We start from the raw sequence: 115343 nt of genomic DNA on the forward strand, positions 1-115343 counted from the left end.
CATGAACGGTGCGTACGAAGGCCCCATTGCCCCCGACAAGAATGCGTAGTGGAAAAATTGCCTCCGAGGAATACAAGGATAATCCGTTGACCTCTTGCGGGACGGTGCGGTACTGGGCCGCGGCGAAGGCGGCCGCAGGTCGGCACGAGGAGACCTTCACCGCAAGCACCCTGAGCGACCTGCTCGAACAGGTGCGCCAGAAATACGAGGGAAACGCGGCAATGCTCGCTGTTTTAGCGCGTTCCTCGTTTTTGGTGAACGCCACTCCGGTGGGCGTCCGGCCCCATCACGAGGTGGTTCTCGAACCCGGGTGGATTGTGGAAGTGCTTCCGCCGTTCGCGGGCGGATGATTCCGCGCGGCAGCCGGAAACAGCAGGGAGTAGGGAGGACGAGGGGATTGGCGTCGGCGTCGAACCATGCCAAGAAAAGTGACAATCCTCACGTGGTCACCATGCTGGGGAAAGCAGGGTGCCACCTGTGTGAGGAAGCGCTCGCCGTGATCGCGCGAGTCTGCGCCGAAACGGGGGCCCGGTACGAGGTCCGCGACCTCACCACAGCCGACGACAAGGAGAAGGAAGAGTACTGGGACAAGATCCCGGTCATCTTCGTCGACGGCAAGCAGCACGACTTCTGGCGGGTGAACGAGCAGCGGCTGCGCGCCGCACTCCTTGAAGAACGTGCCTGAGTGTGATACCCGACCCCACTTTGTTCACCCTTTCACAAGGGCGTAACCTGAGGGCAAATTCTTTCGAACCGATCATGTGACGGGTGCCACAGGAACCTCTCCTCGGCACCCGCACTCGGTCAAGGAAAGTCCCGCAATGCCGATGTCGCCCAGGAGCGCGCACCTGTGACCAGCCGTCCGTCACGGCCTCGGGATAGGGGTATCCCAGAGGCGACAGTCGCCAGACTCCCGCTCTACCTCCGTGCCCTCCAGGCGCTGAGCGAGCGGGGAATCCCCACGGTGTCGTCCGGGGAACTCGCCGCGGCGGCGGGGGTGAACTCGGCCAAGCTCCGCAAAGACCTCTCCCACCTCGGGTCCTACGGCACCCGCGGAGTCGGCTATGACGTCGAATACCTCATCTACCAGATCTCCCGCGAGCTCGGTCTCACCCAGGACTGGGCCGTGGCCATCATCGGCGTCGGCAACCTGGGGCGCGCCCTGGCCAACTACGGAGGGTTCGGAAACCGCGGATTCCGTATCGCAGCGCTTCTCGACGAGGCCCCTGACGTGGTGGGCTCCGAGGTCGCCGGACTGACCGTACGGCATATTGACCATCTAGAGAGCGTTGTCCGCAGTGAGAAGATCGCAATCGGGGTGATCGCCACTCCCGCGTCAGCCGCGCAGCGGGTGTGCGACCGGTTCGTCGCGGCCGGCGTCACCAGCATCCTCAACTTTGCTCCAGTGGTCCTCAATGTGCCCGAGCATGTGGATGTGCGTAAGGTCGATCTGTCCATTGAGCTCCAGATCCTGGCCTTCCACGAGCAGCGCAAGTCCGCACGAGACCAAGGAAAGGACTGGGTGGACGTGCTGGAAGCCTGAGAGCAGGTGGCCGCCAGGCGGGCGTTCGAACGGACGCGCATAAGGAAGGGAGCGTTGCGAAAACGATGGCTGCATTGGAGTGCGGATGAGTGTCCTCGCCCTAGGGTTGAGCCACCGGAGTGCGCCCGTGACGCTGCTCGAACGGGTAGCGCTCAGCGGTGAAGTACGCCTGAAACTCATGACGGAGATGGTCAACACCTCTGCCGTGAACGAGGCGATGGTGGTCTCCACCTGCAACCGCACCGAGGTCTACGCCGACGTCGACCAGTTCCACCCTGGGGTCGCCGCCATCTGCGAACTCCTCTCCCAGTACACCGGCGTCTCCCAGGAAGAACTCACCCAGCACTGCTACGTGCACTACGAGGAGCGCGCCGTCCAGCACCTGTTCTCCGTGGCCTGCGGCCTGGACTCCATGGTCGTCGGCGAGGGCCAGATCCTCGGCCAGGTCCGCAACGCGCTCAAAGACGCCCAGCACGTCGGCACGCTCGGAAGGGTCCTCAACGACCTCGGCCAGCGCGCCCTGCGCGTCGGCAAACGCGCCCACACCGAGACCCGCCTGGACAAGGCCGGAGCCAGCATGGTCAGCTTCGGGTTGACCGTCGCCGGACGCTTCCTCACCCCCGATCGCGAACCGCAGCCGTCTGCCGCTGCAGCGGTCTGTCCGGTCGACGGCGACACCGGCGTCGAGGTCAGCGCCGCGCTGCCTGACCCCCAGCTCCTCACCGGGCGCCGCATCATGGTGCTGGGCGCCGGGTCGATGAGCGCCCTGGCCGCCAACACGGTGGCCCGCCACGGCGCCAGCACGATACTCATCGCCAACCGCACCTTCGACCGGGCGCAGCGGTTGGCAGAATGCCTCACTGAAGGCTACGAGTCGGTCCGCAGCAGCGCGGTGCCCTTCGAGGACGCCGCCCGCCACCTCGCCGACATCGACCTGGTGATCTCCTGCACGGGAGCGCAAGGGATCGTCCTCACCGCCGAGCAGGTGGCTGCGGGCGGCGACCGCGCCACCCGCCCCCTGGTCTTCCTGGACCTCGCACTCCCCCACGACATCGACAAGGCCGTGCGCAAACTGCCCGGCGTCCACCTCGTCGATATTGAAGAGCTCCGCGACGCCGCTGAAGACGGCACCGCGACCGGACAGGTGGCCGACCTCACCGCGGTGCGCGACATCGTGGCCGAGGAGGTCGCCGAATACCAGGCGGTGCGCAGCGCAGAACGGGTTGCCCCCACCGTGGTCGCGCTCCGCAGCAAAGCCCAGAAGGTGGTGGAAAGCGAACTGGAACGTTTGAACGGGCGGCTACCCGGTATCGATGACCGCACCCGGGCGGAAATCACCCGCACTGTGCGGCGCGTCGTCGACAAACTGCTGCACCAGCCCACGGTGCGAGTGAAACAATTGGCGACCGGCCCTGAAGGGGCCGTCTACGCCGAGGCATTGCGCGAATTGTTCGACCTCGACCCGGCAATCCCGAGCGCGGTAGTGAAACCCGGGACCGCTCTCGGCGAGGAGAGATGATATGTCCACCACACCGGCCAGGCTCGGCACCCGCCGCAGCACTATGGCCACCAACCAGTCCCGCAGGGTCGCCGAGATCCTCACCGCACGCACCGGAGTACCGGTCGAACTGGTCCTGATCACCAGCTTCGGCGACATCACCCGCGCGCACCTGACCCAACTGGGCGGCACCGGGGTTTTTGTGAGCGCGCTCCGCGACGCCCTGCTCGCCGGCGAGGTGGAGTTCGCCGTCCACTCCCTCAAAGACCTGCCGACCGCCCCCACTGAGGGGATCGTGCTCGCCGCCGTCACAGAACGGGACGACCCGCGGGACGCCCTGTGCGCCCGCGACGGCCTCAAGTTCGCCGACCTGCCCCCCGGCGCCACGGTGGGCACCGGGTCGCCACGCCGGGTCGCGCAGCTCGCCGCGCTCCGCCCCGACCTGCGCTACGTGCCGATCCGCGGCAACGCAGAGACCCGGCTGGGCAAAGTCGCTTCTGGAGAACTCGACGCGGTCGTACTCGCCTACGCCGGACTGCACCGGGTGGGCCGCCTCGACGACGTTACCGACGTCTTCGACGTGGACCAGGTCCTGCCTGCCCCCGGCCAGGGCGCGCTCGCCGTCGAATGCCGCACCGCCGACTTCACCGGACCGTTGCGCTATCTCACCGCGGTCGACCATCTCCCCACCCGGGCCGCGGTCACCGCGGAACGTGTCATCCTGGCGGAACTAGAAGCCGGATGCGCCGCCCCGGTGGGCGCCTACGCCGAGTTCGTGGCTGAGGATCGCCTCCGCCTGCGCGCCGCGGTCGTCGCCACGGACGGCAGTCAGGCTGTGCGCGCCGAGCAGACCGTCACCGTCACCGAATTCCCCGACGCGGTCCAGGCGGCCACCGCACTCGGCCGCCAGCTCGCCCACGACATGATCGAGCAGGGGGCCGATCAGATCGTGGCCGACGCCGCGGCGGGAAGAGGAGAGAGCTGACACGAGTCCCGCCGAAGCCAGGGACGCGGACAGGTGAGAAGAGGAGCGAAGTGAACCCGCAGACTGAGACCCCGGCTACCGGGGCCGAGCACGCCGCCAAGCCCGCCGCCGGTCACATCGCGCTGGTGGGTGCTGGACCGGGCGACGCCGAGCTGCTGACACTGCGGGGCGCCGCGCTGCTGGGTCAGGCCGACGTCGTCCTCACGTTCCGTGAACCGCCGCATCTTGCCCGGCACCGGAAAGGGCTGCTGAGCCACTGCCGCCCTGACACGGTCATCGTCGACCCGGACGAGTACGGGGACAGCGGTGACGCGTTCGCGCTCTCCAAGGCTGCGCAAGGACTGCGTGTCGTCCGCCTCTACCCGGGCGACCCGCTGCTGAGCGGCCAGGGCGCGGCTCTTGCCGAGGCTGCCAGCGACGCGGGGATCGAGTTCGAGATCGTGCCGGGGCTCTCCTCGATTACCGCCGTCCCTGCCTACGCGGGAACCGAGCTGCTGCCGCACGGCACCAACGAGGTGCGGATCCTCGACGCTGCCGACACTGACGTGGACTGGGTCAACGCTGCGCAGAGCAAGGCGACCCTGGTCGTGCTCCACCCGGATGCGCCCACCGAGGACGATCCGGACGCGAAAGGCCCCGGCCTCGACCGGATCTGCAAGACCTTGATCGCCGGCGGTCGGCCCGACACCACACCGGTCACGGTGACCCGGATGGGGACGACCACCTACCAGACCACTATCACCTCAACCCTGGCCCGGCTGGCGGCCGATCTGAAAGCCGCCGACGCCAAGGGGCACACCATCCCCCGTCCGTCGCTGCTCATCGTCGGGGAAGGGGTGGCGCAGCGCCAGAAGAAGCTGTCCTGGTTCGAAACCAAGCCCTTGTTCGGCTGGCGGGTCCTGGTGCCGCGCACCCGCCAGCAGGCCCCGGCCCTCTCCGAGCAGTTGCGCAGCTACGGCGCGGTACCCGAGGAGGTGCCGACGATCTCGGTGGAGCCGCCGCGCACACCGCAGCAGATGGAGCGGGCGGTCCGCGGCCTGGTCACCGGACGCTACCAGTGGGTGGCGTTCACCTCGGTGAACGCGGTCAAAGCCATCCGGGAGCGTATCGAAGACTACGGTTTGGATGCGCGGGCTTTCGCCGGGGTGAAAGTCGCCGCGGTCGGGGAGCAGACCGCGGCCGCGCTCCGCGCCTTCGGCATCCACCCGGACCTGCAGCCGCCGGAGGACAAGCAGTCCGCGGCCGGGCTCGTTGAAGTGTGGCCGCCCTACGACCCGGATATCGACCCGATCGAGCGGGTCCTGCTGCCCCGCGCCGACATCGCCACCGAGGTCCTCTCCGAAGGCTTGGTGAACCTCGGCTGGGAGGTCGACGACGTCACCGCCTACCGGACGGTGCGGGCCGCACCCCCGCCCGCACCTATCCGCGAAGCCATCAAGGGCGGCGGGTTCGACGCGGTGATGTTCACCTCGTCCTCCACGGTCCGCAACCTCGTCGGGATCGCGGGCAAGCCGCACGCCACCACCGTGATCGCCGTGATCGGGCCGGAGACCGCGAAAACCGCGGAAGAGTTCGGCCTGCGTGTCGACGTCCGCGCGCCGAAGGCGTCGGTGGCAGCGCTGGCCGAAGCGCTCGCAGAGTTCGGTGCCGCCCAGCGGCAGGCGGCGATCGAAGCGGGCAAGCCCGTGCTGCGGCCCAGCCAGAAGCGCCGGGGGCGTCGCCGTAAGAACCTCATGATCTGATTCAGGACAGGAGAGAACCCGTATGACGGCCCGTTTCCCGCTGGCGCGACCGCGGCGGTTGCGCACCACAGCCGCGATGCGGCGGCTGGTCGCGGAGACCCGCGTCCGGCCCGAAGAGCTCATCCTGCCGATGTTCGTCAAGGAGGGCATCGACGCGCCGCAGGAGATCAGCTCCATGCCGGGCGTCTACCAGCACACCCTGGACAGCCTGCGGAAGAGCGCGGAAGAAGCGGTCGAGGCCGGGGTCGGCGGGATCATGCTGTTCGGGGTTCCCGCCGTCAAGGACGAACGCGGGTCAGCAGCCGACGACCCCGACGGGATCGTCCAGGTGGCGTTGCGGAAACTCACCGCAGACCTGGGCAATGCGGTCGTCGTGATGACCGATCTGTGTTTGGACGAGTACACTTCGCACGGACATTGCGGAGTGCTCACCGAAGGGAACGAGGTCGACAACGACGCCACCCTGGAGCGGTACGCCTCCATCGCGGTGGCCCAGGCCGAGGCCGGCACGGATGTGGTCGCCCCCAGCGGCATGATGGACGGCCAGGTCGGGGCGATCCGCGCCGCATTGGACGGGGCCGGGTACACCGGCGTCGCGATCCTCTCCTACGCTGCCAAGTACGCTTCGGCGTTCTACGGACCGTTCCGAGACGCCGCCGAGTGTGCACCGCAGTTCGGTGACCGTTCCAGCTACCAGCAGGACCCGGCCAATGCTAAGGAGGCGCTGCGCGAGGTCGAGCTGGACCTGGCCGAAGGAGCGGACATGGTGATGGTCAAACCGGGGCTGGCCTACCTGGACATCGTGGCCAAGGTCGCCGAAGCCGTCACCGTGCCGGTCTCCGCCTACCAGGTCAGCGGCGAGTACGCGATGGTCGAGGCAGCAGCCCGCAACGGCTGGCTGGACCGGGAGCGAGTGATCGTGGAAATCCTCACCTCCTACCGGAGGGCGGGAGCCGGACAGATCCTCACCTACTGGGCTACCGAAGCAGCGCGGCTCTTGCGGTGACCGGACCACGGACCACTCCCCGGCGGCTCACACGGGTGCTGAGGAAGCCGGAATCAGCCCCGACACCCGCGGGCCCGACCGTACGGATTCCCGCGCCGGATGTCGGTGGCCGGCACGAGAGGTGATGGGGGATTCATGGTCGGTGTATTGGGCGGCAGACTCAGGCGCCGTCGCCAGAAACGGGCTGCCATGGTCGATGCCGCGTTGGAGTACGCGGCCCTGGGATGGCCGGTATGCCGGGGTGCCCAACCCAACCGGGAGGGGCCGCGGTCCTGTACCTGCGACCGGCTGGGCTGTCCGGCTCCGGGAGTCCACCCGATCAGTGCCGCGTGGGCGATGGAGGCCAGTACCGACCCCGACACGATCCGGCGCTGGTGGTCCGCCACCCCTGAGGCGAACATCATCCTGCCCACCGGACGGGTCTTCGACGTCCTCGACGTGCCCACCAGTGCCGGGGTGATGGCCATGGCCCAGATGGACCGTGCAGGGCTCACCCTCGGCCCGGTCGCGGTCCTGGACTCCGAACGGTATCTGTTCTTCGTCGCCACCCGGTCGCCGATCGACGAAGACGAATGGTGGTCGTGCCGCCTGGACTGCTTCCCCGAGACAGTCGAGGACATGCCGGGGCTGCGCTGGCACTGCCGCGACAGCTACATTCCCGCGCCCCCGTCGCTGCTGCCTTCCGGACGGACCGTCGAATGGATCCGCTCCCCCTACGGACGGTCCACCCCCGTGCACCTGCCCGACCCGATCGCGATGCTGGACATCCTCGCCGACGTGTGCGGCCCCACGTCGTAGCCGTCCCTCCCCGCGTCCCACCGCGCCGAGACGCAGCGGAAAGGAGCAGGGGACCCGTGGCGATGGTCAAGCAGGGCGCCACGTGGTGAGATGGTCGTCGCTGAGCCCGTACTGCTCCTGCTGGGCGGTGAGCCACCGCGCGACCCGTGCGGCGAGCGGGCCGCCATGCCACCGGCGCAGCCACGGCAACAACTCGTACACTCCGGCAAGCAGGGGAATGACCTGCTCCCGCGACCAGTGCCCGGCCCGGGAGTCCACGAGCCAGATGAGGGCTTCGGCCCGCTGTGCATCGTCCCAGCCAGCCCAGCCCACCACCATCGTGGGGTCGTCGGCGAACACCACTCCCGGATAGGACACGAACCGTTCCCGGGGAAGGTCGAGCCTGCCCCGGTTGGCCCAATAGGACCGTGCCCGGAAGTCCGCTGCCGCATACGTGGGGGGCGGTGGAACGGCTGCCCGCTGCCCGGTGCTGTCCTCTTCCTGCTGGGCCGCCCACACCTCCTGCCAACGCGCGTACTTGTGCAGGCCCGCTGCCCGGTACCGGTAGGCGGCCAGGAAGGGGACGTGCTGGTCGGCGACGAGTTCCGCGAGCACGTCGGCCAGGCGGGCCTCGGGCTGCCCCAGGTATTCGTCGGCGTACCACTCGGCGACCGCGGCGACCGCGTCCCGGTCGGGGGCGCGCAGCAGGCGCTCAGCCAGGTCAGCAAGCGACCGGGGCCGCGGTACTTCCCGGCCGTCCTGAGCGTCGAACCACAGGTCGCGCTGTTCGCACCGGGACAGCAGCCAGTGCCGCAGCGCAGCTCCTTGCCGCTCCTGCCATGGCGGGCAGTGCCAGCGGCGCTTGTAGTCGGGGCTTTCCACGAGCGCCAGGTCGCGGCGTTTTTCGATGAGGTCGATGCGGGCTTCCACCACCCGGCGGTACTCTTCCGGCCAGTGTTGGGGGAGCTCGGTGACCGGGGTGATGGCGTTGCGGGCGAACCAGGTGGTGGCGGAGTCCCCTACCGCGATCTGGCGGGCGAGGACGATTTCGAAGGCCCGTTCTCCGGGAGCGATCTCGGGAATCCGGGCAGGGTCGGGGGCGAGCACGGCGGCAGCCTCGCTTTCGGAGAGCAGCCCGTAGAGTCCGTAGACCTGCCAGTCCAGTTCTTCGTGGAGCGCGACCATCCGGTGCCGGACGGTTTCGGAGGCGCGGCGGGCTTCAGCGAACCGCTGCCGAGTGGGTACTTCGCGGTCCGCGAGGGCGACCGGGTCCCAGGCGGCGGCTTGCCGTGCGAGCGTGTCCAGGCTCCGCCCGGGCTCGACGGGCAGGTGGGCGGGGAGCGGAAGGTTCCGCATCCGGGCCGCAGTGAACCGGTGGCGTTCCTCCCAGGATTCTTCCTGCGGGTCGCGCCAGGCCCCGCGGGGGTCCCGCTCAGGGTCCTGTTTGAGCCAGAAGCACACCGCGGAGGAGTTGAGCACTCCCAGCAGCCGCAGGTAGTCGTCTTCGGTGGCGCCCTCGGGGAGTTGCAGGACGGGGGCGGTGTGCCGGAGCACCATGCCGCCGCGGACCAGCGCGACGTGGGGGTGGGTGGCGGTCTCCGCGTAGGCGAGCAGCAGAGGGGCACGGTACCGGCCGGTGTGGAAGACCGGGTACGCGTACCACAGCGGGCTGTGCTGGTCGGGGGTGCTGCTCTGGTCGGCCCGGCTGCGCAGCAGGGTCCGGTAGGGCCAGAGGAAGCGTTCCGCTTCGGGGGAGAGCTCCGGGGCGAGTGTTGCTGCCGCGTACGGCCACAGGGAGACGACCGGGTCACTGATGTGGAAGTCTCGGATGGCGTCGCCGTCGGCTACGGGCCGCCGGTAGGCAGGGCTGATCCCGGCCCGGCGGAGGACGTCTTCGCCGACCATGGCACAGCAGTCGTCGCGGAGCCGCGCCATGGTCCCGATCTCTGCGACTCGGTCGCCGAGGCGCCCGGGGGCGGTGTCCAACTGCCGCCGCAGTTCGTCGGCGCCGTCACCGTTGAGCGACCACGGGTGGGCGATCCGCAGGTCGCGGTCGCTGTTACGGACCCGCACCCAGGAGGTTTCGATCCCGGGACGCTGGATGTTCTCCACGATGGAGCGCCACACCATGCCCTGGGCGGGGTTCTCCGGCGGGACGGGTTCCCCGCGTACGCCGAGGACTTCGCGGATTGGGTCAGCCCAGCCGCGGTCGGTGTTGCGGCCGACGACGATGGCGGTCGGAGCGGTGCGGCCGGGGATGACCGCGCCGGAGGTGTCGACGACGTGGGTGAGTTTCACGGTGCGGCCGTAGAAGTCTTCAACGAGCCGCCGGCCGAACTCGCGTCTGAGAAACGCACTGGGAGCGAACTGTGCCGCGAAACCCGCGCGTTCTCGGCTCGCCAACTGGAAGATCCGCTGCGCAAACGGGATGACCAGCGGATACGTCCCTGAGCATACGTCGTAGCGGGAACGGTAGGCGACGTTGTCCTGCGGGTCGCGTACCGGGACGGCGGGCGGACTCGTCACCACCACGTGGTAGCTGTTGCGGCCAAGCAGGTCGACGCGCCGCACCAAGTCCCCGATGTCTTCAGTGGTGTAGGTGAACACCCCGTCGGCGTCCAGGCTGTGGTCGGGGGGTGCGGCGTCCCGGCCATGCAGTAGCGCATCGCCCACCGCGATGTGGACGGGAAAGTCCGGGGCTTGGTCGAGGCGGCGTGCCCCGGTCTCCCGGAGCACGGCAATGAGCAGGCGGAACCGGGCGATGTTGGCCGCGAACGGGTTCTTGTCGCAGCCGTGGACCGAGTTCAGGGCTTTGCGGACGAGCTCCCACCGGTCCGCGCCGGGGCCTGCGGCCGCGCGGTTCCGGGCCAGGATGCGGGTGAACAGTCCGAGGAGGAACTCGCCGCTGCCGCAGGCCGGGTCCACGGTCCGCAGCCCGCGGTGCCGCCAAACGGGGGCGCCGGAGCTGTCGTGCACGTCGAGTTCGGGGTCCAGGCCGAATTCGTCGATCGCCGGTTCCAGGGTGAGGTCGAGCAGGAAGTCCACGACGAAGTCCGGCGTGGGCAGCAGGTCGTCGGCGGCGCGCGCCGACTCGCTGAGCTCTTGGTACAGCTCGGCGAGGAACCGCGTGTCCAGGTCAGGGTCGGTGAAGTCGTGGATGAGGGTGCCGTCGGGGCCGCGGCGGCGCCAGAACTCGAGCAGGGAGCCGATCGCTTCCACCCCAGGGGTGAGCTGCCACAGCGGGTTGTAGGAGCGGCTGAACAGCCCTTCAGTGGTGCGGTGGCATTTGGCGAGGTGGACGAAAGCAGAGATCAGCCAGTCGCGGTCGTTGAGGTTGGGGGTGGTGGCGAAGAACGCCCGCTGGCGGGCTTGGGCGGCAGCCAGCCGGTCGCCTGGGCCGGCGATCCAGGGCTGTTCGACGAGCCCGTTGTCTTCGCAGAACCGGACGAACAGCGTGCCGAGCACCCAGGCTGCTGCCACTTGGGTGATGCGCTCGTTCCGCCAGTCGGGGTAGGGGGCTGCGGTGCGTTGTGCCTGCCGGGCTGCGCGGTACTCCGTCTCTAGAACGGCCGCGTACTCGTCTTCTTCGCTGCGGGAGTGGAGGTCTTCTTCCAGAAGCGTGACCTGGTGACGTAGTTCCGTGAGTAGCTCACCTCGGTCTTTGTGGTCGGCCACCGCGCCTCCCTCGATGATTCGCTTCGGCTCTCCAGGCACACGCGCTTTTCATCCTGCCAGGTGCAGGCCTATGAGCAGGGGTGGAATACGAGATTCAGCCCCAGGTGAGGCTACTGCCTACCAGGGCGGGGCATTTATGCCGAATCCGGGCGGGATGCGACCGGGTTTCGGGGCGGAAGAGGTTGGTGCAGGGAAAATCGCGAATCGACCCACGTGGCCAACGTGGAGGGGTAACATTCTGAAGCAGAGCATTCACCGAGCGTTGCAACTCGGTGTGTGCGGGGCCGTGTGGACAGTGGAGTCGCAAGGCGCTGGGGAGTGGTGACAGCCGTTTCCCACGGCTGCGGCGCCTGGATGAACGCGCCTGAACTCGGGTGGGCGGGCATCCCCGGCATGTCCCGTCCACCCGCCGCAGACGGGTCGTGTCCCGGCGTACCAGGGGGAGATGGAAAAAAGGGGGGCACGTCGGGACACGACCTCTACCAACACCGTCGTTACCCGTGAGGGCAGGGTTGACGGATGTCTCCCACCGGTGGCCACCGTGGTGGTCACCGGTTCCCTCACCGGCACGGGGCTGGCTGCCAGGTCAGGGCAAAGACAGCTCTTTGGCGCTGACGACGATTCCGTCTTCGTCGCTGTACAGCCATGCACCCGGAGTGAATACTACTTGACCGAAGGCAACATTCACGCCTACTTGGCCCGCGCCTGCCTTAGCGGACTTGCGGGGGTTGGAGCCCAGCGCCTTGATGCCGAGGGACAGCGTGGCCAGTTCGGCGACGTCGCGGACCGCGCCGTTGATCACCACTCCTGCCCAGCCGTTGCGTTCGGCAGCCCGGGCGATCATGTCGCCCATCAGCGCAGACCGCAGGGAGCTGCCCCCGTCGACGACGAGCACCCGGCCGTCCCCGGGCTGGTTGAGGACTTCTTTGACGAGGGCATTGTCTTCATGGCACTTGATGGTCTGGATGGGGCCGAAGAAGGCCCGTACCCCGCCGAACTGGCGGAACTGGAGCTCGCAACTGGCGAGTTCGTCACCGTAGGCGTCGATGAGGTCGGCAGTGGCGAAGGGTGTGGACATCGCGTCCTCCGCGGTTGTCGATAGCGGGGCCGGAATCGGTGCGGGAAGCCCCGGAAGCGTGGACGCGTCTTAAGTTACCCTCCGGTTTACTGCGTCCTTGCGGCCGGGTCGCCGCGACCGTCCCGGCCCGAGGCAGCACGGCGGCACGCCGTTCCCCGAGGGGGAGCCGCCGCGCAGTCGGCGGGCCGGAGCGCGGGCCCGGCGGGCTCAGGAGCGGTTCTCCTCCCACCGGCCAGGAAGCGGGCCTTCCGAGTAAGTCGTTCACCCGATCGGCAAGCGGCGCGCCTGATCCGCGACACGGCCGGATCCACCTCAGGGCCGCCCGAGAAACCATGCGCCGCGGCTTTTCCACAGCAAAGAGGGGCAGGTCATCCCGCATCGCGGGGCCTAGACGGCGGAACGCCCCCGATCAGAACGGGCCCGAGGACACCCGCATCGGCAGGCTACCGACCACAACACCCCTATTCCGGTCTTCCATTGGCCGAAATATGGTCGTCTGTTATTGCTGTCTGCTCAGTTCTCCACCGAAACCGGGTGCAGCTTGGGGACCAGCTGCCTCGCCACAGCAGGCCCGTTCGGGGGCGTGAAGCTTGCGGAACCCCCTCGCGAGTTCCGCGGCCCTGGAGAGCCGCGGGACAAGGCGGAAGGCACGCCGCCACCCGTCGAATGTCCCGGTGACGGTTCCAGGCCGAGGGCTGACAGACTGAAAGCGTGGCTACTCATCTGAAATCGCATGAGCTGTTCAACCGTGCCCGATCCGTCATCCCCGGCGGGGTGAACTCCCCGGTCCGGGCGTTCAAAGCGGTGGGCGGCACGCCTCCGTTCATGGTCTCCGGTAAGGGCCCGTACCTCACCGACGCCGACGGGAACACCTATGTGGACCTCATCTGCTCGTGGGGGCCGCTGATCCTCGGCCACGCCCACCCCGCAGTCGTTGAGGCACTGGCGAAAGCAGCCGCCCAGGGGACGTCCTACGGGGCGCCGACCGAAGCCGAGGTGGAGCTGGCAGAAGAGATCGTGTCGCGCACCCCGGTTGAGAAAGTGCGGCTGGTCAACTCGGGCACCGAGGCCACGATGTCCGCGATCCGCCTGGCCCGCGGGGCCACCGGGCGCGCCAAAGTGGTCAAATTCGCCGGAAACTACCACGGCCACGTGGACGCGCTGCTGGCCGCTGCCGGATCAGGGGTGGCCACCTTCGCCCTCCCCGACTCGCCGGGCGTGACCGGGGCCAGCGCAGCAGACACCATCGTGCTGCCCTACAACGACATCGCTGCGGTCGAAGCGGCCTTCGCCGAAGCCGGCGACGAGATCGCCTGCGTCATCGCCGAAGCCTGCCCCGCCAACATGGGTGTGGTCCCGCCCCGCGACGGTTTCAACGCCAAACTGCGGGAGATCACCGCCCGCCACGGGGCACTGCTCATCCTCGACGAGGTGCTCACCGGGTTCCGCGTCAGCCCGTCGGGATGGTACGGCCTTGAAGGAGTCGCCCCGGACCTCATGACCTTCGGCAAGGTCATGGGCGGTGGACTGCCCGCTGCCGCGTTCGGTGGACGCGCCGACCTGATGGACCAGCTCAGCCCGGAGGGCTCCGTCTACCAGGCGGGCACCCTGTCAGGCAACCCGCTGGCCACCGCCGCCGGCCTTGCCACCCTGCGGAACGCCACACCCGAGGTCTACGCGCACATCGACGCTGCCGCGGCGCGGGTCTCCGCCGCGGTGAGCGAGGCGCTGACCGCTGAAGGGGTGCCGCACCGCATCCAACACGGCGGCAACCTGTTCACGGTGTTCTTCACCGACACAGAAGTCGTCGACTTCGACGGCGCCCGCGCGCAGAACACCGCGCGGTACGCGGCGTTCTTCCAGGCGATGCTGGAGCAGGGCGTGTACCTGCCGCCCGCCGCATTCGAAGCGTGGTTCTTCTCCGCCGCGCATGACGACGCTGCCCTGGACCGGGTCGTCTCCGCGCTTCCTGCCGCGGCGAAAGCAGCCGCCCAGGTCGCCTAGCGGCACGCCACACCGACAGCACCCCTCGGCCCCGCCGCTCCGGGGCCGGGGGTGCTGTTTCCCTGTGCCGGAGGAAAGGCACGGGCGCTGCCCGGGCAGCAGCGCGGACGGGGTGCCGCGGGCTGTGGACGGTACGGCGAAGGGCCGTGGTCAGTCCACTTCCGCCCGAGTTGTGCCACAGTGGGAAACGGGTCAGGAACGAACCAGAAGGAAAACAGTCCGGCATATGTCCACGACCACCGTCATCCACCTGCTCCGGCACGGTGAAGTCCACAACCCCGAGGGAATCCTCTACGGCAGACTGCCCAACTTCCACTTGAGCGAGCGAGGGCGGCAGATGGCCGAACTCGCGGCGAAGTGGTTCACCGGGCGCGATATCGCGGTGCTGTACTCTTCGCCGCTGGAACGGGCCCGGGAGACCGCGGAACCCATCTCTGCCGCGTTCGGCCTGCCGATCACCGTGGACGAGCGGCTGGTGGAGGCGGCCAACCATTTCCAGGGCATGGCCTTCACCTCGCGTTCGATCGCCAACCCGCGCACCTGGCGCAGGCTGTACAACCCCTTCCTGCCCTCGTGGGGGGAGCCGTACCGCAAAATCGTGCAGCGGATGAACGAGGTGATCGGCCAGGTACGCAAAGAAGCGTGGGGCCGGGAAGCGGTGTGCGTCAGCCACCAGTTGCCCATCTGGGTGACCCGGCGGGCAGCAGAACAGCGGCGCCTGTGGCATCGGCCGGACCGGCGCCAGTGCAACCTGGCGAGCGTCACCTCGCTGACCTTCGAAGAGGAACGGCTGGTCGGCGTCTCCTACGCGGAACCGGCGGCTTCCCTCTACCCGGGCAGCTCCTCGGTTCCGGGTGCCTGAGCACGAGGCTTTCTGCCCTAGCCGCGTTCGGCCAGCGGCGGAAGCGGGTACGCTTGCCCTTTGGGCAACCGCCTCGGTTGGGGCGGCTCGCCCGGTGCCGCGCCCCGGCGGGGCGTCCGGCGCCTTCGAGACGGCGGGCCGGTCCCCTGTCCAAAGTCGCCCGTCGTGTCATGTCTCTGTCCGTGTCAAACCGAGGTGGTGATCCCATGGGGTCAGTTGTTAAAAAGCGTCGCAAGCGCATGGCGAAGAAGAAGCACCGCAAGCTTCTGAAGAAGACCCGCATCGCACGCCGCAACAAGAAGTAGGCTTTTCTGTCTCCGCGGACGCCTGACGGCGCCGACCCCCTGCCGGCCCCCAACGGCACGGCGGCCGGGCGACGCGGAGAAGAACCTCGCTACTGCCGCCAGCCAGTCGAAGGAGTCTCGATATGGCCCGCGTCGTGCTCGTTACCGGGGTCTCCGACTATCTGGGGGCCAGGGTGGCTACCGCGCTCCAAGACCATCCCGAAGTAGCCCGGGTGGTCGGGGTGGACTCGGTGGAACCCGAGCACCCGCTGGGGCAGGCGGAGTTCATCCGGGCTGAACTGCACGACGGCAGCCTTGCCGAGGCCGTCCAGGATTCCGGTGCAGACACGGTGCTGCACCTCCGGCTGGCTCTCGCACCGTCGCACAACGGGCGGGAAGACAGGACAGGCAACGGGGTCCTGGGCACGATGCAACTGCTGGCGGCCTGCCAGCGGTCTACGACCGTGCGCAGGCTTGTGGTGCGTTCGACGGTCGCGGTCTACGATTGTCTGTCCGAGCCAGGGCAGTCGGTTCCAGAAGCGACGAAGGCCCGGGCACGCAAGGCGGCACGGGCCCGCCTCCACGAGGCCATGGAAGCCGCCAAAGCGGAACGCTACGTCCGCGGCCTGGCCCGCCGCCGTCCCGACCTGTCGATCGCGGTGCTGCGCTTTGCCGATCTCATGGGCCCGTCGGTGGACTCTCCGCTCACGCGCTACCTGGGGCGGCGCTGGGTGCCGGTGCTCCCCGGCCACGACCCCCGGATGCAGTTCCTCCACGAGGACGACGGGGTGGAAGTGATCCGACGGATGGCGCTCGTCGATCGGGAAGGCGTGTTCGACGTGGCCGCTCCGGGGACGATCCCCTTGTCACAATGCCTGCGCCGGACCGGGCGGTCCATGAAGCTGCCGATGCCTGCCCCTGGACTGCGCGTGCTGAGCAGTCTGGCAGGCCGCGACCGGTTGGCCTACTCACCGGAGCAACTGCGGCGCTTGGGCACGCCCCGGATGCTGGACTGCACTGAGGTCCAGCGGGTCCTCAACTGGTCTCCGACCTACACCTCTCAGGAGGCCTTCGACAGTTACGTGGCTGCCTGGGCGGCGACCTCGCGTGTGCTTTCCGTGCGCCGGCGTCGCCCGGCACGCAGCACCTGAGCGGCGTAGCGGCCCGGTAGGGGCTTTCTCTCCCCGCGTTCTCAACCGCGTCGACGATTCCGGAGCAGCCCGACGAGGGCTCCTCCGGCCAGGGCGCCTGCCATGGCGGACGGCAGGCCGACGGTGAGGGCGGTGCGGTGCCTGCGGAAGTCGTGCACCGGCCAGCCGTGCGCTTGGGCGTGCCGATGCAGAGCGTCGTCCGGGTTGACCGCGTTGGGGTGGCCTACCAGGGACAGCAGCGGAAGGTCGTTGTAGGAGTCGCTGTAGGCGGTGCACTGCGCGAGGTCGAGTCCTTCGAGCTTCGCGAGCTTGCGGACCGCTTCGGCTTTGGCAGCCCCGTGTAACAGGTCCCCCACGAGACGCCCCGTGTACACCCCGTTCACTGATTCGGCGACCGTGCCCAGCGCTCCGGTCAGCCCGAGGCGGCGTTTGATGATGTCGGCGAGTTCGACCGGGGTCGCGGTGACCAGCCAGACCCGCTGTCCGGCATTGAGGTGCCGGTAGACCAGCCGCCGGGCCCCTTCCCAGATGCGGTCGGCCACGGTCTCGTCGTAGATCTCCTCGCACAAGGCGACGAGGTCGGAGACCTTGCGCCCGGCGACGAACGCGAGCGCCGTTTCGCATGCCTCGTTGATGTGATGCCGCTGCTCCGCCCCGCTGAAGCGGAAAACGAGCTGCCCCCAGCCGAAGCGGATCAGGTCGCGGGTGGTGAAGAGCTTCCGTGCTGCCAGTCCGCGGGCGAAGTAGTAGAGCGAGGCGCCGCGCATCAGCGTGTTGTCCACGTCGAAGAAGGCGGCGGTGCGGTCGAAACTGGGCGAGCGCGGTACCGGAGAGGAGAGTCGGGTCGACGCCGTGACGGAGGCCGCTCCGGTGAATGCGGTACGGCTGGGGCCACGGTCTCGGAGACGGCTCCACATGGAACTGAGCCTACGGCCCGAGATGCCGGATGAGTCCGTCATAGCAGATCCCCACCTATGATGAGTGAGGTAAGTCACAGATACCTGTTAGGTGTGACCGTTATGCGAGAATGATCCCGCTCTTTTGGTGGTCCGTTCCGGGAACGAATGCTCGTTCCGCCCGGAAAGTGCAGCATCATTGTCGGGATGGTCGAGGTAGGACTTGCATTCGTTTGCGCCCTGGTGGCGTGGAGCGCCACCGCGTCACTCGGTGTGCGCGCATACCGGTACCCGGACATCGCCACCATCGCCTGGGCGGTCTCCGCGACGGCCACCGCGATCGCGCTGAGCGCGGCGTTCCCCGCGGCGCTGCTGGACTTCTCCAACGCCACCTTCCGGCTCCTGCACATCGGGATCGGGCTCATCGGCCCGCTCTTCCTGGGCTGGGGCGCCATCGAATACACGGTGGAGTCGCCCCGCGGACGGTTCGGCACCCGTCTCGTCGTCACCACGCTCACCATCGTCCCGCTGGTGATCCTCACCATGGACCGGTTGCGTGGACGCTACGACACCAGCTACCCGGCGGCGGCCGACCACTACGACGTCATCCCGATGTTCGTCCTCACCCTCGTCCATCTCTTCGTCCTCGTGGCGCTCATCACCGGGGCGGCCCTTGCTGGAGTGCGCCTCTCCCGGGACCCCGAACGAGGACAGCGCGAACTGGGCGTGGTGGGGCTGATCGCGCTGGCAGCGCTTCTGGAGATCCTCGTCAGCCGGTTCGGTCTCGGCATCCTCGGCCAGCTCATGATGCTCGGTGCAGTATCCGCCCTGTGGGCTGCGGTGCACCGGGCCAGCGCCCCCGCACGGCGCGGAGGACGGCGCCGGGTCCGCGACCACGACGAGGACGACTTCTTCGACGACGAGATTGACGACGAGGACGAGGAGGAAGAGCCAGTGCGGCGCAGACGGCGCAGGGCCGACTACGACGAGGACGACGAAACTCCCGCCCGGGGTCGGCGGAGGAGAAGCGAATACGACGACTACGAGGAAGACGGGGAGCCCGCACCGCGTTCCCAGGTCTCCCGACTGCAAGGCATCATCACCATCTACACGCTCCGGGAAGGCCACGAAGACCTCTTCGACGCCTGCGTCGCCGACGTCGTTGACGAAGTCGCCCGCCAGGAACCCGACACCCTCCTGTACGCCTGCCACACAGTGGCCAGCTCCCCCCAGCAGCGCATCGTCTACGCCATCTACCGCGACCGGCTCGCCTACGAAGAACACGAACAGCAGCCGCACGTCATCGACTTCGCGCGGCGTTCCGCCAGGTACGTGGTCGCCACCAACGTCATCGAGCTCTCCCTGTCCGGTGCGGTGGCGGGCGAGCGGCTGCTCGACATGCTCATGCCGGAGTAGAAGCGAGGGAGCCGAGCAGTGCCGGAGACAAGGTCATCCTGTGCGTTTCCTCAAAGTTCGCTGGGATACTCCGGTGCAAAACCAGGCCAACAGGACGAGTGCAGTAATCTCCTACCGATACCCGCGTCCGGTGCGTTATAAGCGCAGCGCGGCTCGCCGAATCGACGGAGTGTTCTGGAAACCCGATGAGAAAGTTCCTCGTCCTCCTGATTTTCCTGCTGGTGCTGCTAGCAGTCGCCGACAGGGGGGCGCACTACGCGGCAGAGAGCGAAATCGCCAAGCGGATTTCCTACCAGTACGAGATGGCGGCCAAACCCGAGGTCACCATCGGCGGCTTCCCGTTCCTCACCCAGGCCATCGGCGGGAACTATCAGGAGATCCACGTGGTCACCGGCGCGATGACGGTCGAGGAGGTGCAGGTCGACCGGGTCGATGTGACACTGACCGACGTCCAGGCGCCTTTCGCTGACCTGTTGACGGAACCCAGGGTGGTCGCCGGGGGAGTCGAAGGCACCGTGCTGCTCCCCTACAGCGAACTGCAGAAGCGACTGCCCCAAGGCATCGTGATCGAGACCGCTAACGGAACGCCGCGCATGTCCGGCGACCTCGCCTACCAAGGGTTCAGCGTCTCGCTCTCCAGCGAATTCCGCATCGAGGTGAACGGCGACGAACTCACCGTCACCCCGGACAACATCGAATTGGGCGAGGAATTCGTGCCGGTGAGCACCGTGGAGAGCATGCTCACGCTCACCATGAAACTGCCCCGGCTCCCCTTCGACCTCGAAGTGACCGGGGTCGAGCTGCTGCCCAACGGTATCCAGGCGACCGCCGTGGGGAGCAACGTGCCGATCGTCGGCAGCACACCGCAGGAATAGCCCGCAGCAACGTCTGTGTCAGGGCCGCTCACGCAGGGCGGCCCTGCTGCGTTTCCCCTGTGAAACAACCCACCCGTGACATTCCCCGCTTAAGCACGTACCATCGTCTGCGTGACTCTTCTGACAGATGCGCTTTTGACGAAGCGACGCGCTATCGACTTCTGCCGTGTCGCCACGGCGCTCTGTCCCCTTGCCCGTTAGAGCGCAATCGCTCACGGCCGCGCGGCTGTTTTCCGCCGCCCCTCTCCGTTTCCCCCACCGTTGCGCACCGAGCCGACTGCCCTGACGCGGGCAAGCGCCGGCTGCGCTGAGCACTACGTCCGATCCGATCCGCAGACAACCGCTGGCCGCAGCAGACTTCCCAGATCACCAGCATTCCGTGCCGGCAAGTATGCACACCGTCTCAGAGCGGTAGAACGCACACTAAGGAGGTTCCCCATGAGCCGCGCCGACGTCCTTGTGGACGCCGACTGGGTGGAGGCTCACCTGGACGACCCGAACGTCGTGATCGTCGAGGTCGACGAGGACACCTCGGCCTACGACAAGGGCCACATCCGCAACGCGATCAAGCTCGACTGGAGGAAGGACCTCCAGGACCCGGTCCGCCGCGACTTCGTCGACAAGGCCGGGTTCGAGGCACTGATGTCCGAGCGCGGTATCGCCAACGACCACACCGTGGTGCTCTACGGCGGCAACAACAACTGGTTCGCCGCCTACGCCTACTGGTACTTCAAGCTCTACGGCCACGAGAAGGTGCGCCTGCTCGACGGCGGCCGCAAGAAGTGGGAGTTGGACTCCCGCGAGCTGGTCACCGAGGTGCCGGAGCGCCCGAAGACCAACTACGTCGCCAAGGAGCAGGACACCTCCATTCGCGCCTTCCGCGACGAGGTCGTCGACGCGATCGGCAAGAAGGCCCTCGTCGACGTCCGTTCCCCCGACGAGTTCGTTGGCAAGCTTCTGGCCCCCGCGCACCTGCCCCAAGAGGTCTCCCAGGTTCCCGGCCACATCCCCACCGCCCGCAACGTCCCGTGGGCCAAGGTCGTGAACGAGGACGGTACCTTCAAGTCCGACGAGGAGCTCCGGAAGCTGTACGAAGAGGCCGGGGTCGACCTGGACAAGGAGATCATCGCCTACTGCCGGATCGGTGAGCGCTCCTCTATCGCGTGGTTCGCGCTCCACGAGCTCCTCGGCCTGCCGAACGTGAAGAACTACGACGGATCCTGGACCGAGTACGGATCTCTGGTCGGTGTTCCGGTGGAACTGGGAGAAGCCAAGTGAGCACTTGCGGAGCCCCTGCTGGAGGGGTGGCACTCGCAGACGTCAACGTGGGGAACCAGGCAGTCATCCAGGGCCGGGTGACCCGGGACGGCCAGCCGCTTGCCAGCGCCTACGTACGTCTGCTCAACTCCTCCGGCGACTTCGTCGGCGAGGTTGTGACCAACGAGGAGGGCACCTTCCGCTTCTTCGCCGCGGACGGCGAATGGAAGGTGCGGGTGCTGGCCTCCGGCGGTTTCACCGCTGAATACACGGTGACTGCCGAGGTCGGCAAGGCCGTCGAACTCAGCGTTCAGGCCTAGCCAGCCCGTTCTCGTTGACCTTTCGTCCACCGGTGGCGGCAGGCGGGTCCCCTGCCGCCACCGGTGACGTTCTTCTGCGGCAGTACCGCGGAAAGCCAGTATCCGCAGAGCCGGGGCTGTGCGCGGTCCCGCCGTTGCCGCCCGCGAAAGTGCCGCGTTCTGTCCTCATGAACCGGACGGGGCGTGCGGTGCTCCTGCTGCCCCGCCCCGAGCGGCACGACCGCACTGCCACCGGGGCTGTATGCCCCAGCCGAAGGGACCCCAGCGCGCAGACCACGTTCTGACCAGCGTTGTCCTCGCCGCTCGCCCCCGGGTAGCCCCAGAGCCGTCCCCGTATTTGGCCGCACCGCCAAGGGCGCATCCTTACCCAAAGGGGAGCAATGAGGGGACTATGCCGACAACAGGAGTGAAGCTAGGCTCTTGGCCATGCGTGACGCAGACATCGTGCACGCGATCGCGAAGGACGAGCGGGACGGGCTGAGCGCGGCGTACCGGGCCTACGCCGACCGCCTCTACGACTACAGTCTGGTCACGCTCGACGACGCTGAAGCCGCCGCTGACACGGTGCACGACGTCTTCCTCATCGCACGCGAACAGATCGCCCGCTTGCGGGACACCCACGCACTCCGCCCCTGGCTCTATGCGCTCACCCGTGCCCAATGCCACCGGGCATTGCGTCTCCGCGACGGCCATCCACCTCCCGACCTGCTGGACGGGCACCCCTCCCACGCCACCCTGTCCCCCGACGATCCCCGAGTCCTCCTCCACGAAGCCCTCTGCGGTCTTCCCCCGCACGAACGCGAAATCCTCCACCTGACCGTGCGACACCAGCTCGCAGGACCAGAACTGGCCGCAATTCTCGGGACCAGCCGCAGGCGCGCCGACGCGAGAGCCGCTGCAGCGCACGCGAGTTTTACCGACGCGGTCGGCGTCCTCCTCGCCGTCCGGCGCACAGAAGCGCACTGCCCGGCGCTGCGCACCCTCCTCCAGCCGTGGGACGGCGGGCACCTCACTCCGGCGTGGCGCAAACGCATCACCCGCCACCTGAGGACGTGCCCGGACTGCGACCGCACCCGAGCGGCCCTCCCCGCCCCCGACGCACTGCGGGACGCCTTCCCCCTCACCGCGCCGCCCGCGTTCCTCCACGACCAGCTGTTGACCAACGCTTTCGACCCCGGCCTCGCCGCCCACCACGCCGAGTTCGCCGCCCAAGCCGGCCCGTACCGGAACGACGGCTTCCCCGCCACCGGCGGCCCTGCCGAGGAGACCGCCCTGCCGTGCACTCGGCTGCCCGCCGTCCTGACCCTGGCCGCCGCCCTCCTGTTCCTCGTGCTCATCGGCTGGGCCGCGCTCCCCCTCCTCACCGCTGTGGTGACCGGAAGCACCGGCGTGGAAGCAATCCCCGTCGTCTCACTTGAACCCGCCGAGCCGCCCAGCCCTGCCTCCTCCCCGCACAGTTGACCCGCCCGGCGCTGCCCCGCAGCAGTCGGCCGCCCAAGGCCGCAGCGCAGAAGCGGGGAGCGTGGGGGTGCTTTCCACAAACCTGTGACACCATGGCTACGAATTGGCCACAATCGTGTCTATCGCCTGAGGACTCGCTAGTTTGTCCCCTCGTAGCCGGGTGGGAGGTTGTGAGCGGTGCCCGACGACCGAGCGGAGCGGAAACGGCCGGGCAGGCCTTTTCTCGGTTGGCGCTACCAGACCCTGGTCCCCCCGCCAGGGCCGCCGCCGCGCCGCCCCACGCCCCCGGAGCGGGTCGACTACGACCTTGATTGGGAGAAGGCCAGGCTCCGCGCGGAAGCCGAGACCAACCGGCCGCTCCTGTTCGGACTGTGCCTGCTCGTCCTCATCGGCACCGTGCTGCTCCTGCTGACCATCGTCGGGGTCATGCCGCTCCTGCTCTCCCTCGTCGGCTGTCTCGCCTGCCTGGCCGTGGCCTTTCCCGTCCTGCTCATGCTCATTCAGAGCCGCAGCGACATGGGGGAACTGTTATCCCGGGAGCGAGCGAAAAGACGCGCGGAACAGGAACGCCGAGAACGAGAGCTCTGGGAGCGCCAGGAAGAACACGCCGCCCGATACACCGAATGGCAGCACCGCAAACGCGTCTATGAGGCCCAGCCCCGCTGGTATGCCGTGGAAATCCCCGAAGGCACCCAGCGGGTAGCCGCCGTGGGAGGAGCCGAGGCGGGATGGTCCGCGCTGCTCACCACGCTCGGAGCCGCACTGATCAAAGAAGGCGGCGACCTCACCGTCGTGGACCTGTCGGGGCGCGCGGTCGCCGAACAGTTCGTGTCCCTCACCCAGCGCTGCGGCCTCATCCCCCGGATCTGGGTGCTGCCCGCCGACCTGCCCCGGGTCAAGATCGGCGCTCACCTCAGCGCCCGGCGCCGTGCCGCCATCCTCGCCGCCACCGCCCAGGCCGTGGAGCCCGGGGACGAAATCGCTGCCCGCCGCAGCATCCTGGAACGGATCTTCGCTGTCCTGGGCAAGGACGCAGAAATCGTCCACGTCGTTGCCGCCCTGGGACTGCTCGCCCTCCCCGACGACGGCGACACCGCCGACGATCCGGCCCACCTCCTGCTCACCCGGGAAGAACGCGAAAAACTCCGCGCCGCGTTCGCCGACGAGCCTGACGTGGCAGTCCGCGCTGCCGCGCTGCACCGCGCCCTGCTCCCCTTCGAAGGACTGGGGATCAAGGCGGAACGCGAGCCCTACGCCCAGGTGAAGATCATCGCCACCGACCGCAGCGTCGGAGAGTTCGCGGAACGCGCCTACGGAACCTACACCGTCGAAGCGCTGAGCACCCTACTGGACCTGCGGGCGGCCCGCGGCAAACCGGGACGGCCGTGGGCGCGCATGATCATCCTGTGCGGCGCTGATGCACTCCCCGAGTGGGCGGTGCGGCGCCTGAGCGACGCGGCAGCGCGACTCGCCACCGGAGTGGTGCTGCTCTACCGGCGAGCCAGCGAGAACGCCCTGGCCCAACTGCGCGCCGACGGAACCCTCCCCGTGGTCATGCGCCAACCGGACGCTGCAGCAGCCGCGGCCGCCGCAGCCTTCCTCGGCGCAGACCACGCGGGGCGGATCCACCGCCTCACCGAGATCGTCGGCACTGCTCTGGACGGCGCCACTGCCGACGGGTACACCACCGATGCCTCCTACCAGGTCACCGCGGCCGCACCGGTCCGCTACGCCGCGAAGTCCATTGCTCCGCTGACCCTGGCCCGGCACATCCGCTCCGCCACCGCCTGGGGGAACGCCACCGGGCAAGCCGCCGAACACGACACCCTGTCCGCCGAGTCGGACATCGACCGGATGACCACCCAGAAGTTCGACGTCTACGGGCTGCAGCACCTGCCGCCCACCGCCATGATCATCCCCGAGCGGGGAGACGCGCCGATCATCGTCGACGCCAACCCGGGCATCCTCACCCTGCCCACCGCCACCCTGCAAACCGTGGCGGACGCCACCGCCCTCACCGAACAGGCCCTCGCCGACGTGGGCGCAGACGAGGTCGTGGCCCACATCGGCCCGCCCCCGGAGCGGCTCGACTGGCGGCGGTCCGCAGGGTGAGGGCGCGCACTACGCCGCGGCCAGGAAACCCGACAGCGCGGCACAACCGGATATTTCCCGCCTCAGAACCGTGCAAGAGTGTGTTCCCGCAGTGTTTCGGACATATGAAATTAAGAGCGACCCGAGGTGTGATGACGGTTTGTCTCCCCGCCAGGGCAATAGGCTTGAGCTGCCGCCTGTAGCGAAGGCGTTGTGCATTTCTTCTATCGAACGTTGTGGGGATCAATGAGCGAACTTCCCTTGCGTGCCCAGCTTGCTGCCGCGCTGGGTAGGGGTGCGGCCTCGTTGTCCCGGGCTACCGGACGCGGCGACGGCTCGGTCATCGGGGGGCGAATCGCGCTCAAGGTCGAACCGAACCTGCTTGCCGAACTCGCCCGTGGACGTCGGATCGCCCTGATCAGTGCCACCAACGGAAAAACCACCACGACCAGACTGATCGCTGCAGCGCTGCGCGAGATCGGTGAGATCGCCACCAACGAGCACGGCGCGAACATGCCGACCGGTCACATCACCGCGCTGGCCAACAACCCCAAAGCCCTGATCGGCGTTCTCGAAACCGACGAAAAATACTTGCCGCAGGTGCTCCGGGAAACCAACGCGGTCGTGGTCGTGCTGATGAACCTGAGCCGCGACCAGATGGACCGCGCCTCCGAAATCAACCTGCTGGCCAAGAAATGGCGGGAAGCACTAGCAGCCAGCCAGGCGCACGTCGTCGCCAACGCCGACGACCCGCTGGTCGCCTGGGCAGGGCTTGCCGCGCCCCACGCCACCTGGGTGGCGGCCGGGCAGCGGTGGAAAGAAGACTCGTGGTGCTGCCCCGAATGCGGGGGGCACCTCAAACGCGACCCCGACCCGCACTGGGAGTGCCCCGAATGCGGCCTCAGCCGGCCGTACACCACCTGGTCGCTGGACAACGCCACCGACACCGTCACCGACCCGGAAGGGAAGACGCACCGGCTCCAACTGCGGCTGCCGGGTGACGCCAACCGTTCCAACGCGGTGATCGCGCTGGCCACTGCCGCCGCCTACGGGCTCCGCCCCGAACAGGCACTCCCTCGGATGCGGGAGATCGAGTCGGTGGCCGGGCGCTACACCTCCATCGTCACCAAAGGGGTCGAAGTCCGGCTCCTGCTGGCGAAGAACCCCGCTGGATGGCTGGAGTCGTTCGCGATCCTGGACCCGCCCCGGGTGCCGGTCATCCTCTCCGTCAACGCCCAGGTCGCCGACGGCCGCGACACCTCGTGGCTGTGGGACGTGGACTACACCGTGCTCCGCGGGCGCCGTGTCTTCGTGATGGGGGAGCGCCGCACCGACCTCGCCCTGCGGTTGGAGACCGACGAAGTGCCCTTCGAGATCGCGGACAGCGTCGACCAGGCGCTCACCCGCCTCAAAACCGAGCAGCCCGACATCACCAAGGTCGATGTGATCGCCAACTACACCGCGTTCCAGCAGATCCGCACGGCCTACGGACGAGTCCAGTAGAAGGGGAGCCCATGAGCGACACCAGCAGCACCCTGCGGATCGTGTGGATTTACCCCGACCTCCTCAGCACGTACGGCGACCGGGGCAACGTGCTGATTCTCCGGAGGCGCGCCGAACTGCGCGGCATCCCCACCGAGGTCGTGCGGGTCCACTCCAGCGACCCGGTCCCGGAAGAAGGGGACGTCTACCTGCTCGGCGGCGGGGAAGACCGGCCGCAGATCCTCGCCGCGCAGCGGCTGCGCGCCGACGGCGGCTTGAAGCGGGCCGCGGAGCGGGGAGCCGTCGTCTTCGCGGTCTGCGCCGGATACCAGATCATCGGCGAAACCTACGGTGACGACCAGAACAACCCGCTGCCCGGCGTGGGCATCCTCGACGTGCGCAGCGGCCGCGGAGACACGCGGGCGGTGGGGGAGATCGTCGCCGACGTCGACCCGGCGCTCGGCGTGGGGCGGATCACCGGCTTCGAAAACCACCAGGGCCGCACCGCGATCGGGCCCGCGGCCCGGCCCCTGTCGACCACGGTGCGTGGGGTCGGCAACGACGGCACCACCGAAGGCGCCTACCAGGGCACCGTGATCGGCACCTACCTGCACGGACCGGCGCTGCCCCGCAACCCGGCCCTTGCCGACCTGCTGCTGCGCTGGCGGGTCGGCGAGATTCCGCCGCTCCCGCCGTCCTGGGGCGAGCGGCTCCACGAGGAGCGGCTGGCCGCCGCGCTCTAGGCGGGCAACGAGAAAGGACCGTGCCGCAGCGGCACGGTCCTTCGTGTTTCCTCTCGGTACACCAGGGGTTTAGGCGGGAGGCGTACCCCAGACCAGGGTGCCGCCGAGGTATGCGGTGATCACCTCGCTGAGCTCCCAGTCAGTGTTGGTGCCGCGGCTGTAGTCGTCGCTTTCGTCGAAGTTCGCCCAGTTCGCGGTGTGGATCCGGCCTTGGAGCTCGGTGCTCGCCCCGGGAGCGAGGCTGCCGCTGAGGGTGAGCACCAGGGAGGTGTCGGCGCCCGGAGCCGACAGCGACGTGAAGGACGCGTTGACGTTGGCGCAGCCCACTTGAGCCCAGTCGCAGGTGAACTGGAGGGTACCGCCGGGCTCGTTGGTGAAGTAGTAGTGGATTTCCACGTCAGCCAGGTCGACCGTGCTGCTTCCGGTGTTGACCAGACGCAGCCCCGGCGCGATCTGGCTGTCGTCGGCCGCAAGACTGTTGTTGCGGTAGTAGACCTCGAGCGCACCCGTGGGGTTGGCGGGCGGCTCCGTCGGCTCCGTCGGCGGCTCCGTGGGCTCCGTCGGCGGCTCCGTGGGTTCCGTGGGCGGCTGGCTCGGTCCGCCCCCGCCGTAGTACTGGTTCAGCGACACACCGGTGGTGGAGCCCACCCCGCCCAGCGGCACATCGTGGTCCAGGCCGACGAACTTGCCGTTGGCGTCCTGCCACAGCGCAGGCTTGAGGAACGCGTACTTGGCCTCGTCCCAGGTTGTCCAGTCGTAGTTGAGCAGGCCGCCGGTGTCACCCGAGTTCGGGTTCAGCGCCCAGAAGGTGTGGTGCAGCTTCTCGTCGATGATGAGCGAGCGCAGCGCCGTCATCCACTTCTCGTTGTCGCCCCCATCCAGGAAGCCGCCCCACTCGCCGATGAGCAGCGGAGCGATGTCGTCTTCGTGGATGTAGAGCCAGTTGGGACGCCACACGTCCTCGGTCAGGGTCTGCCGGTTCCACTCGCCTTCGAACCAGGGCTGCTCGAACACGCTGGGACCGTAGTCGTGCGGCGAGTAGACCAACTGGTCCTGGTGGGCGCCCAGGTCGACGGGGTGGTCGGCGACGCCGCGCAGGTTGCCGCCCCACCAGGTGGAGTAGTAGTCCCGCCCATCGGTCGAGGACCAGTCCTGCCCATCCTTGGGGTAGATCTCGATCCCCTCGCACAGGATGAGCATGTTCGGGTTGATCGCGAGGATGCGCTTACCGGCGGTCTCGCAGACGTGCTTGAAGTTGTCGATGTCCGTGGAGCCGTCCCACTTGGCGCGCGGGGTCTCGTTGGCTTTGCCGTGGGGCTCGTTCTTGATGTCTGCGGCGACGATGGTGTCGTTGTTCTTGTACCGCTCGGTGACCCACTCCCAGGCCGTGTAGAAGTCCTCGGTGGTGATATCGCCCTTGTACCAGACCGGGTAGTAGTGCCCGGAGTTGTCGGCCTCCGCGCTGTGCACGTCAAGCATGACTTTGAGGCCGTACTCTTCGCACAGTTGCAGCCAGTAGTCGAACACTTCGAGGGTGTTCATCCCCGCCAGTTCGGGGTTGACGTACTCGTTGACTCCACTCGGTCCGGCCTGGCCGTTCTTCCACTCCAACAGCAGTTGGGTGCTGATGGGGACACGCACGATGTTGATGCCGCGCTCGGCCATCGCACTGGTGATGTCCTCGATGTTGGCGGCCCACAGCCCGTGGAACATCCGTTCGCTGGTGTTGAAGCCGAACCAGTTGGCTCCGGTGAGCCACACCTCGTTGCCCGCGGAGTCCACGATCCGGTTGCCGTCCGTGTGCAGCCAGTCAGCGGTGCCTGAGGCGGCTGCGGGGGAGGAAGTCAGGGGGATAAGAGCAGACGCTCCGATCGCGATCGCGGCTGCTCCGGCACGCAGTCGTCGCGTCAGGGGGGTCATTCTGCCCACTGCCGGTAGTCCTTTCGGGGAACACGCCTCCGCAGAGGCGTGGGGGGACGAAAAGCGCAGGGTGCGCTCCCGAATGGAAGGAGAAAACTTCAGTGGAGCCAGGAGAAGATTCAGGAAGAGTTCATTCACCGTTCGCCACTTTTGTGGCGCGGATCACCATAAAGCAGGGGGTGGAGAGAAGTCAATGTACCGTTACCGCAAGTAACAACCCCTGGGATGTCCCCCGGCGACGACCCGAAAGAGAACAGACATCCCCGCCTGCGACGTGTCCGGGCGAGAACCGCGCACGCTGCGCACGGCCTGCCACCGCCCCTTCCGACAGCTCAGCGCCGCAGCTCAGGGAACGCGGTGCGCAGCGCCTGCCCCAGGTCGGTGACCTCCACGACGGTGAGCCCTTCCTCGTGGACCGCATCGTCGGCCCCGGCCGGCACGATCGCGGTCGTGAACCCCAACCGCCGCGCCTCCTGGAGCCGTCGCGGCAGGCTGCTGACCACGCGCACGTCACCGGCCAGCCCCACCTCGCCGATAGCGACCATGCCGGGCGGCAGCGCCATATCGGTGTGCGACCCGGCCAATGCGAGCGCCAGCGCCAAGTCCACCGACGGCTCCACGAGACGCACCCCGCCCACCGTGGAGGTGTAGACGTCGGCCGCACCCATGCGCAGGTTCACCCGCTTCTCCAGCACCGCCAGCACCATCGCCACCCGCGCGGCATCCAACCCCGAGGTGGCGCGGCGCGGCTGCGGCAGGGCCGTGGGCGCCACCAGCGCCTGCACCTCGGCAATCAACGGGCGCCGCCCTTCCACGGTGACCGTGACACAGGTCCCGGGAACCGGCTCGGTACGCCGGGTGAGGAACAGGCCGCTCGGATCTGGCAGCCCCACGATCCCCGAGTCGGTGAGCTCGAAGCAGCCGATCTCATCGGTGGGGCCGTAGCGGTTCTTGACCGCGCGCAGGATACGCAGCTGCGAATGCCGGTCCCCCTCGAACTGCAGCACCACGTCCACCAGGTGCTCCAGCACCCGCGGGCCCGCAATCGAACCGTCCTTGGTGACGTGACCCACCAGGACTGTGGCGATGTCGCGTTCTTTCGCCAACCGGATCAGTCCCGCAGCCACCTCGCGGACCTGGGTCACCCCGCCCGGGGTTCCCGGCGCCTCGGGGACACTCATGGTCTGCACCGAGTCCACGATGAGCAGGCGAGGCATCACCTCGTCCACGTGCCCGGCAACCGCAGGAAGCTCTGTCTCCGCAGCCAGGTAGAGCTTGGGCGCCAGCGCGCCTACCCGTTCGGCGCGCAGCCGCACCTGCCCCGCCGACTCCTCGCCCGTCACATACAGCACCGGGCCCAGCGCGGCATAGCGTGCCGCCACCTCCAACAGGAGGGTGGACTTGCCCACTCCCGGCTCACCGGCGAGCAGCAGCACCCCGCCGGGAACCATCCCGCCCCCGAGGACCCGGTCGAGTTCCGCCAGTCCCGTGGGTGTGGCCTGGGCCGCTTCCACATCGATCTCAGCGATAGGCCGCGCGGGCGTCCCCGCCCGGATCGGAGCCACCCCGCTCGCCGCAGAGCCGGCAGCCTCCTCCACCGTGCCCCACGCCTGGCAGCCTCCACACCGGCCCACCCACTTCGGAGCGGTCCACCCGCACTCGGTACACCGGAACGTCCGTTTCGCTGCCCGTGCCATACCCGCACGCTATCGCCTGTCTGGCACCGGCTGGAACACACCGGGCCGGCCTGGGGAGAACCCGGTCCCCGCAGAGTCGGCCGGGAATCGAACCAGACGGCGCTGTGCACCGTCAGACAAGTACGCCCGAATCAACCGGGCGCCGCATCGGAGGACAACGTCCATGGCCCCCGCTCCCCAGGTTTCCGCACCGCGGTCCCGGCAGCTCGCTCCGGGACCGCCCCGGGCTGCAGCGCGGGACGCTTGCGTGCCTGGGCTGCCCTGCCCCACCGCGGGCGGGACAGGGCGCGCCGGCACGGCCCGGGGACAGCAGTGCCGCGGACAGCCGCGGCTTTCCGCCTCGCCGGTCCGTCCCCACCTGCCGGCAGGGGGCGAGAAGTATGCTCCGGGTGTGCGAGGCTGGGGCGTGTACCGTGGCATAGGGCAGAGTCCGCACACACGCCCACGCCGCTTCGGCACGTCACCGGCGCGGTTTTCCCCCGACCAGCCCCCGCGCCCCCACCGCGGAGCGTTGCGGCAGCATCCCAGTGCCGCATCCCACAACCAGCACACGAACCCCGCCCCACACCCATGGTCCGCCTGCTCCGCCGACCCGTCTCCCAGGAACGGCGGGACGGTGCTCCGCTTCACTGGGGAAGGAAGGGAATCGCTTCGCGGCACGCGTTGTTCCCCTGGATGACCCTTACGACGACGCGGGGATGTCCGCAGCGGCCTGGCAGCGCAGCGCGCCGCCCCACGGGCCACTGGTGCGGCAGGGAATTTCACGACGACAGCACGTATGGTGGTTCAAGTGAACGCTATCCAGGTTCCAGACGCCCCCGTCGTCCTTTCGACGGCGTCGGTGTACCCGGAGAAAACTCCAGCGGCCTTCGAAATCGCCGCTGAACTCGGCTATGACGGCATCGAAGTCATGGTCACCGCAGACCCGGTCAGCCAGGACATCGACATGCTCCGTCGGCTGTCGGAGTACCACCAGATTCCCATCACCGCGATTCACGCCCCGTGCCTGATCTTCACCCAGCGGGTGTGGGGGCGGGACCCCTGGATCAAACTCATCAAATCGAAAGAGATGGCGGAAGCGCTGGGCGCAACGACCGTTGTGGTGCATCCGGCGTTCAAATGGCAGCGCGAATACGCCCGGGAATTCGAGTCCGGCATCCTGAAGATGCGGGACGAGACCGACGTGATCTTCGCGGTCGAAAACATGTACCAGGTGCGCATGCGGGGCAAAGAAGTCGTCCCCTACGCGCCGAGCTGGAACCCCTTGGACCGCGACTACCCTAACGTCACCCTGGACCTCTCCCACACCGCCATGTCGCAGTCGGACGCCATGGACATGGCGCGGCAGCTCGGTGACCGCCTCTCCCACGTGCACCTCGCTGACGGCGTCGGCGGACAGAACTTCGACGAGCACCTGATCCCCGGCCGCGGCAACCAGCCGTGCGCGGAACTCCTGGAACACCTCGCCAACGACGACTACCGCGGCCAGATCGTCCTGGAAGTCAACACCCGCAAGTCCGACCGGAAGACCCGGCTCACCGAACTCGCCGAAGCCCTCGCGTTCACCCGCCTCCACTTCGCGCGGAGCGTGCCGCCAGAGCCCCGCAGCGAACAGCCGGAACGCGAACAGATCGTGGTGCGCTCGGTGCCTGCTCCCGCCCTGCGTGTGTTCTCGGTCCACAGCGACGGCACCGTCAGCACCGATTGACCGGCACCGGTACCAGATCGCGCCCCTCTCCCGCATGCGGCCTTCGGCACGGGGCTGCCGCGGATTTGTAACCGTGCCGCCGCTCCGCCCGCAATATCCTCGCACTGGACGACCGGCGGGGCGCGCCGACACCGGGCCGCCACCGCGGTGAGCGGTGGGGCCGGGACAGCCACGGCACGGGACGGATGCCGACAACCCCCGCCCTGACCGGTCCACCGCCCACTACTGGGCAACGTGAGAAGGGTGTGACTCCATGATCGCGATCATTGGGGCAGGGCGGATGGGTGAAGCCCTGCTCGCCGGAATCCTCCACACCGGGCGGGACGCCGCGGAGGTGCTCATCAGCGAAGCGCGCGAAGACCGCGCCGCAGAACTCTGCCAGCGCTACGGGGTCGCCGCCGCCTCCCCGGCCGAAGCCGCCGCCCGCGCAGACACGCTGCTGCTCGCAGTCAAACCGCAGGACATGGTCGCGGCGTTGAACGAGATTGCCCCGGCACTGCCCCCCGGGCGCCTGGTGATCTCCGTAGCCGCCGGAATCACCACAGCCGTGCTGGAAAAGCACCTTCCCGCGGAGACCGCCGTGGTCCGAGCCATGCCCAACACCCCTGCCCTGGTCGGCCAGGGGATGACCGCCATCGCAGCCGGAACCCACACCCTTGAGGAGCACCTCGACCGCGCGGAGACCCTGCTCCGATCGGTGGGCGAGGTCGTGCGCGTACCGGAGAAGCACCTGGACGCGGTCACCGCCCTCTCCGGAAGCGGCCCTGCCTACTTCTACCTCGTCGCGGAAGCGATGATCGAAGCCGGAGTGCTCCTGGGGCTGCCGCGGCCGACCGCCGAGCGGCTCGTCACCCAGACCGCGGTGGGCTCCGCGGCAATGCTGCGCGACTCCGGGGACCATCCGACCCTGTTGCGGGAAGCAGTGACCTCGCCCGGGGGAACGACCGCCGCTGCCCTGCGGGAACTCGAACGCCACGGCCTGCGCAGCGCGTTCGCTGACGCGGTGGAAGCCGCGTGCCGGCGGAGCGCGGAACTCGCTGAAGGCTGAGGCCAGCAGGCGGATTGCGGGGTCCCCTGCGCTGCCACGCAGGCCCGGTCAACTACTGTGGTGAAGAACACTGTCACCGAGGGGGAGGGCGCATGGCTTGTTCACTGCGCATCGCATGGAATGACGGGCTGACCAGCTACAACTTCGGCCCGCAGCATCCACTTGCGCCCGTCCGGGTCGAGCTGACCATGGAGCTCTGCCGCCGCCTCGGCGTGTTCGATGCGCCCGGTGTCTCCTTCGCACCGGTCGAGCCTGCTGACGACGCCCTGCTGGAGCTTGTCCACAGCCGCGACTACATCGCTGCCGTCAAGCAGGCAGGGAAAACCCTGGAACCCAACATGAAGTACGCGCTGGGCACCAGCGACAACCCGGTCTTCCCCGACATGCACGAAGCGTCCGCCCTGGTTGCAGGCGCGTCCGTGGCGGCGGCGCGCGCCGTGTGGCAGGGGGAGGCGGAGCACGGCGCGAACATCGCGGGCGGCCTGCACCACGCCATGCCCAACAAGGCCTGGGGATTCTGCGTCTATAACGACGCCGCGGTCGCCATCGCCTGGCTGCTGGAGCAGGGCGCCAAACGGGTCGCCTACGTGGACGTGGACGTCCACCACGGTGACGGGGTGCAGGAGATGTTCTACAACGACCCCCGGGTGCTCACCATCAGCCTGCACGAGTCCCCCCTGACCCTCTTCCCCGGCACCGGGTACCCCGAGGAGATCGGCGGCCCGGACGCGGAAGGCTATGCGGTCAACGTGGCCCTGCCCGCGGGGACGAACGACGCCATGTGGCTCCGCGCGTTCCACGCCATCGTCCCGCCGCTGCTGCGCGAGTTCCAGCCGGAGGTGCTCGTCACCCAGCAGGGCTGCGACACCCACACCCTCGACCCACTGGCCAACCTGACGCTCAGTATCGACGGGCAGCGCCGGACCTACGAGGCCCTCCACGAGCTGGCCAAGGAGACCGCCGCAGGGCGCTGGGTGCTGCTCGGCGGCGGCGGATACGAGCTGGTGCAGGTGGTGCCGCGTGCGTGGACCCACCTGCTGGCCGAAGCCGCGGGCACCCCGATCGACCCGGAGACCCGCACCCCTGATGAGTGGCACGAGTTCGTCAAGGAACGCACCGGCGAGGTCCCGCCCCTGCACATGACGGACGGGCGGAAAGCCGACTACGTCCCGTTCGAAGCGGGCTTCGACCCGGCGGACGCGGTGGACCGCGCGATCCGGGCGACCCGGGCCGCGGTGTTCCCGTGCCACGGCATCGACCCGATGATGTGAGGCGGCCCGCCTGCACCCCGAGGCGGGCCGGCCAGCGCAGGGGAGGCGTTCCAGCCGCACCGGAAAACGGTGCAACGGGCGGCGGAATCATCGACAATGGTCCGACAAAGGCCGATCAGTGCTGGCTTGACCGGAAAAAGAAATAAAGGGGGTCTGTCTTGAAGCCGCCCTCCCGTGCGGAACTCATCGACTATTTGGTGACGACCGGTATCGCCGGTCAGGTCGCCACTCCGCGGCAGAACAACCTCAAGCACTACCGGCGGCTTGTCGAAGGAGACCCCTACCACCAGTTCGGCCTGACCTTCCAGCGGAAGTGGACGTTCTCGGACGTGCTGGCGCTCATGGCGCAGCGCTGCGGCGTGGTCGCGGACGAAGACTACGTGCAGGGAATCGACACCATCGACCCGGACCGCACGGTCGACGCCCTCGAGGTGGTCGCGGAGCGGCTCGCGCAAGCCGCACGCGACCGCGAACGCATCATGGTGGCCACCGGGCACCCCAACAATCTGGCCGAGCTCTACCGGGCGTGGAAAGATGTGCTCGTCGACCACGGGTGCACGGTGGTCACGGCCGCGGCCGGCTACTCGTATGACGCTCCTGGTGGACCCCCGCCGACCCGCCGCACCCTGGTCTGGCGCGACGACGTGGGTATGGTGACGGACGGCACAGAACCCCAGCACAGTCACCACCCTTTTGCGATGCGGGCGGTACTGGCCCAACTGTCTGAAACGGGTGGGCCATGGCCGCAGTTGGTCATCGCCGATCACGGTTTTGCTGGCGCGGCAGGTGAGGCTGGAGTGCCGACGATCGGGTTCGCCGACAGCAACGATCCTGCGCTCTTCCTGGGCGAACATGAAGGAAAACTTCATGTCACGGTGCCGCTCGACGACGGTTATGTTCCCGACGAGTACCGCCCGCTTTCGGACTACGTTATTTACCGCGCCGGGCTGGCCTGAAAATCGTTCCCCACGCTTTCCCACCGCAAAAAAGACCGGGAAAAGAGCAGATCATCCCATGAGTTTTCGCGGTGCGTCTCATGGTGTACCCACAGGCCAAACCTCGCCCTCCGGCCTGGGGCAGCGATAGTGACCGAGAGCGAAAAACACCCTTCTAATGACGTGACCCGAGATTTACTCTGAGAACGGACGGATCGAAAGTTGCTGGGTGACACGTGAGCGCGACCGGACGAAAACGGGAGGACGGTCGCGTTCAGGTGACAACGCGGGTGCACGTCCGGGAAAGAGAGCGTCGGGACATGAGCGGGAGCAAGGGATCACTGGGCGAAGTACGGTTCTTGACGGTGGCCGAGGTGGCCGCGATCATGCGCGTCTCCAAAATGACGGTCTACCGCATGGTGCACTCCGGAACGCTGCCGGCTATCCGGGTGGGGCGTTCCTACCGGGTGCCCAAGCGTGACGTGGACAACTACCTCCGCGAGGCGTTCGTCCACGCGGGCTGAGACGCGAACTATGTGGGGGTGGCGCAGTCTGCGCCACCCCCACATAGTGTCCGAGCGGCTAGCCACGGGCCCGCGCAGCGGTCACCAGGGCGTCTACTACACTTCGTCGTTGTTGATGCATTGTCTGCCGCATCCCGCTGACGAGGTTCTTCCGCGATGCCCTTCACCAGACCAGGCCCCCGAGTGCGCGCTGCCGCGCTCCGCGGTCTTGCCGCCGTGGCGGTGCTGGCTGCCCTGGCCGGTTGCGCCGAGGAAATCGACACCGGGGCGGCGACCGAAGATGACCGCTACATCTCCGGGGACGGCTCCAGCACGCTGTTCCCCTCCGAAGACCGCGAACAAGCGCCCGCAGTCGAAGGAGAAACCCTCGACGGGGATCCGGTGAGCCTCGCCGACTACTCCGGGGACGTCGTCGTCATGAACTTCTGGGCCAGTTGGTGCGCCCCCTGCCGCGCGGAGACGCCCGTCCTCAACGAAGTCAACGCCGAGCACGCCGACCAAGGGGTGAGCTTCCTCGGCGTCAACATCAAGGACAACCGCACCGCTGCGCAGGCGTTCGAACGCAACCAGGACGTCTCCTACCCGAGCCTCTACGACCAGTCAGGCGAAATCCCGCAAGCCTTCCGCGACACGGTCCCCCCGCAGGCGATCCCCAGCACCCTGGTCATCGACCGGCAAGGGAGGATCGCAGCCCGGGTGATCGGCGCTACCAACTACAAGGAGCTGACGGAACTGGTCAGCACCGTCGCCGCCGAGGACGCTGATGTCCAGTGATTGCTGAGACTGTCCTCTCCGGATCCCTCTTCCTCGCCATTCCGCTGGCCGCAGCCGCCGGACTGGTCTCCTTCCTTTCCCCGTGCGTGCTGCCGCTCGTTCCCGGATACCTCTCGTACGTGACCGGGCTGACCGGGGCCGACATCGCGGCGCACCGGCGAGGAGAAGTGCACACCACCACAGCCGACGGCCAGCGCAGAGTCGCCACAGTGGACGACCTCATGGCCTCTCGCCGGTGGACCATGCTCGCCGGCAGCCTGCTTTTCATCGCCGGCTTCACCGCGGTTTTCGTGGCCGTCGGCGTGTTCGTCGGCGGGATCGGCGGGCTGCTCCTCGACTACTCCGCGGTCATCACCCGCGTGCTCGGGGCGCTGACCATCGTTCTAGGGCTGGCGTTCATGGGCCTCATCCCCGGGTTCAACCGCGAGTTCCGCGTCCACCGGCTTCCCGGGGCCGGTCTGGCCGGGGCCCCGCTGCTGGGCATCCTGTTCGGCCTGGGCTGGACCCCGTGCATCGGCCCCACCCTGGCCGCGGTACAGTCCCTCGTCTTCATCGAAGGGAGCGTGGGCCGGGGAGCGCTGCTGTCGCTGAGCTACTGCCTCGGCCTGGGCCTGCCGTTCGTGGCCGCGGCCCTGGTCTACCGTAGAGCGCTGGGAGCTTTCGACTGGGTCAAACGCCACTACCGTCTCGTCACCAGCGTGGGCGGCGCGATGCTGGTCGTGGTGGGCCTGCTGCTCGTCACGGGCCTGTGGACCGACATCACCGCCGTCATGCAGGGCTGGACCGCGAACTTCACCACGGTGATCTAGCAGTGACCCCAAGCCAATCGAGCACGGTGACCGAACCGCAGCAGGCGCCGCCCGCCGCACCCGCGCTGTCCCCCCTGGGGTGGGCGCGCTGGGCGTGGCGGGTGCTGACCTCGATGCGCACCGCGCTCATCCTGCTCTTCCTGCTCGCCCTGGGCGCGATCCCGGGTTCACTCCTGCCCCAGCGAGGCGTCAGCGTCGAAGAGGTCCAGAACTACTTCCTGGAGCACCCCGACCTCGCCCCGGTGCTCGACCGGTTCTTCCTGTTCGACGTCTACTCCTCGCCCTGGTATGCGGCGATCTACCTGCTGCTGGTCGTCTCGCTCGTGGGGTGCGTACTGCCCCGTGCGGGAGCGCACTACCGGCTGCTGCGGGCCCGGCCGCCGAAGACCCCGCGCCGCCTTGACCGGATGCCCTATTCGGCGACGTTCGAGACCGACGCCACCCCAGAGCAGGTGTTCGCCGAAGCACGAGGTCTGCTGCGCGGGCATCGGATCGCCGACTACGGCGACTCGCTATCCGCGGAGACCGGCTACCTGCGCGAGACCGGCAACGTGGTCTTCCACCTGTCACTGGTGGGCCTGCTCGTGTCGGTGGCGTGCACCGCGTTCTTCGGCTACCGGGGCAACGTCCTCCTCATCGAAGAGGACGCGTTCGCCAACACGCTGACCTCCTACGACGCCTTCTACCCGGGAATCGCGGTGGACTCGGCCAAGATCCAGCCGTTCTGGATCCGGCTCGACGAATTCGAAGCCTCCTTCGTGGAGGAGGGCGGGATGGCCGGCCAAGCCGCGAGCTACCGCGCCGACCTCACCTACCGGGAGCACCCGGACGCCCCCGAAGAGTCCCACATCCTGGAGGTCAACCACCCGCTCCGCGTCGACGGCGCCCAGGTCTACCTGCTCGGCCACGGCTACGCCCCTACGTTCCGGGTCACCGACGCCGACGGGCACGTGGTCTTCGACCAGGCGGTGCCGTTCCTGGACCGCGGAGACGGCAACTTCACCTCCGACGGGGTGGTGAAAGTCCCCGACATCGCCCCGGAGCAGCTGGGCTTCACCGGGGTGTTCCTTCCCTCAGCGGCCACCGACGACAACGGCGACCTCGTCTCGGAGTTCCCGGACGCGCGCAACCCCATGGTGGTGCTCAAGGGCTTTGTCGGCGACCTCGGATTGGACAGCGGCAACCCCCAGTCGGTGTACCAGTTGTACACCAAGCGCATGGAGGAGATCGGCGACTCTGCTCCGTTGGCTGTAGGCGACCGCTGGGAGCTGCCCGGTGGCGCCACGATCGAGTTCACCGGGTACCGCGACTACGTCACTCTGCTGGTCGCCAGCGACCCTGCCCGACCGTATGCGCTGGCCAGCGCGGTGGCGGCGGTACTGGGGCTGCTGTGCACCCTGTTCGTCCAGCCGCGACGGGTATGGGTCCGTGCCCGCCGCGGAGCAGACGGGCGTACCGTGGTCGAGATCGGCGGGCTTGCCAAGACCGAGGGGGCCGCGCCGCTGCGCCGGTTCCACGAACTGGCCACCCAGTTGAACCAACGGCTGCGGCGTTCCGACTGCCAAGCAGACATGGAGAAGGAGTAAGCGGTGCACGTTCTCGCGGCAGGCAGCGCGGTCGACCCCGCGCTGTCGAATCTCAGCGACAACCTTGTCCTCGGGATGATCCTGGTCTATGCGGTCGCCCTGTTCCTCTTCGTGTTCGAGGCAGCCTACGGACGCCGCCAGTCGCTGACCGGCACCCGCCTGGTCGCCGTCGGCGCCTCGGAAGCGGAGAACAGCGACCTGAAAGTGAGCCTGCGGGAACAGGAGCCCGAGGCCAAAGCGTCCCGCCACGTGGTCGGCAAGATCGGCATGGCCGTGACCGCGGTGGGCCTGCTGCTCAACCTGGCCCAGATCGTCACCCGCGGCCTGGCAGTGGGACGCTGGCCGTGGGGCAACATGTTCGAGTTCGTCATCGCGATCTGCCTGTGCGGGGTGGCGGCGTTCCTCTTTGCCGCGATGCGTTACCGGGCCCATTACCTCGGTGCGTTTGTGCTGGTCCCCGTCCTGCTGCTGCTCGGTATCGCGGTGCGTTGGCTGTACTCGGAGAGCGGCCCCGTGGTCCCGGCGCTGGACTCCTACTGGATCGCTATCCACGTTTCCGCGCTCATCCTGGCGACCGGGGCGTTCATGGTGTCCGGGTCCGCGACGATCACCTATCTGCTGGCGCGACGCACCGAAGTCAAGCAGGCGCTCGGCCAGCAGGTGAGCGCGATCGCCGCCAAGCTGCCCAGCGCGGAACTGCTGGACCGGATCGCGCACCGCATGATCGTGCTGGCCTTCCCGCTGTGGACGTTCGGGGTGATCGCCGGGGCGATCTGGGCGGACGAGGCGTGGGGCCGCTACTGGGGCTGGGACCCCAAGGAAGTGTGGTCCTTCATCACCTGGATCGTGTACGCCGCCTACCTCCACGCGCGTGCCACAGCGGGCTGGCAGGGCCCGAAAGCCGCGTGGATCAGCCTCATCGGCTTTGGCTGTCTGCTGTTCAACTTCTTTGGGGTGAACTACCTGTTCAGCGGATTGCACAGCTACGCCTGACCGGGAGCGGGGCCCTGGGGTGCCGGGGCGCCCACGGTAGAGCGTCGGCAGAGTGAAGGCCCGCCCTCGGCTCACTCAGGGCGGGCCTTCACCATGCCGTGCGTGCTCAATCCTCCGGGTTGATGCGTTTGTCGAGTCGCCGCAGGAACTCGGGGTCGTCGTCTGGGCCCAGTGGACGGTTGCGCCCGGACGGCCGGTGGAAATCCGAGGGGTCCAGATGGTCGGCGGAGGAGACAGGCACCGAGGAGGAGACCGCTGTGCCGGGATGCGTGATGGGACGTCCGAGGAAGAGCCACAGGAGCGGACCGATCACCGCAAACAGCACGATGACGAGTAGCCAGATCACCTTGGGCAGGTTGCGGACTTCCTCAGCGGGACAGGTGAGCGCGTCGAAGAACGCGTACACCCAGAGCACGATCGTGAGCAGCGTAATGAGGCCACCGAGCCAAACCATGTCTTCCAGCCTATCCGGGTGTGACCTGGATGTGCGGGTGCGGACCACCACGGAGCGGGGCCGGTGCCATCGGGACGAGAGCCCAGAGTCTTCGCTGGTCAGTGCGAGGATTCAGGAGTCTCCCCGTGGAGCAGTGCGCGGACTTCGGACTCCCGGAAGCGGCGGTGCCCGCCGGGGGTGCGGATACTGCTGATCCGGCCGGAGGCGGCCCACCGGGTCACGGTCTTAGGGTCGACGCGGAAGAGGGAAGCGACCTCTCCCGGGGTCAGCAAGCGTTCCGTTGTTCTTTCCACCTTCGCCATCCCCCTTTACTCCCATCCCGGATGTGGTACGGGCGTTTAGTCCCCTAGTGTGCATGAGTCGGGCTGTTTCCTCCTTAGTTTTCGGAAAGATGGGAGGCAACGTGGGCGAGGGCGGGCAGATGTGATCGTAACGTGATATCCCCCTCAGGGGTGTCTTCTTTCTCAATCTCGGCACAGAAGATGAACACCGCCTTATCTGGGACAGGGGTCCGTGTCCGCAGGAAAAACCGCCCTTTAGGCTGGGGTGGAGAGGGACGATGCACGGTCGAGGACTGGGCAGGACCTGCTGGAGGGGCGGAGGGCACAGCCGTGAACCGCTGCCCCAGGGGCGTGCCGGGTCTTCACCGGGACTTTTCTGTGAACCGCCCGTTGTGAGGCAGTTTCATGCGTAACTTCATTGCTTATACCGCGGCCCGGGTGCTGCTCTTCGCGATCGCTTTCGGCGTGGTGTATCTCCTGGGCGCCCGCGAGCTGCTCGCGGTCATCCTCGCTCTGGTGATCAGCGGCCTGCTGAGTTTCGTGCTGCTCTCCCCGCAGCGCGACGCGCTCTCCGCCTCACTGGTGCGGGGGATGGAACGGATGCGGAGCGTGGGTGAGCGGCTCGATGCCGGGGCCAGCAGGGAAGACCACTTGCAGCAGGCCCCGTCACCCGGGAGTGCGTCCGGCAGTACCGCGGTGGAGCCGGGCCAGGCGGAGCAGCGTTCTGCTCCGGGGGAGACACCGTAGGGAGGACGGGCCGCAGGACCGGAACGCAGCACCCTCTAGGCTGTGCACCATGATCCGTGCCGAACTGGACAAGGACCCCCGAGACGTCGCCGCGATGTTCGACAGCATCGCGGACCGCTACGACCTGCTCAACCGGGTGCTCTCCCTGGGGCGGGAACGCTACTGGCGGCAGGCCACTGTGGCTGCGGTGGACGCCTACAGCGGCGAGCTGGTGCTCGACCTTGCGGCCGGGACGGGAACCTCGTCGGAATCCTTCACCCGCCGGGGTGCGCGGGTCATCGCCTGCGACTTCTCGTTCGGCATGCTCCGGGTCGGCGCTGAACGCCGCGGCGGTGCGTCCCGCAAGGGGGTCACCGTGGTGGCCGGGGACGCGCTGCACTTGCCGTTTGCGGATCAGACGTTCGACGCTGTCACGATCTCGTTCGGGCTGCGCAACGTCCACGACGTGGACCGGGCGCTGGCCGAGCTGCTGCGGGTCACCAAAGTCGGCGGCCGACTGGTGATCTGTGAATTCAGCCACCTTCCGGTGCAGCCGCTCGACCGGATGCTGGGCTGGGGGATGAAGATCGGCCTGCCGTGGGTGGCGCGCCAGTTCAGCGACAACCCGGACGCTTACGCCTACCTGTCGGAGTCGATCGCGGCCTGGCCGGACCAGGCTGGGCTCGCCCGGAAGATCAGCGCGGCCGGCTGGTCGCGGGTCGCCTGGCGCAATCTCACGTTCGGGGTGGTGGCGCTGCACCGCGCCTACCGCGAGCGCTGAGGCGCCGTACGTGTGTCTCTGCTCACCTCCGCGTCCCCGGACAAGGAGGTTTTTCTGTGGCGCAAATCACTACTCATGGTAATGGTAGTATCACCATGAGTCTTCGGTTTTGTTAAAAAGATCCCAATTTGAGCTTTTTGTGAACTTTGCCGAGACTGTGTCCTGTAACCGGCACACCGGTCAAAAGTGAACCGCCGCGCTGTTACCTGGTTTTTAAACCCCTAGGTCAGGGCAGCGCGACCGAAACCTCACCAACAGGGACCTGGGGTCGCTCGTGTGGCTGGGAAGGTCTAGACTTCGCATTGAAGACCTTGTGAAGCACTTCACAAGGGGGCGAGTTTATTCCCCTTTCTGGGACAGCCACAAGCTCGAACCCCAGTGTGAAACCGCGCCGAGCAGTCAGGACCATCCGTGAGCCAGACAGCACCGACCCCAGTCACAGACACCACGGTTCCCCACGAGGAAGCCGACGTCATCGTCGTCGGAGCAGGCCCGGCAGGGAGCACGGCAGCCCACTACCTGGCCACCGCGGGCCTCGACGTCCTGCTGCTGGAGAAGACTGCTTTCCCGCGGGAGAAGGTCTGCGGAGACGGCCTCACCCCCCGTGCAGTCAAACAGCTCGTCGCTATGGGGATCCCCATCAACGAAGAAGACGGCTGGATCCGCAACCGCGGCCTCCGCATCATCGGCGGCGGAACCCGACTCGAGCTTCCCTGGCCTGAACTTTCGGAATACCCCGGATTCGGTCTGGTACGCACCCGCTACGACTTCGACCAGATCCTCGCCCGCCACGCCGTGAAAACCGGTGTGCGGCTCCTGGAACGCACCAACGTCACCGCGCCCATCATCGACGAGCGCAGCAACCGCGTCGTCGGAGTCCAAGCCAAAGACGCCGAAGGCCGCATCCGCTCCTTCCGCGCACCCCTCGTCCTCGCCGCCGACGGCAACTCCTCGCGCCTGGCGATCGCCCTGGGCATCCGCAGACGCGACGACCGCCCCATGGGCGTGGCCGTCCGCACCTACTTCACCACCCCCCGGCACAACGACGACTACCTGGAGTCCTGGCTGGAACTCTGGGACACCACCGACGGCAAGCAGGTGCTGCTCCCCGGCTACGGCTGGATCTTCGGAGTCGGCGACGGCACCAGCAACGTAGGCCTGGGGATCCTCAACTCCACCCCCGCCTTCCAGAAGATCGACTACCGCAAACTGCTGCGCCGCTGGACGCAGAGCATGCCTGAAGAGTGGGGGTTCACCGAGGAGAACCAGAAAGGACCCATCCGCGGCGCCGCCCTGCCCATGGGCTTCAACCGGACACCGCACTACGCCCGTGGCATGATGCTGGTCGGTGACGCAGGAGGCATGGTTAACCCCTTTAACGGCGAGGGCATCGCCTACGCGATGGAAGCAGGTCGGATCGCCGCTGACGTGGCGGTCCAGGCGCTGAGCCGTCCCACACCGCGGGACCGCGAACGCACCCTGCTGCGCTACCCGGAGATCCTGCGGGATACCTACGGCGGCTATTACACGCTGGGGCGCTACTTCGTGAAGCTGATCGGCAACCCCTACTTCATGAAGTACGCCACCAAGTATGGTCTCCCGCGGCCCCTCCTGATGCGCTTCACCCTCAAGATGCTGGCGAACCTCACGGAACCCAGCCACGGCGACGCGCTGGACCGGCTCATCAACGGCCTGTCCAAGATCGCGCCCGCCTCGTGAGACAACTCAGGAGACCCATCCCGCGAGAACGGCAGGACATGAACCTCTTCCGTGCACAACACCAAGGGAGCGGCTAGCCGATGGAGCTGTACACCCCCATCTTCGTACTCGGCGGTATCGGCGCTGCCTTCGTGATCGTCTCGATGATCGTCGGAGCGATCGCCGGGCCTAAACGCTACAACCGCACCAAACTCCAGGCCTACGAGTGCGGGATCGAACCCACTCCCCAGCCCGTGGGCGGCGGTCGGTTCACGATCAAGTACTACCTGACGGCGATGTTGTTCATCGTCTTCGACATCGAGGTCATCTTCCTAGTGCCCTGGGCGGTGCACCTCGACGCGCTCGGGATCTTCGGCCTGGTCGTGATGATCCTGTTCCTCGTCAACGTCTCGATCGCCTACGCCTACGAATGGCGCCGCGGCGGCCTCGAATGGAACTGATCCGCATGACCAGCCCGCACCTGATCCCCAGTCGTCCCACTGAGACTGCAGAACCGGAAAGGGGGTTCGACTGATGGGCCTCGAAGAGAAGCTGCCCAGTGGAGTCCTGCTCACCACGGTCGAACAGATCGTCGGTTTCGTCCGCAAGACCTCCATGTGGCCCGCGACCTTCGGCCTTGCCTGCTGCGCCATCGAGATGATGGCGGTCGGCGGCCCGCGCTTCGACATCGCGCGCTTCGGTATGGAGCGCTTCTCCGCCACGCCTCGCCAAGCGGACCTGATGATCGTGGCCGGCCGAGTGAGCCAGAAGATGGCCCCGGTGCTGCGCACCATCTACGACCAGATGGCGGAGCCCAAGTGGGTCATCGCCATGGGCGTATGCGCCTCGAGCGGCGGCATGTTCAACAACTACGCCATCGTGCAGGGCGTCGACCACATCGTGCCGGTGGATATCTACCTCCCAGGTTGTCCGCCGCGCCCTGAGATGCTGTTGGACGCCATCCTCAAGCTGCACGACAAGGTCCAGAACACCAAGCTCGGCGTGCACCGCGAACGTGAGATCGAGGAACTGGAGCAGCGACGCCTGCGGGCGCTGCCGCTGATCCAGCAGACGGAGGAAGCCACCCGATGACCTCCAACGGGCAGCAAGGCAAGCCTAACCTACCAGAAAAGGACAACCTTCCCAGAGAGCTGGGGACGCAGCGCATCAATTCGCCGATCGCCCGCATGGGCATGTTCGGTGCCAAAACCACCGGCGACACGTCCGGCTACGGACGGCTGCGCGTCTACCGGCACGTGCCCGCCGCCGCCCAGCGTCCCTACAGCGACCCCAGCGACCCGCGCACGGCCTACTTCGACGAAGTCGCCGACGCGCTCGAACGCTCCCTGAAAGAGATCGGGACACCCTACGACACCGCGATCAGCCGGGTCGTGGTGGACCGCGGCGAGATCACCTTCCACGTGCGACGCGAACACCTGCTGGACGTGGCCACCCGGCTGCGCGACGATCCGGCGCTCCGTTTCGAACTGTGCCTGGGGGTCACCGGGGTCCACTACCCCGAGGATGAGGGCAACGAACTGCACGCCGTCTACGCGTTGCGCTCCATCACGCACAACTACGAGATCCGGCTCGAAGTGAGCTGCCCCGACTCGGACCCGCACATCCCCTCGATCGTGAGCGTCTACCCCACCAACGACTGGCACGAACGAGAGGCCTGGGACTTCTTCGGGATCATCTTCGACGGCCACCCCGCCCTCACCCGTATCCACATGCCCGACGACTGGCACGGCCATCCCCAGCGCAAGGACTACCCGCTGGGCGGAATTCCGGTCGAGTACCGCGGGGCCAAGGTTCCCCCGCCGGACCAGCGGAGGTCGTACGCATGACCACTCCAACCGAGACCTACGTCGATGCCTCCGGAGGCGACTGGGACGAGGTGGTCGCCGCGGCCCAGCGGAGCCAGACCGACCGTCTCGTCATCAACATGGGGCCCCAGCACCCCTCCACCCACGGCGTGCTCCGGCTCATCCTCACCTTGGACGGCGAGACCGTCACCGAGGCCCGAGTCGGCATCGGCTACCTGCACACCGGTATCGAAAAGAACATGGAGTACCGGACGTGGACTCAAGGCACCACGTTCGTGACTCGCATGGACTACCTCACGCCGCTGTTCAACGAGACGGCCTACTGCCTGGCAGTGGAGAAGCTGCTGGGCATCACCGACCAGGTCCCGGAACGCGCCAACGTCATCCGCGTGATGATGATGGAGCTGAACCGGATCTCCTCCCACTTCGTGGCGATGGCGACGTTTGGCATGGAGCTGGGCGCCACCACCGTCATGACCAACGGGTTCCGGGAACGGGAAATGGTCCTGGACATCTTCGAGATGGTCACCGGGCTGCGCATGAACCACGCGTACATCCGCCCCGGCGGCGTGGCCCAGGACCTTCCGCCCGGCACGGTCGGGAAGGTGCGCGAACTCCTCACCGAGATGCCCAAGCGGCTGAAGGACATGCGCAAGCTTCTCGACGCCAACCCCATCTACCTGGCCCGCACCCGGGACGTGGCCTACCTGGACGTCACCGGATGCCTCGCGCTGGGCGTCACCGGCCCGATCCTGCGCGCCGCGGGCCTGCCCTGGGACCTGCGCAAGGCCAAGCCCTACTGCGGCTACGAGAACTACGAGTTCGACATCCCGGTCTCGGACGGTGCCGACGTCTACGCCCGCTACCGGGTGCGAATGGCCGAGATCGAGCAGAGTCTCAAGATCATCGAGCAGTGCCTGGACAAGCTCAAGCCGGGCCCGGTGATGATCGAAGACCCCAAGATCGGCTGGCCCGCCCAGCTCGCCCTCGGCCCCGACGGCATGGGCAACGCGCCGTCCCACATCGCCCACATCATGGGCAAGGGCGGCTCCATGGAAGCCCTCATCCACCACTTCAAGCTCGTCACCGAAGGCTTCCGGGTGCCCCCGGGCCAGGCCTACGCAGCGGTGGAAAGCCCCAAGGGCGAACTCGGCTGCTTCGCGGTCAGCGACGGCGGTCCCCGCCCCTACCGGGTGCACTTCCGGGACCCCTCGTTCACCAATCTCCAAGCTGTGGCGGCCATGTGCGAAGGCGGTACCGTCGCCGACGTCATCGCCGCTGTAGCCAGCATCGACCCCGTGATGGGAGGCGTGGACCGATGAGTACTCCCCCCAAGCCCAATCCGATCTTCAGCGGGGAGAACCGTGCCCGCCTGGAACTCGACGCCAAGGAGATCATCTCCCGTTACCCCAAGGCGCGCTCGGCACTGCTTCCGCTGCTGCACCTCGTGCAGTCGGAAGAGGGCTACGTGAGCAACGACGGCATCGCCTTCTGCGCCGAACAGCTCGGCCTCACCACCGCAGAGGTCACCGCGGTCGCCACGTTCTACACCATGTACAAGCGCCGCCCAGTCGGTGAATACCACGTGGGCGTGTGCACCAACCCGCTGTGCGCGGTCATGGGCGGCGATGAGATCTACTCCGCGCTCAAGGAGCACCTGGGTGTAGAGAACGACGGGGTCACCGAGGACGGAAAGATCTCCCTGGAGCACGTGGAGTGCAACGCCGCCTGCGACTTCGCTCCCGTGGTCATGATCAACTGGGAGTTCTTCGACAACCAGACCCCCGAGTCGATGAAGAAGATCGTCGACGACCTGCGCCTGGGCAAGGACGTCAAGCCGACCCGCGGCCCCAACCGCCTGTGCACCTGGAAGCAGGCCTCCCGGGTCCTGGCAGGGTTCGACGACGGCCGCGCCACCGAGGGCCCGCAGGCCGGAGAACCCTCCCTGGCCGGGCTCCGGCTGGCCAAGGAACGCGGCTGGCAGGCACCCGACCCGGCAGACACGGCTGCCGCGGCCGATGAGGAGGGGACCAAGTGACGACGCTGACCCCCGTGCTGTCCCGCAACTGGGACCGCCCGGACTCCTACACCCTCGACGCCTACCGGGAGAACGGTGGCTACGAGGCGCTGCGCAAGGCCCTGACCATGGAGCCCGACGCCATCGTCGAGATGGTCAAGGCCTCCGGCCTGCGCGGCCGCGGCGGTGCCGGCTTCCCCACCGGGATGAAGTGGGGTTTCCTCCCCAAGGACAACCCCAAGCCGCGCTACCTCGTCGTCAACGCCGACGAGTCTGAGCCCGGCACCTGCAAAGACATCCCGCTGATGATGGCCAACCCGCACGCGCTCATCGAAGGCGTCATCATCTCCGCCTACGCGATCAACAGCCACCAGGCCTTCATCTACGTCCGCGGGGAGGTCCTGCACGTCATCCGGCGGCTGCGGCACGCCGTCGCCGAAGCCTACGAGGCCGGGCTGCTCGGTAAGGACATCCTCGGCAGCGGCTTCGACCTCGACGTCGTCGTCCACGCCGGGGCGGGCGCCTACATCTGCGGTGAGGAGACCGCCCTGCTGGACTCGCTCGAGGGCTACCGCGGCCAGCCTCGCCTCAAGCCGCCGTTCCCCGCCGTCGCAGGTCTGTACGCCTCACCCACCGTGGTGAACAACGTCGAATCCATCGCCACCGTGCCGAGCATCGTCGCCAACGGCGCCGAGTGGTTCAAGTCCATGGGCACGGAGAAGTCCGCCGGCTTCGGCTTCTTCTCCCTGTCCGGCCACGTCAAGCGGCCCGGCCAGTACGAGGCCCCGCTCGGCGTGACCTTGCGCGAACTGCTCGAGATGGCCGGCGGTATCCGCGACGGGCACCGGCTCAAGTTCTGGACCCCCGGTGGCTCCTCCACCCCGATCTTCACCGAGGAGCACATCGACATCCCCCTGGACTTCGAGTCGGTCGGCGGAGCGGGCTCCATGCTCGGCACCCGCGCGCTGCAGATCTTCGACGAAACCACCTCGGTCGTCCGGGTCGTGCGCGGCTGGATCGAGTTCTACGCGCACGAGTCCTGCGGCAAGTGCACTCCGTGCCGCGAAGGCAACTACTGGATGGTCCAAGTCCTGCGCCGTATCGAAGCAGGCAAGGGGACCCAAGAGGACATCGACACGCTGCTCGACATCTGCGACAACCTGCTCGGGCGCTCCTTCTGCGCGCTCGGGGACGGTGCGACCAGCTCGGTGACCTCGGCGATCAAGTACTTCCGGGAGGAGTTCATCGCGGGAACCCACACTCCCGCGTGGGAGCTGTTCCCGTACCAGCGCACCACTCGCTGGGCGAATGAGTCCGTGGAAGAGGACGCCTGATGACAGTCACGACCAACACCTCCGCGGGCGGATCCCCCGCAGTGCCGCCAGAGGACCTCGTCACCGTTACCATCGACGGTTTCGAAATCCAGGTTCCCAAGGGCACCCTGCTGATCCGGGCGGCCGAACTGCTCGGCATCCAGATCCCGCGGTTCTGCGACCACCCGCTGCTCGACCCGGTCGGTGCCTGCCGCCAGTGCCTGGTGGAGATCACCGACATGGGCAACGGGCGCGGCATGCCCAAACCGCAGGCCTCCTGCACCATCACCGTCACGGACGGCATGGTCGTCAAGACCCAGCTGACCTCTCCGGTGGCGGAGAAAGCTCAGCGCGGTGTCATGGAGTTCCTGCTCATCAACCACCCGCTGGACTGCCCGATCTGCGACAAGGGCGGTGAATGCCCGCTGCAGAACCAGGCGCTGTCCCACGGGCAGGGCGAGAGCCGGTTCGTCGACGTCAAGCGGACCTTCCCCAAGCCGATCCCGCTGTCCACGCAGATCCTGCTGGACCGGGAGCGCTGCATCCAGTGCGCCCGCTGCACCCGCTTCTCCGCGCAGATCGCCGGTGACCCGTTCATCGACCTGATGGAACGCGGCGCCAAGGAGCAGGTGGGCATCGCCGAAGGACAGCCCTTTCAGTCCTACTTCTCCGGCAACACCGTGCAGATCTGTCCGGTCGGCGCCCTCACCGGAGCCGCCTACCGGTTCCGCGCCCGCCCGTTCGACCTGGTGTCCACGCCCAGCGTCTGCGAACACTGCGCGTCCGGCTGCGCCCAGCGCACCGACCACCGGCGCGGCAAGGTCACCCGGCGCCTGGCCGGGGACGACCCCCAGGTCAACGAAGAGTGGAACTGCGACAAGGGCCGGTGGGCGTTCACCTACGCCACCCAGCCCGACCGGCTCAAGCACCCGCTGGTGCGGGACGAGGACAGCCGCGCCCTGGAAGCCGCGTCCTGGCCGGAGGCCCTCCAGGTGGCCGCCCGCGGCCTGGCCGCCGCCCGCGGCCGGGTGGGTGTGCTCACCGGCGGACGGCTCACCCTGGAAGACGCCTACGCTTACGCCAAGTTCGCCCGGGTCGCGCTGCACACCAACGACATCGACTTCCGGGCCCGCCCCCACTCGGCTGAGGAAGCCGAATTCCTCGCCGCCCGGGTCGCCGGGCACGGCATCGAAGTCACCTACACCGACCTGGAGAAGGCGCCCGCCGTCCTCCTCGTCGGCTTCGAACCCGAAGACGAGTCGCCCATCGTCTTCCTGCGGCTGCGCAAGGCGGCCCGCAAGAACGGCACCCGAGTGTTCTCGATCGCGCCCTACGCCAGCCGCGGCCTGACCAAGACCAACGGAACCCTGATTCCCACGGTTCCCGGCGGTGAGGCCAGCGCCATGACCTCCCTGGGCACGGTGGCCCCCGAAGCGCTGGAAGCCCTGCACTCTCCGGGCGCCGTCATCCTGGCCGGGGAGCGGCTTGCTGAAGTGCCCGGGGCACTGTCCGCGGTGGCCCGCCTCGCCGACACCACCGGTGCCCGCCTGGCCTGGGTGCCCCGCCGCGCCGGTGACCGGGGAGCCATCGAAGCCGGTGCGCTGCCCAACCTGCTGCCGGTCGGCCGTCCCGTCACGGACGCGGTCGCCCGGGCCGAAGTCGCCCGCGTTTGGGCGGTCTCCGACCTGCCGGCTACCGAGGGCCGCGACACCGCGGGCATCCTCGCCGCCGCAGCAGCCGGAGAGCTCGACGCCCTGGTCATCGCAGGCGTCGACCTGGACGACCTGCCCGACCCGGAGGCAGCCCGAGCCGCTCTGGCGAAGGTGCCGTTCATCGTCAGCCTGGAACTGCGGGCCAGCAACGTCACCGACCGCGCCGACGTCGTCTTCCCGGTCGCCGCCGTCGCCGAGAAGTCCGGCACGTTCGTCAACTGGGAAGGCCGCGGCCGCCCGTTCGGCACCGCGCTGCAAGTGCCCGGAGCAATGTCCGACTTGCGGGTGCTGGCCGCGATCGCCGACGAAATGGACGTCCACCTGGGCCTTCCGGACCCGGCCGCTGCCCGGCGGGAACTCGCCGAACTCGGCGCCTGGAAGGGCACCCCGCTGCCCACCCCGGTGGTCCGCCCCGCCGACGTCGCTATCCCGCAACCCGGCCAGGCGGTCCTGGCCACCTGGGACCAGTTGCTCGGCCAAGGACGGATGCAGGACGGCGAACCGCACCTGGCGGGAACCGCCCGGCCCGCCGTCGCCCGCCTCTCGGCTGCCACCGCCGCCGAGATCGGCCTCGCCGACGGCCAGACACTGCGGGTCGAGGGACCGGCCGGAGCAGTGCGCCTCCCGGCCGTCATCACCGAGATGCCGGACCGTGTGGTGTGGCTGCCGACCAACGCCGCAGGCTGTGCCGTCCGGCGCGACCTCGGCGCGAGCACGGGGACCGTGGTGTCCCTGGCCGTGGACAACGGCACACCCGTCGAGACCGCGACGAGTGCTGGGAGTGAGAAGTGACACCGACGACTGTCGTCAGTGCGGCAGCTCTGGACGCCGAACCGGGGCTGGACGCCTTCGGCAATGATCCCTGGTGGATCATCCTGATCAAGGCCCTGGCCGTGTTCGTCTTCCTCATGCTGTGCGTGCTGATGATGATCATGGCCGACCGCAAGGTCATGGGCCGCATGCAGCAGCGCCACGGCCCTAACCGGTTCGGTCCGTGGGGGCTGCTGCAGTCCTTGGCTGACGGTGTGAAGCTGTCCCTGAAGGAAGACCTCATCCCCCGCACCGTCGACAAGGTCATCTACATCGCCGCCCCGATGATCGCCGCGATCCCGGCGTTCTTCGCCTTCTCGGTGATCCCGGTGGGCCCCGAAGTCACCATGTTCGGGGTGGAGACCCGGCTGCAACTGACCGACCTGCCCGTGGCAGTCCTGCTGGTCCTGGCCACCGCCTCCCTCGGCGTCTACGGCATCGTGCTCGCCGGGTGGGCCTCGCGGTCGCCCTACCCCCTCCTCGGAGGCCTGCGGGCGTCCGCCCAGGTCATCAGCTACGAGATCGCGATGGGGCTCTCCTTCATCGCGGTGTTCATCTACGCGGGCACGCTCAGCACGTCGGGAATCGTCGAAGCGCAGCAGAACATCTGGTTCGCCGTCATCCTCTTCCCGTCGTTCGTGATCTACCTGATCACCATGATCGGGGAGACGAACCGGCTGCCCTTCGACCTGCCGGAGGGTGAGGGCGAGCTCGTCGGCGGCTTCATGACCGAGTACTCGTCGATGAAGTTCACCATGTTCTTCCTCGCCGAGTACGTCAACATGGTCACCGTCTCGGCGATGAGCGTCACCCTGTTCCTCGGCGGGTACCTTGCGCCGCCGCCGATCACCACCTTCTGGCCGGGCGCCAACGAAGGCTGGTGGCCTGCGCTGTGGTGGCTCATCAAGTTCGTCTGCGTGATGTTCCTGTTCGTCTGGGTCCGCGGCTCCCTGCCCCGGGTCCGCTACGACCAGCTCATGAAACTGGGATGGAAGATCCTCATCCCCATCCAGCTGGTCTGGATCACTGCGGTCGCTGTCATCCGGGTGCTCAACAACCAGGAGTACCCGGGCTATGTGACGGCGATCGTCGTCGGCGTGTTCGGTCTGCTGGTCTTCCTCGGACTGTGGGCGTGGAGCCGTGCCGCGGCGAAGGCCAAGGCGCAGGAGGCCGCCGAACACGAGGCCGAGCTGCGGGCACGCCGGGAGAACCCGATGTACGGCGGATTCCCCGTGCCCCCCATGATCGCTCCGCACTACGGCACCAGCGTGCTTGCGGAGGAACCCCGTTACCAGCCGGCCTCAGCCCCCAAGCGTGAGGAGGTTTCCGGTGCTTGAGTGGCTCAATCCCGTCAAGGGGTTCGGCGTCACCTTCCACACCATGTTCAAGAAGGTGCCGACCGTTGAATACCCCGAGGTCAAGGCACCCACGATGCCCCGCTTCCACGGCCGCCACCAGCTCAACCGCTGGCCGGACGGCCTAGAGAAGTGCATCGGCTGCGAACTGTGTGCTTGGGCCTGCCCCGCCGACGCCATCTACGTCGAAGCGGGGGACAACACCGAAGAAGAGCGGTACTCCCCGGGTGAGCGCTACGGGCGCGTCTACCAGATCAACTACCTGCGCTGCATTCTGTGCGGGCTGTGCGTCGAGGCGTGCCCCACCCGAGCGCTCACCATGACCAACGAGTACGAGCTCGCCGACGACAGCCGCGAAAGCCTCATCTACACCAAGGAGCAACTCCTCGCTCCCCTGCAGCAAGGAATGGAGGCGCCGCCGCACCCCATGCGGCTCGGCGAGACCGAGAAGGACTACTACCGGCTCGGACGTGACGACAACGCGGCGGCCCGTGCCGACGAGCAGAACAGCGAGGCTGTTCAGTGAACATCGTTCCGCTTCAAACAACGGCCGCCGCCATTGGCGGCGGTGAGACCGCGACCTTCTACATCCTGGGCTCCATCGTGGTGCTCGCCGCGCTCGGAGTAGTGTTCAGCCGCCGGGCTGTCTACTCCGCGCTCATGATGGCCGTGGTGATGATCGGCCTCGCCGTCTTCTACGGGATCAACGAGGCGCCGTTCCTGATGGTCGTGCAGATCGTCGTCTACACCGGCGCCGTGCTGATGCTCTTCCTGTTCGTCCTCATGCTGGTGGGCGTCAGCTCCTCCGACTCCCTCGTAGAGACGATCCGCGGGCACCGGCTCCTGACCGCGGTGATCGCCCTGTGCTTCCTCGTCCCGCTCGTCAGCGGGCTGAGCAGCATCGTGGCGGGTGAGCCCGTCGGGTTGAGCGCCGGGGTCGCCGCCGCGGGCGGCAGCATCCCGTGGCTCGCCAGCGAGATCATCTACCGCTACGTCATCGCCTTCGAAGCGACCGGGGCCCTCCTCATCACCGCGGTCCTCGGCGCCCTGGTGCTGGCCCACGCCGTCCGCACCAAGAAGAAGCGCACCCAGAAGCAGATGTCGATGGACCGGATCCGCAGCGGCCACCCCACTCCGCTGCCCGGACCGGGCACCTACGCCCGGCACAACGCCATCGACATGCCCGCGCTGCTGCCTGACGGGTCGGTCTCGGAACTCTCGATCAACCCGGTGCTGGCCGCGCGCAACCTCGAGGACCAGCACGGGGTCCCTGAAGACATGAGGTACTCGATCGGCGCGATCCCCGAATCGGGTGGTCGACCGGACGCACAGGCCTCCAACGGCGACGAGCAACGGGAGGACGAGAGCTCGTGGACCCGATGAACTACATCGTGCTCGCGGCGATCGTGTTCACCATCGGCGCCGTGGGCGTCCTGGTGCGGCGCAACGCGATCATCGTGTTCATGTGCGTGGAGCTGATGCTCAACGCCTGCAACCTCGCTTTTGTCGCCTTCGCGCGGATGCACGGAGGCATCGAAGGCCAAGTGATCGCGTTCTTCGTGATGGTGGTCGCTGCGGCCGAGGTCGTGGTGGGACTGGCCATCATCATGCAGATCTTCCGAACCCGCAGGTCCGCGTCGATCGACGACGCCAACCTGCTCAAGAACTAGGGCGGGGGCACGACGACGATGACGTCCACGCTGGCCGCCGGCGGGTACGCGGCCACGACCGCGGCCGACGGCGGGGTACTCTCCTACGCCTGGCTCATGATCGCCCTGCCTCTGCTGGGCGCGGCCGTCCTGCTGCTGGGCGGCAAGCGCACCAACGCCTGGGGGCACTGGCTTGCCATCGCGGCAGCGCTCTCCAGCTTCGTCTGGGCGGTCCTGAGCCTCGGACAGCTTTTGGGACGCGCTCCGGAAGAGCGCAGTGTCACAGTCCACGTCTACCAGTGGATCAAGGTCGGCACCTTCGACATCGACCTGAGCCTGCTCATCGACCCGCTGTCGATGACGTTCGCACTGCTCATCACCGGTGTGGGATCGCTCATCCACATCTACTCGGTGGGCTACATGGCGCACGACGAGAACCGGAGGCGCTTCTTCGCCTACCTCAACCTGTTCGTCGCGGCCATGCTGGTGCTGGTCCTCGCCGACAACTACGCGGTGCTGTTCCTCGGCTGGGAAGGTGTCGGCCTCGCTTCCTACCTGCTGATCGGGTTCTGGCAGCACAAGCCGGCAGCAGCAGTCGCCGCCAAGAAGGCGTTCCTCATCAACCGGGTCGGCGACATCGGCCTCCTCGTCTCGATCATGCTGCTGTTCACCACCTTCGGCACGGTCACCTTCCACCCCGTGTTCGAGTCGGTGGACGGCGCCGGCCGCGGGCTCATGACCGCGGTGGGACTGCTGTTGCTGCTGGGCGCCTGCGGTAAGTCGGCGCAGCTTCCGCTCCAGGCGTGGCTGCTCGACGCGATGGAGGGCCCCACCCCGGTGTCGGCGCTCATCCACGCCGCCACCATGGTCACCGCCGGTGTCTACCTCATCGTGCGGTCCGGACCGATCTTCGAAGCCGCGCCCACTGCGCAACTGGTGGTCACGATCGTCGGTGCGGCCACCCTGCTCGCCGGTGCGATCATCGGGTGTGCCAAGGACGACATCAAGAAGGCGCTGGCCGGTTCCACCATGAGCCAGATCGGCTACATGACCCTGGCCGCCGGCCTGGGACCGATCGGCTACGCCGCCGCCATCGCCCACCTGGTCACGCACGGCTTCTTCAAGGCCGGGCTGTTCCTCGGCGCCGGGTCGGTCATGCACGCCATGAACGACGAAGTCGACATGCGCCGCTACGGCGGCCTGCGCACCGTCATGCCGGTCACCTTCGCCACCTTCGGCGTCGGCTACCTCGCCATCATCGGCGTGCCGTTCCTGTCCGGCTGGTGGACGAAGGAAGGCATCATCCAGGCGGCGTTCGACTCCGGCGGCCTCACCGGCCAGATCCTGGGCTGGGTCACCGTGCTCGGCGCCGGGCTCACCGCCTTCTACATGTCGCGGATCATGTTCCTCACCTTCTTCGGTACGAAGCGCTGGGCTAAGGACGCGAATCCGCACGAGTCCCCGGCTGTCATGACGGTCCCGATGATCATCCTGGCCATCGGCTCGGCGGCACTCGGCGCGGTGCTGGTGGTCAACTACACCCTCGCGAACTTCCTCGCGCCCGTGGTGGGGGCCCCCGCGCACGAGTTCGACCTGGTCCACATGCTGACCAGCCCGTACTCGCTGGCCACGCTGGTGCTCATGATCGTGGGTGTGGCGTACGCATGGGTGCGCTACGCCAACGACAAGGTCCCGGTCACGGCACCCAAGGGCAACTTCATCACGGTCGCCGCCCGGGAGGAGCTGTACGGCAACGCCATCAACGAAGGCCTGTTCATGCGGCCCGGCCAGCAGCTCACCAGGGCCACCGTCGCCTTCGACGACCACGGTGTCGACGGTGTCGTCACCGGGATCGCCCGTTCGGTCCGCGCAGCCTCGGAGAACCTGCGGCTCACCCAGACCGGGTTCGCCCGCAGCTACGCGCTGACCATGCTCTTCGGCGCGGCCGTCGTCGTGGTCACCACGTTGGGGGTGAACCTTGCGTAGACACCCCGACTCCCGCCGCACACCAGACCAGCAGGTGAGGATCTGAACCAATGACCATCCCCTGGCTGACACTCGCGATCGCGCTTCCCGCGCTGGGATCGCTGATCGTGGCACTCATTCCACGCGAGCGGGTGGAACTCGCCAAACGGGTCACCCTGGCCTGCACGCTGGTCGTGCTCGCCATTGTCGGCGCGATGGCGCTGAACTTCGACCCGAGCGGTGACCGCCTGCAGTTCACCGAGGTCCACCCGTGGATCGCGCGCTTCGGCGTGCACTACGCGGTGGGCGTCGACGGCATCGCGCTCACCCTGATCGTCCTGTCCGCGCTGCTGGTGCCGCTCGTGGTGCTCGCAGCCTGGAAGGAGCAGGAGGAAGCCGCAGACCGCGGCAAGGGCTACTTCGCCCTCATCCTGCTGCTCGAAGCGATGATGATCGGGGTCTTCGCCGCGATCGACGTCTTCCTCTTCTACGTGCTGTTCGAGGCCATGCTGATCCCGGTCTACTTCATGATCGGACGGTACGGCCGGGGCGAGGACCGCCGCTACGCCGCGATGAAGTTCCTGCTCTACAGCCTGGCGGGCGGGCTCCTCATGCTGGTCTCGGTGATCGGCGTGTACGCCTACAGCGCGCAGGCCGGCAACGGCACCTTCCTGTGGAGCGAACTGGCCGGACCGGAGGGGCTGCTCGCCGGTGTCGACACTGGCGCAGCCCGCTGGCTGTTCCTCGGGTTCTTCGTGGCGTTCGCCATCAAGGCCCCGATGTGGCCGGTGCACACGTGGCTGCCCACCGCGGCCGGCAGCGCCCGCCCGGGCACCGCGGTGCTGCTCGTGGGCGTGCTCGACAAGGTCGGCACCTACGGCATGCTGCGGTACTGCCTGGAACTGTTCCCCGGCGCCGCCAAGTGGTTCGTCTGGCCGGTGGTCGTCCTCAGCCTGGTCAGCATCATCTACGGCGCGATCGTGGCGATCGGGCAGAGCGACATGCTCCGCCTCATCGCCTACACCTCGGTGTCCCACTTCGGCTTCATCACGCTGGGCATCTTCGCGATGACCTCGCAGGGCCAGTCGGGTGCCGCGCTGTACATGGTCAACCACGGCTTCTCCACCGGCGCGCTGTTCCTCCTCGCGGGCTTCCTCATCGCCCGCAACAACGGTTCCGCGCAGATCGCCGACTACGGCGGCCTGCAGAAGGCGGCCCCGGTGCTCGCCGGAACCTTCCTCGTGGTCGGCCTGTCCAGCCTGGCGCTCCCAGGACTCTCCCCGTTCGTCAGCGAGTTCCTGGTGTTCGTCGGTACCTTCACGGTCCTTCCGGTGCCTGCGATCATCGCCACCATCGGCGTGGTCCTGGCCGCCCTCTACATCCTGTGGCTGTACCAGCGCACGATGACCGGACCGCTCCGGGAGAAGCTGGCAGGGGTGAAGGACCTTTCCGGTCGCGAACTGTGGGCCGTGGCCCCACTCGTCGCCGTCATCATCCTCTTCGGGGTCTTCCCGCAGCCGCTGCTGAACGTGATCAACCCCGCGGTGGAGCACACCATGCAGCAGGTCGATGTCAGCGACCCCGCTCCGGCGGTGGGTGTTGACCAGGCCAGCGGCCAGGAAGGAGCAGACGAATGATTCCGCTGAGCCTGTCGGAGACCACACTTCCGACAGTCACCACCCAGGCGCCCGACCTCGACTACTGGCTGCTGTCGCCACTGCTCGTGGTCTTCGCGGCCGGCGTAATCGGCGTCATCGTCGAAGCGTTCGTGCCGGCACAGCGCCGCTACAGCATCCAGACGGCGCTCGCCATGGTCGCGGTCGGTGTCGCCTTCGTGCTCACCCTCGTTCAAGTGGGTGCGCTGCCCGCCGACAGCGCGGGCCTCACCCTGGCCTTCGCCACCGTGGTGGTGGACCGGCCTTCCCTGTTCTTCCAAGGCGTCATCCTGGCGCTGGCACTGGCCAGCCTGCTGCTGATCGCCGAGCGGCGGGACGGGGAGAGCGCGTTCACCGGGCAGGCCGCCGCGGTACCGGGCAGTGAGGAAGAGCGGGCGCACGTGCTCGCCGGCAGCCAGCACACCGAGGTCTACCCGCTGGTGATGTTCGCGGTGCTGGGCATGCAGTTGTTCACGGCCGCGAACGACTTCCTCACCATGTTCATCGCCTTGGAGGTGATGAGCCTCCCGCTGTACCTGCTGTGCGGGCTGGCTCGGCGTCGCCGCCTGTTCTCCCAGGAAGCCGCGCTCAAGTACTTCCTGCTGGGCGCGTTCTCCTCGGCGTTCTTCCTGTTCGGCATCGCCATGGTGTACGGCTACGCGGGCGCGGTGGAGTTCGCCGCCGTCCGCGCGGCGGGAAGCTCCGGCGGGCTGATCGACGGCGGCGAGCCACTGCTGCTCATCGGTATCGCGATGATCGGCGTCGGCATGCTGTTCAAGGTGGGAACGGTGCCCTTCCACAACTGGAAGCCCGACGTCTACCAGGGCGCTCCCACCCCGATCACCGCGCTCATGGCCTCCGGCACCCTGGTCGCCGCGTTCGGCGCCATGCTCCGGGTGTTCTACGTCGCCTTCGGCACCGCGGTGGCGCAGTGGCGGCCCATGCTGTGGGTCGTGGCAATTCTCACCATGGTGGTTGCCGCGGTCATCGCGGTGACCCAGCGTGACATCAAGCGGCTTCTGGCCTACTCCTCGGTGGTGCACGCGGGCTTCATCCTCACCGCGGTCGTGGCGGCCAACGCCGACGGCCTGACCGGGGCCATGTTCTACTTGGCCGCGTACGGTTTCACCACCGTGGGCGCCTTCGCCATCGTCACCTTGGTGCGCAACCCCGACAACGGGGCCGAGGCTGGCGACCTGACCCAGTGGGCTGGGCTGGGACGCACCTCGCCGTTCCTGGCCGCCTCCCTGGGCCTGTTCCTGCTCGCCTTCGCCGGTATCCCCTTGACCAGCGGCTTCATCGGCAAGTTCGCGGTGTTCGAGGCGGCGGTGGCGGCTGGAGCGACCCCGCTGGTGGTTGTGGGTGTGCTCAGCAGCGCGGTGACCGCGTTCTTCTACGTGCGCATCATCGTGCTGATGTTCTTCGCGGAACCCGCGGAGAACGCCCCCCGCGTCCTGAAGCCGGGGATCCTCACCGGCACTACCGTGGGGCTCGGGGTTGCGGCCACCCTGCTCCTGGGTATCCTGCCCGGACCGGTGCTGGAGCATGTGATCCCGCAGCCGGCCGCGGAGACGAGCGAGGCGGTTGCCGCGGAGCACACCGCTGCAGATAGTCTCTTTGCTCGGTGAGCAGGAAAGCCTGACACCGGCTTTGGCCATGGATGCGGTGTCGGATAACTTCTGAATCGGTTTGTGTTCGTTTCGGGAGCGCGCGGTACTTCGCTTTCGTGAAGTATCGCGCGCCCTGCTGACAGGTGGAGCTTCAGGTGAGCGGTGCTGTCCCGAGCGGGTTTTTGACGCTGCCGAGTATTGACGAAACGCTCGCCCGGGAGATCCAGGCAGAGCTGGAGCAGGTCGAGAAGGTGCTCCGCGACGCGGTGGCCGAGAGCGACCCGCTGCTCAGGGAAGCAGCCTCGCATCTGCTGGAAGCCGGGGGTAAGCGCTTCCGCGCCATCCTGGTCCTGCTGTCTGCCCGCTTCGGCGACGCAACCAACCCCGACCTCGTCTCGGCCGCGGCCGTGGTTGAGCTGACCCACGTGGCCACCTTGTACCACGACGACGTCATGGACGAGGCCGAGCTGCGGCGGGGGAGTCCCAGCGCCAACCGGCGCTGGGGGAACACGATCGCGATCCTCACCGGCGACTACGTGTTCGCGCGCGCCTCCGAGATCCTCGCTGATCTGGGCACCGAGGCGGTCCGGCTGCAGGCGCAGACCTTCGGCCGTCTGGTGCGCGGCCAGATCCTGGAGACCGCGGGGCCCCGCCCCGGCGTCGACCCGATGAAGCACTATCTCGACGTGATCGCGGACAAGACCGCGTCGCTGATCGCTTCGTCGGCCCGGTTCGGTGCGATGGTCGGCAACGCCGACCCCGAGGTGGTGGAGACACTCACCCGGGCTGGGGACGCGCTGGGGATGGCCTTCCAACTGTCGGACGACATCCTGGACGTGGCGAGCGAGACCGAGGAGTCCGGGAAGACGCCCGGCACCGACCTGCGGGAGGGTGTGCTGACCTTGCCGATGCTGTACGCGCTGCAGGGCACCGAGCCCGAGCATGCGCGTCTGCGGTCTCTGCTGGGCCGTCCGTTGAACGACGAGGAGGCCGCGGAGGCCTTGGCTTTGCTGCGCGCCCACCCGGCGATGGACGAGGCGCGGGCGGACTTGGCAGCCTGGGGGGAGCGGGCCCAAGCGGAGCTGGCCACCCTGCCGGAATGCCCGGCCAAGACCGCTTTCCTGGCCATCTGCGACTATGTGGTCAACCGGAAGGGCTGATCCGGAGCCGTCCAGTCGGTCACTTTATGCCCTTTTCTAGGTATATGTCGGGCAATATCGCGGATCACTCCGGGGGAGCCGGGTAGCCGATCCCTAACCGCTGTCCTGCCGGTGCGGCAGCGCGGTGAACGGTCGCCTACGGCGCCGGCAACAAGGGAGTTGATTCGCATGGCACCCCGGCTTGGAATCCAGGAACTGATCGGACACAAGCTGATCGACCAGGACGGCCACAGTGTCGGCAAGATCGGACAGGTCTACCGCGACGACCAGACCCAAGAACCGACGTGGGTGACGGTCCATACCGGGATGTTCGGCCACCAGGAAAGCTTCGTTCCGCTGGTTGGAGCCGAGGTTACCGAGCAGGACTTGCGTGTCCCCTTCTCCAAGAAGATGATCAAGGACTCGCCCCGGTTCGAGACCGGCGGCCACCTCTCTCCGGAGCAGGAAGCCCAGCTCTACGAGCACTACGGGGTGCGGCCTAAGGTCCCGGGCCCGCGCGGCGACGTCGAGGGGGTTGCCGAGCAGGAGCGCGCCCAGCAGAAAGAGGAGACGTCCATGACGGTCTCCGAGGAGCGCGCCCGGATCGGTGTGGAACGGACCGAGAGCGGTCACGCCCGCGTCCACAAGACCGTGGAGCGCGAAGAGTTCGAACAGGACGTCCCGGTGCGCCGGGAGGAGCTCCGCATCGAGCGGGAACCCGTGACCGGTGAAGAGCAGGCCGCCGCGACGGACCGGATCGGCGAGCAGGATCAGGAGATCACCCTGCACGAAGAGCGTGCGGTGGTCGGTAAAGAAGAAGTCCCCGTGGAGAGGGTGCGCATCTCCAAGGAAGAAGTCACCGACACGGAACGGGTGAAGGGCGAACTCCGCAAGGAGCACCTCGAAGTCGAAGAGGAGGAAGAGGAAGGACCGTGAGCGTCCCCCTGTGAAAGGGGACGCCGCGGACGGGCGGCTGCCGCCTCAAAGGCAGCCGCCTTTCCCGTCTCAACTAGCCGCAGTTTCCTCGGCTTCCTCAGCGACAGGGGCTGACGGGGCAGGGCGGGGGGTGTGGCGTGCGTGGCGGAGCATGTCGACGACGAACACCACGAGCGCGGTCCACACCACGGCGAACCCGATCCACCGGCCAAGTGACAGGTCCTCCCCGAAGACCAGCCAGGCGATGAGGAAGTGCATCACCGGAACCATGAACTGCAGCAGCCCGACCAGGGTCAGCGGGATGCGGTGCGCTGCCGCGCCGAACAGCATGAGCGGCGCCGCGGTCACCACTCCGGCGCCCACCAGCAGCAACGCGTGGAGGGGGGAGACCGAGGTGAAGGTGCCGGTACCGGTCACTTCCAGGTAGACCGCGCCGCCCAGCGCAGGCAGGAACAGGACCGCGGTCTCCGCGCTGAGGCTCTCCACCCCGTCCAAGCCCACGAACTTCTTCAGCGCGCCGTAGACGGCGAAGGAGAACGCCATGGCCAGCGCCAACCAAGGCAGGGAGCCGTAGTCGACGGTCAGCACGGCTACGGCGAGGACGCCGAGCAGCAGTGCGGCCCACTGGCCTGGGCGCAGCCGCTCTTTGAACACCAGCAGCCCTAGCGCCACGCTCACCAGCGGGTTGATGAAGTAGGCGAGTGCCGATTGCAGGGTGTGCCCGGTCGTCACGGCGGTGATGAAAGCGCCCCAGTTCAGGGAGATGAGTGCGGCCGAGGCGAGGAGCAGCAGCAGGCGCCGCGGGCTCCGCAGCACGCCGCGGATCCACTGCCAGTTCCGCTGCACCAGCAGCACCACGAGCGTGACAACCAATGACCAGATCATCCTATGTAAGAGGACCTCAAAGGCCGTGGCAGGCGGGGTCAGCAGCGGCCAGTAGAGCGGCAGAAAGCCCCACATGAAGTACGAACTGGCGCCATAGAGCACACCCTTGCGGAAATCAGACATAGGGGTCAGATTACGAGAAAGATTCGCCGCGTTGTATCCGAACGACCGCCATCCAGCGCAGATAGCCTGAAACTATGTTCGGTTTTGTGAAGACAGACATGGTCGACCCGGCCAAGGCGTTGCCCGGCCGCGACACGCCGATGCCGGTCCCGGAACGCCACGAAGTGCTGGGCACCCCGCTTGCTCCGCCCTACCCGGAACACGCGCAGCTCGCCGATTTCGGCATGGGCTGCTTCTGGGGGGTGGAACGCATCTTCTGGCGGCTGGGAGCCGAGAACGGCATCATCACCACGGCCGCCGGGTATGCGGGCGGCTACACCCCGAACCCCACCTACGAAGAGGTCTGCACCGGCCGCACCGGGCACGCCGAAGTAGTGCGGGTCGTGTTCGACCCCGAACGCATCTCCTACACCGACCTGCTCAAGGTGTTCTGGGAGAACCACGACCCCACCCAGGGCATGCGCCAAGGCAACGACGTGGGCACCCAGTACCGGTCGATCATCCTCTACCACAACGAGGAGCAGCGGGCCGCCGCGGAAGCCAGCCGGGACGCCTTCCAGCCGGTGCTGACCCGAATGGGATACGGGCCTATCACCACCGAGATCGTTCCAGCCACCCCGTTCTACTTTGCCGAGCCCTACCACCAGCAGTACCTGTCAGAGGCGAAGAACCCCCACGGCTACTGCGGGGTGAGCGGGACCGGCGCTACCTGCCCGGTCGGTGTGGCCCGCACCAGCGGGTGAGGCCCGCAGGGTCGAGCGCCTCACGCAGCACACCCGGCACACCAGGGACCTCACCCGGACACGGTGCAGCGGCGCAGGCGAGGCACGCTTCGAAGATGCCAGCGCCCACAGGGGGAAGGACGCATCAGGGAACGCCGATGTGACACGGCGGGCATGGGCGGGCTGTCGCCGCGCTCGCAACGCCGCGAAACCCGCGGCGCAGGGGGCGGGAAGCGCCTGATACCTGGCCTGGACGACAGGCGGGGCCCGTGGCAGGCCTGTCCGCCGCGGCGGGACAGGGCCGGGTCAGACCCTGTCCCCTCCGCAGCTCACCACTGCTGCTGGCCGTATCCGGGGTACTGCTGGCCATACGGGTAGGGCTGCTGGCCGTAGCCCTGCTGCCCGTAGCCCGGGTACGGCTGCTGGCCGTAGCCCTGCTGCCCGTGCGGGTACGGGTAATTGGCGTACGGGTCTTGCTGGTAAGGCTTCTGCTGGCCCGTGTGCGGCTGCTGCTGGCCCGTGTGCGGTTGCGAGGCCTGCTCCGCGGCAGCCTGCTCCTGCTCGGCTTGCGGCTTAGCTTCCTCAGCGGGACGGAAGATGCACAACTGGGCGGGGTCCCCGTTGCTGTCCTGGCTGTAGGAGATCTGGTCCAACCGCCATCCGGCTTCCTCGATCCCCTCAAGGATGCGGGTCAACCCGGGGCGGACGCTGCTGGAAGGCTCGTCGTAGGCGTTGACGCGCAGTTGCACGACGAACATGCGCCGCTTCTGCTGCGCCGCCACCTTGGCGTGCTCGACGACAGTGCTGTCCCTCACAACCTGTGTGACGCCCATCTCTACCGTCCCCATCTGCCCTTGACGGGCGGTGCTCCACGTCCGTCACCCTCCCCGCTCTGAGTGCGGAGAACGCGGACTACCTCACCATGATGCCTTTTCTGCCTTTTGAGAGCCACCAGAGAGCCCGAGAGTTCGCAGCAATTACCGCACCCGCTTGCTACCGGCTCACCGCAGCGACCGCTTCGCTGATCGGCGTTTCCCCGCCAACCACTTCCAGCACTTTGCCGATGGTGCCGGGCGCGTCCAAGAGCGCCACGAGGACCGCAGCCACGTCGTCCCGCGAGATCGTGCTCCGCCCCACTCCGCTAGGAGCCAGCCGGACCTTCCCCGTGCCCGGGTCGTCCGTCAACCGCCCCGGACGCAGAATCGTCCAGTCCAACTGCTCGCTTCGCCCGCGCAGATCGTCGTCGGCGGCTTTCTTCGCCCGCAGGTAGGCTGCCCACACCGGGTCCGCATCCGGAGCAGGCCCCTCGTCCACGCCCATCGCGGAGATCATGAGGAAACGACGGGCCCCCACCAGAGACGCCGCGTCAGCCGTCAGAATCGCGGCAGCCCGGTCCACCGTGTCCTTGCGCGCGGCCCCGCTGCCCGGGCCAGCCCCGGCAGCGAACACGACCGCGTCCGCACCCATCATCTTCTCCGCCACCTGGGTGACGGTGGTCGCCTCCAAGTCGATGACGACCGGTTCCGCGCCGGCCGCCCGCACATCGTCGGCATGGTCAGGGTTACGGATAAGGCCCACCGGGGTGTCGCCGCGCTGGGCCAGCAGCCGTGCCAACCGCAGGGCGATCTTGCCGTGTCCTCCAGCGATGACAATACGCATGACCGAAAGGCTAGTACGCGGCATGGCGCACTCGACGGCATCCCCGGCACAGCAGGCGGGCACGGCCCTCTAAACGCCTGTGGGCGCGCACCGCACGGATGCGCGCCCACACACGGGAAACCGCGACTACTTGATGGTCCAGGTGTCGCTTCCCGCGAGGAGCTCCATCAGGTCACCCTCACCCTGCGTGGCCCGGGCCTGCTCGATCTGCTCGGCCATGGCCTCCTCGTAGGTGGGGGCCTCCACGTCACGGAACACGCCGATCGGCACGTGTTCGAACGCGGGTTCGTCCAGTTGGGCCAGAGCGAACGCGTAGGAGGGGTCAGCCCGGTGGGCGTCGTGCACCACGAGCTGGTCCTCGCTCACGTCAGCAAGGTCGACCACGGTCAACCGGCCGTACTCCCCGAAGACCACGCCCCGGTCCTCGCCGATCTTCAACGGCTGGCCGTGCTCCAGGCGCAGCACCCGGTTGTCTCGCTCGCCAGGCTCCTTCACGAGGGCGAACGCGTCGTCGTTGAAGATCGGGCAGTTCTGGTAGATCTCCACGAAGGAGGTCCCCGGGTGGTCCGCGGCGGCGCGCAGCACCTCGGTCAGGTGCTTGCGGTCCGAGTCCACGGTGCGCGCCACGAACGTCGCCCCGGCACCCAGCGCCAACGCCACCGGGTTGAACGGGTTGTCCAGCGACCCCATCGGCGACGACTTGGTGATCTTGCCCGCCTCAGAGGTGGGCGAGTACTGGCCCTTCGTCAACCCGTAGATCCGGTTGTTGAACATCAGGATGTTGAGGTTGACGTTGCGGCGCATCGCGTGGATGAGGTGGTTGCCGCCGATCGACAGGGCGTCGCCGTCACCGGTGACCACCCACACGCTCAGATCCGATCGGGAAGCCGCCAGCCCGGTAGCGATGGCCGGGGCGCGCCCGTGGATCGAGTGCATCCCGTAGGTGGACAGGTAGTAGGGGAACCGGGACGAGCAGCCGATACCGGAGATGACCACGATGTTCTCCCGCGGCACTCCCAGCTCGGGCAGGAAGCCCTGGAAGGCCGAGAGGATGGCGTAGTCACCGCACCCGGGGCACCAGCGCACCTCCTGGTCGGACTTGAAGTCCTTCATCTTGTAGGTGGTGTCGCTGCGCGGCACCAGCTTGAGACCGCGGAACACGGCTCCGTTCTTCTCACTCGGCACGGTCGATGACCTCCTGGAACACGCCCGCCAGTTCGTCGGACTTGAACGGCAGACCACGCACCTTGGTGTAGCTGATGACGTCGACCAGGAACCGGCTGCGCAGCAGCAGAGCCAACTGGCCCATGTTGATTTCAGGCACCACCACCCGCTCGTAGCGCTTCAGCACCTCGCCCAGGTTGGCGGGGAAGGGGTTGAGGTGGCGCAGGTGGGCGTGGGCGATTTTGGCCCCGGTCCGGCGGACCTGGCGCACCGCAGTCGCGATCGACCCATAGGTGCCGCCCCAGCCGAGCGCGAGCACGGTGGCGTCACCCGTGGGGTCGTCCACCTCGAGCGGTTCGATGTCGCGCGCAATCCCGTCGATCTTGGCCTGGCGGGTGCGCACCATCAGGTCGTGGTTGGCCGGAGCGTACGAGATCTCACCGGTGCGGTCGCTCTTCTCGATACCGCCGACCCGGTGCTCCAAGCCCGGCGTGCCCGGCACAGCCCAGGGACGGGCCAAGGTTTCCGGGTCGCGCAGGTACGGCAGGAACTCGCCGTTCTCGCCGTTGGGCTCCCGGGCGAACGCCACCTCCAGCTTCGGCAGCTCCGAAAGCTCGGGGATCCGCCACGGCTCCGAACCGTTGGCCAGGTAGCCGTCGGACAGCACGATGACCGGCGTGCGGTACTTGGTGGCGATCCGCACTGCCTCGATCGCGATCGCGAAGCAGTCGGAGGGCGAACGCGGCGCCAGCACGGGCAGCGGCGACTCGCCGTTACGCCCGAACATCGCCATGAGCAGGTCGGCCTGCTCCGTCTTGGTCGGCAGGCCCGTGGACGGGCCGCCCCGCTGCACGTCGATGATCACCAGCGGCAGTTCAGTCATCACCGCGAGGCCGATCGTCTCGGCCTTCAGCGCCATACCGGGACCCGACGTGGTGGTGACCCCCAGAGCGCCGCCGAAGGACGCACCCAGTGCGGCACCCACACCCGCGATCTCGTCCTCGGCCTGGAATGTGCGCACACCGAACCGCTTGTGCTTAGACAGTTCGTGCAGGATGTCCGAGGCCGGAGTGATCGGGTAGGAGCCGAGGAACAGCGGCAGACCGCTCAGCTTCGACGCGGCGATCAACCCGTAGGACAGCGCCAGGTTCCCGGTGATGTTACGGTAGCGGCCGGCGGGCAGGGCTGCCGGTTTGACCTCATAGGAGACCGCGAAGTCCTCAGTGGTCTCGCCGAAGTTCCACCCCGCTTTGAACGCCGCGATGTTGGCGTTCATGATCTCGGGCTTCTTCGCGAACTTCGTCTGCAGGAACTTCAGGGTGCCCTCGGTCGGACGGTTGTACATCCACGACAGCAGCCCCAGAGCGAACATGTTCTTGGCTCGCTCGGCGTCCTTCTTAGAAATGTCGAAGGACTCCAGCGCCTTGACCGTCAGCGAGGTCAACGGCACCGGGCTGACTTTGTAGTCGGCCAGGGACCCGTCTTCCAGGGGGTTGGTGGTGTAGCCGACCTTGGCCAGCGCGCGTTTGGTGAATTCGTCGGTATTGACGATGATGGTGGCGCCCTTGGGCAGGTCTTCCAGGTTCGCCTTCAGCGCCGCCGGGTTCATCGCGACCAGCACGTCGGGTGCATCACCCGGGGTCATGATGTCATGGTCGGCGAAGTGGAGCTGGAAGCTGGACACACCGGGCAGGGTCCCAGCCGGGGCGCGGATCTCCGCCGGGAAGTTCGGCAGGGTAGATAGGTCGTTGCCGAACGACGCGGTTTCCTGAGTGAACCGGTCGCCGGTCAGTTGCATACCGTCACCGGAGTCTCCGGCGAAACGGATGATGACACGGTCGAGTTGTTGGATCTCTTTGGGCACTGAGATCGCCGACCTCCTAAGGAAGTCGCCACGCTGCACGCGGCGGCTTGGGGTTGCCTCAGTCTCACCGTGGCGAGGAGTGGCTGGGTTCGTCACGGCTCAGTCGCTGTCCCGGGGTGAAGGGTCACCCCAAGTGCGGTCGGCGACGCTGCCGTGGCCGCACTTGCCTTCTAGGCTTCGGAGGAGAAGCCTACGCGTACCGGGAACAGAGACATGTCACAAGGATGGGGGTTGGGGGTGGCGGGCCAGGTCGATGGCGCCGTCTTCGGCTGTGGCCCCGGTGTCAGGGGCGACACAGACCGCCGTTGATCCTGAGCAGGTCCACATGCCGTCGCCGGACGAGGGTGCACCCGCTGCTGGGACGACGAGTAGTGAAGATCACAGAAAAACTATAGATGATCATAGTTTGCGCGTTGGGGGTGGGGTGGGCAGAAAGACGCCCCTTCCTCCCCTGGTCCGGGGAACGTCGCAGCAAGGTCTGGACGTTGGTCACGGTGTACTGACCGAGCAGGTGGGCAGGGCCATCCGAGCATGGAGGGGAGTGGGCGTGCGGCACAACGCGCTCCGCGCAACAGCGCTCGTGGTCGGTCTCTCCATACTGCTGATCATCCTAGGGTGGGTGTGCGGAGGGATCACCGGAATCAAGCTGGGGATCGTCATCGTCGCCCTCGTCAACGGCCTCATCTACCTCTTCGGCGACACGATGGCGCTGCGGGCGATGCATGCCCGCCCCGTCAGCGAAATCGAACAGCCCGAGCTGTATCGGATCGTCCGTGAGCTCGCCACCGAGGCACGCCAGCCCATGCCTCGGCTGTACCTGTCGCCCACGAAAGCCCCCAACGCGTTCACCACCGGGTGGAACCGCCGCCGCGCCGCACTGTGCTGCACCACCGGGCTCCTGTCCCTCCTCAACGAGCGCGAACTCCGCGGGGTCATCGCGCACGAACTCACCCACCTGCGCAAAGGCGACACCATCGTGGGTACGGTCGCCGCAATGCTCGCGTTGAGCATCACGTCCCTCACCGCGCTGTCCCTGCTGCTGCCTTTGGCCGACTCTGACGACGAGGACGGGCACGACCTGCTCCAAGGACTGCTCTTCCTCGTGGTCGGCCCGATCGCCGCCGCGGTCATCCGCGCCGCAGTCGGCCGCGCCCAAGAATACGCGGCGGACGAGGCGGCTGCCCGCCTCACCGGGGACCCTATCGGCTTGGCCAACGCCCTGCACCGGATCGAAGTCGTCTCCCGCGTCCACCCGCTCCCCGTGCACCGGGGGCTGCTCACCTCGGCACACTTGATGGTCGCCCACCCCTTCGCCGGCCAGCGGGAAGGGCGGATCTTCGCGGTGCACCCGCCGACCCGGGAGCGCATCCGCCGGCTCCATGCCCTCGCTCAGCGGTGGAACTGTGAATAACTCGGGGTGCCCGAGCCGGTGCACTACACCGCGGCCCCGACACCCCTGCGTCTGCCTATCCGGCTCGGTCCGCACCGGGGCCTAGCGGAAGTTCACGAACTGCAGCGCCACATCCAGGTCGCTGTTTTTCAGCATGGCGATGACCGCCTGCAAGTCGTCCTTCTTCTTCGAGCTGACCCGCAGCTCATCACCCTGGATCTGGGCCTTGACCCCCTTGGGGAACTCCTCTCGGATCATCTTGGCGATCTTCTTGGCGTTCTCCGGGCTGATGCCTTCCTTCAGCGTGATCGGCAGGCGGTACTCCTTGCCGGACACCTTCGGCGTCTCGGGCACGTCCAGGATCTTCAGCGACACACCGCGCTTGACCAGCTTGCTCTTGAAGACGTCGAGCGCCGCCTTCGCCCGTTCCTCCGAGTTGGACTTGATCTCTACCGCGTGCTCACCGGCCCACGAGATGGTCGACCCTGTCCCTTTGAAGTCGAAACGCTGGGACAGTTCCCGGCTGGCCTGGTTGACTGCGTTGTCCACCTCCTGCCGATCGATTTTGGAGACGATGTCGAAGCTGGATTCGGCAGCCACGTCTGCTCGCAACCCCCACATTTCCTGGGCCAGAGACTCTCGGTCCGGCCGGTAGACGGCGATCAGGGCGGGCCGGGCAGTGGTGTCACGGCCCAGCCGCAGCAGTGACAGAGCTTAGCCCGGAGCCTCTCCGAATATCCCAGAGCGCGAGGGAAGCGGGATTCGATTTCGTCTCTGGGCCACTGTCCGCTATCCTCATTCATGCGTGAGGTCACAGAGGCCACCACGCCCAAGGCAGGTTGCCCGAGCGGCCAAAGGGAGCAGACTGTAAATCTGCCGGCGTTAGCCTACGTAGGTTCGAACCCTACACCTGCCACAGGTCGCAGAAGCGGTCTTCACCAGGGACAACCCTGGAAGAAGGCCGCTTTTGCCGTCTTCGGGCACGGTTCAGCGCTCTCCGGCCGGTGCATCCCGGCACCTCTGGCAGACACCTGAGCCCGGTGGAATTCCCGACCGTATCGCGGGGAGCGAGCCAGATCTCAGCGGATTCGGGAGGCAACCGCCCCGGGAAATCTCTAGTCTGCTGTGATGTGGGTGACTCAGTGATCCGGGAGCCAGCAGACCGACGCGCGAAACCGCCGTACGGGCGCGCCGCCGTGCTCAGATTGGCTTCCTGGTTTGACCAGGCCGACGCGGCCACGGCCCACCGCCTCTTCACCGCCGCGTTCTCCCTCTACCCCGCGCGGCACCTCAGCGGCAGCACCGAGGAGACCATCGCAGTGGCCGCCAGTTGGTGGGATGTTCCCCCCGCGGACACGTCAGCGGTCCGCCCCGCCCGAGGAGGGGCTCTTGCCCCGGCAGAAGACCACAGCGCCCAACAGGTGCGCCTCCGCGACACCGCAGAAGCCGCGGCCCACTGGCGGCGCTCCGCTGCTGAGGAAGTGCGGTCCCGTCTCGCCGAACTGACGCCCCGCACCGGCCGTATCACCCTGTCCCAGGCGGCGCTCGGAGTGCTCGTGGAGCTCCTCACCCGTGCCCTCGGCTCCGGCGACGCCACGGCCGCCCCAGTCAGTGCCGGCGACCTCGAACTCGACATCCGGCTCCATGTGCGCCACGATGCCGATGCCGTCCTCGTGCTCAGTGAGGACGGCGGCGACCTCACCCTCACCGGGCTGCGGCTGTGCGCCACCCCTTACGCCCGCACCGAACCCGAGCACGGCAGCGACGCCGTAGCGGACACCGACACGGAGCCCCACACCCCCGTCCCGGCAATGAGTGGGTCGGACGACGCCGACAACCTCGCGGTGTAAGCAGCCGCCACCCGCTCCTGTCTTCGCAAGCACTCCCACCCCGACCAGGAAGGTGACGCCAGAACGTGGCCGCGAAGGAGGACATCGCGCTCACCATTGAGCGTCAGGCTGCGGCCCGCCGACTACTGGCGGACCCCCTCATCACCGTGCACAGCCATCCCGAGGATTTCGCGCTCGTCCAAGCCCACTCCGACTGGCTCGTCCGCCAGTTCCGGCGCGTGCTCGGCTACGAGCTGCTCATCGCCGACGACCACGCCAGGCTGGTGAAGACCGGGCTGGTCCACACGGTGACCACCCCACTGCTCCGCGACAGCGGCGCGCCGTTCACCCCGCGCGCCTACACCTATATGGCGTTGACTCTCGCGGCCCTGCCCGATGCAGGTCCGCGCACCACCGTCGCCGAGCTGGCTGCGGGGGTGCGGGCCGCTGCCGAGGAGGCCGGGCTCGCCCTCGACCCCGAAGCGAGGCTGGGGGAGCGCCGCGCTTTCGTCGCCGGGCTCACCAGACTCGTCGGATGGGGGGTGCTCACCGAGACCGGGGGACGGCTCGCCGACTACGCCAGGGACGGCACCTGCGAAGTCGCCCTGGCCGTCAACCACGGGATCGCCGCGCACCTGCTCGCCCACATCCCGCACACGGCCACCCCGGAGGAGTTCGTCAACCTGGTCCAACGCGACTCGGTCTCCTCCGACGAGAAAGCCGCCGAACTCACCCTGCGCCGCCTGCTCGCGGAAACCCCGGTCGTCTACCGGGAAGAGCTCAGCACGGTCCACCGGGTCCAGCTCGCCCGCCACCAGTGGCGGGCCGCAGCGGAACTCGCGGATCTCCTCGGCTGCGACCTGGAGATCCGCGCCGAAGGCGTGGCCCTGATCATGCCTGCAGAGGCCATGGATGACCCCCGGGAAGCCGTCCATCCCACGACCTTCCCCGGAAAAGGACTGGTGAGCTACTCCGCCCTGGTCCTGCTGTCCCGCCTCGTCACCATGCTCGCCCCGCCGCCGTTCAGCCACGGGATTCCGATCCCCGCGGAGCTGCTCGACACGGAACTCGCCGCGGTCGTTGACAACGTCCACCAGTGGTCACACACTGCCCACAGTCACGTCCCCGACCCTGACGATCTCGCCGAACGCATCCTGACCCTGCTCCACGACAGTCGACTGCTCGACCGTGTCACCACCGACGACGCGCCTCAACGCCTGACCGAAGGGTGGCGACTGCTCGCCGCCGCCGCACGCTACCGCGACGCCGCTTTCGCCCGGAGCGATGCCGAATGAGCGACCACGGTGCGACAACCACCCGCACGACAAAAGAGACATTCCCGATCATCTCTTGCATCCGGGACAATGACCCCATCCCCGGAGCCCTGCCTATCCGGCACGGTGGGCCCCAAGACGAGCGGTACGGAGTGGAGGACGGCCGATGAGACAGGACACCACCCTCCCCAAGCGCTACCGGCTCGAACGTGCCGGGATCCACAACGTCTGGCAGTACGACAACCACATCTTCGAATTCGGGGACGGGCGCCTGCTCCTGCGCGGACGTAACGGGGCAGGGAAATCCAAAGCCCTGGAAATGCTGCTGCCCTTCCTCCTTGACGGAGACGCCCGCCGTCTCGACACCACCGGCACCAGCCGGACCAGCCTGCGCTGGCTCATGCTGGAAGGGCGCACCGCCACCGAGACCGGGGACACCACCGCCACCCAGACCGACACCACCACGCTGGGCTACCTGTGGGTCGAATTCGCCCGCCGCGGCGACGACGGCCAACCGCAGCGGCGCACCCTCGGCGCCGCAGTCCTCGCCGTACCCGACCAGCCTGACGCCCGCCCGATCTTCTTCGTCACCGACCGCCGCGTCGGCGACGATCTCACCCTCATCGAGGGCGGCCGCCCGCTGCCCATCGAACGCCTCCGCGCCGCGGTCGGCCCCGACAACTGCTACGACACCGCCCTCGGCTACCGCACCAGGGTCATGCGCGACCTGTTCGGCCTCGACGACCCCATGCGGTACCGCAACCTCATCCACCTGCTCTACCGGCTCCGCCGCCCCACCGTCGGCGAACGCCTCGAAGCCGGCGAACTCGTCTCCGTACTGTCCGAAGCCCTCCCCCCGATGGACGACGCCGTCCTCGACGAGGTCGCCCGCAACATCGCCGACCTGGAAAGCGCCCGCGCCCGCCTCACCGCGCTGCGCACCGCCCACGAGCACGCCACCGCCTTCCTCACCGACTACCGCGGCTACCTGCACGGCGTCCTACGCCAGCAGGCCGCGGCGGTACGCGAGCAGATCACCGCATTCGAGGAACGCGACGCGGAACTCGCCCGGCTCGAAGCCGAACTCGACACCCTCGTCTCCGCGGAGAGCAAGGCACAAGAGGAACGCGACCGCCTGCGCCGCACCCGGGACACCGCACACTCGGACGCGGCGACCCTCACCGCAAGCGCCGCGCACCCGCGGCAGGCCTTGAGCCGGGGAGAACGCGAAGCCCGCTACGCCGCGGTAGCCGCCTACATCCGCGCCGCCGAAGCCGCCTGGGTCGCCAGCGAACACGCCCGTTCCGCGGAATCCCAGGCCCACCACCGCATCGACCGCGACTGCGCCGCCATCGAACGCGGCATCGGGGGACTGCGCCGCCTTCACTTCGGTCTCCGCGACGCCGCGCGCGCCTCCGGCATCGACCCTGCCCGCCTCGGCGAAGTCCCCCAGCCGGTCCGGGTCACCCTCGCCCCCCGGGAAAGCGTCACCCAGGTCAACCTTGAAGGGCTCGAGCAGGCCGTGGAACGCCCCCCGGTTCAGGGACTCGAGATAGACGCGCTGCGGCGACGGCTCGCCGACCTCCACGACCGGCTCACCCACACCGACGCTGCCGCCGCCGAGCGCGAAACCCTCGTCGACGACCTCTACCAGCGCGCCCTGGAACTGGAAGCGGCCGAACGCCGGGAAGCCGACCTCACCAGCGAAGCGGAATGGGCGGACAGCCACGTCGAACAAGCCCGGGAACGGGAACGCTCCGCCATCGACCAGGTCCGCGAAGCCAGCGACGACTACGCTGCCGCCGTCCGTGAATGGTGCAACGCCCTGCGCGCCGCTGCCCCGGACGACGTCGACATCGAAGGGGCGTTGGACGCTTTGGAACAGCGCGTCGAGCCTCCGCTCGACGAAGACTTGCGCGTCCTGTCCGCGGATCTGCCGGAAACCGTGCTCCACGAGGCCCACGCGGTCGTTGAACCGCTCCTCGCCCAGGTGCGCCACACCCGGGACGCAGCCCTCAGCGAGGAGCACGACCTCGCCGCGGAACTCGCGGAACTCGCGGAGCGCCGCGCAGACGAGACCGCCCCCGTCACCGCGCCTCGTCCGGCCTGGGCCACCGCCCCACGGGACGCTGACGCCGGCGTTCCCCTCTACCGCGCGGTCGACTTCGCCGACCATCTCTCCCCTGAGGAGCGGGCCGGGCTCGAAGCCGCTCTGGAAGCCTCCGGCCTGCTTGTCGGACTTATCACCCCCGAAGGGACAGTCGTCGACCACGACACTAGGGACCTGCTGCTCAGCCCCACCGCGGCGCTCAGCGGCCGTACCCTGGCCGACGCTCTGGTTCCGGTCGAGGACGAGTCCGTGAAAGCCGACCGTGCCGCGGTCACCGCACTGCTCTCCTCCATCCGCCTGCTCGGCGACGAAGAATCCCCCGCGCCATCCGGAGACGGATCGTCCTGGTTCCAGCCCGCTGACGCGTCTTCCGGAGCAGAGAACTACGTCTCCCTCGACGGGCGCTGGCGGCTCGGCGTCGCCTGGGGACGCCACCACAAGGCCACCGCCGAATACATCGGGGAGGAGGCCCGCGCCCAGGCGCTCGAACGCCACCGGGCCAAAGCTGAACGGCGCATCGAAATGGCGGAGGCGCTGCTCGCCGAAGCCCAGGAGCGCCGCGCCGAGATCGACAACCGCTACGAGAGCCTGGTGCGGATCAACCGGTCCGTCCCCTCCGGCGCCGACCTTGCCGCGGCCTGGGCCGTGCTGGACGAGGCCCGCACCTGGCTCGCCGCGACCGTCCGCGCCCACGCCGCGGCCCGCGCAGCCGCTGACGCAGCCCGCAGCGCCGCCCTCGAACAGCGGGCGTCGCTGGCCGAGCTCGCCCTGAAACACCAGCTCCCCGCCCACTACGAGGAGCTCGCCCGGATCCGCGGGGCCCTGGGGGCGCTGCGCGTGCAGATCTCCGCGGCCCACCGGGACTTGGAGATCCTCGCCGGACGACTCGAGGACTACCGGCGCCACGTCGCCGACTGGAAACGGGCCCGGGAAGCCCGCATCGTCGCCGAGGACGCGGCCAGCGCCGCCATCAACGACATGATCACCGTTCGGCGCGAGACCGAGCTCACCGACCGGGCCAGCGCCGCCGACCCGGCGCAGATCGAGAACGCGATCGAACAGGTGCGCTCCCGCGCCCACACCGCGGACGAGGCCCTGCCCGCAGTCGAACGGGACGCCCAACGCATCCGGGACGAGCGGGTCGCGGTCGAGACCCGCCACAGCGCTGCCACGGTGGAACGCGCCGAACAGGCCCACCGTGCCTTGGCCGCCGGAGCGCGGCTCCGAGCCATGCTCGCCACCCCCACCGGGGAAGTCGACCAGGGACTGCTGGCCGCGGCAGGACTCCGTGAACTCGCTGAACCTGAGGGAGCGCTGGCCGCCTACGATGCAGCGGAATCCGACCCGGAGCGCAGCGACGACCTCACCAAGCGCATCCGCGTCCTCGACACGCTGATCAGCGCGATCGAGTCCGGACTCGACCAGAGCGACACGGATGTCGACGACAGCGGCATCTTGCGCGGCCACGAGGAGCTGCACCGCGGCCTCGCCGCAATTCCCGCCGTGGCGGCCCGCACCGAACTCACCGAACCCGCAGGGGTGAAACGGGTCACCGTCCACGACGATCACGGCACCCACGACATCGTCGACTACGCCGAGCGGCTGCGCACGCGGATCACCGAAGCGGAAGAGACCGTGGCGGCCCGCGAAGAGGAAGCCTACGAACGGCACCTCCTCGGGGAGCTTGCGGGACACCTGTCCCGCCAGATCAGCGAGGCGCGAGAGCTCATCGACGCGATGAACAGCGTCCTGGGGGAGGTCACCACCTCCCAAGGTCTCGGGGTGCGTCTGGAGTGGACGCTCGCTCCTGATGCGGACGAGGACATCCACGCGGTGGTGCCGCTTTTGGAACGCCCGGCCGAGGAGCGCACCCGCGTGGAGACCACCCGGCTCCGCGACGCCCTGCGCCGCTGCATCGAGGCGATCCGCCGCCTCGACCCCACAGCGACCGGAAGCGCACAGTTGCGCGCCGCGCTGGACTACCGGTCCTGGTTCGCCTTCACCGTCTACGTCACCGACGCCGCCCACCCGGAACGGGAGCGGCGCCTCACCCACCGCACCGCGCTCAGCCAGGGCGAACAGCGGGTGATCGCCTACCTGGTGCTGTTCGCTGCGGCAGCAGCCCAGTTCAGCGCGCTCGCCGTCCACGCCCCGCAGACCCCCCGGCTGATCCTGCTCGACGACGCGTTCGCCAAGGTCGACGAACCCACCCACGGCCGTCTGCTGGGCATGCTCGTCGAACTCGACCTCGACTTCATGCTCACCTCGGAGCGCGTCTGGGGCTGCTTCCCGAACGTCCCCAAGCTCAACATCTACGAATGCCTGCGCGACCCGGCGGAACCCGGGATCGCCACCTTGCACTTCACCTGGGACGGCAAACGGCGCCGCCTCAATGGAGTGTGATAAAGATCGCTTCTTGCCTGCCGTGGTGGGGCGAGGGCGAAAGATCGTGGAGTCGGGGTCGCGGGCGTTTCCCGCCCACTGTCCCGGCTCCCGGGCACGGGGCCGCGGCACGATGGGAAATTCGCCCGCTATGTCCTAATCTGCACAGGCGAGGCCACGAACGGAGCAGGTGTGGTGACGACGGTGACGACCTCCCAGGGATTCACAGCGGAGCCTTCACAGCCGAGGTCGACAACCTCCCCCTTCTACGCCTTAGGGGAGCGGTTGGCCCAGTCGCCACTGGACCCCACGGCACGCCGATGGGTCCTCGCCGCCATCCACGGTGACGACGCGCTCGCCGCCTGCCTGCGCGGGGAACAAGTCGACCTCCCCCTCCCGTCCTCCGGACCGGCGCCGGCGCAGCCGCGGCACCTCCGGCACTGCTATCTCAGGCGAGTCCGTGTCCAAGGCTTCCGTGGCATCGGCCGCGCCGCCACCCTCGAATTCCCGCCCGGCCCCGGCCTCACCGTGATCGTGGGCCGCAACGGATCCGGGAAATCCAGCTTCGCCGAAGCAGTAGAGGCCGCTCTTACCGGCCGTAACCTCCGCTGGGAAGCCATGCCCACGGCGTGGCGGGACGGCTGGCGCAACCTGCACTGCGACGACGTGACGGAAATCACTGTCGAGTTGCAGCGGGTGGGCGAGGAAGGAGTGACCCGGGTCACCCGGGTGTGGACCGGGGAGAGCGTCCGCTCCGCCCGCGGCGAAGTAGTCCTGCCCACCGGGGACGTCGGCGGCCTCGCCAGCCTCGGCTGGGGAGAGGACCTCGCCCGGTACCGGCCCTTCCTCTCCTACGACGAACTGGGTCGCACCATCACGGGACGCTCCGCCGAGCTCTACGATACGCTGACCGCGCTGCTCGGACTGAGCGAACTCACCGAGATCGAACGCCGACTGGCCAAAGCGTGCGACCGGCTCGCCAAAACCACCCAGCGCCCCGCCCACGACCTGCCCTACCTCCTGGACCAGCTGCGCGCCAGCAACGACCCCCGGGCCGCCACCGCCGTCGAACTGCTGACCTCCTCCTCGCTCGACCTGGACCGGTTGGCCGCGATCGCCGCCGACAAAGGGCCCGCCGACCCTGCCCAGCAGGTCGTGCTCCGCCGCCTGCGCCGTCTCGCAGTGCCCGAACGCTCCCTCATCAACGACGTGGCCAGCGAGCTGCGCGGCGCCGCGATGGAGCTCGCCATGACCGCGGGGACCAAAGGGGACCGGGCACGCAGCCTGGTGGAGCTGCTCCGCCAGGCACTGGACCACCACGAGCGCTACCCCGCTGAAACCGACTGCCTGACCTGCGGCGCCCCCAATGCGCTCGGCCCGGAGTGGGTCAACCGCGTCCGCGCGGAGATCGCCCGACTGGAACCCATCGCCGCGAGCACCGCAGACGCCTACCAGCGGGCCGAAACCGCCCGAGACCAAGCCCGGTTCCTCATGGCCCCGCCGCCCTCGTGGCTGCCGCCGGAGAGCGAGCTGGGCCAGATCTGGGCCGAGTGGGCGGCCGGGGCGGAGATCACCGACCTCACCCAGTTGGCCAACCACCTGGAAACCGTGGGGCGGCGGCTGCGCTCCGCAGCGATCGCCGCGCGCAAGGCCGCCACCGAGCAGCTCACCGATCCCACTGACGGCTGGGCGGGCCTCGCCGAACAGTTGGGCGCCTGGCTCGAGGACGCACGGGAGGCCCTCACCGCGCGCCAGCGCTTGGAGCCCGCCCGCCGGGCCCTGGACTGGCTGTCCGCGGTCGCTCGCGAGATGCGCGCGGAACGGCTCACTCCCTTGGCCGCCCACGCCGAGAAGGTGTGGGCGCAGCTCCGCCAGGAGCGCCACATCGACCTGACAGCGCTGCGCCTGGTGGGCCGGGGAGCACAGCGCCGCGTCGCGGTCGACGTGAGCGTGGAGGGCATCGACGGGCCGGACAGCGCTCCCGGGCTGCTCAGCCAGGGCGAGTTCCAGGCCCTCGCGCTCTCCATCTGCCTGCCCCGCACCCTGGTGCCGGGCAACCCGTTCGGTTTCCTGCTGCTCGACGACCCGGTGCAGGCGATGGACACCGAGACCGTGGAGGGACTGGCCACGGTCTTGGCGGAGGTGGGCCGTCACCGGCAGCTCGTGGTCTTCACCCACGACACCCGCCTGCCTGATGCGCTGCGCCGCCTCAACCTGCCTGCGGATATCCGGACGATCCACCGCGACGCCCTGTCGAACGTCTGGGTGACCCCGCACTGATCTCCGAGATGGAACCTGATCTCCAGGATGAGCGGTCCATAGACCCGGTAACACGTCCGATGACCTGCGGATATAGTGAGAAGGGAGAGGGCGGGCAGCGCCTAGGGTGCTGGCCGCGGCGAGATTCGAGAGCAGTGCGCCGGGCTTCGAGTTGGCAGAGCACCCCGGAAGCGATGTATATTCGAATCAACGCGAAGGGCGGACCCCAAAAGGGGGAAGCCAACAGAGCGTGCCCCTTTAGCTCAGTCGGCAGAGCGTCTCCATGGTAAGGAGAAGGTCTACGGTTCGATTCCGTAAAGGGGCTCCACGATTGAGGTCCGGTCCACGCACGTGGTCGGTCGTCAGACAGGCCACTCGCCGGCCAGGTCAAGAGCCGGTGTCGCTGCTGGTGGACCGGATTCTCGATTCAAGGCGGAGTAGCTCAGTCGGTAGAGCAAGCGGCTCATAATCGCTGTGTCGTCGGTTCGAGTCCGGCCTCCGCTACTACCTGCGGGACCCCCGGAAACCGGGGACGAACGCGGGTTTTTTCAATGTCCGTTGTCGCTCAGTGAGAAAGGCACTCCACTGTGGCTGCCACCGACGTGAGGCCGAAGATCACCCTGGCCTGCCAGGAGTGCAAGCACCGCAACTACATCACCCGCAAGAACCGTCGGAACACTCCCGACCGCCTCGAGCTGAGGAAGTACTGCCCCAACTGCCGTACGCATCGGGAGCACAGGGAAACCCGCTAGGTCGATATCCCGCAGGCCGCCAGCGCTCAACAGTGGAGCGCGGCCCAGCAGCGGTCGTGGTGGATCTTCAGATTCCGACCGGACGCGGTCTGGACTTCCCGGTAGCCCAGTGAGCCTGCCCGCTCACTGGGCTACCGGTGTGTTGGCCCTGTCCCAGTTCCGGCACGACCCGGCATGATGAGACCCCACGGTGTGACAAGTGAAGGACGTCGATGGCGATCAACCGCGACTATCTGGGACGGGCATACGAGCTCCCCGAGCCCTATGAGGTGACCCGGGTCAAGATCCGCGAGTTCGCGGACGCGATCTCGGACCCGAACCCGCTCTACCGCGATCCTGCCCACGCCAAAGAAGCCGGGTACACCGACGTCATCGCGCCTCCCACCTTCCCCATCATCCTGAGCATGGAAGGTGCGGGGCAGGCTATCGCCGACCCTGAACTGGCCCTGGACTTCTCCCGGGTGGTCCACGGGGACCAGCGGTTCCGCTACAGCCGCCCCCTCCAGGCCGGGGACGTGGTGACCTGCCGCACCACGATCACCGACATCAAATCCCTGGCCGGCAACGAGATGCTGACCTTGGAAAGCGAGATCGCCACCACGGCCGGGGAACACGTCGTCACCTCGGTCACCATGCTCGTGGTACGCGGCGATGCACCGTCCGGGACGTGAGTGAGGAGCAGCCCAGATGACCACTGTCCGGTATGCCGACGTTGAGGTGGGCACGGAACTGCCCGAGCGGACGTTCCGGGTGCGTCGCAGCGACCTCGTCCGCTACGCCGGAGCCTCCGGCGACTTCAACCCCATCCACTGGAGCGACCGGGTCGCCCGCAACGTGGGACTGCCCGGTGTGATCGCGCACGGCATGTTCACCATGGCCCAGGCCGGCCGCGTCATCACCGACTGGGTCGGCGACCCTGGCGCGGTGGTGGAGTACGGGGTCCGCTTCTCCGCTCCTGTCGTCGTCCCGGACGACGACGAGGGAGCCGAACTCGTGGTCGGCGGAACCGTCACGAAGAAGCTCGACGACAACCAGGTTGTCGTCACCATCACCGCCCGTTCCGCCGGCGCCAAGGTCCTGGCGCGCTCCACCGCCGTGGTGCGCCTGCCCTGACTGTTCCGGGCCCTGTGCCGCACCAGGCTGCGGCACAGGAGGTTTCCGCTCCCAGACCCACAGAGGTGCCACCCGTGACCACCAGCTTCGCCCGCAACGTGCCGCTCGCCGACTACACCACGCTCGGGCTGGGCGGCCCCGCCGCACGCTTCTGCTCCGTGGCCAGCACCGACGAACTGATCGCGACCGTGCGGGACGTCGACCGCAGCGGCGACCCGCTGCTCGTGCTGGGCGGCGGCAGCAACCTGGTGGTGGCCGACGAAGGGTTCGCGGGCACGGTGATCCAGGTGGACTCCTCCGACCTCTCCTACACCGAAGTCGACGACACCGTCGTCCGCGTGCGCGTTGACGCCGGGATGGAATGGGACTCCTTCGTCGCCCGCTGTGTAGACGAGGGACTGTCCGGAGTGGAAGCCCTCTCCGGTATCCCCGGCCGGGTCGGCGCCACCCCCATCCAGAACGTGGGCGCCTACGGCCAGGACATCAGCCAGACCGTGGTCGAAGTCACGGTCTACGACCGCGCAGCAGACCGCACCAGAGTGCTCTCGGCCGCGGAGTGCGGGTTCGCCTACCGCACCAGCATCTTCAAGGGCCGCGACCGCTACGTGGTGTGCGACGTGGTCTTCGAACTGACCCGGTCGAAGCTGAGCCGTCCGATCAGGTACGCCGAACTAGCCCGCAGCCTCGGCGTTTCCCAAGGCGACCAGGTACCGCTCGCGGACGTCCGCGACGCCGTGCTGTCCCTGCGCCGCAGCAAAGGCATGGTGCTCGACCCTGCGGACCCGGACACGCGCAGCGCAGGATCGTTCTTCACCAACCCGATCCTGTCCGCCGACGAGTTCGCTCGGTTCACCCAGCGGGTCGCGGAAGTGCTCGGTCCGGAGGTGACCCCACCCGCCTACCCGGATGGCGACGGCCGCGTGAAGACGTCGGCCGCCTGGCTGATCGAACGCGCGGGCTTCCCCAAGGGGTACGGCACCGGACCGGTGGGCATCTCCACCAAGCACACGCTGGCGTTGACCAACCGGGGCGGCGCCACCACCGCCGACCTGCTGGCCCTGGCGCGTGAAGTGCGCGCGGGCGTGGCCCGCGTATTCGGGATCACGCTGGTCAACGAGCCGGTCATGATCGGCGTCACCCTCTGAACGGGGAGCACCGCGGCCAGGCGGACGCGGCAGCGCGCCGCCAGGCCGCTCCTGACTGCCCGCGGACACTTCCCCCTCGAGGCTTTCTGCTCCGCGGCCTTTTCCCGCCGTGGTCTTCCCCTGACCCCAGGACACCCCCTGCCCTGCCGCGGACAGAAAGCAGACCGCCTCCGCGCCCCCGCTGCACCCCCCGACCACGGGCGATAAAACCAACACATCTCTTGGCCTGAGCCAAAAGAAAAATAAGGCGCACCGAACTCTTTTGTTTGCCTGGGGCCCGATTTAAAAAAGCCATTCCAATGAATTGCCCTCTCGAATTCTCTTCACTACGGTGGATGCCGTGCAGAGGGGAGTAGTCCTTGCGCTGCGTGGGCACTCCACCGGCTCTCACCAGGAGTGGCCTGGATCACGCGGGTGTATATTCCAGCGGACAAACCCCTCGAATGCTCGGGTGTTTTCGGGATGAAGAGCGGTATTCACCTTTCTTCTTCCCGAAAATAAAAATGAGGGGCGGAATTAATGGCTTTTCTCGGTGCTCTGGGCATGAGCACGGCCGTGGTCCTCGTCGCCGAAATGGGGGACAAAACCCAATTGGTGGCGATGTCCTTGGCCAGCCGCTACCGGATCCGCACCGTCCTACTGGGGATCACCGCGGCCACGGTCGTCGTCCACGGCATCAGCGTGCTGCTCGCCGAGATCCTGGGCATGGCCCTGCCCCACGACTGGCTGTCCCTCATCGCCGGCCTGGCTTTCCTCGGCTTCGGAGTGTGGACCCTCCGCGGCGACGAACTCACCGACGCTGACGAAGCACGCGCGGCCACACGGCCCACCCGTTCCGTGTTCCTCACCGTGGCCATGATCTTCTTCCTCGCCGAACTCGGCGACAAGACCATGCTCGCCACGGTCACCGTCGGCGCAGACCACGTGGGCATCCCCCTGTCGTGGCTGGCGGTGTGGATCGGCTCCACCGTGGGCATGGTCGCGGCGGACGCTCTCGGGATCGCGCTCGGCGCGCTGCTGGGGAAGAAGCTTCCAGAGCACGTCATCCGGATCGGGGCGGCCACCCTGTTCTTCCTCGCCGGCCTGGTCATGGTGGTCCAAGGGCTCGGCCAACTCGTGCTGTCCACAGCCTGAGGAGAGGGCCCGGCCGGCAGCCTCACCCGCAGGGCCTAGGAGCGGGCGGGCGGGGCTGCCAGCCAGGCGTCCACTCCGGCGAGCATCTCCTTCTTCCGCGCCTCCGGGGCACCGGACGCGCGGATCGACATCCGGGCCAGTTCGGCCAGCTCCGCATCAGAGAAGCCGAAGACCTCCCGGGCGATGTGGTACTGCTCGGCCAGCCGGGGACCGAACAGCAGCGGGTCGTCGGCGCCGAGCGCGACCGGCACCCCCGCGTCGAACAACCGGCGAAGCGGGACCTCCTCGAGCTCGTCGACCACCCCGAGACTGACGTTCGAGGTCGGACACACTTCGAGGGTCACCTCCTGCGCGGCCAGCCGCTCCACCAGGACAGGGTCTTCGACCGCGCGCACCCCGTGCCCGATGCGGTCGGCCTGCAGCATGTCCAGGCACTCGCGCACACTCCGCGGCCCGCTCAACTCCCCGCCGTGCGGCGCCAGCAGCAGGTCGGCCCGGCGCGCAATCCGGAACGCGCCCTCGAAATCCAGGGCCCGCCCGCGCCGCTCGTCATTGTTCAACCCGAAAGACACGACCCCGCGGCCCGCGTACTGGACCGCCAGCCGGGCCAGGGTCTTGGCGTCCAGCGGATGCTTGGTCCGGTTGGCCGCCACCATCACCCCGATCCCCACCCCGGTCGCCGCCTCCGCAACCTGCGCGGCGTCCAGGATCAACTCGAGCGTGGCGGTCAGACCACCGAAACGGGACGCATACCCGCTGGGATCCACCTGGATCTCCAGCCAGCCGGCACCGGCAGCCCGCTCGTCCTCGGCGGTCTCCCGCAGCAGCCGGTACAGGTCGTCGGGGGTTTGCAGCACCGAACGGGCGATGTCGTAGAGCCGCTGGAAGCGGAACCAGCCCCGTTCGTCGGTGGCACGCAGCTTCGGCGGCCACTCCTCGACCAGCGCGTGCGGCAGGTGCACCCCGTGCTTGGCTGCCAGCTCGATCAGGGTGGAATGCCGCATCGAACCGGTGAAGTGCAGGTGGAGGTGGGCTTTGGGAAGTTGTTCGATGGGACGTCTCATGACACAAGGGTGCCGTAAAGCGTCTCCCAATGGTGCCCAATGAAACGAAAGAAGCCGTCCGCCTCGAGGACGGACGGCTCAGCTGGTACGGCCACCTGCCCCGCACAGCCGCGAGGCGCCGCACCTGACGCCGGTCAGTGGGCTTCGCTCAGCAGCTTGGCGATCCGGCTGACCCCTTCGACCAGATCGGCGTCGCTCAACGCGTAGGACAACCGCAGGTAGCCCGGAGTGCCGAACGCCTCGCCCGGGACCACCGCGACCTTGGCGTGCTCCAGGATCAGCGACGCCAGCTCGCTGGAGGTCTGCGGACGCTGACCGCGGATCTCCTTGCCGAGGATCTCCTTGACCGACGGGTAGGCGTAGAACGCGCCCTGGGGCTCGGGGCACACCACACCGGGGATCTCGTTGAGCATCCGCACAATGGTCTGCCGCCGCCGGTCGAAGGCCTGCTTCATCTCCTCCACGGCCGACAGGTCGCCGGAGACCGCTGCCAGAGCCGCGGCCTGCGAGACGTTGGCCACATTGGAGGTGGCGTGCGACTGCAGGTTGGTCGCAGCCTTGACCACGTCCACGGGGCCGATGAGCCAGCCGACCCGCCACCCGGTCATGGCGTAGGTCTTGGCCACCCCGTTGACCACCACGGTGCGGTCGGCCAGTTCCGGAACTTCCACCGGCATCGAGGAGAACCGGGCGTCCCCGTAGACGAGGTGCTCGTAGATCTCGTCGGTGAGCACCCACAGGTTGTGTTCGAGGGCCCACCGGCCGATCTCGCGGACCTGCTCGGGCGAGTACACCGCGCCGGTCGGGTTCGAGGGGGAGACGAACAGCAGCACCTTGGTGCGGTCGGTGCGGGCCGCCTCCAGCTGCTCGACCGTGGCCAGGTAGCCAGTGGACTCGTCGGTGACCACGTAGACCGGGGTTCCTCCGGCCAGCCGGATCGATTCAGGGTAGGTGGTCCAGTAGGGCGCGATCACGATGACCTCGTCGCCCGGATCGAGCAGCGTGGCGAACGCCTCGTAGATCGCTTGCTTGCCGCCGTTGGTGACCAGGACTTGGTTCGGCTCCACCCGGTAGCCGGAGTCGCGCAGCGTCTTAGCCGCGATGGCTTCCTTGAGTTCGGGGAGGCCTCCCGCCGGGGTGTAGCGGTGGAAGCGCGAGTCGCGGCAGGCGGCGACCGCTGCCTCCACGATGTAGTCGGGCGTGGGGAAGTCAGGCTCCCCGGCGCCGAAGCCGATCACGGGATGCCCAGCGGCCTTCAGGGCCTTGGCCTTGGCGTCCACCGCCAGGGTCGCTGACTCGGAGATACCGCCGATGCGTGCGGAGATACGAGGTCGGTCAGTCATGGCTCCATCGTTCCATGCCTGCTTCCGGAGTTTGATACTCCGGTAGGCCGACGGGAAAGGACGAAAGTCACCCGGGTGTCACTCTCCGCTGCACCTTGCTTACCAGCGATAACGGAATCCGAGTTGGTTATAGGCACAGAGTTGGCATAGACTCTGGCCACTGATAGCCGGTTCGCAGCCGACGACTGCGGGCTATCTGGCCGTGGAAGCCGGTAACCGGTTATCGTGTAGTCAGGCATGGCCAAGGGCAGTAGCTCAATTGGTAGAGCACCGGTCTCCAAAACCGGCGGTTGGGGGTTCGAGTCCCTTCTGCCCTGCAAACGAGACTCTGAGAGCAGAGTGTCCCGAGCCCTAAGGACCTGAGGTGGCACAGACTGACACGGGCGCCAAGAGCGGGGAGCGGAAGCGTCGTACCGGTCCGGTGACCTTCACCAAGCAGGTCGTCGCTGAACTCCGTAAGGTCCGCTGGCCAACTCAGCGCGAACTCTTTACCTACACCGTTGTGGTCATCGTGTTCGTGCTGATCATGATCGGCTATGTGTCCCTCGTGAACTTCGGCTTCGGCGAAGGCGTCACCTGGCTGTATGGCCTGGTGGGCCAGGCAGCCTAACCCGGCATATCCGAGGTCGGCACGGTCAGAAAGGTCTCATCGCCTCGGGTGAGACCATAAGCTGACAGTGCTGGCCTCTTGTGTTTTCGAAGCCAGTAGTGAGCGCTTAATCCGACGAGAGAAAGAGCAGCCGTGTCCGAGTCCCCACTGACCTCTGACGACCTCCCCAACGAGGAGCGGGATCAGTCGTCGGCGGAAGAGACCGGTCCGCGTGCCGAGCAGGCGGAAGCTGCTGAGGTTGCCGACGAAGTCGAGGCCCAGGAGAGCGACACCTCCAAGGACCAGACTCCCGAGCTCGACCCGATCGAGGAGTTCAAAGCCGAGCTTCGGCTGCTGCCCGGCGAATGGTACGTCGTGCACACCTACGCGGGCTACGAGAACCGGGTGAAGGCCAACCTGGAGAACCGCACGCAGTCCCTCAACATGGAGGACTACATTTTCCAGGTTGAGGTGCCTACGCAGGAGGTCACTGAGGTCAAGAGCGGCAAGCGACAGCAGGTCACCGAGAAGGTGCTGCCCGGCTACGTGCTGGTCCGCATGGAACTCACCGACGAGTCCTGGGCGGCCGTCCGGCACACGCCTGGCGTCACCGGTTTCGTGGGTCTGTCGAACCGCCCTGTCCCGCTGAGCCTCGACGAGGTTGCGGAACTGTTGGCGCCCGAGCCCGAGACGGAAGAGGAGCAGGCGAAGAAGGAAGCCGAGCCTCGTGGCGAGGTCGAATACGAGATCGGCGAGTCAGTCACCGTGATGGACGGTCCCTTCGCCACGCTTCCCGCCACCGTCAGCGAGGTCAACCCCGACACCCAGAAGCTCAAGGTGTTGGTGTCGATCTTCGGGCGGGAGACACCGGTGGAACTGGGATTCAACCAGGTCTCCAAGATCTGACAGTTCGCTTAGACTTGACGGGTCCACCTCGGTGGGCCCGTCATGCACTGGCCCGTAAGGCTGGAAGACGACCGAACGGTCCCCGCGGTCACCGAGCCGCCCCCGCCACGTTCCGGGGGCAGGAAATCCCGGCTGCCCTGCCCTGGGCCGCCGTGTGCCCCGCTACGCAGGCGGGGCGAGGGGCCATGATCAACCCGAGATGTAAGACAAGGACCCGAAATGCCTCCGAAGAAGAAGCTTGCGGCTGTGGTTAAGGTCCAGCTTCCCGCTGGTCAGGCCACTCCGGCGCCGCCTGTCGGTACCGCGCTTGGTCCGCACGGCGTCAACATCATGGAATTCTGCAAGCAGTACAACGCTGCTACAGAATCCCAGCGCGGCAACATCATCCCCGTAGAAATCTCTATCTACGAGGACCGCTCCTTCAGCTTCGTCACCAAGACGCCTCCGGCGCCTGCGCTGATCCTCAAGGCCGCCGGGCTGGAGAAGGGGGCCAGCACGCCGAGCCGCAGCGTCGCCGGTTCGATCACGCGGGACCAGGTCCGCGAGATCGCACAGACCAAGCTCCCTGACCTGAACACCACCAGCCTGGAAGCCGCCGAGAAGATCATCGCCGGCACCGCCCGCTCCATGGGCATCGAAGTCAAGTAGTCAGGCGCCTTCCGGCGACTGTCTTTTTCTCTTTGTTCCTCCGTGGCAGGGCCAGGCGCTGGCCCACACCACAAGCCTTTCCCAGGAGTACCCGTGAAGCGCAGCAAGAGCTACCGCAAGGCGGCTGAGCAGATCGACCGCACTCGGCTCTACACGCCCGCCGAAGCTGTCCGGTTGGCCAAGGAGACCAGCACCGTCAAGTTCGACGCGACCGTCGAGGTCGCTATGCGGCTGGGTGTCGACCCGCGTAAGGCCGACCAGATGGTGCGCGGCACCGTCAACCTGCCCCACGGCACCGGCAAGACCGCCCGGGTCCTGGTCTTCGCTGCCGGTGAGCGTGCCGAGCAGGCCCGGGCCGCAGGCGCCGACTACGTGGGCGACGACGACCTGGTCGAGCGGATCCAGCAGGGCTTCCTCGACTTCGACGCGGTCGTGGCCACCCCCGACATGATGGGCAAGATCGGTCGCCTGGGCCGCATCCTCGGTCCGCGCGGCCTCATGCCCAACCCGAAGACCGGCACGGTCACCATGGACGTGGCCAAGGCGGTCTCCGACATCAAGGGCGGCAAGATCGAGTTCCGCGTCGACCGCCACGGCAACCTCCACCTCATCATCGGCAAGGTCTCCTTCGACGAGCAGAAGCTGCTGGAGAACTACCTGGCCGCCGTCGACGAGGTGCTGCGGCTCAAGCCGTCCGCTGCGAAGGGGCGCTACATCAAGAAGATCACCTTGACCACCACGATGGGCCCCGGTATCCCGGTCGACCCGAATGCCACGCGTGAGGCGGCGAAGGCTGCCTGACGTTTCAGCGCAGAGGTGGTAACGGGCGCACTCGACACTGTCGAGGCGCCCGTTTTCTGTGAATTGCGCCATATATATGCCGCTAGGTGGGATGCGCGATCCGGGCAATGTCCTGGCACGGTGCAGCTTCCGCCCTAGCGCTGGGGCAGAACGGCGGGGCGGGCAGGTGCCCGGAGCTGCGGCTGAGATGGTGTGGGCAGGATCCCGTTCGACTCGGCTCTGCTTATCGCCTAGCATGGAACACTGCCGAAGACCGCTGGTCGTCACCCGTGAGGTGGCCTAAGGTCCCGCAACAGTCGGGCGGCCCGCGCAGGTTGCTGTGAGCTTCCGGATCCGTGACGTGGTCCACCGCGTCCGCGATCCTGGGCCCCGCTGCGCTTGTGCCGGGGCTTTATTCTTTCGCGACCGCGCTGCTTGCCGCACGGGGATCTCGACCGGTGTTCACCGTTGGAAGGAGACCCATGCCGAGGCCGGATAAGGCAGCAGTGGTCGCCGAGCTCAAGGAGGAATTCCAGACCTCGAGCGGCGCCGTGCTGACCGAATACCGCGGGCTCACTGTTGCGCAGCTCACCGAGCTGCGTCGCAGCCTCGGCCAGAACGCACGCTTCCGTGTGGCGAAGAACACGCTGACCAAGATCGCGGCCAAAGAGGCCGGCGTGACGGACAGCGAGGTCCTCGACCTGCTCAAGGGTCCCTCCGCCATCGCCTTCGTCAAGGGCGACGTGGTGGAGGCAGCCAAAGGGCTGCGTGACTTCGCCAAGGAGAACGCGGCGCTGGTGATCAAGGGCGGCCTCATCGACGGCAAGCCGATGACGCCCGAAGAGATCACCAAGCTGGCCGATCTCGAATCCCGCGAGGTGCTCCTCTCGAAGCTCGCTGGCGCGTTCAAGGCCAAGCAGAGCCAGGCTGCCGCCGTGTTCCAGGCGCTGCCGTCCAAGGCTGTGCGGCTGGTCCAGGCGCTGGCGGACAAGCGAGGGGAGTCTCAGTAGACCCGCGGCCTTCTCCGCGGTGGGGGAGGTTCCGCATCTTCTGTCCGTGGCCGGCGCAGTCCGCGTCGGCGTTGCAGGCTCGGTGCCGCGTCGCAGAGCGCGGCTGCCGGTAGAGAAAGAGAGATCTCAACCATGGCGAAGCTCAGCCACGAGGAGCTGCTCAGCGCGTTCGAGGAGATGACTCTCCTGGAGCTCTCCGAGTTCGTCAAGCTGTTCGAGGAGAAGTTCGACGTCACCGCTGCTGCTCCTGCTGCGGTGGTTGCCGCTGCTCCCGCCGGTGGCGGTGGCGGCGAGGCCGCTGTTGAGGAGGAGAAGGACGAGTTCGACGTCATCCTCGAGTCCGCTGGCGACAAGAAGATCCAGGTCATCAAGGAGGTCCGCGGCCTCACCAACCTGGGTCTCAAGGACGCCAAGGACCTGGTCGACAGCGCCCCCAAGCCGGTGCTGGAGGGCGTCAACAAGGAGACCGCGGAGAAGGCCAAGGCTGCCCTCGAGGGTGCCGGCGCTACCGTGACCCTGAAGTAAGCCTTTTTCGGCTATGGCGGGCGGCTGCCCCTTGCGGGGCGGCCGCCTTCGTTGTTTTCTGGGCTGCGGCACGGGGAGCGTGTCCGGGAGCGCCTGCGTGGCCGGCGGCAGGGGAGAACACGACAGTGGGCCAGAGAGCCCTCTACCACGATTGTGTGATTTAAATCACGATCGCGTGGATGGGTAGTGCAGCGAGGCGAGGGGCAGCGGCAACCCCGAGGGTGAGTCGGGGCGCGGTACCGGGGCGGTGCCGTGCTGACCGTGCCTTCTCGTGCGGCGGCGTCCCCCGGTGGGGCCGGACGAACCGGGAAGCTGGCAGAGAAGTGGGGATTTCTTGACGACACCGTGAACTTTTCTTCTTTCCCCGATGTTGATTAGCTCACACCTCTTAGGGGCTGTGTATCCTCTCACTCTGCCGGAACTGGTCGGAATGCCCTCTCTGGGCTTGACGAATCGGCCCGCAACAGGGATGCTGCCAGATGTCTTTGAGTGGCCGCGAGGCACACTGGTGGACAGCGGTGTAGCATTCGGCTACACTGCCCTTTTGCGCTGCCCTTTGACGTTTCCTGTGGAGAGTCCGTGTGTCTGCGGGCTTGATCCTCAACTGACCTAGCCCGGCCCGCACGGTTCTCGCACCCGTAGATCCACCCCTGTCTGGTGGCTCTTCGGCATTGGAACGTCCGGCGTGCGCGCGCATCAACCGCCACAAGCCTTCGGAAGGACCCCTGTTGGCAGCCTCGCGCATCGCCTCCGCTAACGCCCTTGGTCCGAACCGCGTTTCTTTCGCTCGCATCAAGGAACCACTTGAGGTCCCGAACCTCCTTGCCCTGCAGACCGAGTCCTTCGACTGGCTGCTCGGCAACGAGAGGTGGCGTGCCCGAGTCGAAGCGGCCCGCAAAGCCGGCCGTAAGGACATTCCGGAGCAGTCCGGCCTGGAAGAGATCTTCGAAGAGATCAGTCCGATCGAGGACTTCTCGGGCACGATGTCGCTGTCGTTCCGCGACCATCGGTTCGAGCCTCCCAAGTACTCCGAAGAGGAGTGCAAGGACAAGGACATGACCTACTCCGCCCCGATGTTTGTGACGGCGGAGTTCATCAACAACGACACGGGTGAGATCAAGAGCCAGACGGTGTTCATGGGCGACTTCCCGCTCATGACCGCCAAGGGCACGTTCATCATCAACGGCACCGAGCGTGTCGTCGTCTCCCAGCTTGTCCGCTCGCCTGGCGTGTACTTCGACAGCCAGATGGACAAGTCCTCCGACAAGGAGCTCTACGGGTGCAAGATCATCCCGTCCCGTGGAGCCTGGCTGGAATTCGAGATCGACAAGCGCGACTTCGTCGGTGTCCGTATCGACCGCAAGCGCAAGCAGGCTGTCACCATCCTGCTCAAGGCGCTGGGCTGGACCACCGACCAGATCCTGGAACGCTTCGGCGAGTACGAGTCCATCCGCGCCACCCTGGAGAAGGACCCCACTGCGGGGACCGACGACGCGCTGCTGGACATCTACCGCAAGCTCCGCCCGGGCGAGCCTCCCACGAAGGAGGCCGCGCAGGCTCTGCTGGAAAACCTGTACTTCAACCCCAAGCGCTACGACCTCGCCAAGGTCGGCCGCTACAAGATCAACAAGAAGCTGGGGTTGGAGATCGACATCACCCAGGGGACGCTCACCGAAGAGGACATCGTCGCCACCGTCGACTACCTCGTCCGGCTGCACGCCGGGGAGAAGGAGCTGGTGCGTCCGCACGGCACCTTCCCGATCGAGGTCGACGACATCGACCACTTCGGTAACCGCCGGCTGCGTACCGTCGGTGAGCTCATCCAGAACCAGGTCCGCCTGGGGCTGGCCCGCATGGAACGGGTCGTCCGGGAGCGCATGACCACCCAGGACGTCGAGGCGATAACGCCGCAGACGCTGATCAACATCCGTCCGGTCGTCGCCTCCATCCGGGAGTTCTTCGGCACCAGCCAGCTCTCCCAGTTCATGGACCAGACCAACCCGCTGGCCGGCCTGACCCACAAGCGCCGCCTCTCCGCGCTGGGACCGGGCGGTCTGTCCCGTGAGCGGGCGGGCTTCGAGGTCCGCGACGTCCACCCGTCGCACTACGGCCGCATGTGCCCGATCGAGACACCGGAAGGCCCGAACATCGGCCTCATCGGCTCGCTTGCGGCCTACGCCCGGGTCAACTCCTTCGGGTTCATCGAGACCCCCTACCGCAAGGTGGTCGACGGCCGGATCACCGACGAGGTGGTCTACCTCACCGCGGACGAAGAGGACCGGTACGTCATCGCCCAGGCGAACACCCCGGTCAACCCCGACGGGACCTTCGCGGAGTCCCAGGTGCTGGCACGCCGCAAGGGCGGGGAGTTCGAGTCCGTCGCCGCGGAAGAAGTCCACTACATGGACATCTCCCCGCGGCAGATGGTGTCGGTCGCCACCGCCATGATCCCGTTCCTGGAGCACGACGACGCCAACCGGGCGCTCATGGGCTCCAACATGCAGCGTCAGGCGGTGCCACTGCTGCGTGCCGAGGCCCCGCTCGTGGGTACCGGTATGGAGTACCGCGCGGCCACCGACGCCGGCGACGTCATCCTGGCGGAGAAGTCCGGTGTCGTCGAGGACGTCACCGCCGACTACATCACCGTCCTGGCCGACGACGGCACCCGCAAGACCTACCGGGTCCACAAGTTCCGCCGCACCAACCAGGGCACCTGCTTCAACCAGCGCCCCATCGTCGAAGAAGGCCAGCGGGTCGAGGAAGGCCAGGTGCTCGCCGACGGACCGTCCACCGAGGCCGGTGAGATGGCGCTCGGCAAGAACCTCCTCGTGGCGTACATGTCCTGGGAGGGCCACAACTACGAGGACGCCATCGTGCTGTCCCAGCGCCTGGTCGAAGAGGACATCCTCTCCTCGATCCACATCGAGGAACACGAGGTCGACGCGCGCGAGACCAAGCTGGGCCCCGAGGAGATCACCCGCGAGATCCCCAACGTCAGCGAGGAAGTCCTCGCCGACCTCGACGAACGCGGCATCATCCGCATCGGTGCCGAGGTCGCCGACGGTGACATCCTCGTCGGTAAGGTCACGCCCAAGGGTGAGACCGAGCTGACCCCGGAGGAGCGCCTGCTCCGCGCGATCTTCGGGGAGAAGGCCCGCGAGGTCCGCGACACCTCCTTGAAGGTGCCGCACGGTGAGTCCGGCAAGGTCATCGGTGTGCGCGTCTTCAGCCGCGAGGAAGGCGACGAGCTTCCTCCGGGCGTGAACGAACTGGTCCGCGTCTACGTGGCCCAGAAGCGCAAGATCACCGATGGCGACAAGCTCGCCGGACGGCACGGCAACAAGGGTGTCATCGCCAAGATCCTCCCCAAGGAAGACATGCCCTTCCTGGAGGACGGCACCCCCGTGGACATCGTGCTCAACCCGCTGGGTGTGCCTGGCCGGATGAACATCGGCCAGATCATGGAAATGCACCTCGGGTGGCTCGCGAAACACGGGTGGAAGGTCGAAGGCGACGACGCCGAATGGAAGCGCCGGCTGCGTGACATCGGGGCACACGAGGCACCGCCCAACTCCAAGGTCGCGACGCCCGTCTTCGACGGTGCCCGGGAAGACGAGATCAGCGGTCTGCTGAGCTGCGTCCTGCCCGACCAGGACGGCGACATCCTGGTCAACAAGTTCGGCAAGGCCAAGCTGTACGACGGACGCACCGGCGAACCGTTCAAGGAGCCGGTCGCGGTCGGCTACGCCTACTTCCTGAAGCTGCACCACCTCGTGGACGACAAGATCCACGCCCGGTCCACCGGCCCGTACTCGATGATCACCCAGCAGCCGCTGGGTGGTAAGGCGCAGTTCGGTGGACAGCGCTTCGGCGAGATGGAGGTGTGGGCGCTCGAGGCCTACGGCGCTGCCTACGCCCTGCAAGAGCTGCTCACCATCAAGTCCGACGACATCAACGGTCGCGTCAAGGTCTACGAGGCCATCGTCAAGGGCGAGAACATCCCCGAGCCCGGCATCCCCGAGTCCTTCAAGGTGCTCATCAAGGAGATGCAGTCGCTCTGCCTCAACGTGGAAGTTCTCTCCCGCGACGGCATGTCCATCGAGATGCGCGACAGCGAGGAAGACGTCTTCCGTGCGGCCGAAGAACTGGGTATCGACCTTGGTCGGCGTGAGCCGAGCAGTGTCGAAGAGGTCTGATTCCGCGATCCAAGAGCAGGGGACGAATTAAGTGCTCGACGTCAACTTCTTCGACGAGCTCCGGATTGGTCTCGCGACCGCTGACGACATCCGTCAGTGGTCGCACGGCGAGGTCAAAAAGCCGGAAACCATCAACTACCGGACCCTCAAGCCCGAAAAGGACGGACTCTTCTGCGAGAAGATCTTCGGTCCGACCCGGGACTGGGAGTGCTACTGCGGTAAGTACAAGCGGGTCCGCTTCAAGGGCATCATTTGCGAACGCTGCGGTGTCGAGGTCACGCGGGCCAAGGTGCGGCGGGAACGCATGGGCCACATCGAGCTGGCCGCTCCCGTCACCCACATCTGGTACTTCAAGGGCGTGCCCAGCCGCCTGGGCTACCTCCTCGACCTCGCACCCAAGGACCTGGAGAAGGTCATCTACTTCGCGGCCTACATGGTCACCTGGGTGGACACCGAGGCCCGCGAGCGCGACCTGCCGTCCCTGGAAGCCCAGATCTCCGTCGAGCGGCAGCACCTCGAGCAGCGCCGCGACTCCGCGATCGAGGAGCGCCACCGCAAGCTCGAAGCCGACCTGGCCGAACTGGAGGAACAGGGCGCCAAGGCGGATGCCCGCCGCAAGGTGCGCGAGGCCGCCGAGCGGGAGATCCGGCAGATCCGCGACCGCGCCCAGCGGGAGATCGACCGCCTCGAAGAGGTCTGGAACCGCTTCAAGAACCTCAAGGTCCAGGACCTCGAAGGCGATGAGCAGCTCTACCGCGAAATGCGGGACCGCTTCGGCAAGTACTTCCGCGGCGGTATGGGCGCCCAGGCGATCAAGGAGCGGCTGGCCAACTTCGACCTGGAGGCCGAAGCCGAGAAGCTCCGCGAGATCATCCGCACAGGCAAGGGCCAGAAGAAGGCCCGCGCCCTCAAGCGGCTCAAGGTCGTCTCGGCGTTCCTCAACACCCGCAACAGCCCGATGGGCATGGTGCTGGACTGCGTCCCGGTGATCCCGCCGGACCTGCGTCCCATGGTTCAGCTCGACGGTGGCCGCTTCGCCACCTCCGACCTGAACGACCTGTACCGTCGGGTCATCAACCGCAACAACCGGCTCAAGCGGCTTCTCGACCTCGGCGCGCCCGAGATCATCGTCAACAACGAGAAGCGCATGCTCCAGGAGGCCGTTGACGCGCTGTTCGACAACGGCCGCCGCGGCCGCCCCGTCACCGGTCCGGGCAACCGTCCGCTCAAGTCCCTGTCCGACATGCTCAAGGGCAAGCAGGGACGGTTCCGCCAGAACCTGCTGGGTAAGCGCGTCGACTACTCTGGCCGCTCGGTCATCGTGGTCGGCCCGCAGCTCAAGCTGCACCAGTGCGGCCTGCCCAAGCAGATGGCGCTGGAGCTGTTCAAGCCGTTCGTGATGAAGCGCCTGGTCGACCTGAACCATGCGCAGAACATCAAGAGCGCCAAACGCATGGTGGAGCGGGCCCGGCCCGTGGTGTGGGACGTGCTGGAGGAAGTCATCTCCGAGCACCCCGTCCTGCTCAACCGGGCGCCGACCCTGCACCGCCTGGGCATCCAGGCGTTCGAACCGCAGTTGGTCGAGGGCAAGGCCATCCAGATCCACCCGCTCGTCTGCACCGCGTTCAACGCGGACTTCGACGGCGACCAGATGGCGGTCCACCTGCCGCTGTCGGCGGAGGCCCAGGCCGAGGCGCGCATCCTGATGCTCGCCACGAACAACATCCTCAAGCCCTCCGACGGCAAGCCGGTCACCATGCCCACCCAGGACATGGTCATCGGCCTGTACTACCTGACCACCATGAAGGAGGGTGCGAAGGGAGAAGGCCGGGCGTTCAGCAACATCGGCGAGGCCATCATGGCCTACGACCTCGGCGAACTCGACCTGCAAGCGAAGATCAAACTGCGGGTCGAGGGCGACACGGTGCCGCCGGTGAACTGGGAGCCGCCCGAGGACTACCAGCCGGGCCAGCCGTACATCCTGGAGACCACCCTCGGCCGGTACCTGTTCAACGAGACCACGCCCGAGGACTACCCGTTCGTCAACCAGCAGATGGGCAAGAAGCAGTTGTCCGCGCTGGTGACCGAACTGGCGGAGAAGTACTCGAAGGTCCAGGTGGCTACCACCCTGGACGCCCTCAAGGACGCCGGATACTACTGGGCGACCCGTTCGGGGCTGACCATCAGCATCAGCGATGTGATCCCGCCGCCGAACAAGCAGCAGATCCTCGACAAGTACGAGCAGCAGGCCCAGAAGATCCAGCGCCAGTACGAGCGTGGTCTGATCAGCGACGACGAACGCCGCCAGGAGCTGATCCACATCTGGACCAAGGCCACGGACGAAGTGGCCAAGGACATGGAGGAGAACTCGCCTCCGGACAACCCGGTCTGGATGATGGTCAACTCCGGATCCCGCGGTAACCCGCTGCAGGTCCGGCAGATCGCCGCTATCCGCGGCCTGGTCTCCAACACCAAGGGTGAGACGATTCCGCGGCCGATCAAGTCCTCGTACCGCGAGGGCCTAACGGTGCTGGAGTACTTCATCTCCACCCACGGCCAGCGGAAGGGTCTGGCGGACACCGCGCTGCGTACCGCCGACTCCGGATACCTCACCCGTCGTCTCGTGGACGTCGCCCAGGACGTCATCGTCCGCGAGGTCGACTGCGGCACTGACCGTTTCCTGTGGCAGGAGATCGGCGAACGGCGCCCCGACGGCACGATTGTGCGCAAGCACAACGTCGAGAACACCGGTTTCGGCCGGACTCTCGCCGAAGACGTGGTGGTCGACGGCAAGGTCATCGCGACCAAGCTGAGCGACACTACCGAGGCGCTGATCGACAAGCTGCTCGCCGCCGGGGTCACCCGGATCCGCATCCGCAGCGCACTGGTGTGCGAGTCCAAGATCGGGGTGTGCGCCACCTGCTACGGCCGCTCCCTGGCCACAGGCAAGCCGGTCGACGTCGGTGAGGCTGTCGGTATCATCGCCGCCCAGTCCATTGGTGAGCCCGGTACCCAGCTGACCATGCGTACCTTCCACATGGGTGGTACGGCGGGTCAGGACATCACCCACGGTCTGCCCCGTGTCCAGGAGCTGTTCGAGGCCCGCGTCCCCAAGGGCGTGGCCCCGATCAGCGAAGTGGAGGGCCGGGTCCGGATTGAGGAGACCGACAAGAGCCGTAAGATCATTGTCGTCCCGGACGACGGCTCCGACGAGGTCAGCTACCAGGTGCCCATGCGGGCTCCGCTGCTTGTCCAAGACGGGCAGCGCGTCGAAGTCGGTCAGCAGCTCGTCCAGGGTACGGTCAACCCGCACGAGATCCTGCGGATCCTCGGCCCGCGCGCGGTGCAACAGCACCTCGTCTCCGAGGTCCAGGAGGTCTACAAGTCGCAGGGTGTCTCGATCCACGACAAGCACATCGAGATCATCGTGCGGCAGATGCTCAAGCGGGTGAACGTCCTCGAGTCCGGTGACACTAAGCTGCTGCCGGGCGAAATGATCGAACGTCCCAAGTTCGAGGAGATCAACCGCCGCGTCGTGGCCGAAGGCGGCCAACCCGCTTCGGCTCGTCCCGTCCTCCTCGGCATCACGAAGGCGTCGTTGGCCACAGAATCGTGGCTCTCCGCGGCCTCCTTCCAGGAGACCACCCGGGTGCTCACCGAGAACGCCATTCACGGTAAGAGCGACCCGCTGCTCGGTCTCAAGGAGAACGTCATCATCGGTAAGCTCATCCCGGCCGGTACCGGTATGCCGCAGTACCGGAACATCCGGGTTGAGCCCACTGAGGAGGCCAAGGCCTCGATGTACTCGGTTTCCTCCTACGAGGAGCCCAGTGAGTACACCTTCGGCCAGGGATCCGGTGAGGCCGTTCCGCTGGAGGACTACGATTTCGGGTCCTACAACAGGTAACCCGGAACGATTGGTGACGTCTCGCTGAGCTGAACGACGGCGGTAGTGCATCTCACAACGGGCAGCACTACCGCCGTCCGTCGTTACCGGTTGACATACTCACTCTGGGAGAATCTGTTAAGCGCGCGAAGCGGTCGGGAGAACAAGCAGTGACGGAGCACGGGGGAGTGCCGGACCGACCAAGTGGCGGACAGGAGCGGTCTCAACGGCAGACGAGTTCCTGGTTTCAGCCCAGCGAGGAGCGGTACCGGACTCAGGCACAGTACCGAGACCCCTATGAAGAGCGGCAGAAGAACCAGGATGGTTCCGTAGACACGGGAGCGTCGGACCGCCCCGACACGCCGTCGGCCCCTCGCTACCCGAACAGCGGCGGCTATCCGGGCTTGGGCGGCTACCAGGGCGGCGCCCCCGGCATGGCCGAACCGTATCCTCCGGCGTTGAGTGGGACAGGACTGTCCGGAGACGCGCAGGCACCGTCGTTGGGCGGTGACTACCCCTTCGACCTTCCTCCCCGTGACCGGGTCCCCTCGTACCGTGACTTTGCGGAAAGTGGGACCGAACGTGCCGCTTCGGGCCAGGACAGGGACCTGGACGACGATTCCGGCCCCGGCTCTGCCTACGATCTCTCGACCCGCTCCTACCGCCCCGAAGACTTGTACCCCTCGGGAACGACCCCCTCCGGTGCGTCGCACTCGACCTTCTCCCCCGGAGTTGAGTCGACCCCGTCAACCCCCCAAGGCGCCACGTACCGGTTGGAGGATCCAACTCCAGGCACCACCTCGGGCTACGAGTTCGGACGCTCGCCATCCTCCCCCGAGTCCGCTCCATCCAGCGGCTCCTCCACCACCGGAACGTGGACGGTGAAGACAGAGGGCGAGCGGGGGGCCACGTACCGGTTGGAGGATCCGGCTCCGGGCACCACCTCGGGCTACGAGTTCGGTCGTCAGCCGTCCGAGCCCGCTGCGGCTGCAGAGCCTTCAGGCAAGGAAAGCGGACCGGAAGGGGCCACCGGTGGCTGGCCGTCGGCTAAGCCGGACAGCACCCTCCCCGGTTACTCCGCCGGTATCGGGAACCCCTACACGCCGTCGGCAAGCAGCACCGATACGGCGCCCGCCGGACAGAGCACGGAGGCTTCAGGAGGGCAGCCCCACCGGCCGCCTGATCCCACGAGCGTGTACCGCATCCCTACCGGAGACAAAGCGCAGTCGCCGCTTGCCCCCAACCGGATCGTGCCTCCCTACCGCACACAGGCCAATGCGCCCTACCCCGGCTGGGGCGGTGCGAAGAGCGAGGACAGCAGTCCGTTGGGCGATGGCGGGGCTTCTGCTGGCAGCTACGGGCCGTCAGGCCAGGGAGAGTCACGTTCTACGGCAGAGTCTTCGTTGGGTGAGTCCACGTGGAGTGGGCTGGGCACCGGAAGCAGTAGCCCGTTGGATGGCAGCGGGGCTTCTGCTGGTGGTGCTGAGTCTGTGGAGCGGGAGGAGCCGCGGTCTGCTGCGGACTCTCTGCTGGGTGAGTCCACGTGGAGCGGTCGAGGCGCCGGAGACAGCAGTCCGCTGGATGACAGCGGGGCTTCTGGTGCTCCGGGCGTTGTGGAGCGGGAAGAGCCGCGCCCGACGTCGGAGCCCTCGTTGGGTGAGTCCACGTGGAGTGGGCTGGGCACCGGAAGCAGCAGTCCGTTGGGCGATGGCGGGGCTTCTGCTGGCAGCTACGGGCCGTCAGGCCAGGGAGAGTCACGCTCTGCGGCAGAGTCTTCGTTGGGTGAGTCCACGTGGAGCGGGTTGGGCACCGGAAGCAGTAGCCCGTTGGATGGCAGCGGGGCTTCTGCTGGTGGTGCTGAGTCTGTGGAGCGGGAGGAGCCGCGGTCTGCTGCGGACTCTCTGCTGGGTGAGTCCACGTGGAGTGGGCTGGGCACCGGAGGCAGCAGTCCGTTGGATGGCAGCGGGGCTTCTGCTGGCAGCTACGGGCCGTCAGACCAGGGAGAGTCACGCTCTGCGGCAGAGTCCTCGCTGGGCGGCTCCCTGGGTACCGGCAGTGGAAACACGTGGGCTTTCAGCCGGGATGATCCCCGACTCCCGGACAGCGTGCGCGAGATCGCGGAACGCGCTGCCCAGCGGTCTTCCAGAACCGACACCTCCTCGGACCCCTTGTCGAGCTCGCACGACCCGCAGGCGACTGCGGCGTGGGATTCGTTGAAGACGACGGATTTCACGTCCCGGGATTCCGCGGACGACCGGTGGAACGGTGCTGCCGAGGACTCCACCGACGCCGAGGAGACCCGGCACGACTCTCCTGGTGAGAAGAACACGTCGGAGCAGTCGACTGCGGATCCCCTGCTGGCGATCGCCAACGAGCAGAGCCGGGCCCGCAGCAAGGAACTGGCCTCTCAGAGCGAAGCCGACAACTGGGACCTCGCGGAAGGGATCGTTAAGGAGAACACCGGGGCTGTCCCCCTGCCTCCCGATCTCAGCGAGGAGGTTCTCGAAGGCGACCGCTACGACGAACTGGGGTACGACGGGCGCAGCCGGGACGCGGATTACGACGACCGCGACTACGACGACTACCCGGAGGATCGCCGCTACGACCGGGACGAGGACTACGACAGCGGATGGCGCGGGGAAGGGGACCGCTCCTACGACGACCGGCGTGGTGGGGACGACGAGTACTACGACGACGTCGATGACCGGTACTATCCCGAACCGGTCCGCGATCGGGGTGCTCGCGCCTCCCGGCGGAAGGACAAGATCGCCAAGGAGTTCCCCGGGTTCACCGAGCCGGTCGGCGGGTCAGCCGCGGACTACCCCGGCTACGACAACATCGATGTGTGGCCCGAGACCGAAGGCTTGGCCACCGCGACCTTGTGGCTTGGTATCTTCGCCCTGCTCCCGGGCCTCGGCCTCCTGCCGGCGGTCGTCGCCCTGGTTCTGGGGCCCAAAGCGAAGAAGAACATTCGCGACTCCCAGGGACACCTTGAAGGCGAACAACTCGTCAAAGCAGGTACCATACTTGCGACAATTGGGATTGTTGTGAGCGTGCTCACTGTGGTCGGCTACGTGTTGCTGTTCTGAGTCGGCATGGCATTTCCCCGGCATCAGCGGAGAGGAGAGGTTTACCGAAAATTCGCTGACGCTGGGGAAAAGCGTGTCCGTGGGGACCGAAAAATCAACGCGACCACTCTTGACACGCCGTACACTAGAAGAAGACCTACGGCAGCATGAGGCTGCGGAGTGCGGACACCGGACCAGGTCACCCCGATTTTGACCGGGTGATCGGGGTTCGGTAGTCTCCAACTTCGTGCCCGTGAGTCTACGGGTCACACGTGTGCGCTTTTTGTGTCTGTCCCTGTGCATGCGGGCGACGGGGAGAGCGGCGCGTGACACCTCCTCCCACAACAATCGACCACCGGTCGGGTGTAGTGCTCCACTGTGCTTAGAAACTGGGGCGACACGCCCGAGCGCGGGGGTCGGGGGAGCGGGAAATCCAGCAGGTCATAGCGCATCCAATGACTATGGAACCGGCGTAGGTCAAGAGGGAAGTACGGAGACGCGGTGCCCACGATTCAGCAGTTGGTCCGTAAGGGCCGTAAGACCAAGGTTTCGAAGAACAAGACTCCGGCGCTCAAGGGAAGCCCTCAGCGTCGCGGCGTGTGCACACGTGTCTACACAACCACGCCGAAGAAGCCGAACTCTGCGCTGCGGAAGGTCGCTCGTGTCCGGCTGAGCAGCCAGATCGAGGTCACTGCTTACATTCCCGGCGTCGGCCACAACCTCCAGGAGCACTCCATCGTGCTCGTGCGTGGTGGCCGTGTGAAGGACCTTCCGGGCGTGCGCTACCGCATCGTTCGCGGCGCACTCGACACGCAGGGCGTTCGCAACCGCAAGCAGGCTCGTAGCCGCTACGGCGCCAAGAAGGAGAAGTAAATGCCGCGCAAAGGTCCGGCGCCGAAGCGCCAACTGATGACTGACCCGGTCTATGGATCGCCTCTGGTCACTGCACTGATCAACAAGGTGCTGCGGGACGGTAAGCGATCCCTGGCCCAGTCGATCGTCTACAACGCTCTTGAGGGTGCCCGGGAGAAGACCGGGCAGGACCCCCTGGTCATCCTCAAGCGGGCCATCGACAACGTGAAGCCCACCCTCGAGGTGCGCAGCCGCCGTGTTGGTGGCGCCACCTACCAGGTACCGGTCGAGGTCCGCGCATCGCGCAGCACCACCCTGGCGCTCCGCTGGCTGGTGCAGTACGCGCGTCTGCGCCGTGAGAAGACCATGACCGAACGTCTGATGAACGAGCTGGTCGACGCCAGCAACGGTCTTGGCGCCGCTGTCAAGCGACGTGAGGACACCCACAAGATGGCGGAGTCCAACAAGGCCTTCGCCCACTACCGCTGGTAACCCCCGCGGGTTTGCCACACGAGAGACCGAGAGAAGACGAGCCCCATGGCTACCACTGCTCTTGACCTCGCCAAGGTCCGCAACATCGGGATCATGGCGCACATCGACGCGGGCAAGACCACGACGACAGAGCGCATCCTCTTTTACACCGGTGTCAACTACAAGCTCGGCGAGACCCACGAGGGCTCGGCGACGATGGACTGGATGAAAGAGGAGCAGGAGCGCGGCATCACGATTACGTCTGCCGCGACCACCTGTCGTTGGAACGACACCACGATCAACATCATCGACACGCCCGGTCACGTCGACTTCACCATTGAGGTGGAGCGTTCGCTGCGGGTCCTCGATGGCGCAGTCGCCGTGTTCGACGGCAAGGAAGGTGTCGAGCCCCAGTCGGAGCAGGTGTGGCGCCAGGCCGACCGGTACAACGTGCCGCGGATCTGCTTCGTCAACAAGATGGACAAGATCGGCGCGGACTTCCAGCGCTGCGTCGACATGATCCGCGAGCGTCTTGGCGCCAACCCGCTGGCTGTCCAGCTTCCGATTGGCGCCGAATCCGACTTCCAGGGTGTCATCGACCTCATCCGGATGAAGGCTTACGTCTGGAGTCCGGACACCCCCAAGGGCGAAATGTACGACACCATCGAGATCCCGGACGCCTACGCAGAGGCCGCGCAGGAGGGCCACGAGCGGCTCGTCGAGGCTGTGGCTGAAGCTGATGACGAGATCATGGAGCTGTACCTCGAGGGCCAGGAGCCCACGGTGGAGCAGCTCGTTGCCGCGATCCGTCGGGCCACGATCTCCGGTGCCGCCGTTCCGGTCCTGTGCGGTAGCGCGTTCAAGAACAAGGGCGTGCAGCCCTTGCTGGACGCCATCGTCGCCTACCTGCCGTCGCCGCTGGACATCGAGGCGATCGAGGGTCACGACCCCCAGGACAAGGACGAGGAAGTCACGCTCCAGCGCAAGCCCAGCGAAGAAGAGCCGCTGGCCGCTCTCGCATTCAAGATCATGAGCGACCAGCACCTCGGTAAGCTCACCTACCTGCGGATCTACTCCGGGGTGCTCGAAAGCGGCATGCAGGTTCTCAACAGCATCAAGGGCCGCAAGGAGCGGATTGGCAAGATTTACCGGATGCACGCCAACAAGCGTGAGGAGATCACGCGGGTGGGCGCCGGTGACATCGTCGCAGTGGTGGGCCTGAAGGACACCACCACCGGCGAAACCCTGTGCGACCAGGCCAACCCGATTGTCCTGGAGTCGATGACCTTCCCCGCTCCCGTCATCGAAGTCGCGATCGAGCCCAAGACCAAGAGCGACCAGGAGAAGCTCGGTACCGCGATTCAGCGTCTTGCGGAGGAGGACCCCTCCTTCCGAGTGACTACCGACGAGGAGACCGGTCAGACCGTCATCTCCGGTATGGGCGAGCTGCACCTCGAGGTGCTCGTCAACCGGATGCGCGAAGAGTTCAAGGTCGAGGCCAACATCGGTAAGCCCCAGGTGGCCTACCGCGAGACGATTCGCCGCAAGGTCGAAGGCGTCGAGTACACCCACAAGAAGCAGACGGGTGGCGCCGGCCAGTACGGTCGCGTGGTCATCGACCTCGAACCGCTTCCGATCGACGGTGACGGTGACAGCCCGGGCTACGAGTTCGTCAACAACATCACTGGCGGTCGTATCCCGCGGGAGTACATCCCGTCGGTAGACGCTGGTTGCCAGGAGGCCGCCCAGTTCGGTGTCCTCGCTGGATACCCGCTGGTCGGCATCAAGGTGACCCTCCAGGACGGGGCCTACCACGACGTGGACTCCTCTGAGCTCGCCTTCAAGATCGCCGGTTCCATGGCCTTCAAGGAGGCGGCCAGTAAAGCCAACCCGGTTCTCCTCGAGCCGGTCATGGCGGTTGAGGTCACCACGCCGGAAGAGTACATGGGCGACGTGATCGGTGACCTGAACAGCCGGCGCGGTCAGATCCAGTCCATGGAGGAACGCGCCGGGACCCGTGTCGTCAAGGCACTCGTTCCGTTGTCGGAAATGTTTGGCTACGTGGGTGACCTGCGCAGCCGTACCCAGGGTCGGGCTAACTACACGATGGTGTTCCACTCCTACGCGGAGGTCCCCTCCAACGTCTCGCAGGAGATCGTTGCGAAGGCCCGCGGCGAATAGCCACGACACCTCACCTGTCCAGCTAAGCAACCTGTACGTCTAGGAGTAATCCAGTGGCGAAGGCCAAGTTCGAGCGGACCAAGCCGCACGTAAACATCGGCACCATCGGTCACATCGACCACGGTAAAACCACGCTGACCGCGGCGATTACCAAGGTTCTGCACGACAAGTACCCGGACCTCAACCCGTTCACGCCTTTCGAGGACATCGACAAGGCCCCGGAGGAGCGCGAGCGCGGTATCACCATCTCCATCTCGCACGTGGAGTACCAGACCGAGAGCCGCCACTACGCGCACGTGGACTGCCCCGGTCACGCGGACTACGTGAAGAACATGATCACCGGTGCCGCCCAGATGGACGGCGCGATCCTGGTGGTCGCCGCTACTGACGGTCCGATGCCGCAGACCAAGGAGCACGTGCTCCTGGCTCGCCAGGTCGGCGTCCCCTACATTGTCGTGGCTCTCAACAAGTCCGACATGGTGGACGACGAGGAGATCTTCGACCTCGTTGAGCTCGAGGTCCGCGAGCTGCTCAACGAGTACGAGTTCCCGGGCGACGAGGTGCCCGTGATCCGCGTCTCCGCGCTGAAGGCCCTCGAGGGTGACCCCGAGTGGGGCAAGAAGATCCTCGAGCTGATGGAGGCCGTGGACCAGAACATCCCCGAGCCGCAGCGGGACATCGACAAGCCGTTCCTCATGCCGATCGAGGACGTGTTCTCGATCACCGGTCGCGGTACCGTCGTCACCGGCCGTATCGAGCGCGGTGTCATCAACGTCAACGACACCGTCGAGATCGTCGGCCTCAAGGACGACAAGATCACCACCACCGTCACCGGTGTGGAGATGTTCCGCAAGCTGCTCGACCAGGGCCAGGCCGGTGACAACGTCGGTCTGCTGCTGCGTGGTGTCAAGCGCGAGGAGGTGGAGCGCGGTCAGGTCGTCATCAAGCCTGGCACCACCACCCCGCACACCGAGTTCGAGGCCCAGGTCGTCATCCTCTCCAAGGACGAGGGTGGCCGCCACACGCCCTTCTTCAACAACTACCGCCCGCAGTTCTACTTCCGGACCACGGACGTCACCGGTGTCGTTACCCTCCCCGAGGGCACCGAGATGGTCATGCCCGGTGACAACACCTCGATGACCGTCAAGCTGATCCAGCCGGTCGCGATGGAAGAGGGTCTGAAGTTCGCCATCCGTGAGGGTGGACGGACCGTAGGCGCGGGTCGCGTCACCAAGATCATCAAGTAGCACGACTCTGGTCGGGCGGTCGGGTCCGTCAGCAACCCGACCGCCCGACACCATGAAGGACGTCATCGGGCTCTTGCGGTGATGCCACCCAGCAGGGAACAGCCCTGTAGCGGTTTCTCAGGTGAATAGAGCCTCAACCGGAAGTTCCTCCGGAGCGCACTGGCCCTTTACGGCGCTGCGTCTCTAGGACACTGACACGAAGGACGAAGGCCACCATGGCGGGACAGAAGATCCGCATTCGGCTCAAGGCCTATGACCACGAGGTCATCGATAAATCGGCCCGCAGGATCGTCGAGACTGTGACGAGGACCGGCGCGCAAGTCGCGGGCCCGGTGCCGTTGCCGACCGAGAAGAACGTGTACTGCGTCATCCGATCGCCGCACAAGTACAAGGACTCGCGTGAGCACTTCGAGATGCGCACGCACAAGCGGCTGATCGACATCATCGACCCGACGCCGAAGACCGTCGACTCGCTGATGCGGCTCGACCTCCCGGCTGGTGTCGACATCGAGATCAAGCTCTAAAGGACGCTGAAGACATGACGACCAAGCAGATCAAGGGAGTCCTGGGCGAAAAGCTCGGCATGACCCAGGTCTTCGACGAGTCCGGCAAAGTTGTGCCTGTGACGGTGTTGAAGGCCGGCCCAGCTGTCGTGACTCGCGTCCGTACCCCGGAGACCGATGGGTACTCCGCGATTCAGCTCGGCTACGGCCACATCAACCCGCGCAAGGTGAACAAGCCGCTCGGCGATTACCTGCGTAAGCACAACCTCACCCCTCGCCGCCACTACGTCGAGGTGCGCACCTCCGACGCCAGCGAGTACACGGTCGGTCAGGAGATCACCGCTGACGTGTTCCAGCCTGGTGAAAAGGTTGACGTCACCGGAAAGACGAAAGGCAAGGGGTACGCCGGTGTCATGAAGCGCCACGGCTTCGGCGGCCTCGGCGCCTCGCACGGCACCCAGCGCAAGCACCGTTCTCCTGGTTCCATTGGTGGCTGCGCCACCCCAGGCCGTGTTTTCAAGGGAATGCGCATGGCCGGCCGCATGGGCAACGTGCGCCGCACCGTGCAGAACCTCACCGTGCACTCAGTTGACGCCGAGAAGGGCCTCCTTCTGGTCAAGGGTGCGGTTCCCGGTCCCAACGGTGGCCTGGTTCTCGTCCGCACCGCCGTGAAGGGGGGCAAGTAAGCCATGGCGACCATCGAGGTCAAGGACCGCGAGGGCGCGGCGAAGGGAAGCGTCGAGCTCCCTGACGAGATCTTCGCGCAGAAGGTCAACATCCCGCTGATCCACCAGGTCGTGGTCGCCCAGCAGGCCGCAGGCCGGCAGGGGACGCACTCCACCAAGACCCGCGGTGAGGTCCGCGGTGGTGGTAAGAAGCCGTACCGCCAGAAGGGCACCGGCCGGGCCCGCCAGGGTTCTGTCCGTGCGCCCCAGTTCACCGGCGGTGGTACGGTGCACGGCCCCAAGCCGCGCGACTACGCCCAGCGGACGCCCAAGAAGATGAAGGCTGCCGCCCTGCGCGGGGCGCTCAGCAACCGGGCGCAGCACGGACGTATCCACGTCGTCAGCGAGTTCGTCCCCGAGGACGTCACCACCAAGCGCACCCAGACTGCGCTGAAGACGCTGCGTAAGATCACCGACTCTGACAAGGTGCTGGTGGTTCTGTCGCGCGAAGACCAGCACAACCGTCTCGCGCTGCGGAACCTCCCCGAGGTGCACATCCTCGACGCCAACCAGGTCAACACCTACGACGTGCTCTACGCCGACGACATCGTGTTCACCGAAGCCGGTTACCAGGAGTTCCTGGCACACGCCAAGGGCAGCAAGATCGCGGCGTCTCAGGAGGACGACCAGTGAGGATCCCTGACCCTCGGGACATCATCATCAAGCCGGTGATTTCCGAGAAAAGCTACGGCCTGCTGGACCAGAACAAGTACACCTTCCTGGTCCACCCCGAGGCCAACAAAACCCAGATCAAGATGGCGGTGGAGCAGATCTTCGACGTGAAGGTCACCTCCGTCAACACGATTAACCGGAAAGGCAAGCGCAAGCGCACCCGGTTCGGCTACGGCAAGCGGCCCGACACCAAGCGCGCGATCGTGAGCCTGAAGGACGGCGACCGGATCGACATCTTCGGAGTCTGATCTCCAGCCGTGCCGTTTGAGATCGATTCACACGTAAGGAATGCACGAAAGAGATGGGCATTCGAAAGTACAAGCCGACGAGCCCAGGGCGTCGCGGGGGGAGCGTCAGCACATTCGCTGAGATCACCCGCTCGAAGCCTGAGAAGTCCCTGGTCCGTCCGCTGCACTCCAAGGGCGGGCGCAACGGTCACGGTCGCATCACTGCCCGCCACCAGGGCGGCGGCCACAAGCGCGCCTACCGGCTGATCGACTTCCGCCGCCACGACAAGGACGGTATTCCCGCCAAGGTCGCTCACATCGAGTACGACCCGAACCGCACCGCACGTATCGCGCTGCTCCACTACGTGGACGGCGAGAAGCGGTACATCCTGGCGCCTGTGGGTCTGAAGCAGGGCGACCGGGTCGAGAACGGCCCCGCGGCTGACATCAAGCCGGGGAACTGCCTGCCGCTGCGCAACATCCCCACCGGTACGTTCGTGCACGCGGTGGAGCTCAAGCCGGGCGGCGGTGCCAAGCTGGGCCGTGCGGCCGGAGCGGCGATCCAGCTCCTCGCCAAGGAGGGTGCCTACGCCACCCTGCGTATGCCCTCGGGCGAGATGCGGCAGGTCGAGGTCGCATGCCGGGCCACTGTGGGCCAGGTCGGCAACGTCGAACACGCCAACATCAGCTGGGGTAAGGCCGGCCGGATGCGGTGGAAGGGCAAGCGCCCGAGCGTCCGTGGTGTGGCGATGAACCCGATCGACCACCCGCACGGTGGTGGTGAGGGCCGGACCTCCGGTGGCCGCCACCCCGTCAGCCCGTGGGGTAAGGCCGAGGGCCGGACCCGTAAGAAGGGCAAGCCCAGCGACCGGCTCATCGTGCGTCGGCGTAGCAAGAAGAAGCGGTAAGGAGCACGACTGATGCCACGTAGCCTTAAGAAGGGGCCTTTCGTCGACCACCACCTCATGAAGAAGGTGCTGGAGCAGAACGAGAAGGGCACCAAGAACGTCATCAAGACGTGGTCGCGCCGCTCCATGGTCGTTCCCGAGATGATCGGGCACACCATCGCCGTGCATGATGGCCGCAAGCACGTCCCCGTGTTCATCACCGAAGCGATGATCGGCCACAAGCTCGGCGAGTTCGCCCCCACGCGTACTTTCCGCAGCCACGTCAAGGAGGACCGCCGCAGCCGCCGCTAGCGGACGTCCGGTCAGTTGTGAGAAGCGTCAGGACCCCACGGTGGTGGGGGTGAGATTTCCGTGAGCGAGGGAAAAGCGATGGGAACGAGGGCACAAGCGCGGTTTGTCCGCGTCACGCCCCGAAAGGCCCGCCGGGTGGTGGACCTTATTCGCGGGCTGCCCGCTGAGGAGGCTCAGGCGGTGCTCCGGTTCGCACCTCAGGCGGCAAGTGGACCGGTGGGGAAGGTGCTCGCCAGCGCCATCGCCAATGCCGAGCACAACGACAAGTTGGACCGTGAAACGCTGGTCGTCAGTCGCGCCTGGGTGGACGAAGGACCGACTCTGAAGCGCATTCGGCCGCGAGGCTTCGGCCGTGCGTTCCGAGTCAACAAGCGGACGAGCCACATCACTGTGGAAGTCGCGCCGCGTGACACCGTGGGCGCCGCGTCGGCCAAGAGGAAGGAAAGGACCCGATAGTGGGACAGAAAGTCAACCCGCACGGGTTCCGCCTCGGAGTGACCACCGACTTCAAGAGCCGGTGGTTTGCCGACAAGCTGTACAAGGACTACGTCAAGGAAGACGTAGCCATCCGCCAGATGCTGACTCGCGGCATGGAGCGCGCCGGGATCTCCAAGGTGGAGATCGAGCGCACCCGTGAGCGGGTCCGGGTCGACGTCCACACCGCCCGGCCGGGCATCGTCATCGGCCGCCGCGGTGCGGAGGCCGACCGCATCCGTGCCAACCTCGAGAAGCTGACCAACAAGCAGGTCCAGCTCAACATCCTCGAGGTGAAGAACCCTGAGATCGACGCCCAGCTCGTCGCTCAAGGGGTGGCGGAGCAGCTGTCGAGCCGAGTCGCGTTCCGCCGTGCCATGCGCAAGGCCATTCAGAGCGCGATGAAGAGCGGGGCCAAGGGCATCCGTGTCCAGTGCAGTGGCCGTCTCGGCGGCGCCGAGATGTCGCGTTCCGAGTTCTACCGCGAAGGCCGGGTGCCGCTGCACACGCTGCGCGCCGACATTGACTACGGCTTCTTTGAGGCGCGTACCACCTTCGGCCGTATCGGCGTGAAGGTCTGGATCTACAAGGGCGAAGCGCCGATGACCCGCGCTGAGCGCGAGGCCGCCCAGGCCGCGCAGCGTGCTGCTGGTCCGCAGCGCCGGGAGCGTCCGGGACGCCGTCGTCGTGGCGGCGGCGGAGGCGGCGGCCAGCAGCAACAGCAGGCTGAGAAGGCGACCGCCCAGGCGACCGAGGCCGCTAAGGCCGCGAAGTCCGGGAACGAGGGGAGCTGACGATGCTCATTCCCCGCAAGGTCAAGCACCGCAAGCAGCACCACCCCAGCCTGCGGGGGCGTGCTAAGGGCGGTACGAGCGTCCACTTCGGCGAGTACGGCATCCAGGCTCTGGAGTCCGCCTACGTCACCAACCGGCAGATCGAGGCGGCGCGTATCGCGATGACCCGCCACATCCGCCGTGGTGGCAAGGTCTGGATCAACATCTTCCCGGACCGTCCGCTGACCAAGAAGCCGGCTGAGACCCGGATGGGTTCCGGTAAAGGTTCCCCGGAGTGGTGGGTCGCTCCGGTCAAAGCCGGCCGGGTGATGTTTGAGCTGGCAGGTGTGCCTGAGCCTGTGGCGAAGGAAGCCCTTCGCCGGGCCATCCACAAACTGCCGATGAAGTGCAAGGTCGTGAAGCGAGAGGCGGGGGAGTAATGGCTAAGTCCCTTACCGCCGCTGAGCTTCGCGGTTACTCCGTCAAGGAGCTGACCGAGAAGCTCAAGGAGGCGAAGGAAGAGCTGTTCAACCTCCGTTTTCAGGCCGCTACTGGGCAGCTGGACAACAACAGTCGCTTGCGGATTGTCAAGCGTGAGATTGCGCGGATCTACACGGTGCTGCGCGAACACGAGTTGGGCATCATGCCGCTGGCTGCCGAGGAGTCGGCTGACAAGGCGAAGGAAGCAGCCGAATGAGTGAGAAGACCACGGCACAGGAACGTAACCACCGCAAGGTCCGCGAGGGTTACGTCGTCAGCGACAAGATGGACAAGACGGTGGTCGTGGCGGTGGAGAACCGCTTCAAGCACCCGCTGTACGGCAAGATCATCCGCCGCACCACCAAGTACAAGGCCCACGACGAAGCGAACATCGCCGGTGTTGGCGACCGGGTGCGTCTGATGGAGACCCGGCCGTTGTCTGCGACTAAGCGCTGGCGCGTCGTGGAGATCCTGGAGAAGGCCAAGTAAGGGATCGCCGCTGCGATCTCTGACCCGCCGCGGTGATCGGTTGGTGGAGACCGGTCACCGCGGCGGGGCGGACCAGCTAGCGAGCGCGGGTGATGAGCCCGCGCGCACATATCAGGAGCAGACGTGATTCAGCAGGAGTCGCGACTCAAGGTCGCCGACAACACGGGTGCGAAGGAGCTGCTGACCATCCGTGTCCTTGGCGGCTCGGGCAGGCGGTACGCGAGCATCGGTGACACGATTGTGGCGACCGTCAAGGACGCCCTGCCCGGCGCGGGGGTCAAGAAGGGCGACATCGTCAAAGCCGTTGTCGTGCGCACCACGAAGGAACGCCGTCGGCCCGACGGCTCCTACATCCGCTTCGATGAGAACGCCGCCGTGCTCATCAAGGACGGTGGGGACCCGCGGGGCACCCGTATTTTCGGCCCGGTCGGCCGTGAACTGCGAGACAAGAAGTTCATGCGCATCATTTCGCTGGCGCCGGAGGTGCTCTAGGCGATGAAGATCAAGAAGGGCGACGAGGTTATCGTCATCGCTGGTAAGGACAAGGGTGCCACGGGGAAGGTCAAGAAGGCCCTTCCCAAGGAGCAGCGAGTCATCGTCGAGGGCGTCAACCTCATTAAGAAGCACAAGAAGGCGAACCAGGCGGGTGGCCAGCAGGGTGAGGTTGTCACCCTCGAAGCGCCGATCCACGTGAGCAACGTCGCGCTCCTTGAGGACGGCCGTCCTACCCGGGTCGGCTACCGCTTCAAGGAGGACGGAACCAAGGTTCGGATCTCCCGCCGTACCGGTAAGGAAATCTGATGACGGTCACGAACGAGATCGACGCTCCGCCCATTCCGCGGCTGAAGCAGAAGTACCGCGAGGAGATCATCCCGGCCCTGCGTGAAGAGTTCGGCTACACGAACATCATGCAGGTGCCTGGGCTGACCAAGATCGTGGTCAACATGGGTGTCGGCGACGCGGCCCGGGACGCCAAGCTCATCCAGGGTGCGATCGCTGACCTGTCCGCGATCACGGGACAGAAGCCCAAGATCAACCGGGCCAAGAAGTCCATCGCGCAGTTCAAGCTGCGGCAGGGTCAGCCCATCGGAGCCAGTGTGACGCTGCGCGGCGACCGGATGTGGGAGTTCCTGGACCGGCTGCTCACCCTAGCGCTTCCGCGCATCCGTGACTTCCGCGGCCTGTCGGCCAAGCAGTTCGACGGGAACGGGAACTACACCTTCGGTCTCACCGAACAGGTGATGTTCCACGAGATCGACCCGGACAAGGTCGACCGGCAGCGCGGCATGGACATCACGATCGTCACCACGGCGGCCACCGACGAGGAAGGGCGGAGCCTGCTGCGGCGGCTCGGATTCCCTTTCAAGGAAGACTAGGGGAGTAGGGATGGCCAAGAAGGCGCTGATCGCCAAGGCGAACCGGAAGCCCAAGTTCCGGGTTCGTGCGTATACTCGATGCTCGCGGTGTGGCCGCCCGCGCGCTGTCTTCCGGAAGTTCGGCCTGTGCCGGATCTGCTTCCGCGAGATGGCGCACCGGGGCGAGCTGCCGGGCGTCACCAAGGCCAGCTGGTAGCAAGCAGACTCGTCGGGTCGGCCGGTCCGGCCGGCCCCGGCAGGTATGCGGTGGGGCGTGTGCCCGCCGCTCATCATTGTGTTCACGACCGACCGGACATCACGCGGAACACCCACCCGCCCGATGTCCATGACCACGCGGCAGGTCCTCGGACAACCCGAATAAATCGGGACGCGGGCTCGGGGGAGAGTTCCGTTTCCGGGGAAACCGCAGCGAGGAAAGGGCCAATCGGCCATGACGATGACCGACCCAATCGCAGACATGCTCACACGTCTGCGTAACGCGAACGCGGCATACCACGAGACCGTGGCGATGCCGTATTCGAAGATTAAGGCGCACATCGCCGAGATCCTCCAGAAGGAGGGCTACATCCAGGGCTGGCGTGTCGAAGACGCCCGCGTCGGCAAGAACCTGGTGGTGACTCTCAAGTACGGGCCCACCCGTGAGCGTGCTATCGCCGGGCTCCGTCGTGTGTCCAAGCCTGGTCTGCGGGTGTACGCGAAGAAGGACAACCTTCCGCGTGTCCTCGGCGGACTTGGCGTGGCCATTATTTCGACGTCCAGCGGCCTGATGACGGACAAAGAGGCCAAGAAGAACGGCGTGGGCGGCGAAGTCCTCGCTTACGTCTGGTAACAGGGAGAGATTTCAGCATGTCGCGTATTGGCCGACAGCCGATCTCGGTCCCCAAGGGCGTCGAAGTCACCATCGACGGTAAAGACGTCAAAGTCAAGGGGCCGAAGGGCGAACTCAAGCACACTGTCCCGCCGTCGATCACCGTTACCCTGGAAGACGGCCAGGTAAAGGTATCGCGTGCGGACGATCGACCGCAGACCCGTTCCTTGCACGGGCTTACCCGCTCGTTGATTGCCAACCTGATCGAGGGCACCTCCAAGGGGTACACCAAGACCCTCGAGATCTCGGGTGTGGGCTACCGCGTCCAGGCCAAGGGCCGGAACCTGGAGTTCTCTCTGGGCTACAGCCACCCCATCGTCGTGGAACCTCCGGAGGGCATCACGTTCCGGGTGGAGAAGCCGACCCTGCTGCACGTCGAGGGAATCGACAAGCAGAAGGTGGGCCAGGTGGCCGCGGACATCCGCAGCCTGCGCAAGCCCGACCCCTACAAGGCGAAGGGCATCCGCTACCAGGGCGAGAGAATCCGCCGCAAGGCCGGAAAGGCTGGTAAGTAAGCATGGCGAAGAGGTCGTCGCTTACCCGCAGGGGCGTTTCCCCCCGTGCGGCCGCCCGGGCGCGCCGCCACATGCGGGTCCGCAAGAAGGTTCGGGGCACGCCGGAGCGTCCGCGTCTGGTCGTCACCCGTTC

General features: G+C 67.1%; 106 protein-coding genes and 4 tRNA genes (1 of these 110 running past the window's edge). 95 read left to right on the forward strand and 15 right to left on the reverse strand.

Translation table 11 applies throughout. The features are described 5' to 3' along the window. Positions 1-41: 41 nt before the first annotated feature. From CW348_RS03570 to CW348_RS03605, 8 genes are all read left to right on the forward strand, one after another. Entirely contained in the window at positions 42-350 is a 309-nt protein-coding gene (locus tag CW348_RS03570) for a MoaD/ThiS family protein (RefSeq protein ID WP_011293159.1), read from the forward strand. 101 nt (positions 351-451) lie between these two features. Beyond that, entirely contained in the window at positions 452-685 is a 234-nt protein-coding gene (locus CW348_RS03575) for a glutaredoxin family protein (protein WP_049755081.1), read from the forward strand. 165 nt (positions 686-850) lie between these two features. Further along, positions 851-1543: a redox-sensing transcriptional repressor Rex gene (locus CW348_RS03580; protein WP_011293157.1), complete on the forward strand. Its 693-nt coding sequence runs from the start codon at positions 851-853 to the stop codon at positions 1541-1543. A gap of 85 nt (positions 1544-1628) precedes the next feature. Then, positions 1629-3062, forward strand: coding sequence for a glutamyl-tRNA reductase (locus CW348_RS03585; protein WP_061783800.1), 1434 nt, complete (start codon positions 1629-1631; stop codon positions 3060-3062). A gap of 1 nt (position 3063) precedes the next feature. Next, on the forward strand, positions 3064-4026 hold the full coding sequence (gene hemC, locus CW348_RS03590) for a hydroxymethylbilane synthase (RefSeq protein ID WP_011293155.1): 963 nt from the start codon (positions 3064-3066) through the stop codon (positions 4024-4026). Positions 4027-4076: 50 nt separating this feature from the next. Further along, positions 4077-5768, forward strand: a complete 1692-nt coding sequence (locus CW348_RS03595; RefSeq protein ID WP_011293154.1) for a uroporphyrinogen-III synthase — start codon at positions 4077-4079, stop codon at positions 5766-5768. Between the two features lie 22 nt (positions 5769-5790). Beyond that, a complete protein-coding gene (hemB, locus tag CW348_RS03600) occupies positions 5791-6774 on the forward strand; it encodes a porphobilinogen synthase (RefSeq protein ID WP_011293153.1) in 984 nt (327 codons plus the stop codon). A gap of 189 nt (positions 6775-6963) precedes the next feature. Beyond that, positions 6964-7572, forward strand: coding sequence for a bifunctional DNA primase/polymerase (locus tag CW348_RS03605; RefSeq protein WP_016189275.1), 609 nt, complete (start codon positions 6964-6966; stop codon positions 7570-7572). A gap of 66 nt (positions 7573-7638) precedes the next feature. On the opposite strand, the gene pglX is transcribed toward CW348_RS03605, so the two are convergent. After that, positions 7639-11226, reverse strand: a complete 3588-nt coding sequence (pglX, locus tag CW348_RS03610; RefSeq protein ID WP_258076853.1) for a BREX-2 system adenine-specific DNA-methyltransferase PglX — start codon at positions 11224-11226, stop codon at positions 7639-7641. Between the two features lie 586 nt (positions 11227-11812). Continuing rightward, positions 11813-12304, reverse strand: a complete 492-nt coding sequence (gene rraA, locus CW348_RS03615; RefSeq protein ID WP_011293150.1) for a ribonuclease E activity regulator RraA — start codon at positions 12302-12304, stop codon at positions 11813-11815. Positions 12305-13015: 711 nt separating this feature from the next. Here rraA and hemL point away from each other — a divergent pair. The 4 genes from hemL (at position 13016) to CW348_RS03635 (ending at position 16605) form a co-directional block, all read left to right on the forward strand. Beyond that, entirely contained in the window at positions 13016-14308 is a 1293-nt protein-coding gene (hemL, locus tag CW348_RS03620) for a glutamate-1-semialdehyde 2,1-aminomutase (RefSeq protein WP_011293149.1), read from the forward strand. Between the two features lie 226 nt (positions 14309-14534). Beyond that, on the forward strand, positions 14535-15170 hold the full coding sequence (locus CW348_RS03625; RefSeq protein WP_011293148.1) for a histidine phosphatase family protein: 636 nt from the start codon (positions 14535-14537) through the stop codon (positions 15168-15170). A gap of 206 nt (positions 15171-15376) precedes the next feature. Next, on the forward strand, positions 15377-15475 hold the full coding sequence (locus CW348_RS03630) for a 30S ribosomal protein bS22 (protein ID WP_011293147.1): 99 nt from the start codon (positions 15377-15379) through the stop codon (positions 15473-15475). 122 nt (positions 15476-15597) lie between these two features. Next, positions 15598-16605 (forward strand): NAD-dependent epimerase/dehydratase family protein, encoded by a 1008-nt coding sequence (locus CW348_RS03635; protein WP_104612664.1) that lies wholly within the window; start codon positions 15598-15600, stop codon positions 16603-16605. A 41-nt stretch (positions 16606-16646) separates the two neighbouring features. Here the strand turns inward: CW348_RS03635 and CW348_RS03640 are convergent, their stop codons facing one another. Next, positions 16647-17522: an HAD family phosphatase gene (locus CW348_RS03640; protein ID WP_016189273.1), complete on the reverse strand. Its 876-nt coding sequence runs from the start codon at positions 17520-17522 to the stop codon at positions 16647-16649. 186 nt (positions 17523-17708) lie between these two features. Between CW348_RS03640 and CW348_RS03645 the strand changes: the two genes are divergently transcribed. From CW348_RS03645 to CW348_RS03680, 9 genes are all read left to right on the forward strand, one after another. Then, a complete protein-coding gene (locus CW348_RS03645) occupies positions 17709-18917 on the forward strand; it encodes an antibiotic biosynthesis monooxygenase (RefSeq protein ID WP_016189272.1) in 1209 nt (402 codons plus the stop codon). Positions 18918-19102: 185 nt separating this feature from the next. Then, positions 19103-19792: a DUF2993 domain-containing protein gene (locus tag CW348_RS03650; protein WP_011293143.1), complete on the forward strand. Its 690-nt coding sequence runs from the start codon at positions 19103-19105 to the stop codon at positions 19790-19792. 111 nt (positions 19793-19903) lie between these two features. Then, positions 19904-19993 carry a putative leader peptide gene (locus CW348_RS15920; protein ID WP_353801228.1) on the forward strand — a complete coding sequence of 30 codons (90 nt, stop codon included), beginning with the start codon at positions 19904-19906 and terminating at the stop codon, positions 19991-19993. Positions 19994-20230: 237 nt separating this feature from the next. Beyond that, on the forward strand, positions 20231-21070 hold the full coding sequence (locus tag CW348_RS03655; protein WP_011293142.1) for a sulfurtransferase: 840 nt from the start codon (positions 20231-20233) through the stop codon (positions 21068-21070). Continuing rightward, positions 21067-21369, forward strand: coding sequence for a DUF1416 domain-containing protein (locus tag CW348_RS03660; RefSeq protein ID WP_011293141.1), 303 nt, complete (start codon positions 21067-21069; stop codon positions 21367-21369). The genes CW348_RS03655 and CW348_RS03660 overlap by 4 nt, the downstream gene beginning before the upstream one ends. 426 nt (positions 21370-21795) lie before the next feature. After that, positions 21796-22830: an RNA polymerase sigma factor gene (locus CW348_RS03665; RefSeq protein WP_104612665.1), complete on the forward strand. Its 1035-nt coding sequence runs from the start codon at positions 21796-21798 to the stop codon at positions 22828-22830. Positions 22831-23007: 177 nt separating this feature from the next. After that, on the forward strand, positions 23008-24942 hold the full coding sequence (locus tag CW348_RS03670; protein ID WP_011293138.1) for a hypothetical protein: 1935 nt from the start codon (positions 23008-23010) through the stop codon (positions 24940-24942). Positions 24943-25167: 225 nt separating this feature from the next. Next, the gene (locus tag CW348_RS03675; protein WP_011293137.1) at positions 25168-26424 is read left to right on the forward strand and encodes a MurT ligase domain-containing protein; all 1257 of its coding nucleotides are present in this window, start codon (positions 25168-25170) and stop codon (positions 26422-26424) included. Between the two features lie 11 nt (positions 26425-26435). Further along, positions 26436-27146: a type 1 glutamine amidotransferase gene (locus CW348_RS03680; protein WP_011293136.1), complete on the forward strand. Its 711-nt coding sequence runs from the start codon at positions 26436-26438 to the stop codon at positions 27144-27146. A 69-nt stretch (positions 27147-27215) separates the two neighbouring features. Here the strand turns inward: CW348_RS03680 and CW348_RS03685 are convergent, their stop codons facing one another. Together CW348_RS03685 and radA are read right to left on the reverse strand one after the other, a co-directional pair. Next, positions 27216-29066 (reverse strand): cellulase family glycosylhydrolase, encoded by a 1851-nt coding sequence (locus CW348_RS03685; protein ID WP_016189270.1) that lies wholly within the window; start codon positions 29064-29066, stop codon positions 27216-27218. A gap of 332 nt (positions 29067-29398) precedes the next feature. Beyond that, positions 29399-30763, reverse strand: a complete 1365-nt coding sequence (gene radA, locus CW348_RS03690; RefSeq protein ID WP_011293134.1) for a DNA repair protein RadA — start codon at positions 30761-30763, stop codon at positions 29399-29401. Between the two features lie 790 nt (positions 30764-31553). Between radA and CW348_RS03695 the strand changes: the two genes are divergently transcribed. The 9 genes from CW348_RS03695 (at position 31554) to ccsB (ending at position 40411) form a co-directional block, all read left to right on the forward strand. Beyond that, positions 31554-32471, forward strand: coding sequence for a sugar phosphate isomerase/epimerase (locus CW348_RS03695; RefSeq protein WP_104612673.1), 918 nt, complete (start codon positions 31554-31556; stop codon positions 32469-32471). 253 nt (positions 32472-32724) lie between these two features. Then, the gene (gene proC, locus CW348_RS03700; RefSeq protein WP_011293131.1) at positions 32725-33519 is read left to right on the forward strand and encodes a pyrroline-5-carboxylate reductase; all 795 of its coding nucleotides are present in this window, start codon (positions 32725-32727) and stop codon (positions 33517-33519) included. 92 nt (positions 33520-33611) lie between these two features. Continuing rightward, on the forward strand, positions 33612-34790 hold the full coding sequence (locus CW348_RS03705; protein ID WP_011293130.1) for an acetoin utilization protein AcuC: 1179 nt from the start codon (positions 33612-33614) through the stop codon (positions 34788-34790). 158 nt (positions 34791-34948) lie between these two features. Beyond that, positions 34949-35746: a phosphatase gene (locus CW348_RS03710; RefSeq protein WP_011293129.1), complete on the forward strand. Its 798-nt coding sequence runs from the start codon at positions 34949-34951 to the stop codon at positions 35744-35746. 299 nt (positions 35747-36045) lie between these two features. After that, on the forward strand, positions 36046-36249 hold the full coding sequence (locus tag CW348_RS03715; RefSeq protein WP_016189267.1) for a helix-turn-helix domain-containing protein: 204 nt from the start codon (positions 36046-36048) through the stop codon (positions 36247-36249). Positions 36250-36405: 156 nt separating this feature from the next. Beyond that, positions 36406-37023, forward strand: coding sequence for a TlpA disulfide reductase family protein (locus CW348_RS03720; RefSeq protein ID WP_011293127.1), 618 nt, complete (start codon positions 36406-36408; stop codon positions 37021-37023). Then, positions 37020-37832: a cytochrome c biogenesis CcdA family protein gene (locus CW348_RS03725; RefSeq protein ID WP_011293126.1), complete on the forward strand. Its 813-nt coding sequence runs from the start codon at positions 37020-37022 to the stop codon at positions 37830-37832. Before CW348_RS03720 ends, CW348_RS03725 begins: the two co-directional genes overlap by 4 nt. 2 nt (positions 37833-37834) lie before the next feature. Next, on the forward strand, positions 37835-39418 hold the full coding sequence (locus CW348_RS03730; protein ID WP_061783797.1) for a cytochrome c biogenesis protein ResB: 1584 nt from the start codon (positions 37835-37837) through the stop codon (positions 39416-39418). A gap of 3 nt (positions 39419-39421) precedes the next feature. Then, positions 39422-40411, forward strand: a complete 990-nt coding sequence (gene ccsB / locus CW348_RS03735; protein WP_016189263.1) for a c-type cytochrome biogenesis protein CcsB — start codon at positions 39422-39424, stop codon at positions 40409-40411. Between the two features lie 106 nt (positions 40412-40517). Here ccsB and CW348_RS03740 read toward each other — a convergent pair whose 3' ends face one another. Together CW348_RS03740 and CW348_RS03745 are read right to left on the reverse strand one after the other, a co-directional pair. After that, positions 40518-40865: a PLD nuclease N-terminal domain-containing protein gene (locus CW348_RS03740; RefSeq protein ID WP_011293123.1), complete on the reverse strand. Its 348-nt coding sequence runs from the start codon at positions 40863-40865 to the stop codon at positions 40518-40520. Between the two features lie 98 nt (positions 40866-40963). After that, complete coding sequence (locus tag CW348_RS03745) at positions 40964-41167, reverse strand: BldC family transcriptional regulator (protein WP_011293122.1); 204 nt, start codon at positions 41165-41167, stop codon at positions 40964-40966. A gap of 384 nt (positions 41168-41551) precedes the next feature. On the opposite strand from CW348_RS03745, the gene CW348_RS03750 reads away from it, so the two are divergent. The 19 genes from CW348_RS03750 (at position 41552) to CW348_RS03840 (ending at position 62338) form a co-directional block, all read left to right on the forward strand. Beyond that, positions 41552-41893, forward strand: coding sequence for a DUF4229 domain-containing protein (locus CW348_RS03750; protein WP_011293121.1), 342 nt, complete (start codon positions 41552-41554; stop codon positions 41891-41893). 49 nt (positions 41894-41942) lie between these two features. Then, the gene (locus CW348_RS03755; RefSeq protein ID WP_011293120.1) at positions 41943-42653 is read left to right on the forward strand and encodes a demethylmenaquinone methyltransferase; all 711 of its coding nucleotides are present in this window, start codon (positions 41943-41945) and stop codon (positions 42651-42653) included. A gap of 411 nt (positions 42654-43064) precedes the next feature. Beyond that, complete coding sequence (locus tag CW348_RS03760) at positions 43065-44372, forward strand: geranylgeranyl reductase family protein (RefSeq protein ID WP_011293119.1); 1308 nt, start codon at positions 43065-43067, stop codon at positions 44370-44372. Between the two features lie 80 nt (positions 44373-44452). Next, entirely contained in the window at positions 44453-44812 is a 360-nt protein-coding gene (locus tag CW348_RS03765) for an NADH-quinone oxidoreductase subunit A (RefSeq protein ID WP_011293118.1), read from the forward strand. Between the two features lie 73 nt (positions 44813-44885). Continuing rightward, positions 44886-45443 (forward strand): NADH-quinone oxidoreductase subunit B family protein, encoded by a 558-nt coding sequence (locus CW348_RS03770; protein ID WP_016189262.1) that lies wholly within the window; start codon positions 44886-44888, stop codon positions 45441-45443. Then, entirely contained in the window at positions 45440-46198 is a 759-nt protein-coding gene (locus CW348_RS03775) for an NADH-quinone oxidoreductase subunit C (protein WP_016189261.1), read from the forward strand. Before CW348_RS03770 ends, CW348_RS03775 begins: the two co-directional genes overlap by 4 nt. Then, positions 46195-47499, forward strand: a complete 1305-nt coding sequence (locus tag CW348_RS03780) for an NADH-quinone oxidoreductase subunit D (RefSeq protein ID WP_011293115.1) — start codon at positions 46195-46197, stop codon at positions 47497-47499. Before CW348_RS03775 ends, CW348_RS03780 begins: the two co-directional genes overlap by 4 nt. Continuing rightward, positions 47496-48215: an NADH-quinone oxidoreductase subunit NuoE gene (nuoE, locus tag CW348_RS03785; RefSeq protein ID WP_011293114.1), complete on the forward strand. Its 720-nt coding sequence runs from the start codon at positions 47496-47498 to the stop codon at positions 48213-48215. Before CW348_RS03780 ends, nuoE begins: the two co-directional genes overlap by 4 nt. After that, the gene (gene nuoF, locus CW348_RS03790; protein ID WP_011293113.1) at positions 48212-49528 is read left to right on the forward strand and encodes an NADH-quinone oxidoreductase subunit NuoF; all 1317 of its coding nucleotides are present in this window, start codon (positions 48212-48214) and stop codon (positions 49526-49528) included. The genes nuoE and nuoF overlap by 4 nt, the downstream gene beginning before the upstream one ends. Continuing rightward, positions 49528-52011, forward strand: a complete 2484-nt coding sequence (locus CW348_RS03795) for an NADH-quinone oxidoreductase subunit G (RefSeq protein WP_011293112.1) — start codon at positions 49528-49530, stop codon at positions 52009-52011. Before nuoF ends, CW348_RS03795 begins: the two co-directional genes overlap by 1 nt. Then, positions 52008-53366, forward strand: coding sequence for an NADH-quinone oxidoreductase subunit NuoH (gene nuoH, locus CW348_RS03800; protein ID WP_011293111.1), 1359 nt, complete (start codon positions 52008-52010; stop codon positions 53364-53366). The genes CW348_RS03795 and nuoH overlap by 4 nt, the downstream gene beginning before the upstream one ends. Beyond that, positions 53359-53910 carry an NADH-quinone oxidoreductase subunit NuoI gene (nuoI, locus tag CW348_RS03805; RefSeq protein ID WP_011293110.1) on the forward strand — a complete coding sequence of 184 codons (552 nt, stop codon included), beginning with the start codon at positions 53359-53361 and terminating at the stop codon, positions 53908-53910. Before nuoH ends, nuoI begins: the two co-directional genes overlap by 8 nt. Continuing rightward, entirely contained in the window at positions 53907-54767 is an 861-nt protein-coding gene (locus tag CW348_RS03810) for an NADH-quinone oxidoreductase subunit J (RefSeq protein ID WP_104612667.1), read from the forward strand. The genes nuoI and CW348_RS03810 overlap by 4 nt, the downstream gene beginning before the upstream one ends. Next, positions 54755-55054 carry an NADH-quinone oxidoreductase subunit NuoK gene (nuoK, locus tag CW348_RS03815; RefSeq protein WP_016189259.1) on the forward strand — a complete coding sequence of 100 codons (300 nt, stop codon included), beginning with the start codon at positions 54755-54757 and terminating at the stop codon, positions 55052-55054. Before CW348_RS03810 ends, nuoK begins: the two co-directional genes overlap by 13 nt. A gap of 18 nt (positions 55055-55072) precedes the next feature. After that, positions 55073-57019 (forward strand): NADH-quinone oxidoreductase subunit L, encoded by a 1947-nt coding sequence (gene nuoL / locus CW348_RS03820; RefSeq protein ID WP_104612668.1) that lies wholly within the window; start codon positions 55073-55075, stop codon positions 57017-57019. 50 nt (positions 57020-57069) lie between these two features. Continuing rightward, a complete protein-coding gene (locus CW348_RS03825; protein ID WP_011293106.1) occupies positions 57070-58635 on the forward strand; it encodes an NADH-quinone oxidoreductase subunit M in 1566 nt (521 codons plus the stop codon). Then, complete coding sequence (gene nuoN, locus CW348_RS03830) at positions 58632-60281, forward strand: NADH-quinone oxidoreductase subunit NuoN (RefSeq protein ID WP_104612669.1); 1650 nt, start codon at positions 58632-58634, stop codon at positions 60279-60281. Before CW348_RS03825 ends, nuoN begins: the two co-directional genes overlap by 4 nt. A gap of 137 nt (positions 60282-60418) precedes the next feature. After that, the gene (locus tag CW348_RS03835; protein ID WP_011293104.1) at positions 60419-61423 is read left to right on the forward strand and encodes a polyprenyl synthetase family protein; all 1005 of its coding nucleotides are present in this window, start codon (positions 60419-60421) and stop codon (positions 61421-61423) included. Positions 61424-61591: 168 nt separating this feature from the next. Beyond that, the gene (locus tag CW348_RS03840; protein WP_011293103.1) at positions 61592-62338 is read left to right on the forward strand and encodes a YsnF/AvaK domain-containing protein; all 747 of its coding nucleotides are present in this window, start codon (positions 61592-61594) and stop codon (positions 62336-62338) included. 69 nt (positions 62339-62407) lie between these two features. Here CW348_RS03840 and rarD read toward each other — a convergent pair whose 3' ends face one another. Then, on the reverse strand, positions 62408-63346 hold the full coding sequence (gene rarD, locus CW348_RS03845; RefSeq protein WP_011293102.1) for an EamA family transporter RarD: 939 nt from the start codon (positions 63344-63346) through the stop codon (positions 62408-62410). 74 nt (positions 63347-63420) lie between these two features. On the opposite strand from rarD, the gene msrA reads away from it, so the two are divergent. Beyond that, on the forward strand, positions 63421-64089 hold the full coding sequence (gene msrA, locus CW348_RS03850) for a peptide-methionine (S)-S-oxide reductase MsrA (RefSeq protein ID WP_011293101.1): 669 nt from the start codon (positions 63421-63423) through the stop codon (positions 64087-64089). Positions 64090-64397: 308 nt separating this feature from the next. On the opposite strand, the gene CW348_RS03855 is transcribed toward msrA, so the two are convergent. The 4 genes from CW348_RS03855 to CW348_RS03870 all read right to left on the reverse strand — a co-directional run bounded on the left by CW348_RS03855 (position 64398) and on the right by CW348_RS03870 (position 68755). Further along, a complete protein-coding gene (locus CW348_RS03855) occupies positions 64398-64901 on the reverse strand; it encodes a hypothetical protein (protein WP_287462819.1) in 504 nt (167 codons plus the stop codon). A 160-nt stretch (positions 64902-65061) separates the two neighbouring features. Further along, positions 65062-65727 (reverse strand): SDR family oxidoreductase, encoded by a 666-nt coding sequence (locus CW348_RS03860; RefSeq protein WP_016189253.1) that lies wholly within the window; start codon positions 65725-65727, stop codon positions 65062-65064. Between the two features lie 126 nt (positions 65728-65853). Beyond that, positions 65854-66912 carry a 2-oxoacid:ferredoxin oxidoreductase subunit beta gene (locus CW348_RS03865; RefSeq protein ID WP_016189252.1) on the reverse strand — a complete coding sequence of 353 codons (1059 nt, stop codon included), beginning with the start codon at positions 66910-66912 and terminating at the stop codon, positions 65854-65856. Continuing rightward, the gene (locus CW348_RS03870; RefSeq protein ID WP_104612670.1) at positions 66902-68755 is read right to left on the reverse strand and encodes a 2-oxoacid:acceptor oxidoreductase subunit alpha; all 1854 of its coding nucleotides are present in this window, start codon (positions 68753-68755) and stop codon (positions 66902-66904) included. The genes CW348_RS03865 and CW348_RS03870 overlap by 11 nt, the downstream gene beginning before the upstream one ends. A gap of 547 nt (positions 68756-69302) precedes the next feature. Here CW348_RS03870 and CW348_RS03875 point away from each other — a divergent pair. Beyond that, positions 69303-70166 (forward strand): M48 family metalloprotease, encoded by an 864-nt coding sequence (locus tag CW348_RS03875; RefSeq protein ID WP_016189251.1) that lies wholly within the window; start codon positions 69303-69305, stop codon positions 70164-70166. A gap of 81 nt (positions 70167-70247) precedes the next feature. On the opposite strand, the gene CW348_RS03880 is transcribed toward CW348_RS03875, so the two are convergent. Next, positions 70248-70745, reverse strand: coding sequence for a YajQ family cyclic di-GMP-binding protein (locus CW348_RS03880; protein WP_011293095.1), 498 nt, complete (start codon positions 70743-70745; stop codon positions 70248-70250). Positions 70746-70978: 233 nt separating this feature from the next. On the opposite strand from CW348_RS03880, the gene CW348_RS03885 reads away from it, so the two are divergent. The 12 genes from CW348_RS03885 to CW348_RS03940 all read left to right on the forward strand — a co-directional run bounded on the left by CW348_RS03885 (position 70979) and on the right by CW348_RS03940 (position 84143). Then, positions 70979-71061: transfer RNA gene (locus CW348_RS03885), tRNA-Tyr, on the forward strand. 226 nt (positions 71062-71287) lie between these two features. After that, positions 71288-71995, forward strand: a complete 708-nt coding sequence (locus tag CW348_RS03890) for a DUF2397 family protein (RefSeq protein WP_011293094.1) — start codon at positions 71288-71290, stop codon at positions 71993-71995. 65 nt (positions 71996-72060) lie between these two features. Further along, the gene (locus CW348_RS03895) at positions 72061-73269 is read left to right on the forward strand and encodes a TIGR02678 family protein (RefSeq protein ID WP_011293093.1); all 1209 of its coding nucleotides are present in this window, start codon (positions 72061-72063) and stop codon (positions 73267-73269) included. A 145-nt stretch (positions 73270-73414) separates the two neighbouring features. Continuing rightward, a complete protein-coding gene (locus CW348_RS03900; RefSeq protein ID WP_104612671.1) occupies positions 73415-77761 on the forward strand; it encodes a TIGR02680 family protein in 4347 nt (1448 codons plus the stop codon). Between the two features lie 171 nt (positions 77762-77932). Next, positions 77933-80020, forward strand: coding sequence for an ATP-binding protein (locus tag CW348_RS03905; RefSeq protein WP_011293091.1), 2088 nt, complete (start codon positions 77933-77935; stop codon positions 80018-80020). 231 nt (positions 80021-80251) lie between these two features. Continuing rightward, positions 80252-80327, forward strand: a tRNA-Thr gene (locus CW348_RS03910). A gap of 103 nt (positions 80328-80430) precedes the next feature. Beyond that, positions 80431-80503: transfer RNA gene (locus CW348_RS03915), tRNA-Met, on the forward strand. Between the two features lie 83 nt (positions 80504-80586). After that, positions 80587-80751: a 50S ribosomal protein L33 gene (rpmG, locus tag CW348_RS03920; RefSeq protein WP_011293090.1), complete on the forward strand. Its 165-nt coding sequence runs from the start codon at positions 80587-80589 to the stop codon at positions 80749-80751. A 212-nt stretch (positions 80752-80963) separates the two neighbouring features. Then, entirely contained in the window at positions 80964-81422 is a 459-nt protein-coding gene (locus CW348_RS03925; RefSeq protein WP_011293089.1) for a MaoC family dehydratase N-terminal domain-containing protein, read from the forward strand. Positions 81423-81438: 16 nt separating this feature from the next. Further along, on the forward strand, positions 81439-81864 hold the full coding sequence (locus CW348_RS03930) for a MaoC family dehydratase (RefSeq protein WP_011293088.1): 426 nt from the start codon (positions 81439-81441) through the stop codon (positions 81862-81864). Positions 81865-81938: 74 nt separating this feature from the next. Continuing rightward, positions 81939-83009, forward strand: coding sequence for a UDP-N-acetylmuramate dehydrogenase (locus CW348_RS03935; protein WP_011293087.1), 1071 nt, complete (start codon positions 81939-81941; stop codon positions 83007-83009). A 519-nt stretch (positions 83010-83528) separates the two neighbouring features. Next, complete coding sequence (locus tag CW348_RS03940) at positions 83529-84143, forward strand: TMEM165/GDT1 family protein (protein WP_011293086.1); 615 nt, start codon at positions 83529-83531, stop codon at positions 84141-84143. Between the two features lie 35 nt (positions 84144-84178). Here CW348_RS03940 and CW348_RS03945 read toward each other — a convergent pair whose 3' ends face one another. Both CW348_RS03945 and CW348_RS03950 read right to left on the reverse strand, forming a co-directional pair. After that, on the reverse strand, positions 84179-85207 hold the full coding sequence (locus CW348_RS03945) for an adenosine deaminase (RefSeq protein ID WP_011293085.1): 1029 nt from the start codon (positions 85205-85207) through the stop codon (positions 84179-84181). A 134-nt stretch (positions 85208-85341) separates the two neighbouring features. Next, positions 85342-86550: a pyridoxal phosphate-dependent aminotransferase gene (locus CW348_RS03950; protein ID WP_011293084.1), complete on the reverse strand. Its 1209-nt coding sequence runs from the start codon at positions 86548-86550 to the stop codon at positions 85342-85344. A gap of 244 nt (positions 86551-86794) precedes the next feature. Here CW348_RS03950 and CW348_RS03955 point away from each other — a divergent pair. From CW348_RS03955 to rplR, 32 genes are all read left to right on the forward strand, one after another. Further along, positions 86795-86867, forward strand: a tRNA-Trp gene (locus CW348_RS03955). Positions 86868-86914: 47 nt separating this feature from the next. Next, positions 86915-87160, forward strand: a complete 246-nt coding sequence (secE, locus tag CW348_RS03960; protein WP_011293083.1) for a preprotein translocase subunit SecE — start codon at positions 86915-86917, stop codon at positions 87158-87160. A gap of 132 nt (positions 87161-87292) precedes the next feature. Next, a complete protein-coding gene (gene nusG / locus CW348_RS03965) occupies positions 87293-88045 on the forward strand; it encodes a transcription termination/antitermination protein NusG (RefSeq protein ID WP_011293082.1) in 753 nt (250 codons plus the stop codon). Between the two features lie 219 nt (positions 88046-88264). Beyond that, complete coding sequence (gene rplK, locus CW348_RS03970) at positions 88265-88693, forward strand: 50S ribosomal protein L11 (RefSeq protein WP_011293081.1); 429 nt, start codon at positions 88265-88267, stop codon at positions 88691-88693. 93 nt (positions 88694-88786) lie between these two features. After that, on the forward strand, positions 88787-89494 hold the full coding sequence (gene rplA / locus CW348_RS03975) for a 50S ribosomal protein L1 (RefSeq protein ID WP_011293080.1): 708 nt from the start codon (positions 88787-88789) through the stop codon (positions 89492-89494). A 461-nt stretch (positions 89495-89955) separates the two neighbouring features. After that, complete coding sequence (rplJ, locus tag CW348_RS03980) at positions 89956-90483, forward strand: 50S ribosomal protein L10 (protein ID WP_011293079.1); 528 nt, start codon at positions 89956-89958, stop codon at positions 90481-90483. A 132-nt stretch (positions 90484-90615) separates the two neighbouring features. Continuing rightward, a complete protein-coding gene (gene rplL, locus CW348_RS03985) occupies positions 90616-91008 on the forward strand; it encodes a 50S ribosomal protein L7/L12 (RefSeq protein WP_011293078.1) in 393 nt (130 codons plus the stop codon). Between the two features lie 728 nt (positions 91009-91736). Next, positions 91737-95204, forward strand: a complete 3468-nt coding sequence (gene rpoB / locus CW348_RS03990; protein ID WP_104612674.1) for a DNA-directed RNA polymerase subunit beta — start codon at positions 91737-91739, stop codon at positions 95202-95204. Positions 95205-95235: 31 nt separating this feature from the next. Continuing rightward, positions 95236-99111, forward strand: a complete 3876-nt coding sequence (locus CW348_RS03995) for a DNA-directed RNA polymerase subunit beta' (protein WP_011293076.1) — start codon at positions 95236-95238, stop codon at positions 99109-99111. Between the two features lie 2084 nt (positions 99112-101195). Then, positions 101196-102179, forward strand: a complete 984-nt coding sequence (locus tag CW348_RS04000) for a DUF4190 domain-containing protein (RefSeq protein WP_016189241.1) — start codon at positions 101196-101198, stop codon at positions 102177-102179. A 480-nt stretch (positions 102180-102659) separates the two neighbouring features. Beyond that, positions 102660-103031: a 30S ribosomal protein S12 gene (gene rpsL / locus CW348_RS04005; protein WP_011293074.1), complete on the forward strand. Its 372-nt coding sequence runs from the start codon at positions 102660-102662 to the stop codon at positions 103029-103031. Continuing rightward, positions 103032-103502 (forward strand): 30S ribosomal protein S7, encoded by a 471-nt coding sequence (gene rpsG / locus CW348_RS04010; protein ID WP_011293073.1) that lies wholly within the window; start codon positions 103032-103034, stop codon positions 103500-103502. 45 nt (positions 103503-103547) lie between these two features. Continuing rightward, the gene (gene fusA / locus CW348_RS04015; protein WP_104612845.1) at positions 103548-105662 is read left to right on the forward strand and encodes an elongation factor G; all 2115 of its coding nucleotides are present in this window, start codon (positions 103548-103550) and stop codon (positions 105660-105662) included. Between the two features lie 53 nt (positions 105663-105715). Next, the gene (gene tuf / locus CW348_RS04020; protein ID WP_011293071.1) at positions 105716-106909 is read left to right on the forward strand and encodes an elongation factor Tu; all 1194 of its coding nucleotides are present in this window, start codon (positions 105716-105718) and stop codon (positions 106907-106909) included. Positions 106910-107124: 215 nt separating this feature from the next. Further along, positions 107125-107433, forward strand: a complete 309-nt coding sequence (gene rpsJ / locus CW348_RS04025; RefSeq protein ID WP_011293070.1) for a 30S ribosomal protein S10 — start codon at positions 107125-107127, stop codon at positions 107431-107433. A 14-nt stretch (positions 107434-107447) separates the two neighbouring features. Next, the gene (gene rplC / locus CW348_RS04030; protein WP_011293069.1) at positions 107448-108098 is read left to right on the forward strand and encodes a 50S ribosomal protein L3; all 651 of its coding nucleotides are present in this window, start codon (positions 107448-107450) and stop codon (positions 108096-108098) included. A gap of 3 nt (positions 108099-108101) precedes the next feature. After that, the gene (gene rplD / locus CW348_RS04035; RefSeq protein WP_011293068.1) at positions 108102-108770 is read left to right on the forward strand and encodes a 50S ribosomal protein L4; all 669 of its coding nucleotides are present in this window, start codon (positions 108102-108104) and stop codon (positions 108768-108770) included. Next, complete coding sequence (gene rplW / locus CW348_RS04040; RefSeq protein ID WP_011293067.1) at positions 108767-109057, forward strand: 50S ribosomal protein L23; 291 nt, start codon at positions 108767-108769, stop codon at positions 109055-109057. Before rplD ends, rplW begins: the two co-directional genes overlap by 4 nt. A 53-nt stretch (positions 109058-109110) precedes the next feature. Further along, entirely contained in the window at positions 109111-109944 is an 834-nt protein-coding gene (gene rplB, locus CW348_RS04045; protein ID WP_011293066.1) for a 50S ribosomal protein L2, read from the forward strand. Between the two features lie 12 nt (positions 109945-109956). After that, positions 109957-110235 carry a 30S ribosomal protein S19 gene (gene rpsS / locus CW348_RS04050; RefSeq protein WP_011293065.1) on the forward strand — a complete coding sequence of 93 codons (279 nt, stop codon included), beginning with the start codon at positions 109957-109959 and terminating at the stop codon, positions 110233-110235. Positions 110236-110313: 78 nt separating this feature from the next. Next, positions 110314-110691, forward strand: a complete 378-nt coding sequence (gene rplV, locus CW348_RS04055) for a 50S ribosomal protein L22 (protein WP_011293064.1) — start codon at positions 110314-110316, stop codon at positions 110689-110691. After that, positions 110691-111503, forward strand: coding sequence for a 30S ribosomal protein S3 (rpsC, locus tag CW348_RS04060; RefSeq protein ID WP_011293063.1), 813 nt, complete (start codon positions 110691-110693; stop codon positions 111501-111503). The genes rplV and rpsC overlap by 1 nt, the downstream gene beginning before the upstream one ends. A gap of 2 nt (positions 111504-111505) precedes the next feature. Then, complete coding sequence (rplP, locus tag CW348_RS04065) at positions 111506-111922, forward strand: 50S ribosomal protein L16 (RefSeq protein ID WP_011293062.1); 417 nt, start codon at positions 111506-111508, stop codon at positions 111920-111922. Continuing rightward, complete coding sequence (gene rpmC / locus CW348_RS04070; RefSeq protein ID WP_011293061.1) at positions 111922-112179, forward strand: 50S ribosomal protein L29; 258 nt, start codon at positions 111922-111924, stop codon at positions 112177-112179. Before rplP ends, rpmC begins: the two co-directional genes overlap by 1 nt. Then, a complete protein-coding gene (gene rpsQ, locus CW348_RS04075) occupies positions 112176-112451 on the forward strand; it encodes a 30S ribosomal protein S17 (RefSeq protein WP_011293060.1) in 276 nt (91 codons plus the stop codon). Before rpmC ends, rpsQ begins: the two co-directional genes overlap by 4 nt. A 123-nt stretch (positions 112452-112574) precedes the next feature. Then, positions 112575-112943 (forward strand): 50S ribosomal protein L14, encoded by a 369-nt coding sequence (gene rplN, locus CW348_RS04080; RefSeq protein ID WP_016189239.1) that lies wholly within the window; start codon positions 112575-112577, stop codon positions 112941-112943. Positions 112944-112946: 3 nt separating this feature from the next. Continuing rightward, entirely contained in the window at positions 112947-113252 is a 306-nt protein-coding gene (gene rplX / locus CW348_RS04085) for a 50S ribosomal protein L24 (RefSeq protein WP_011293058.1), read from the forward strand. After that, positions 113252-113827 carry a 50S ribosomal protein L5 gene (gene rplE, locus CW348_RS04090; RefSeq protein ID WP_011293057.1) on the forward strand — a complete coding sequence of 192 codons (576 nt, stop codon included), beginning with the start codon at positions 113252-113254 and terminating at the stop codon, positions 113825-113827. Before rplX ends, rplE begins: the two co-directional genes overlap by 1 nt. Positions 113828-113837: 10 nt before the next feature. Further along, a complete protein-coding gene (locus tag CW348_RS04095; RefSeq protein WP_011293056.1) occupies positions 113838-114023 on the forward strand; it encodes a type Z 30S ribosomal protein S14 in 186 nt (61 codons plus the stop codon). Positions 114024-114257: 234 nt separating this feature from the next. Next, the gene (rpsH, locus tag CW348_RS04100) at positions 114258-114656 is read left to right on the forward strand and encodes a 30S ribosomal protein S8 (protein ID WP_011293055.1); all 399 of its coding nucleotides are present in this window, start codon (positions 114258-114260) and stop codon (positions 114654-114656) included. A gap of 17 nt (positions 114657-114673) precedes the next feature. Further along, the gene (gene rplF, locus CW348_RS04105; RefSeq protein WP_011293054.1) at positions 114674-115210 is read left to right on the forward strand and encodes a 50S ribosomal protein L6; all 537 of its coding nucleotides are present in this window, start codon (positions 114674-114676) and stop codon (positions 115208-115210) included. Between the two features lie 2 nt (positions 115211-115212). After that, on the forward strand, positions 115213-115343 hold the 5' portion of the coding sequence (rplR, locus tag CW348_RS04110) for a 50S ribosomal protein L18 (protein ID WP_011293053.1). 256 nt of this gene lie beyond the right edge of the window; only the first 131 of its 387 coding nucleotides appear in the window; its start codon is at positions 115213-115215; its stop codon lies off the right edge, out of view.

This window comes from Thermobifida sp. (genome assembly GCF_017577275.1).
In the GTDB taxonomy this organism is placed as follows: Bacteria; Actinomycetota; Actinomycetes; order Streptosporangiales; family Streptosporangiaceae; genus Thermobifida; species Thermobifida fusca.

Coding starts and splice junctions, on each gene's coding strand:
- CW348_RS03570 (WP_011293159.1), top strand. CDS start 42: ATGCGTAGTGGAAAAATTGCCTCCGAGGAATACAAGGATAATCCGTTG.
- CW348_RS03575 (WP_049755081.1), top strand. CDS start 452: ATGCTGGGGAAAGCAGGGTGCCACCTGTGTGAGGAAGCGCTCGCCGTG.
- CW348_RS03585 (WP_061783800.1), top strand. CDS start 1,629: ATGAGTGTCCTCGCCCTAGGGTTGAGCCACCGGAGTGCGCCCGTGACG.
- hemC (WP_011293155.1), top strand. CDS start 3,064: ATGTCCACCACACCGGCCAGGCTCGGCACCCGCCGCAGCACTATGGCC.
- hemB (WP_011293153.1), top strand. CDS start 5,791: ATGACGGCCCGTTTCCCGCTGGCGCGACCGCGGCGGTTGCGCACCACA.
- CW348_RS03605 (WP_016189275.1), top strand. CDS start 6,964: ATGGTCGATGCCGCGTTGGAGTACGCGGCCCTGGGATGGCCGGTATGC.
- rraA (WP_011293150.1), bottom strand. CDS start 12,304: ATGTCCACACCCTTCGCCACTGCCGACCTCATCGACGCCTACGGTGAC.
- CW348_RS03625 (WP_011293148.1), top strand. CDS start 14,535: ATGTCCACGACCACCGTCATCCACCTGCTCCGGCACGGTGAAGTCCAC.
- CW348_RS03630 (WP_011293147.1), top strand. CDS start 15,377: ATGGGGTCAGTTGTTAAAAAGCGTCGCAAGCGCATGGCGAAGAAGAAG.
- CW348_RS03635 (WP_104612664.1), top strand. CDS start 15,598: ATGGCCCGCGTCGTGCTCGTTACCGGGGTCTCCGACTATCTGGGGGCC.
- CW348_RS03640 (WP_016189273.1), bottom strand. CDS start 17,522: ATGTGGAGCCGTCTCCGAGACCGTGGCCCCAGCCGTACCGCATTCACC.
- CW348_RS03645 (WP_016189272.1), top strand. CDS start 17,709: ATGGTCGAGGTAGGACTTGCATTCGTTTGCGCCCTGGTGGCGTGGAGC.
- CW348_RS03650 (WP_011293143.1), top strand. CDS start 19,103: ATGAGAAAGTTCCTCGTCCTCCTGATTTTCCTGCTGGTGCTGCTAGCA.
- CW348_RS03655 (WP_011293142.1), top strand. CDS start 20,231: ATGAGCCGCGCCGACGTCCTTGTGGACGCCGACTGGGTGGAGGCTCAC.
- CW348_RS03665 (WP_104612665.1), top strand. CDS start 21,796: ATGCGTGACGCAGACATCGTGCACGCGATCGCGAAGGACGAGCGGGAC.
- CW348_RS03675 (WP_011293137.1), top strand. CDS start 25,168: ATGAGCGAACTTCCCTTGCGTGCCCAGCTTGCTGCCGCGCTGGGTAGG.
- CW348_RS03680 (WP_011293136.1), top strand. CDS start 26,436: ATGAGCGACACCAGCAGCACCCTGCGGATCGTGTGGATTTACCCCGAC.
- CW348_RS03685 (WP_016189270.1), bottom strand. CDS start 29,066: ATGACCCCCCTGACGCGACGACTGCGTGCCGGAGCAGCCGCGATCGCG.
- radA (WP_011293134.1), bottom strand. CDS start 30,763: ATGGCACGGGCAGCGAAACGGACGTTCCGGTGTACCGAGTGCGGGTGG.
- proC (WP_011293131.1), top strand. CDS start 32,725: ATGATCGCGATCATTGGGGCAGGGCGGATGGGTGAAGCCCTGCTCGCC.
- CW348_RS03705 (WP_011293130.1), top strand. CDS start 33,612: ATGGCTTGTTCACTGCGCATCGCATGGAATGACGGGCTGACCAGCTAC.
- CW348_RS03715 (WP_016189267.1), top strand. CDS start 36,046: ATGAGCGGGAGCAAGGGATCACTGGGCGAAGTACGGTTCTTGACGGTG.
- CW348_RS03720 (WP_011293127.1), top strand. CDS start 36,406: ATGCCCTTCACCAGACCAGGCCCCCGAGTGCGCGCTGCCGCGCTCCGC.
- CW348_RS03740 (WP_011293123.1), bottom strand. CDS start 40,865: ATGGTTTGGCTCGGTGGCCTCATTACGCTGCTCACGATCGTGCTCTGG.
- CW348_RS03745 (WP_011293122.1), bottom strand. CDS start 41,167: ATGGCGAAGGTGGAAAGAACAACGGAACGCTTGCTGACCCCGGGAGAG.
- CW348_RS03750 (WP_011293121.1), top strand. CDS start 41,552: ATGCGTAACTTCATTGCTTATACCGCGGCCCGGGTGCTGCTCTTCGCG.
- CW348_RS03755 (WP_011293120.1), top strand. CDS start 41,943: ATGATCCGTGCCGAACTGGACAAGGACCCCCGAGACGTCGCCGCGATG.
- CW348_RS03765 (WP_011293118.1), top strand. CDS start 44,453: ATGGAGCTGTACACCCCCATCTTCGTACTCGGCGGTATCGGCGCTGCC.
- CW348_RS03770 (WP_016189262.1), top strand. CDS start 44,886: ATGGGCCTCGAAGAGAAGCTGCCCAGTGGAGTCCTGCTCACCACGGTC.
- CW348_RS03775 (WP_016189261.1), top strand. CDS start 45,440: ATGACCTCCAACGGGCAGCAAGGCAAGCCTAACCTACCAGAAAAGGAC.
- CW348_RS03780 (WP_011293115.1), top strand. CDS start 46,195: ATGACCACTCCAACCGAGACCTACGTCGATGCCTCCGGAGGCGACTGG.
- nuoE (WP_011293114.1), top strand. CDS start 47,496: ATGAGTACTCCCCCCAAGCCCAATCCGATCTTCAGCGGGGAGAACCGT.
- CW348_RS03795 (WP_011293112.1), top strand. CDS start 49,528: ATGACAGTCACGACCAACACCTCCGCGGGCGGATCCCCCGCAGTGCCG.
- nuoL (WP_104612668.1), top strand. CDS start 55,073: ATGACGTCCACGCTGGCCGCCGGCGGGTACGCGGCCACGACCGCGGCC.
- CW348_RS03825 (WP_011293106.1), top strand. CDS start 57,070: ATGACCATCCCCTGGCTGACACTCGCGATCGCGCTTCCCGCGCTGGGA.
- nuoN (WP_104612669.1), top strand. CDS start 58,632: ATGATTCCGCTGAGCCTGTCGGAGACCACACTTCCGACAGTCACCACC.
- CW348_RS03840 (WP_011293103.1), top strand. CDS start 61,592: ATGGCACCCCGGCTTGGAATCCAGGAACTGATCGGACACAAGCTGATC.
- rarD (WP_011293102.1), bottom strand. CDS start 63,346: ATGTCTGATTTCCGCAAGGGTGTGCTCTATGGCGCCAGTTCGTACTTC.
- msrA (WP_011293101.1), top strand. CDS start 63,421: ATGTTCGGTTTTGTGAAGACAGACATGGTCGACCCGGCCAAGGCGTTG.
- CW348_RS03855 (WP_287462819.1), bottom strand. CDS start 64,901: ATGGGCGTCACACAGGTTGTGAGGGACAGCACTGTCGTCGAGCACGCC.
- CW348_RS03860 (WP_016189253.1), bottom strand. CDS start 65,727: ATGCGTATTGTCATCGCTGGAGGACACGGCAAGATCGCCCTGCGGTTG.
- CW348_RS03900 (WP_104612671.1), top strand. CDS start 73,415: ATGAGACAGGACACCACCCTCCCCAAGCGCTACCGGCTCGAACGTGCC.
- CW348_RS03925 (WP_011293089.1), top strand. CDS start 80,964: ATGGCGATCAACCGCGACTATCTGGGACGGGCATACGAGCTCCCCGAG.
- CW348_RS03930 (WP_011293088.1), top strand. CDS start 81,439: ATGACCACTGTCCGGTATGCCGACGTTGAGGTGGGCACGGAACTGCCC.
- CW348_RS03940 (WP_011293086.1), top strand. CDS start 83,529: ATGGCTTTTCTCGGTGCTCTGGGCATGAGCACGGCCGTGGTCCTCGTC.
- CW348_RS03945 (WP_011293085.1), bottom strand. CDS start 85,207: ATGAGACGTCCCATCGAACAACTTCCCAAAGCCCACCTCCACCTGCAC.
- CW348_RS03950 (WP_011293084.1), bottom strand. CDS start 86,550: ATGACTGACCGACCTCGTATCTCCGCACGCATCGGCGGTATCTCCGAG.
- rplK (WP_011293081.1), top strand. CDS start 88,265: ATGCCTCCGAAGAAGAAGCTTGCGGCTGTGGTTAAGGTCCAGCTTCCC.
- rplJ (WP_011293079.1), top strand. CDS start 89,956: ATGCCGAGGCCGGATAAGGCAGCAGTGGTCGCCGAGCTCAAGGAGGAA.
- rplL (WP_011293078.1), top strand. CDS start 90,616: ATGGCGAAGCTCAGCCACGAGGAGCTGCTCAGCGCGTTCGAGGAGATG.
- rpsG (WP_011293073.1), top strand. CDS start 103,032: ATGCCGCGCAAAGGTCCGGCGCCGAAGCGCCAACTGATGACTGACCCG.
- fusA (WP_104612845.1), top strand. CDS start 103,548: ATGGCTACCACTGCTCTTGACCTCGCCAAGGTCCGCAACATCGGGATC.
- rpsJ (WP_011293070.1), top strand. CDS start 107,125: ATGGCGGGACAGAAGATCCGCATTCGGCTCAAGGCCTATGACCACGAG.
- rplC (WP_011293069.1), top strand. CDS start 107,448: ATGACGACCAAGCAGATCAAGGGAGTCCTGGGCGAAAAGCTCGGCATG.
- rplD (WP_011293068.1), top strand. CDS start 108,102: ATGGCGACCATCGAGGTCAAGGACCGCGAGGGCGCGGCGAAGGGAAGC.
- rplB (WP_011293066.1), top strand. CDS start 109,111: ATGGGCATTCGAAAGTACAAGCCGACGAGCCCAGGGCGTCGCGGGGGG.
- rpsS (WP_011293065.1), top strand. CDS start 109,957: ATGCCACGTAGCCTTAAGAAGGGGCCTTTCGTCGACCACCACCTCATG.
- rplV (WP_011293064.1), top strand. CDS start 110,314: ATGGGAACGAGGGCACAAGCGCGGTTTGTCCGCGTCACGCCCCGAAAG.
- rplP (WP_011293062.1), top strand. CDS start 111,506: ATGCTCATTCCCCGCAAGGTCAAGCACCGCAAGCAGCACCACCCCAGC.
- rpmC (WP_011293061.1), top strand. CDS start 111,922: ATGGCTAAGTCCCTTACCGCCGCTGAGCTTCGCGGTTACTCCGTCAAG.
- rpsQ (WP_011293060.1), top strand. CDS start 112,176: ATGAGTGAGAAGACCACGGCACAGGAACGTAACCACCGCAAGGTCCGC.
- rplX (WP_011293058.1), top strand. CDS start 112,947: ATGAAGATCAAGAAGGGCGACGAGGTTATCGTCATCGCTGGTAAGGAC.
- rplE (WP_011293057.1), top strand. CDS start 113,252: ATGACGGTCACGAACGAGATCGACGCTCCGCCCATTCCGCGGCTGAAG.
- CW348_RS04095 (WP_011293056.1), top strand. CDS start 113,838: ATGGCCAAGAAGGCGCTGATCGCCAAGGCGAACCGGAAGCCCAAGTTC.
- rpsH (WP_011293055.1), top strand. CDS start 114,258: ATGACGATGACCGACCCAATCGCAGACATGCTCACACGTCTGCGTAAC.
- rplF (WP_011293054.1), top strand. CDS start 114,674: ATGTCGCGTATTGGCCGACAGCCGATCTCGGTCCCCAAGGGCGTCGAA.